Source organism: Pseudomonas sp. S3_B08, from assembly GCF_054667725.1.
On sequence record NZ_CP162750.1, the window covers coordinates 1474560 to 1581498 of the forward strand.

124 protein-coding genes, 4 tRNA genes and 1 pseudogene (2 of these 129 only partly in view) are annotated in these 106939 nt (G+C 58.5%); 76 read left to right on the top strand and 53 right to left on the bottom strand.

The features are described from left to right. From cobN to AB4N73_RS06720, 4 genes are all read left to right on the top strand, one after another. Window positions 1-3291, top strand: partial view of a cobaltochelatase subunit CobN gene (gene cobN, locus AB4N73_RS06705; protein WP_460143111.1) — the 3' portion only. Its footprint begins 558 nt before the window's first position; only the last 3291 of its 3849 coding nucleotides appear in the window; its start codon lies beyond the left edge, outside the window; the stop codon is at window positions 3289-3291. A gap of 215 nt (window positions 3292-3506) precedes the next feature. Then, window positions 3507-4517, top strand: coding sequence for an ATP-binding protein (locus AB4N73_RS06710; RefSeq protein ID WP_252883707.1), 1011 nt, complete (start codon window positions 3507-3509; stop codon window positions 4515-4517). After that, window positions 4490-5182, top strand: a complete 693-nt coding sequence (locus tag AB4N73_RS06715) for a vWA domain-containing protein (protein WP_460143577.1) — start codon at window positions 4490-4492, stop codon at window positions 5180-5182. Before AB4N73_RS06710 ends, AB4N73_RS06715 begins: the two co-directional genes overlap by 28 nt. A 356-nt stretch (window positions 5183-5538) precedes the next feature. Beyond that, window positions 5539-7098, top strand: a complete 1560-nt coding sequence (locus AB4N73_RS06720) for a TerC family protein (protein ID WP_041478708.1) — start codon at window positions 5539-5541, stop codon at window positions 7096-7098. 136 nt (window positions 7099-7234) lie between these two features. On the opposite strand, the gene AB4N73_RS06725 is transcribed toward AB4N73_RS06720, so the two are convergent. After that, window positions 7235-7666: a thioredoxin family protein gene (locus AB4N73_RS06725; RefSeq protein ID WP_095179748.1), complete on the bottom strand. Its 432-nt coding sequence runs from the start codon at window positions 7664-7666 to the stop codon at window positions 7235-7237. A 458-nt stretch (window positions 7667-8124) separates the two neighbouring features. Here AB4N73_RS06725 and AB4N73_RS06730 point away from each other — a divergent pair, with 458 nt between their 5' ends. The 8 genes from AB4N73_RS06730 (at window position 8125) to kdgK (ending at window position 14820) form a co-directional block, all read left to right on the top strand. Next, complete coding sequence (locus tag AB4N73_RS06730; protein ID WP_041478710.1) at window positions 8125-8973, top strand: transporter substrate-binding domain-containing protein; 849 nt, start codon at window positions 8125-8127, stop codon at window positions 8971-8973. Between the two features lie 51 nt (window positions 8974-9024). Continuing rightward, the gene (locus AB4N73_RS06735; RefSeq protein WP_024012746.1) at window positions 9025-9687 is read left to right on the top strand and encodes an amino acid ABC transporter permease; all 663 of its coding nucleotides are present in this window, start codon (window positions 9025-9027) and stop codon (window positions 9685-9687) included. 9 nt (window positions 9688-9696) lie between these two features. Next, window positions 9697-10359: an amino acid ABC transporter permease gene (locus AB4N73_RS06740; protein WP_460143112.1), complete on the top strand. Its 663-nt coding sequence runs from the start codon at window positions 9697-9699 to the stop codon at window positions 10357-10359. Continuing rightward, window positions 10356-11147: an amino acid ABC transporter ATP-binding protein gene (locus tag AB4N73_RS06745; RefSeq protein WP_406228975.1), complete on the top strand. Its 792-nt coding sequence runs from the start codon at window positions 10356-10358 to the stop codon at window positions 11145-11147. Before AB4N73_RS06740 ends, AB4N73_RS06745 begins: the two co-directional genes overlap by 4 nt. 31 nt (window positions 11148-11178) lie before the next feature. Next, window positions 11179-11568 carry a RidA family protein gene (locus AB4N73_RS06750; RefSeq protein WP_016774497.1) on the top strand — a complete coding sequence of 130 codons (390 nt, stop codon included), beginning with the start codon at window positions 11179-11181 and terminating at the stop codon, window positions 11566-11568. Between the two features lie 147 nt (window positions 11569-11715). Then, a complete protein-coding gene (locus tag AB4N73_RS06755; RefSeq protein WP_150635937.1) occupies window positions 11716-12480 on the top strand; it encodes an IclR family transcriptional regulator in 765 nt (254 codons plus the stop codon). Between the two features lie 38 nt (window positions 12481-12518). Then, the gene (locus AB4N73_RS06760; RefSeq protein ID WP_252869352.1) at window positions 12519-13733 is read left to right on the top strand and encodes an amino acid deaminase; all 1215 of its coding nucleotides are present in this window, start codon (window positions 12519-12521) and stop codon (window positions 13731-13733) included. Between the two features lie 154 nt (window positions 13734-13887). Beyond that, window positions 13888-14820, top strand: a complete 933-nt coding sequence (kdgK, locus tag AB4N73_RS06765; protein WP_095179756.1) for a 2-dehydro-3-deoxygluconokinase — start codon at window positions 13888-13890, stop codon at window positions 14818-14820. Window positions 14821-14936: 116 nt separating this feature from the next. Here the strand turns inward: kdgK and AB4N73_RS06770 are convergent, their stop codons facing one another. Continuing rightward, window positions 14937-15212, bottom strand: a complete 276-nt coding sequence (locus tag AB4N73_RS06770; protein WP_007912322.1) for a peptidylprolyl isomerase — start codon at window positions 15210-15212, stop codon at window positions 14937-14939. Between the two features lie 52 nt (window positions 15213-15264). Further along, on the bottom strand, window positions 15265-17802 hold the full coding sequence (locus tag AB4N73_RS06775) for a hybrid sensor histidine kinase/response regulator (protein ID WP_460143113.1): 2538 nt from the start codon (window positions 17800-17802) through the stop codon (window positions 15265-15267). A 109-nt stretch (window positions 17803-17911) separates the two neighbouring features. Between AB4N73_RS06775 and AB4N73_RS06780 the strand changes: the two genes are divergently transcribed. Continuing rightward, the gene (locus AB4N73_RS06780) at window positions 17912-19021 is read left to right on the top strand and encodes a PilT/PilU family type 4a pilus ATPase (RefSeq protein ID WP_095179759.1); all 1110 of its coding nucleotides are present in this window, start codon (window positions 17912-17914) and stop codon (window positions 19019-19021) included. Between the two features lie 142 nt (window positions 19022-19163). Then, complete coding sequence (locus tag AB4N73_RS06785; protein WP_460143114.1) at window positions 19164-22853, top strand: hypothetical protein; 3690 nt, start codon at window positions 19164-19166, stop codon at window positions 22851-22853. 18 nt (window positions 22854-22871) lie between these two features. Here AB4N73_RS06785 and AB4N73_RS06790 read toward each other — a convergent pair whose 3' ends face one another. The 10 genes from AB4N73_RS06790 to AB4N73_RS06835 form a co-directional block, all read right to left on the bottom strand. Beyond that, window positions 22872-24845: an acetoacetate--CoA ligase gene (locus AB4N73_RS06790; protein ID WP_460143115.1), complete on the bottom strand. Its 1974-nt coding sequence runs from the start codon at window positions 24843-24845 to the stop codon at window positions 22872-22874. A 150-nt stretch (window positions 24846-24995) separates the two neighbouring features. Beyond that, the gene (gene hbdH, locus AB4N73_RS06795) at window positions 24996-25769 is read right to left on the bottom strand and encodes a 3-hydroxybutyrate dehydrogenase (RefSeq protein ID WP_310219700.1); all 774 of its coding nucleotides are present in this window, start codon (window positions 25767-25769) and stop codon (window positions 24996-24998) included. Window positions 25770-25776: 7 nt separating this feature from the next. Then, window positions 25777-27168, bottom strand: coding sequence for a GntP family permease (locus AB4N73_RS06800; RefSeq protein WP_016774505.1), 1392 nt, complete (start codon window positions 27166-27168; stop codon window positions 25777-25779). A gap of 274 nt (window positions 27169-27442) precedes the next feature. After that, window positions 27443-28858 (bottom strand): sigma-54 interaction domain-containing protein, encoded by a 1416-nt coding sequence (locus tag AB4N73_RS06805; RefSeq protein ID WP_252885914.1) that lies wholly within the window; start codon window positions 28856-28858, stop codon window positions 27443-27445. 133 nt (window positions 28859-28991) lie between these two features. Next, entirely contained in the window at window positions 28992-30566 is a 1575-nt protein-coding gene (locus tag AB4N73_RS06810) for an ABC transporter ATP-binding protein (protein ID WP_150635514.1), read from the bottom strand. Between the two features lie 9 nt (window positions 30567-30575). After that, window positions 30576-31598 (bottom strand): ABC transporter permease, encoded by a 1023-nt coding sequence (locus AB4N73_RS06815; RefSeq protein WP_423661885.1) that lies wholly within the window; start codon window positions 31596-31598, stop codon window positions 30576-30578. Then, complete coding sequence (locus AB4N73_RS06820; protein WP_056785267.1) at window positions 31598-32659, bottom strand: microcin C ABC transporter permease YejB; 1062 nt, start codon at window positions 32657-32659, stop codon at window positions 31598-31600. Before AB4N73_RS06820 ends, AB4N73_RS06815 begins: the two co-directional genes overlap by 1 nt. Then, window positions 32659-34527 (bottom strand): extracellular solute-binding protein, encoded by a 1869-nt coding sequence (locus AB4N73_RS06825; RefSeq protein WP_423661887.1) that lies wholly within the window; start codon window positions 34525-34527, stop codon window positions 32659-32661. Before AB4N73_RS06825 ends, AB4N73_RS06820 begins: the two co-directional genes overlap by 1 nt. Window positions 34528-34658: 131 nt before the next feature. Further along, window positions 34659-34940: a peptidylprolyl isomerase gene (locus AB4N73_RS06830; RefSeq protein WP_041478733.1), complete on the bottom strand. Its 282-nt coding sequence runs from the start codon at window positions 34938-34940 to the stop codon at window positions 34659-34661. A gap of 95 nt (window positions 34941-35035) precedes the next feature. Beyond that, complete coding sequence (locus tag AB4N73_RS06835; protein ID WP_460143578.1) at window positions 35036-35905, bottom strand: esterase/lipase family protein; 870 nt, start codon at window positions 35903-35905, stop codon at window positions 35036-35038. A gap of 334 nt (window positions 35906-36239) precedes the next feature. Here AB4N73_RS06835 and AB4N73_RS06840 point away from each other — a divergent pair, with 334 nt between their 5' ends. Continuing rightward, entirely contained in the window at window positions 36240-37319 is a 1080-nt protein-coding gene (locus AB4N73_RS06840) for a hypothetical protein (protein ID WP_460143116.1), read from the top strand. A 54-nt stretch (window positions 37320-37373) separates the two neighbouring features. Here the strand turns inward: AB4N73_RS06840 and AB4N73_RS06845 are convergent, their stop codons facing one another. Next, the gene (locus tag AB4N73_RS06845; protein WP_095179767.1) at window positions 37374-38447 is read right to left on the bottom strand and encodes a 3-deoxy-7-phosphoheptulonate synthase; all 1074 of its coding nucleotides are present in this window, start codon (window positions 38445-38447) and stop codon (window positions 37374-37376) included. A 605-nt stretch (window positions 38448-39052) separates the two neighbouring features. On the opposite strand from AB4N73_RS06845, the gene AB4N73_RS06850 reads away from it, so the two are divergent. From AB4N73_RS06850 to AB4N73_RS06875, 6 genes are all read left to right on the top strand, one after another. Further along, the gene (locus tag AB4N73_RS06850; protein WP_095179769.1) at window positions 39053-39496 is read left to right on the top strand and encodes a GNAT family N-acetyltransferase; all 444 of its coding nucleotides are present in this window, start codon (window positions 39053-39055) and stop codon (window positions 39494-39496) included. Between the two features lie 127 nt (window positions 39497-39623). Continuing rightward, complete coding sequence (gene gacA, locus AB4N73_RS06855) at window positions 39624-40265, top strand: response regulator transcription factor GacA (RefSeq protein ID WP_024012761.1); 642 nt, start codon at window positions 39624-39626, stop codon at window positions 40263-40265. 2 nt (window positions 40266-40267) lie between these two features. Continuing rightward, the gene (gene uvrC, locus AB4N73_RS06860) at window positions 40268-42091 is read left to right on the top strand and encodes an excinuclease ABC subunit UvrC (protein WP_095179771.1); all 1824 of its coding nucleotides are present in this window, start codon (window positions 40268-40270) and stop codon (window positions 42089-42091) included. Between the two features lie 32 nt (window positions 42092-42123). Continuing rightward, the gene (gene pgsA, locus AB4N73_RS06865; protein ID WP_041478738.1) at window positions 42124-42684 is read left to right on the top strand and encodes a CDP-diacylglycerol--glycerol-3-phosphate 3-phosphatidyltransferase; all 561 of its coding nucleotides are present in this window, start codon (window positions 42124-42126) and stop codon (window positions 42682-42684) included. Window positions 42685-42744: 60 nt separating this feature from the next. Beyond that, window positions 42745-42820: transfer RNA gene (locus tag AB4N73_RS06870), tRNA-Gly, on the top strand. Window positions 42821-42866: 46 nt separating this feature from the next. Beyond that, a tRNA-Cys gene (locus tag AB4N73_RS06875) sits at window positions 42867-42940 on the top strand. An 86-nt stretch (window positions 42941-43026) separates the two neighbouring features. On the opposite strand, the gene AB4N73_RS06880 is transcribed toward AB4N73_RS06875, so the two are convergent. Further along, entirely contained in the window at window positions 43027-43560 is a 534-nt protein-coding gene (locus AB4N73_RS06880) for a GAF domain-containing protein (RefSeq protein ID WP_164488345.1), read from the bottom strand. Between the two features lie 490 nt (window positions 43561-44050). On the opposite strand from AB4N73_RS06880, the gene AB4N73_RS06885 reads away from it, so the two are divergent. Beyond that, a tRNA-Leu gene (locus tag AB4N73_RS06885) sits at window positions 44051-44137 on the top strand. Window positions 44138-44219: 82 nt separating this feature from the next. Here the strand turns inward: AB4N73_RS06885 and AB4N73_RS06890 are convergent. Genes AB4N73_RS06890 through AB4N73_RS06910 form a run of 5 tightly spaced genes read right to left on the bottom strand, consistent with a single transcriptional unit; the run spans window position 44220 to window position 46892 of the window. Continuing rightward, on the bottom strand, window positions 44220-45251 hold the full coding sequence (locus AB4N73_RS06890) for a site-specific integrase (RefSeq protein WP_056785289.1): 1032 nt from the start codon (window positions 45249-45251) through the stop codon (window positions 44220-44222). Window position 45252: 1 nt separating this feature from the next. Continuing rightward, entirely contained in the window at window positions 45253-45459 is a 207-nt protein-coding gene (locus AB4N73_RS06895; RefSeq protein WP_056785291.1) for a DUF4224 domain-containing protein, read from the bottom strand. Window positions 45460-45502: 43 nt separating this feature from the next. Then, window positions 45503-45694 carry a hypothetical protein gene (locus tag AB4N73_RS06900; protein WP_125926743.1) on the bottom strand — a complete coding sequence of 64 codons (192 nt, stop codon included), beginning with the start codon at window positions 45692-45694 and terminating at the stop codon, window positions 45503-45505. A gap of 51 nt (window positions 45695-45745) precedes the next feature. Then, a complete protein-coding gene (locus tag AB4N73_RS06905) occupies window positions 45746-46204 on the bottom strand; it encodes a hypothetical protein (protein ID WP_252869369.1) in 459 nt (152 codons plus the stop codon). Between the two features lie 49 nt (window positions 46205-46253). Further along, window positions 46254-46892, bottom strand: a complete 639-nt coding sequence (locus AB4N73_RS06910; protein WP_460143117.1) for a hypothetical protein — start codon at window positions 46890-46892, stop codon at window positions 46254-46256. Between the two features lie 168 nt (window positions 46893-47060). On the opposite strand from AB4N73_RS06910, the gene AB4N73_RS06915 reads away from it, so the two are divergent. Then, window positions 47061-47357: a hypothetical protein gene (locus AB4N73_RS06915; protein WP_083386928.1), complete on the top strand. Its 297-nt coding sequence runs from the start codon at window positions 47061-47063 to the stop codon at window positions 47355-47357. A 25-nt stretch (window positions 47358-47382) separates the two neighbouring features. On the opposite strand, the gene AB4N73_RS06920 is transcribed toward AB4N73_RS06915, so the two are convergent. From AB4N73_RS06920 to AB4N73_RS06935, 4 genes are all read right to left on the bottom strand, one after another. Continuing rightward, on the bottom strand, window positions 47383-47757 hold the full coding sequence (locus tag AB4N73_RS06920) for a hypothetical protein (protein ID WP_460143118.1): 375 nt from the start codon (window positions 47755-47757) through the stop codon (window positions 47383-47385). Then, window positions 47754-48068, bottom strand: coding sequence for a DUF4406 domain-containing protein (locus AB4N73_RS06925; RefSeq protein ID WP_460143119.1), 315 nt, complete (start codon window positions 48066-48068; stop codon window positions 47754-47756). Before AB4N73_RS06925 ends, AB4N73_RS06920 begins: the two co-directional genes overlap by 4 nt. Continuing rightward, window positions 48065-48652, bottom strand: coding sequence for a hypothetical protein (locus AB4N73_RS06930; protein ID WP_460143120.1), 588 nt, complete (start codon window positions 48650-48652; stop codon window positions 48065-48067). Before AB4N73_RS06930 ends, AB4N73_RS06925 begins: the two co-directional genes overlap by 4 nt. A gap of 313 nt (window positions 48653-48965) precedes the next feature. Beyond that, a complete protein-coding gene (locus tag AB4N73_RS06935) occupies window positions 48966-49889 on the bottom strand; it encodes a DNA cytosine methyltransferase (RefSeq protein WP_460143121.1) in 924 nt (307 codons plus the stop codon). 47 nt (window positions 49890-49936) lie between these two features. Here AB4N73_RS06935 and AB4N73_RS06940 point away from each other — a divergent pair, with 47 nt between their 5' ends. Next, a complete protein-coding gene (locus AB4N73_RS06940) occupies window positions 49937-50938 on the top strand; it encodes a hypothetical protein (protein ID WP_460143122.1) in 1002 nt (333 codons plus the stop codon). Between the two features lie 39 nt (window positions 50939-50977). On the opposite strand, the gene AB4N73_RS06945 is transcribed toward AB4N73_RS06940, so the two are convergent. From AB4N73_RS06945 to AB4N73_RS07000, 12 genes are all read right to left on the bottom strand, one after another. Continuing rightward, window positions 50978-51292: a hypothetical protein gene (locus AB4N73_RS06945; RefSeq protein WP_460143123.1), complete on the bottom strand. Its 315-nt coding sequence runs from the start codon at window positions 51290-51292 to the stop codon at window positions 50978-50980. 75 nt (window positions 51293-51367) lie between these two features. Continuing rightward, window positions 51368-51832 carry a hypothetical protein gene (locus AB4N73_RS06950; protein ID WP_460143124.1) on the bottom strand — a complete coding sequence of 155 codons (465 nt, stop codon included), beginning with the start codon at window positions 51830-51832 and terminating at the stop codon, window positions 51368-51370. Next, on the bottom strand, window positions 51829-52071 hold the full coding sequence (locus tag AB4N73_RS06955; protein WP_460143125.1) for a hypothetical protein: 243 nt from the start codon (window positions 52069-52071) through the stop codon (window positions 51829-51831). The genes AB4N73_RS06950 and AB4N73_RS06955 overlap by 4 nt, the downstream gene beginning before the upstream one ends. Continuing rightward, window positions 52068-52685 (bottom strand): lambda exonuclease family protein, encoded by a 618-nt coding sequence (locus AB4N73_RS06960; protein WP_460143126.1) that lies wholly within the window; start codon window positions 52683-52685, stop codon window positions 52068-52070. The genes AB4N73_RS06955 and AB4N73_RS06960 overlap by 4 nt, the downstream gene beginning before the upstream one ends. Window positions 52686-52688: 3 nt before the next feature. Then, the gene (locus AB4N73_RS06965; RefSeq protein ID WP_150651045.1) at window positions 52689-53450 is read right to left on the bottom strand and encodes an ERF family protein; all 762 of its coding nucleotides are present in this window, start codon (window positions 53448-53450) and stop codon (window positions 52689-52691) included. Window positions 53451-53457: 7 nt separating this feature from the next. Continuing rightward, the gene (locus AB4N73_RS06970; RefSeq protein ID WP_460143127.1) at window positions 53458-54615 is read right to left on the bottom strand and encodes a hypothetical protein; all 1158 of its coding nucleotides are present in this window, start codon (window positions 54613-54615) and stop codon (window positions 53458-53460) included. Window positions 54616-54771: 156 nt separating this feature from the next. Further along, window positions 54772-54897 carry a hypothetical protein gene (locus AB4N73_RS06975; RefSeq protein ID WP_460143128.1) on the bottom strand — a complete coding sequence of 42 codons (126 nt, stop codon included), beginning with the start codon at window positions 54895-54897 and terminating at the stop codon, window positions 54772-54774. Further along, window positions 54894-55088: a hypothetical protein gene (locus tag AB4N73_RS06980; RefSeq protein ID WP_090283106.1), complete on the bottom strand. Its 195-nt coding sequence runs from the start codon at window positions 55086-55088 to the stop codon at window positions 54894-54896. Before AB4N73_RS06980 ends, AB4N73_RS06975 begins: the two co-directional genes overlap by 4 nt. Then, window positions 55085-55300: a hypothetical protein gene (locus AB4N73_RS06985; RefSeq protein WP_024013561.1), complete on the bottom strand. Its 216-nt coding sequence runs from the start codon at window positions 55298-55300 to the stop codon at window positions 55085-55087. The genes AB4N73_RS06980 and AB4N73_RS06985 overlap by 4 nt, the downstream gene beginning before the upstream one ends. Beyond that, the gene (locus tag AB4N73_RS06990; protein ID WP_460143129.1) at window positions 55297-55725 is read right to left on the bottom strand and encodes a hypothetical protein; all 429 of its coding nucleotides are present in this window, start codon (window positions 55723-55725) and stop codon (window positions 55297-55299) included. Before AB4N73_RS06990 ends, AB4N73_RS06985 begins: the two co-directional genes overlap by 4 nt. Next, on the bottom strand, window positions 55722-56000 hold the full coding sequence (locus tag AB4N73_RS06995) for a hypothetical protein (RefSeq protein WP_460143130.1): 279 nt from the start codon (window positions 55998-56000) through the stop codon (window positions 55722-55724). Before AB4N73_RS06995 ends, AB4N73_RS06990 begins: the two co-directional genes overlap by 4 nt. Before the next feature lie 21 nt (window positions 56001-56021). After that, a complete protein-coding gene (locus AB4N73_RS07000; RefSeq protein ID WP_215731547.1) occupies window positions 56022-56213 on the bottom strand; it encodes a hypothetical protein in 192 nt (63 codons plus the stop codon). 207 nt (window positions 56214-56420) lie between these two features. Between AB4N73_RS07000 and AB4N73_RS07005 the strand changes: the two genes are divergently transcribed. Then, window positions 56421-56711: a hypothetical protein gene (locus AB4N73_RS07005; protein WP_460143131.1), complete on the top strand. Its 291-nt coding sequence runs from the start codon at window positions 56421-56423 to the stop codon at window positions 56709-56711. 223 nt (window positions 56712-56934) lie between these two features. Here the strand turns inward: AB4N73_RS07005 and AB4N73_RS07010 are convergent, their stop codons facing one another. The 3 genes from AB4N73_RS07010 to AB4N73_RS07020 form a co-directional block, all read right to left on the bottom strand. Then, window positions 56935-57228 (bottom strand): hypothetical protein, encoded by a 294-nt coding sequence (locus tag AB4N73_RS07010; protein ID WP_460143132.1) that lies wholly within the window; start codon window positions 57226-57228, stop codon window positions 56935-56937. 458 nt (window positions 57229-57686) lie between these two features. Beyond that, entirely contained in the window at window positions 57687-58268 is a 582-nt protein-coding gene (locus tag AB4N73_RS07015; RefSeq protein WP_460143133.1) for a hypothetical protein, read from the bottom strand. A 16-nt stretch (window positions 58269-58284) separates the two neighbouring features. Next, window positions 58285-59007, bottom strand: coding sequence for an XRE family transcriptional regulator (locus tag AB4N73_RS07020; protein ID WP_460143134.1), 723 nt, complete (start codon window positions 59005-59007; stop codon window positions 58285-58287). 109 nt (window positions 59008-59116) lie between these two features. On the opposite strand from AB4N73_RS07020, the gene AB4N73_RS07025 reads away from it, so the two are divergent. The 10 genes from AB4N73_RS07025 to AB4N73_RS07070 all read left to right on the top strand — a co-directional run bounded on the left by AB4N73_RS07025 (window position 59117) and on the right by AB4N73_RS07070 (window position 64456). Continuing rightward, on the top strand, window positions 59117-59332 hold the full coding sequence (locus AB4N73_RS07025) for a transcriptional regulator (protein ID WP_150052258.1): 216 nt from the start codon (window positions 59117-59119) through the stop codon (window positions 59330-59332). 32 nt (window positions 59333-59364) lie between these two features. Next, window positions 59365-59559, top strand: coding sequence for a hypothetical protein (locus AB4N73_RS07030; protein ID WP_353187460.1), 195 nt, complete (start codon window positions 59365-59367; stop codon window positions 59557-59559). A gap of 432 nt (window positions 59560-59991) precedes the next feature. Then, entirely contained in the window at window positions 59992-60720 is a 729-nt protein-coding gene (locus AB4N73_RS07035) for a Rha family transcriptional regulator (protein ID WP_460143579.1), read from the top strand. A 63-nt stretch (window positions 60721-60783) separates the two neighbouring features. Continuing rightward, window positions 60784-61527, top strand: coding sequence for a hypothetical protein (locus AB4N73_RS07040; RefSeq protein ID WP_460143135.1), 744 nt, complete (start codon window positions 60784-60786; stop codon window positions 61525-61527). Then, window positions 61517-62323: an ATP-binding protein gene (locus AB4N73_RS07045; protein ID WP_460143136.1), complete on the top strand. Its 807-nt coding sequence runs from the start codon at window positions 61517-61519 to the stop codon at window positions 62321-62323. The genes AB4N73_RS07040 and AB4N73_RS07045 overlap by 11 nt, the downstream gene beginning before the upstream one ends. A gap of 1 nt (window position 62324) precedes the next feature. Continuing rightward, on the top strand, window positions 62325-62519 hold the full coding sequence (locus tag AB4N73_RS07050; protein ID WP_131671940.1) for a hypothetical protein: 195 nt from the start codon (window positions 62325-62327) through the stop codon (window positions 62517-62519). Then, entirely contained in the window at window positions 62516-62914 is a 399-nt protein-coding gene (locus AB4N73_RS07055; RefSeq protein WP_103486694.1) for a recombination protein NinB, read from the top strand. Before AB4N73_RS07050 ends, AB4N73_RS07055 begins: the two co-directional genes overlap by 4 nt. Beyond that, the gene (locus AB4N73_RS07060; protein ID WP_460143137.1) at window positions 62914-63138 is read left to right on the top strand and encodes a hypothetical protein; all 225 of its coding nucleotides are present in this window, start codon (window positions 62914-62916) and stop codon (window positions 63136-63138) included. Before AB4N73_RS07055 ends, AB4N73_RS07060 begins: the two co-directional genes overlap by 1 nt. Next, window positions 63129-63779: a recombination protein NinG gene (locus AB4N73_RS07065; RefSeq protein WP_460143138.1), complete on the top strand. Its 651-nt coding sequence runs from the start codon at window positions 63129-63131 to the stop codon at window positions 63777-63779. The genes AB4N73_RS07060 and AB4N73_RS07065 overlap by 10 nt, the downstream gene beginning before the upstream one ends. After that, entirely contained in the window at window positions 63776-64456 is a 681-nt protein-coding gene (locus tag AB4N73_RS07070; protein WP_460143139.1) for a hypothetical protein, read from the top strand. Before AB4N73_RS07065 ends, AB4N73_RS07070 begins: the two co-directional genes overlap by 4 nt. A gap of 175 nt (window positions 64457-64631) precedes the next feature. Here AB4N73_RS07070 and AB4N73_RS07075 read toward each other — a convergent pair whose 3' ends face one another. Both AB4N73_RS07075 and AB4N73_RS07080 read right to left on the bottom strand, forming a co-directional pair. Continuing rightward, window positions 64632-64874 (bottom strand): DUF6555 family protein, encoded by a 243-nt coding sequence (locus tag AB4N73_RS07075; protein ID WP_310219756.1) that lies wholly within the window; start codon window positions 64872-64874, stop codon window positions 64632-64634. A gap of 150 nt (window positions 64875-65024) precedes the next feature. Further along, window positions 65025-65261 carry a hypothetical protein gene (locus tag AB4N73_RS07080; RefSeq protein WP_460143140.1) on the bottom strand — a complete coding sequence of 79 codons (237 nt, stop codon included), beginning with the start codon at window positions 65259-65261 and terminating at the stop codon, window positions 65025-65027. A 407-nt stretch (window positions 65262-65668) separates the two neighbouring features. Here AB4N73_RS07080 and AB4N73_RS07085 point away from each other — a divergent pair, with 407 nt between their 5' ends. The 16 genes from AB4N73_RS07085 to AB4N73_RS07160 all read left to right on the top strand — a co-directional run bounded on the left by AB4N73_RS07085 (window position 65669) and on the right by AB4N73_RS07160 (window position 76353). Next, complete coding sequence (locus AB4N73_RS07085; RefSeq protein WP_460143141.1) at window positions 65669-66040, top strand: chemotaxis protein; 372 nt, start codon at window positions 65669-65671, stop codon at window positions 66038-66040. Beyond that, complete coding sequence (locus AB4N73_RS07090) at window positions 66040-66378, top strand: hypothetical protein (RefSeq protein ID WP_310219762.1); 339 nt, start codon at window positions 66040-66042, stop codon at window positions 66376-66378. Before AB4N73_RS07085 ends, AB4N73_RS07090 begins: the two co-directional genes overlap by 1 nt. After that, window positions 66375-66875 (top strand): DUF2514 family protein, encoded by a 501-nt coding sequence (locus tag AB4N73_RS07095; RefSeq protein ID WP_460143142.1) that lies wholly within the window; start codon window positions 66375-66377, stop codon window positions 66873-66875. The genes AB4N73_RS07090 and AB4N73_RS07095 overlap by 4 nt, the downstream gene beginning before the upstream one ends. A gap of 57 nt (window positions 66876-66932) precedes the next feature. Then, on the top strand, window positions 66933-67208 hold the full coding sequence (locus tag AB4N73_RS07100) for a hypothetical protein (RefSeq protein WP_460143143.1): 276 nt from the start codon (window positions 66933-66935) through the stop codon (window positions 67206-67208). An 8-nt stretch (window positions 67209-67216) separates the two neighbouring features. Next, on the top strand, window positions 67217-67816 hold the full coding sequence (locus AB4N73_RS07105) for a hypothetical protein (protein ID WP_131671980.1): 600 nt from the start codon (window positions 67217-67219) through the stop codon (window positions 67814-67816). A 1-nt stretch (window position 67817) separates the two neighbouring features. Beyond that, complete coding sequence (locus AB4N73_RS07110) at window positions 67818-69305, top strand: terminase (RefSeq protein WP_460143144.1); 1488 nt, start codon at window positions 67818-67820, stop codon at window positions 69303-69305. A gap of 8 nt (window positions 69306-69313) precedes the next feature. Continuing rightward, window positions 69314-70729 carry a DUF4055 domain-containing protein gene (locus AB4N73_RS07115; RefSeq protein WP_460143145.1) on the top strand — a complete coding sequence of 472 codons (1416 nt, stop codon included), beginning with the start codon at window positions 69314-69316 and terminating at the stop codon, window positions 70727-70729. Beyond that, the gene (locus AB4N73_RS07120) at window positions 70722-71765 is read left to right on the top strand and encodes a phage head morphogenesis protein (protein WP_460143146.1); all 1044 of its coding nucleotides are present in this window, start codon (window positions 70722-70724) and stop codon (window positions 71763-71765) included. The genes AB4N73_RS07115 and AB4N73_RS07120 overlap by 8 nt, the downstream gene beginning before the upstream one ends. Before the next feature lie 48 nt (window positions 71766-71813). Continuing rightward, window positions 71814-72182, top strand: a complete 369-nt coding sequence (locus AB4N73_RS07125) for a hypothetical protein (RefSeq protein WP_460143147.1) — start codon at window positions 71814-71816, stop codon at window positions 72180-72182. Between the two features lie 85 nt (window positions 72183-72267). Then, window positions 72268-72978 (top strand): hypothetical protein, encoded by a 711-nt coding sequence (locus AB4N73_RS07130; RefSeq protein ID WP_460143148.1) that lies wholly within the window; start codon window positions 72268-72270, stop codon window positions 72976-72978. Between the two features lie 12 nt (window positions 72979-72990). Beyond that, window positions 72991-73959 carry a major capsid protein gene (locus tag AB4N73_RS07135; RefSeq protein WP_047297589.1) on the top strand — a complete coding sequence of 323 codons (969 nt, stop codon included), beginning with the start codon at window positions 72991-72993 and terminating at the stop codon, window positions 73957-73959. 49 nt (window positions 73960-74008) lie between these two features. Beyond that, on the top strand, window positions 74009-74593 hold the full coding sequence (locus AB4N73_RS07140; RefSeq protein ID WP_460143149.1) for a hypothetical protein: 585 nt from the start codon (window positions 74009-74011) through the stop codon (window positions 74591-74593). Between the two features lie 40 nt (window positions 74594-74633). Continuing rightward, the gene (locus tag AB4N73_RS07145; protein ID WP_460143150.1) at window positions 74634-75023 is read left to right on the top strand and encodes a protein singed; all 390 of its coding nucleotides are present in this window, start codon (window positions 74634-74636) and stop codon (window positions 75021-75023) included. A 3-nt stretch (window positions 75024-75026) separates the two neighbouring features. Further along, complete coding sequence (locus tag AB4N73_RS07150; protein WP_064361197.1) at window positions 75027-75386, top strand: hypothetical protein; 360 nt, start codon at window positions 75027-75029, stop codon at window positions 75384-75386. After that, complete coding sequence (locus AB4N73_RS07155) at window positions 75386-75961, top strand: HK97 gp10 family phage protein (RefSeq protein WP_401186931.1); 576 nt, start codon at window positions 75386-75388, stop codon at window positions 75959-75961. Before AB4N73_RS07150 ends, AB4N73_RS07155 begins: the two co-directional genes overlap by 1 nt. Continuing rightward, window positions 75958-76353 (top strand): phage tail terminator-like protein, encoded by a 396-nt coding sequence (locus AB4N73_RS07160; protein WP_210555653.1) that lies wholly within the window; start codon window positions 75958-75960, stop codon window positions 76351-76353. Before AB4N73_RS07155 ends, AB4N73_RS07160 begins: the two co-directional genes overlap by 4 nt. Here AB4N73_RS07160 and AB4N73_RS07165 read toward each other — a convergent pair. After that, window positions 76350-76916: a hypothetical protein gene (locus AB4N73_RS07165; RefSeq protein ID WP_236169782.1), complete on the bottom strand. Its 567-nt coding sequence runs from the start codon at window positions 76914-76916 to the stop codon at window positions 76350-76352. The genes AB4N73_RS07160 and AB4N73_RS07165 overlap by 4 nt on opposite strands. Window positions 76917-77033: 117 nt before the next feature. Between AB4N73_RS07165 and AB4N73_RS07170 the strand changes: the two genes are divergently transcribed. The 3 genes from AB4N73_RS07170 to AB4N73_RS07180 all read left to right on the top strand — a co-directional run bounded on the left by AB4N73_RS07170 (window position 77034) and on the right by AB4N73_RS07180 (window position 79001). After that, window positions 77034-78194 carry a phage tail tube protein gene (locus AB4N73_RS07170; RefSeq protein WP_460143151.1) on the top strand — a complete coding sequence of 387 codons (1161 nt, stop codon included), beginning with the start codon at window positions 77034-77036 and terminating at the stop codon, window positions 78192-78194. Window positions 78195-78273: 79 nt separating this feature from the next. Then, a complete protein-coding gene (locus tag AB4N73_RS07175; protein WP_460143152.1) occupies window positions 78274-78759 on the top strand; it encodes a hypothetical protein in 486 nt (161 codons plus the stop codon). A gap of 2 nt (window positions 78760-78761) precedes the next feature. Next, on the top strand, window positions 78762-79001 hold the full coding sequence (locus AB4N73_RS07180) for a hypothetical protein (RefSeq protein WP_460143580.1): 240 nt from the start codon (window positions 78762-78764) through the stop codon (window positions 78999-79001). A gap of 390 nt (window positions 79002-79391) precedes the next feature. On the opposite strand, the gene AB4N73_RS07185 is transcribed toward AB4N73_RS07180, so the two are convergent. After that, window positions 79392-79976, bottom strand: a complete 585-nt coding sequence (locus tag AB4N73_RS07185) for a DUF6338 family protein (protein ID WP_460143153.1) — start codon at window positions 79974-79976, stop codon at window positions 79392-79394. A 9-nt stretch (window positions 79977-79985) separates the two neighbouring features. Then, complete coding sequence (locus tag AB4N73_RS07190; protein WP_460143154.1) at window positions 79986-80381, bottom strand: Arc family DNA-binding protein; 396 nt, start codon at window positions 80379-80381, stop codon at window positions 79986-79988. Window positions 80382-80501: 120 nt separating this feature from the next. Between AB4N73_RS07190 and AB4N73_RS07195 the strand changes: the two genes are divergently transcribed. From AB4N73_RS07195 to AB4N73_RS07260, 14 genes and pseudogenes are all read left to right on the top strand, one after another. Beyond that, the gene (locus AB4N73_RS07195) at window positions 80502-80657 is read left to right on the top strand and encodes an Arc family DNA-binding protein (protein WP_273899890.1); all 156 of its coding nucleotides are present in this window, start codon (window positions 80502-80504) and stop codon (window positions 80655-80657) included. Continuing rightward, a complete protein-coding gene (locus tag AB4N73_RS07200; protein ID WP_460143155.1) occupies window positions 80654-81595 on the top strand; it encodes a BRO-N domain-containing protein in 942 nt (313 codons plus the stop codon). Before AB4N73_RS07195 ends, AB4N73_RS07200 begins: the two co-directional genes overlap by 4 nt. A gap of 90 nt (window positions 81596-81685) precedes the next feature. Continuing rightward, window positions 81686-82027: a superinfection immunity protein gene (locus AB4N73_RS07205; protein ID WP_460143156.1), complete on the top strand. Its 342-nt coding sequence runs from the start codon at window positions 81686-81688 to the stop codon at window positions 82025-82027. A gap of 53 nt (window positions 82028-82080) precedes the next feature. Then, the gene (locus AB4N73_RS07210) at window positions 82081-84990 is read left to right on the top strand and encodes a phage tail tape measure protein (protein WP_460143157.1); all 2910 of its coding nucleotides are present in this window, start codon (window positions 82081-82083) and stop codon (window positions 84988-84990) included. 19 nt (window positions 84991-85009) lie between these two features. Next, window positions 85010-85594, top strand: coding sequence for a hypothetical protein (locus AB4N73_RS07215; protein ID WP_460143158.1), 585 nt, complete (start codon window positions 85010-85012; stop codon window positions 85592-85594). Beyond that, window positions 85594-86196, top strand: coding sequence for a hypothetical protein (locus AB4N73_RS07220; RefSeq protein ID WP_064361186.1), 603 nt, complete (start codon window positions 85594-85596; stop codon window positions 86194-86196). Before AB4N73_RS07215 ends, AB4N73_RS07220 begins: the two co-directional genes overlap by 1 nt. Window positions 86197-86198: 2 nt before the next feature. Continuing rightward, window positions 86199-86597: a DUF6950 family protein gene (locus tag AB4N73_RS07225; RefSeq protein ID WP_460143159.1), complete on the top strand. Its 399-nt coding sequence runs from the start codon at window positions 86199-86201 to the stop codon at window positions 86595-86597. After that, the gene (locus AB4N73_RS07230; protein ID WP_460143160.1) at window positions 86594-89635 is read left to right on the top strand and encodes a phage tail tip fiber protein; all 3042 of its coding nucleotides are present in this window, start codon (window positions 86594-86596) and stop codon (window positions 89633-89635) included. The genes AB4N73_RS07225 and AB4N73_RS07230 overlap by 4 nt, the downstream gene beginning before the upstream one ends. 8 nt (window positions 89636-89643) lie before the next feature. After that, entirely contained in the window at window positions 89644-89955 is a 312-nt protein-coding gene (locus AB4N73_RS07235) for a hypothetical protein (RefSeq protein WP_460143581.1), read from the top strand. Further along, on the top strand, window positions 89955-90635 hold the full coding sequence (locus AB4N73_RS07240) for a hypothetical protein (protein WP_064361147.1): 681 nt from the start codon (window positions 89955-89957) through the stop codon (window positions 90633-90635). Before AB4N73_RS07235 ends, AB4N73_RS07240 begins: the two co-directional genes overlap by 1 nt. 22 nt (window positions 90636-90657) lie before the next feature. Next, entirely contained in the window at window positions 90658-91596 is a 939-nt protein-coding gene (locus AB4N73_RS07245; protein ID WP_460143161.1) for a hypothetical protein, read from the top strand. Next, window positions 91596-91940 carry a hypothetical protein gene (locus AB4N73_RS07250; protein ID WP_460143162.1) on the top strand — a complete coding sequence of 115 codons (345 nt, stop codon included), beginning with the start codon at window positions 91596-91598 and terminating at the stop codon, window positions 91938-91940. The genes AB4N73_RS07245 and AB4N73_RS07250 overlap by 1 nt, the downstream gene beginning before the upstream one ends. Next, window positions 91937-92212 carry a tail fiber assembly protein gene (locus AB4N73_RS07255; protein ID WP_460143163.1) on the top strand — a complete coding sequence of 92 codons (276 nt, stop codon included), beginning with the start codon at window positions 91937-91939 and terminating at the stop codon, window positions 92210-92212. The genes AB4N73_RS07250 and AB4N73_RS07255 overlap by 4 nt, the downstream gene beginning before the upstream one ends. 57 nt (window positions 92213-92269) lie before the next feature. After that, window positions 92270-92691, top strand: a pseudogene (locus AB4N73_RS07260) (cell wall hydrolase). Window positions 92692-92827: 136 nt separating this feature from the next. Here the strand turns inward: AB4N73_RS07260 and AB4N73_RS07265 are convergent. Beyond that, complete coding sequence (locus AB4N73_RS07265; RefSeq protein WP_460143164.1) at window positions 92828-93964, bottom strand: acyltransferase family protein; 1137 nt, start codon at window positions 93962-93964, stop codon at window positions 92828-92830. A 111-nt stretch (window positions 93965-94075) separates the two neighbouring features. Here AB4N73_RS07265 and AB4N73_RS07270 point away from each other — a divergent pair, with 111 nt between their 5' ends. Together AB4N73_RS07270 and AB4N73_RS07275 are read left to right on the top strand one after the other, a co-directional pair. Then, entirely contained in the window at window positions 94076-94609 is a 534-nt protein-coding gene (locus tag AB4N73_RS07270; RefSeq protein ID WP_375123609.1) for a glycoside hydrolase family 19 protein, read from the top strand. A 215-nt stretch (window positions 94610-94824) separates the two neighbouring features. Then, window positions 94825-95040 (top strand): hypothetical protein, encoded by a 216-nt coding sequence (locus AB4N73_RS07275; protein ID WP_189691314.1) that lies wholly within the window; start codon window positions 94825-94827, stop codon window positions 95038-95040. A gap of 1 nt (window position 95041) precedes the next feature. Here the strand turns inward: AB4N73_RS07275 and AB4N73_RS07280 are convergent, their stop codons facing one another. The 3 genes from AB4N73_RS07280 to AB4N73_RS07290 form a co-directional block, all read right to left on the bottom strand. Further along, the gene (locus tag AB4N73_RS07280) at window positions 95042-95722 is read right to left on the bottom strand and encodes an SOS response-associated peptidase family protein (protein WP_460143165.1); all 681 of its coding nucleotides are present in this window, start codon (window positions 95720-95722) and stop codon (window positions 95042-95044) included. Between the two features lie 25 nt (window positions 95723-95747). Beyond that, window positions 95748-96473, bottom strand: a complete 726-nt coding sequence (locus AB4N73_RS07285) for a hypothetical protein (protein ID WP_460143166.1) — start codon at window positions 96471-96473, stop codon at window positions 95748-95750. A gap of 82 nt (window positions 96474-96555) precedes the next feature. Further along, window positions 96556-96765, bottom strand: coding sequence for a hypothetical protein (locus AB4N73_RS07290; RefSeq protein ID WP_375123612.1), 210 nt, complete (start codon window positions 96763-96765; stop codon window positions 96556-96558). Between the two features lie 194 nt (window positions 96766-96959). Here AB4N73_RS07290 and AB4N73_RS07295 point away from each other — a divergent pair. Continuing rightward, window positions 96960-97095: transfer RNA gene (locus AB4N73_RS07295), tRNA-Leu, on the top strand. Between the two features lie 144 nt (window positions 97096-97239). Here the strand turns inward: AB4N73_RS07295 and AB4N73_RS07300 are convergent. Then, window positions 97240-98166 (bottom strand): universal stress protein, encoded by a 927-nt coding sequence (locus tag AB4N73_RS07300; protein WP_041478744.1) that lies wholly within the window; start codon window positions 98164-98166, stop codon window positions 97240-97242. A gap of 255 nt (window positions 98167-98421) precedes the next feature. Here AB4N73_RS07300 and AB4N73_RS07305 point away from each other — a divergent pair, with 255 nt between their 5' ends. The 4 genes from AB4N73_RS07305 to AB4N73_RS07320 all read left to right on the top strand — a co-directional run bounded on the left by AB4N73_RS07305 (window position 98422) and on the right by AB4N73_RS07320 (window position 102068). After that, complete coding sequence (locus tag AB4N73_RS07305) at window positions 98422-99495, top strand: NAD(P)-dependent alcohol dehydrogenase (protein WP_460143167.1); 1074 nt, start codon at window positions 98422-98424, stop codon at window positions 99493-99495. Between the two features lie 35 nt (window positions 99496-99530). Beyond that, window positions 99531-99755, top strand: coding sequence for a hypothetical protein (locus AB4N73_RS07310; RefSeq protein WP_095179810.1), 225 nt, complete (start codon window positions 99531-99533; stop codon window positions 99753-99755). Between the two features lie 47 nt (window positions 99756-99802). Then, window positions 99803-101044 (top strand): MgtC/SapB family protein, encoded by a 1242-nt coding sequence (locus AB4N73_RS07315; RefSeq protein WP_460143168.1) that lies wholly within the window; start codon window positions 99803-99805, stop codon window positions 101042-101044. A 100-nt stretch (window positions 101045-101144) separates the two neighbouring features. Then, window positions 101145-102068 carry a universal stress protein gene (locus AB4N73_RS07320; RefSeq protein ID WP_460143169.1) on the top strand — a complete coding sequence of 308 codons (924 nt, stop codon included), beginning with the start codon at window positions 101145-101147 and terminating at the stop codon, window positions 102066-102068. 53 nt (window positions 102069-102121) lie between these two features. On the opposite strand, the gene AB4N73_RS07325 is transcribed toward AB4N73_RS07320, so the two are convergent. After that, window positions 102122-102685 carry an N-acetyltransferase family protein gene (locus AB4N73_RS07325; RefSeq protein WP_460143170.1) on the bottom strand — a complete coding sequence of 188 codons (564 nt, stop codon included), beginning with the start codon at window positions 102683-102685 and terminating at the stop codon, window positions 102122-102124. 223 nt (window positions 102686-102908) lie between these two features. Between AB4N73_RS07325 and AB4N73_RS07330 the strand changes: the two genes are divergently transcribed. Further along, window positions 102909-103820 carry a universal stress protein gene (locus AB4N73_RS07330; RefSeq protein WP_460143171.1) on the top strand — a complete coding sequence of 304 codons (912 nt, stop codon included), beginning with the start codon at window positions 102909-102911 and terminating at the stop codon, window positions 103818-103820. A gap of 41 nt (window positions 103821-103861) precedes the next feature. Here AB4N73_RS07330 and AB4N73_RS07335 read toward each other — a convergent pair whose 3' ends face one another. From AB4N73_RS07335 to fnr, 3 genes are all read right to left on the bottom strand, one after another. Beyond that, window positions 103862-104767 carry an amino acid ABC transporter substrate-binding protein gene (locus tag AB4N73_RS07335; RefSeq protein ID WP_460143172.1) on the bottom strand — a complete coding sequence of 302 codons (906 nt, stop codon included), beginning with the start codon at window positions 104765-104767 and terminating at the stop codon, window positions 103862-103864. Window positions 104768-104816: 49 nt separating this feature from the next. Further along, on the bottom strand, window positions 104817-106157 hold the full coding sequence (gene potE, locus AB4N73_RS07340; RefSeq protein WP_252887851.1) for a putrescine-ornithine antiporter: 1341 nt from the start codon (window positions 106155-106157) through the stop codon (window positions 104817-104819). 202 nt (window positions 106158-106359) lie between these two features. Beyond that, window positions 106360-106939: the 3' portion of a fumarate/nitrate reduction transcriptional regulator Fnr gene (gene fnr / locus AB4N73_RS07345; RefSeq protein WP_353187760.1), read on the bottom strand. Its footprint extends 161 nt past the window's final position; only the last 580 of its 741 coding nucleotides appear in the window; its start codon lies off the right edge, out of view — the gene reads right to left on this strand; it ends in the stop codon at window positions 106360-106362.

Here is a 106939-nt window from a genome sequence, read left to right on the forward strand (position 1 = left end):
GCCCTGAGCGACTGGCAAGCCGAATGGCTGCCCGGTCAACCGGTGGCGGCGCTGTTGTTTTATCGCTCGCATTTGCAGGCGGCGAACACGGCGTTCATCGATGTGTTCTGTCAGCGTTTGCAGGCAGCCGGACTCAATCCGCTGCCGATCGCGGTGGCCAGTCTGAAAGAACCCGGTTGCTTGTCGGTGGTCGAGGACTGGCTGGATGAAGTCGAGGCGGGGGTGATTCTCAACACCACCGGTTTTGCCCAATCGAGTCCCGAGGCGCCGCATCTGCGCCCGTTTCGCCGCAACATCCCGGTGATTCAAGCGATCTGCGCCCAGGACAACGAGCCTGGCTGGCGCGACAGCGAGCAGGGCCTCGGGCCGCGCGATCTGGCGATGCACATTGCTTTGCCCGAACTTGACGGACGCATCATCAGCCGCCCGATCAGCTTCAAGGATCTGGCCTGGCGCAGCGAGCGCAGCCAGTCCGATGTGGTCTGTTATCGCGCCCAACCTGAACGCATGGATTTCGTCGCCGAACTGGCGCGGCGCTGGATTGCTCTGGGGCGGGTGCCCAATGGCGAAAAACGCATCGCGCTGATCCTCGCCAACTACCCGACCCGCGACGGCCGCATCGGCAACGGTGTCGGCCTCGATACGCCAGCGGCGGCGCTGAACATCCTCCGCGCTTTGCGCGAAGAGGGTTATCCGGTCACGGCCGAGTTGCCCGATAGCGGCACCGAGCTGATCCAGCAATTGCTCGGCGGTGTCAGCAACGACCTCGACAGTCTCGACCTGCGCCCGTGCCAGCAAAGCCTGGCGATGGACGATTACCTGGCAATGTTCAACGCGTTGCCGGAGGCGAATCGCGCGGCGGTACTCGAGCGCTGGGGATCGCCACACAACGATCCGATGTGTCGCGACGGCCGGCTGATGATCGCCGGTCTGCGTTTCGGTCTGACCTTTGTCGGCATCCAGCCGGCCCGCGGTTATCAGGTCGATCCCAGCTCGGTGTATCACGACCCGGATCTGGTCCCGCCGCACGGCTATCTGGCCTTCTATTTCTGGTTGCGCAACACCTACGGCGCCCACGGCGTGATCCACGTCGGCAAGCACGGCAATCTCGAATGGCTGCCGGGCAAAGGTGTTGGGCTGTCGGAAAACTGCTGGCCCGACGCGCTGCTCGGGCCGTTGCCGAATATCTATCCGTTTATCGTCAACGATCCGGGCGAGGGTGCCCAGGCCAAACGGCGCACGCAAGCGGTGATCATCGACCACTTGATGCCACCGCTGACCCGCGCCGAAACCTATGGGCCGCTGCGCAATCTGGAGTTGCTGGCCGACGAATATTACGAGGCGCAACTGCTCGATCCGCGCCGTGCCCGCGAGTTGCAGCGCGACATTCTGCAATTGGTGCGGGACACGCAGATCGACCGCGAGCTGCAACTGGATGCAGCGCTGGACAGCGATGCCGATGCGGCGATCTGGTTGCCGCGTCTCGACACTTATCTGTGCGATCTGAAGGAATCGCAGATTCGCGATGGGTTGCACATTTTTGGTGAATCGCCGAGCGGGCGCTTGCGTATCGACACCTTGCTGGCGTTGCTGCGCATCCCGCGCGGTGACGGTAAAGGCGCGCAGTCGAGCTTGTTGCGAGCGTTGGCCAAGGCGTTTGAGTTGGGCTTCGACCCCTTGGATTGTGCATTGGCCGATCCTTGGAATGGCCCGTGTCCGATCGAGTTGCAGGCCATCAGCGAAGAAGTCTGGCGCACCGCCGGCGACACCCGCGAACGCCTCGAACTCTTCGCCGCAGACCTGATCTTCCAAGCACTGAATGTCCCCTGTGGGAGCGAGCCTGCTCGCGAAAGCGGTGAGTCAGGTAAATCATTGTTGAATCACACACCGAGTTCGCGAGCAGGCTCGCTCCCACAAGGGGCGGGTTGGGCTGAGGTTGATTCGATACTCGAGCATCTGCGCGAAGTCGTCGCCCCGCGCCTCGACGCGTGCGGCCCCGCCGAAATGCGCGGTCTGCTCGACGCCCTCAGCGGTCGTTTCGTCCCGGCCGGCCCCAGCGGTGCGCCCAGCCGTGGCCGCCTCGACGTGTTGCCCACCGGGCGTAATTTTTATTCAGTCGACGTGCGCAATCTACCGACCACCACCGCGTGGCGCATCGGATTCCAGTCGGCAACGCTGATTCTCGAACGACACTTGCAGGATCACGGCGATCACTTGCGCCACCTCGGCTTGTCCGTGTGGGGCACTGCAACCATGCGCACTGGCGGCGATGACATTGCTCAGGCCATGGCGCTGATGGGCGTGCGTCCGGTCTGGGCCACGGGCAGTCAGCGCGTGGATGATTTCGAGATTCTGCCGCTGAGCCTGCTCGATCGTCCGCGAGTCGACGTGACGCTGCGGGTGTCGGGGTTTTTCCGTGATGCGTTTGCCAATCTCATCCGCCTGTTCGACGCCGCCGTGCAAGCGGTGGCCGCGCTGGACGAGCCGGATGACTTGAACCCACTCGCCGCCAAGGTGCGTGCCGAACGCGAAGCGCTGTTGCAATCAGGCCTCGACGAGGACACGGCGCGGCGTCAAGCCGGGTGGCGGATTTTCGGGGCGAAACCGGGAGCGTACGGCGCCGGGGTGCAAGGCGCTATCGACGGACGTCTGTGGCAGTCGCGCGAAGACCTCGCCGAGGTCTACCTGAACTGGGGCGCCTATGCTTACGGCGGTGCCGACGAGGGCACGGCCGCCCGCGCGCAATTCAGCCAGCGCCTGAGCCAGGTGCAAGCGGTGCTGCAAAACCAGGACAACCGCGAGCATGACTTGCTCGATTCCAACGATTACTACCAGTTCCAGGGCGGCATGCTCGCGGCGGTGGAGACGCTGCGCGGCGAAGCGGCGGCCAGCTATCACGGCGATCACAGCCAACCGGATCTGCCGAAGATTCGTACCTTAAAGGAAGAATTGAACCGCGTGGTGCGCTCGCGCGCGGCGAATCCGAAGTGGATCGACGGGGTCAAGCGTCACGGCTACAAAGGCGCGTTCGAACTGGCGGCGACGGTTGATAATCTGTTCGCCTTCGATGCGACTACGCAATTGATCGACGACCATCAATATGCGTTGCTGGCGGAGGCATATTTGCTCGATCCGGCGACCCGGGATTTTGTTCGTGAGCATAATCCCCATGCGCTGCGCGACATGACCGAACGCATGCTCGAAGCGCAGCAGCGCGGGATGTGGCAGGAGCCGGGGGCTTATAAGGAAGCGCTGGAGAATTTGCTGTTGGATATCGAGGAAGATATGTAGCCGCTAAAAAGCTACCCTCACCCCAGCCCTCTCCCGGAGGGAGAGGGGGCCGATCTTTAGCGCTGTCGAAGTTTGCGTCGACCCGATGCATCACGTCGACAGAACTCGAGAGGCCATCACGGTCTGTTCCCTCTCCCTCTGGGAGAGGGCTAGGTGAGGGCAACAACTGACACACCACAACGTCACGACCATCCACGACCACGAAAGAGAAACCCATGACCGACACCCCGCATTTCCCGCTCTCCGCCGTGGTCGGCGCCGATGACTTGAAACTCGCCCTGTGCCTGACCGCCATCGACCCGAAAATCGGCGGCGTACTTATAGAAGGCCCGCGCGGCATGGCCAAGTCGACCCTGGCCCGGGGCCTGGCGGACCTGCTCGCCAGCGGCCAATTTGTCACGTTGCCATTGGGCGCAACTGAAGAGCGCCTGGTCGGCACCCTCGATCTCGACGCTGCCCTGAGCGGCGCTCGCGCGCAGTTTTCGCCCGGTGTCCTGGCCAAGGCTGACGGTGGCGTGCTGTACGTCGATGAAGTCAATCTGCTGCCCGATCATCTGGTCGACCTGCTGCTCGATGTCGCCGCCAGCGGTACCAACCTGATCGAACGTGACGGCATCTCCCATCGGCATTCGGCGAAATTCGTTCTGATCGGCACCATGAACCCGGAAGAGGGCGAGCTGCGGCCGCAACTGCTTGACCGCTTCGGCTTGAACGTTGCCCTCAGCGGCCACACCGCGCCCGCCGAACGTGGACAGATCATTCGCCGGCGGCTGGATTTCGACAGCGATCCACAAGGGTTCTGCGCGCAGTGGGCGAGCGAGCAACACATCCTGCGTTCGCGCTGTGAAAGCGCCCGCGAGCGCTTGGCAGCCATCCCGCTGGATGATGCGGCATTGGCGTTGATTACCGAGCGTTGTTTCGCCGCCGGCGTCGATGGCTTGCGCGCTGATCTGGTCTGGTTGCGCGCGGCTCGCGCCCATGCGGCATGGCGTGGGGCCGATGCGATTGCTGAAGAGGATATCGACGCGGTGGCCGAATTTGCCCTGCGCCATCGCCGTCGCGAACAACCTTCATCCAGCGCCCAATCACAAGCGCAATCTCCGTCAGGCACAGACAGCAAATCCGGCGAAGGCCAGGGCCAGTGGGGCGAGATGCCGGCAACGGCGCAAGCCACCGGTGCCCGCCGCGAAGTTCCGAGCTGGCCGCCACAGGCAAAAAAGCCCTAGGCATTCGCCCCCGATCCGACGCGGGGGCGAATGCCAGACCCCGTGCCGGACAACTCGATAACGGTCGTCAGGGCCAACGCCAGAGCGCCAGCAGCGGTTCGGTGAACTGGCCGGGCACGCTGCTCAATGGCCTCCCTCAGCGTCGCGCTGATTTGCTGTTTCAACAGCGTACCCGTTCGCCCCATGAAGTCTGGCTGGTGATCGTCGACGCGTCGGCTTCGACCCGTCGCCATCAGGCCTTGAGCGATGCCAAGGGCCTGCTCGCGCAGTTGTTCGACGATGCTTACCGCCAGCGGGCGCGGCTGGCGTTGCTGACCGCCAGTGGTTCTGCGCCGAAATGGCAGGTGCAAGGCTTGAAGGCCTCAAGCGGCCTGAGCGCCTGGCTTGACGGTCTGGGCGCTGGTGGCGGCACGCCGTTGCTCGCGGCGCTGGAGCAGGCGCAGCAATGGCTGACGGTTAGACGCAAGCGCTTTCCCGCCGAACAGCAACGCTGCCTGATCGTGACCGATGGTCGCTTGAAAGAGCTGTCGGGGTTGCCGGTGCTGGCGTGCCCGGGATTGCTGATCGACATCGAACGCGGGCCGATTCGACTGGGCCGGGCGAAGGATCTGGCGACCGCGCTGCAAGCGCAGTATCAGCATATCGATGAGCTGGGTCTACGCTGAAACCGCCGCACCGCTCGCACCCTGTGGGAGCGAGCCTGCTCGCGAAGGCTTTTTCGGCAACGCTGAAAATCTTCGGTTACATTGATTCATACAGATCTTGAAATGATTTACCGCTGTGGAGCGGACCAGTCGACCCTGTACGCTCGAAGGCCATTTTTCATTCAGGATCTACATGAACACCCTCTCGGAGCCTCCCAGTCAGCACTCTCCAGCGCAACGTTGCGCGGTCTTGATCCATTCGCAGCATCCTGTTTTCCGACTCCCGACTATGGTTGATAACGCGGCTCTTGAGCCTTCGCGTTGCACTTCGCCGTGTCCGGCCGCCTGAATTCACTGAAGAGAGATCGAGACGTTTTATGGAATGGTTAGCGGATCCCACGGCCTGGTTAGGCCTGTTGACTCTGATCGTGCTGGAACTGGTGCTGGGTATCGACAACCTGGTATTCATCGCAATTCTTGCCGACAAACTGCCGCCGCATCAGCGTGATCGTGCGCGCATCATCGGCTTGTCGCTGGCGTTGATCATGCGCCTGGGCCTGTTGGCGAGCATTTCCTGGCTGGTCACGCTCACGCAACCGTTGTTCGAGGTGTTCGACAAGAGCTTCTCCGGCCGCGACCTGATCATGCTGTTTGGTGGTGTGTTCCTGCTGTTCAAAGCGACGATGGAGTTGCATGAACGCCTCGAAGGCCACGTCGGCGAGCGCTCGACCAACACGACCTACGCGCTGTTCTGGCCGATCGTGGCGCAGATCGTGGTGCTCGACGCCGTGTTCTCGCTCGACGCGGTGATTACCGCCGTGGGCATGGTCGATGAACTGGCGGTGATGATGATCGCCGTGATCATTTCCATCGGCCTGATGATCGTCGCCAGCAAGCCGCTGACCCGCTTCGTCAACGCACATCCGACCGTGATCATGCTGTGCCTGGGCTTCCTGATGATGATCGGTTTTGCCCTGACCGCCGAAGGTCTGGGCTTCCATATCCCGAAAGGTTACCTGTACGCGGCCATCGGTTTCTCGATCCTGATTGAGGTGTTCAACCAGATCGCCCGGGCTCGGCGCAAACGTTCGATGCAGGGCGTGCGGCCGATGCGTGAGCGCACGGCACATGCAGTGATGCGTCTGCTCGGCGGGCGCAAACTGGCGGCGGAGGAGGTTGGCGAGGAAATCTCCGACCTGCTGGACAACGGTGAAGCGCCGGTGGCCGAGCTGTTCGACCGTCGTGAGCGGGTGATGATCAGCGGTGTGCTGCAACTGGCGGAACGGCCGATTCGCAACCTGATGACGGTGCGCGCCGACGTTGACCTGATTGATCTTGCGGATGACGCCGAAACCATTCGCACGAAGTTGATGCATTCGTCCTACTCGCGCTTGCCGTTGATTCGCGATGGCGCGGTGGACGAGCCGCTGGGCTTCGTACACAAGAAGGAACTGCTCAAGGAATATCTGGCGGGCAACGAGCCGAACCTGGAGCATCTGGCACGCAAGACCGTCAATCTGCTCGACAGTTACTCAATCCTCAATGCCCTGGAGCAGATGCGCGCGGCCTCGACCCACATCGCTTTCGTGGTCAACGAGTTTGGCGATTTCGTCGGTGTGTTGACCATGACCGACATCCTCGAATCGATCGCTGGCGAACTACCCGATGCCAGCGAAATCGAAGGCCCGGACGTGGTCGAAGAGCGCGGCGGGTTTCTGGTCAGCGGCGCGCTGCCCTTGGCTCGCGTTCGCCAGCGTACCGGCTTCGATGCCGAGCCGACGGAGGACTATCAGACCATGGCCGGGTTGGTGATGAGTCTGCTGGATCGCTTGCCGATGACCGGCGATCAACTGGAATACGAGGGCTGGCAATTGACTGTCAAAGCGGTGGAAGAGCGGAGGGTGACGCGGGTGTTGCTGGAGCGCGCTGCCGCGTAATACTTGCGTTTTCTAAAAGCTGTGCCGGCCTTTTTGCGAGCGGGCTCGCTGCCACATTGCAATGCGGTTCAATGTGGCAGCTAGCCTGCTCGCGAAGGCAATTTGGCAGGCACTCCATACCTCTGAGGAGGCTCGTTCAGTACATCCTCCGTAGGCGCCCATGTGGGACGGTACGCAAAGTACGAAGTGTCTGACGCAGCCAAGGCAGATCATGCTTCCGTTTACGCGCGGCAAAGGGGGCTTTGGTCTTGCCGATGTGCACGGCGAAATCCCGTGCGAGGGTTTCTTCAGTGCCGATACCTTTGAGCTTTTTCATCAGCCTGCCGTTTTTATAGAACAGCACGGTTGGCGTGCCCGTGACATTCGGGTGCTTGGGCGATTGGCTGGTATTGAGCATATAGATGTTGGCGCGCAGTCGGTAAGGCTCGGCAATCTGCCGAAAGATCGGCCCGGACCATTCGCAGGCGGGGCAATGTTCATTGGCGAAATAAAGAATGACCGGACGCCAGGTTTTCAGGGCTTTGCGGTAAACCGGGGCCAGCGCGGAAGTTGTGTTGGTGACGTTCATCGAAGGGTCCTTTTCAACGAGCGGATAGGTTCCTTGACGTTAAAGGAGTAGGCACGTCTGGGTCTACTGTCAGAAATTACAGGTGGACTGCGTAACCACGAGAAGTGCTGTCGTCACGGTGATAGCCGTCGCGAGACGGCAGGGTGGTGATGTCTACGGGCAGGCGCTAAAGCGCTGATACCGGGTTTTGCTCAACTGTCACCCTGATTCGCACCACAACGGCGCGATCTGACCCAAGTTGGGAACGCATTACCCCTTTCCTGGCTTTGTCAGGTGTTTCCTTCGCTCCTGGTCGGGCCAAACCCTTTGGTCCACGAAACATATCTTGTTGATTCCAAAAGCGTTCAACGCAGTTACAGATTTCGCGAGATTCCTGTGGCACACTTTCTGCTGTCTATTCCGTAGTAACAAACCGTGTTCCGGTATAGCGGAATAAACACAATTCTGGAGTGCTTGCCATGCGTCGCCATCCTTCGTTGTTCAAAGCGTGTGTTTTTGTCCTTGCGGCTTCTTCCTCGGTCATGGGTCTGGCCCAGGCGGCCGACAGCAAGCTCGACAGTGTTCTCGCCCGTGGCAAGTTGATCGTGGGCACCGGCAGCACCAACGCGCCGTGGCACTTTCAGGGCGCGGACGGCAAGTTGCAGGGTTTTGATATCGACATCGCCAGGATGGTGGCCAAGGGACTGTTCAACGACCCGAGTAAAGTCGAGTTCGTGGTGCAGTCGTCCGATGCGCGTATCCCCAACCTGCTGACCGACAAGGTCGACATGAGCTGCCAGTTCATCACCGTCACCGCGAGCCGCGCGCAGCAAGTGGCATTCACTCTGCCGTACTACCGCGAAGGCGTCGGCCTGCTGTTGCCGAACAACAGCAAGTACAAGGAAATCGAAGACCTGCAGGCAGCGGGCGATGACGTTACCGTTGCGGTGCTGCAAAACGTCTACGCCGAAGAATTGGTGCATCAGGCATTGCCCAAGGCCAAGGTCGATCAGTACGACAGCGTCGACCTGATGTATCAGGCAGTGAACTCCGGCCGTGCCGATGCCGCCGCAACCGATCAGTCGTCGGTCAAATACCTGATGGTGCAGAACCCGGGCCGCTACCGCAGCCCGAGCTATGCCTGGAGCCCGCAGACTTACGCCTGCGCAGTCAAACGTGGCGATCAGGACTGGCTGAACTTCGTAAACACCGCGCTGCATGAAGCAATGACCGGGGTTGAGTTCCCGACCTACGCCGCCTCCTTCAAGCAATGGTTCGGTGTCGATCTGCCGTCGCCCGCGATCGGTTTCCCAGTCGAATTCAAATGATCCCGTGAGAGTGGGGCGATTTCAGTCGCCCCGCTCAAGGTACTGCTGACCATGAATTATCAGTTGAACTTTGCCGCCGTGTGGCGCGATTTCGACACCTTGCTGGCAGGGCTCGGGCTGGGCTTGCAGCTGGCGCTGGTGTCGATCGCCATCGGCTGCGTGATCGGCCTGCTGATGGCGTTTGCCTTGCTCTCCAAACATCGCGCCTTGCGGGTGCTGGCCTCGGTGTACGTCACGGTGGTGCGCAACACGCCAATCCTGGTGTTGATTCTGTTGATCTACTTCGCACTGCCCAGTCTTGGCATTCGTCTGGACAAGATTCCTTCGTTCATCATCACGCTGTCGCTGTATGCCGGCGCGTACCTGACCGAAGTCTTTCGTGGCGGCTTGCTGAGCATTCCCAAAGGCCAGCGTGAAGCCGGGCTGGCAATCGGTCTCGGTGAATGGCAGGTCAAGGCTTACGTCACCGTGCCGGTGATGCTGCGCAATGTGCTGCCGGCGCTGTCGAACAACTTCATTTCGCTGTTCAAGGACACCTCGCTGGCGGCTGCGATTGCGGTGCCGGAGCTGACCTATTACGCGCGCAAGATCAACGTCGAGAGCTACCGGGTGATCGAAACCTGGCTGGTGACCACGGCGTTGTATGTCGCGGCCTGTTACCTCATTGCCATGCTGCTGCGTTACCTCGAGCAGCGTCTGGCGATCCGCCGATAGGAGGCTGCGATGTACCAATCTCCCAGTTGGTTGCATGAATTGTGGCTCGCCCGCGAGCCTTTGTGGCAGGGCTTTCTGACCAGTGTGCAGGTCTCGGCGCTGGCCATCGTCTTGGGCACCATGCTCGGCGTGGTTGCCGGCCTGGTCCTGACTTACGGCAGATTCTGGATGCGCGCGCCGTTTCGGCTGTACGTCGATCTGATTCGCGGCACGCCGGTGTTTGTATTGGTGCTGGCCTGCTTTTATATGGCGCCGGCGCTCGGTTGGCAGATCAGCGCGTTTCAGGCCGGAGCCTTGGGCCTGACGCTGTTCTGCGGCTCGCACGTCGCCGAAATCGTCCGTGGCGCCTTGCAAGCCCTGCCGCGCGGGCAGATGGAGGCGGGCAAAGCCATCGGTCTGACGTTCTACCAATCCCTCGGCTACGTACTGTTGCCTCAGGCGCTGCGGCAGATTTTGCCGACCTGGGTCAACTCGTCCACCGAAATCGTCAAGGCTTCGACCTTGCTCTCGGTGATCGGCGTCGCCGAATTGCTGCTCAGCACGCAACAGATCATCGCCCGAAACTTCATGACCCTGGAGTTCTACCTGTTCGCCGGTTTTCTGTTCTTCGTCATCAACTACGCCATCGAGTTACTCGGCCGGCACATTGAAAAGCGGGTGGCCTTGCCATGACTCAAGCTCAAGTTGTTTCACAGAATCAGGCGTTGCTGGACATTCGCGGCCTGCACAAACAGTACGGCGCGGTGGAAGTGCTCAAGGGTGTCGACCTGAGCATGCAGCGTGGCAACGTCGTTACGCTGATCGGCTCCAGTGGCTCGGGCAAGACCACGCTGCTGCGTTGCGTGAACATGCTTGAAGAGTTTCAGGGCGGGCAGATTCTGCTCGACGGCGAATCCATCGGCTATGACGAGGTCAACGGCAAACGCGTTCGCCATGCGGAAAAGGTCATTGCCCGTCATCGTGCGATGACCGGCATGGCGTTCCAGCAATTCAACCTGTTTCCGCACCTGACCGCGTTGCAGAACGTCACCTTGGGCCTGCTCAAGGTGAAGAAGATGCACAAGGACGAAGCCGTGGTGCTTGCCGAAAAATGGTTGGAGCGTGTCGGCCTGCTGGAGCGGCGCAATCACTTTCCCGGTCAGTTGTCCGGCGGCCAGCAACAGCGCGTGGCGATTGCCCGAGCTATTGCGATGAACCCGAGCCTGATGCTCTTTGACGAAGTCACCTCGGCCCTCGATCCGGAGCTGGTCGGTGAGGTGCTCAACGTGATCAAGGGGCTGGCCGAGGACGGCATGACCATGTTGCTGGTGACCCACGAAATGCGTTTCGCTTTCGAGGTCTCGGACAAAATCGTATTCATGAATCAAGGGCGGATCGAAGAGCAGGGGCCTCCCAAGGAACTGTTCGAACGCCCGCAATCGCCGCGTCTGGCGGAATTTCTCAAAAGCACGCGGTTTTGAATCTGCACTTTTGCAATCAGGAGAAACACCCATGAGCATTACGCGTTACGGCACCGGCAGCACCGCCGCCGGCGGCCAGCCTCGTCCATTCGCCCGCGCAGTCGAAGCGGATGGCTGGCTGCATGTGTCCGGCCAGGTACCGGCAGTAGATGGCGAGATCATCGTCGGCGGGATTGTCGAACAGACCCACCAGACCATGAAGAACCTGATCGCGATTCTTGAAGAGGCCGGTTATGGCCTTGAGGACGTGGTTCGCGCCGGCGTCTGGCTGGACGATCCACGGGATTTCAGCAGCTTCAACAAAGTCTTCGCCGAGTATTTCAAACCCGAACACGCCCCGGCGCGGGCCTGTGTGCAGGCGAGCATGATGGTTGATTGCAAGGTTGAGATCGACTGCATTGCCTACAAGAAGAAGGCCTGAAACAAGTGCAGCCCTCTTCGCGAGCAGGCTCGCTCCCACATTTGGAATGCGTTTTCCTGTGGGAGCGAGCCTGCTCGCGAAAGCGATGTAACAGGCGACACTGGACTCTCGGTAAACTCCCGGCGACTTTGAATGGAAACCACTGACATGACCGAAGACACCATCAAGCGCCGGGCACGTGGTCTGGACCGGGCGTTCGATATCCTCGATTTTCTCAAGGAAATCGGCCAGCCCCTGCGCCCCAATGACATCGCCAACGGCATCGGCGGCCCGAAATCCACGGTCTACGAGCTGGTCGCATCCTTGCTGGAACGGCGGATTCTGGAACCGGTGGGCAAGGACGGCCACGTCTATCTCGGCCGCCAGTTGTACTTCCTCGGCCAAGCGCATCTGCGTCATTTCGACCTCAGCCGCGAGGCCGATCACGCCTTGCAGGAGATCGTCAGCCAGACCCGCGAAACCGCGCAGATGTGCCTGCTCAACGGGCGCAAATACACGGTGGCGTTGATGAAGGAGGGCGAGCGGCATTTCCGCATCTCATCGGATATCGGCGAAAACGCGCCGATCCCGTGGACCGCCTCCGGGCGCTTGCTGCTCGCGCATTTGAGCGATCAGCAGATCATCGACCTGATCGACGAGGACGACTACATCCTGCCCGACGGCGAACGCCTGCCGCTGGAACGCTTTCTGGCGGAGATTCGTCAGGCTGGCCTCGATGGCTTCTTCTCCTTCGACAGCGTCGCCGACACGTTCACCCATTGCTTCGCCGCGCCGGTGAAAGACCCGCAAGGCGTGGCCATTTGCACGTTGTGCATCGTCGCCCCACGCGCCGATGCAAAAAACAATTACAACGACTATCGCCGGGTGCTGATCGAGAGCGCCAACAGCCTCGCCCGGCGGATCAACGAATAACCGCGGCTGCCTGCGGCCGCGACTGTGAGGACTGGACCATGACCACTGCCATCAACTCTGCCGTAGAAAAAGGCGACGCCGCCATCGGCGCGCAACTGACCCGCGACGTCAGCCTGCCGGCGTTGGTGCTGCACCGCGAGGCGCTGGAGCACAACATTCGCTGGATGCAGAAATTTGTCAGCGACAGCGGCGCCGAACTCGCGCCCCACGGCAAAACCAGCATGACCCCGGCACTGTTCAAGCGACAGCTCGACGCCGGCGCCTGGGGCATCACCCTCGCCAGCGCCACCCAGACCCGCGCCGCTTATGCTCACGGCGTACGTCGGGTGTTGATGGCCAATCAATTGGTCGGCACGCCGAACATGGCGTTGATTGCCGATCTGCTCGCCGATCCGACGTTCGATTTCTATTGCATGGTCGATCACCCGGACAACGTCGCCGACCTCGGGGCTTACTTCGCTTCCCGTGGGGTCAAGCTCAACGTGATGATCGAATATGGCGTGGTTGGCGGGCGCTGCGGGTGCCGCAGCGAGCAGGAAGTCATCGAGCTGGCCAAGGCCATCGATGCGCAACCGGCGCTGGCACTGACCGGCATTGAAGGTTACGAAGGCGTGATTCATGGCGATCATGCGGTCAGTGGCATTCGCCAGTTCGCCGCGTCGCTGGTGCGCCTGGCGGTGCAGCTGCAGGACAGCGGCGCTTTCGCCATTGCCAAACCGATCATCACCGCATCGGGTTCAGCCTGGTATGACCTGATCGCCGAATCCTTCGAAACCCAGAACGCCGCTGGCCGCTTCCTCAGTGTGTTGCGCCCGGGCAGTTACGTGGCCCACGACCATGGTATCTACAAAGAGGCGCAGTGCTGCGTGCTCGACCGTCGCAGCGATCTGCACGAAGGCCTGCGCCCGGCGCTGGAAGTCTGGGCTCATGTGCAGTCGCTGCCGGAACCGGGTTTCGCGGTGATCGCCCTGGGCAAGCGCGACGTCGCATTCGACGCCGGTTTGCCGGTGCCGTTGTTGCGCTACAAGGCCGGTGTGGTGCCGGCGACAGGTGATGATATCGGTGCGTGCAAGGTCACGGCGGTGATGGATCAGCATGCGTTCATGACCGTGGCGCCGGGTGTAGAACTGCGGGTCGGCGACATCATTTCCTTTGGTACTTCGCATCCGTGCCTGACGTTTGACAAATGGCGTGTTGGGTTGCTGGTGGATGAGCAGTTGGCGGTCATCGAGACCATGGAGACTTGTTTCTAAGGCTTGAGACCGAGGCGCGGCCAATCGCTGGCAAGCCAGCTCCCACAGGGCCGGAGGTGATTACCCAATTTATGTTCACCTTGACTATGTGGGAGCTGGCTTGCCAGCGATGACGCCACAACAGCCATCACCGAACGACCAGAGACCCTACCAGATGACCACGCTCAGCCCTCTGGGGCCCAACACCCCACGCATCGCCCTGATCGGCGAATGCATGATCGAACTGCAACAACGTGCCGACGGCAGTCTGCAGCAAAGCTTCGGTGGCGATACCCTCAATACGGCCGTGTACCTGTCCCGCGCGCTGGGCGACAAGGCGCAAGTCGATTACGTTACCGCGCTGGGCGATGACAGTTTCAGTGACGCAATGTGCCAGATCTGGCGCAGCGAAGGCATCGGCCTCGATCTGGTGCAGCGCTTGCCCGGTCGGCTTCCCGGTTTGTATTGCATACAGACCGACGCCAACGGCGAGCGGCGCTTTCTGTACTGGCGCAACGAAGCGGCGGTACGCGATTGCTTCACTACCCCTGCGGCCGAGCCGATTCTCGCGGCCTTGCCGGACTACGACGTGCTGTATTTCAGCGGAATCACCCTCGCCGTACTTGGCATGCAAGGCCGTGCCCGCCTGATCAAGACGTTGAGCGAAGCCCGGCAGCGCGATGCGCGCATCGTGTTTGACAACAACTACCGCCCACGCTTGTGGGCTTCTGTGGAAGAGGCCCGCGCGGCATATCGCAGCGTCTTGCCCTATGTCGATCTGGCGTTGCTCACCGTGGATGACGAACAGGCGTTGTTCGGGTTTGCCGATTGCGCTGAGGTGTTTGCGACGTATGCGCAGATTGGCACGCCAGAAGTGGTGCTCAAGCGCGGCGCGGAGGCGTGCCTGATTCGTTGTCAGGGGGAGGCGTTTGAGGTGCCGGCGCAAAAGGTCGACAAGGTTGTCGACACCACGGCGGCGGGGGATTCGTTCAGTGCGGCATATCTGGCCCGGCGCTTGCTCGGCGGCAGCCCGGCAGAGGCGGCCCAAGCGGGACATGAATTGGCCAGTCAGGTGATACAGGTGCCAGGGGCGCTGATCCCCAGGTAGTCAGAGAATGGCCGCTTGCTGCGCAATCGGTTCGCGAGCAGGCTCGCTCCCACGATGAAAATCCGGTCGAAATGTGGGAGCGAGCCTGCTCGCGAAGAAGCTCGACAGCCAGCCGATCAATCCCGATAAAACACCTGCACCAGGTGATAACCAAACTTGCTCTTGATCGGTCCATGCACGGTGCGCAGTGGTTTCTTGAAAATCACCGCATCAATCGCGCCGACCATCTGTCCTGGACGTACTTCGCCCAGATCACCGCCGCGTTTGCCGGACGGGCAGGTGGAAAACTTCTTCGCCAGCACATCGAATGCTTCGCCCTTGGCGATGCGCTGTTTGAGTTGTTCGGCCTCTTCGGCGGTTTTCACCAGAATGTGGCGGGCTTGGGCTTTCATCGTGCAATACCTGATAACGGGGTGACAGCGGGGCGCGCGATTATGCCTCAAGTCACGGGGTCGGGTTGCTCAACTTGCGAATCTTGCTCGCCAACACTTCCAGGACAAAAGGCTTGGCGACCATGTCCATGCCCTCTTCAAGAAAGCCCTGGCGCTCGGCAGCAATCTGCGCGTAACCGGTCATGAACAGCACTTTAAGGCCGGGACGATGCTGGCGCGCAATTTCCGCCAACTGGCGACCGTTCATGCCGGGCAGCCCGACATCGGTGACCAGCAGATCGACACGTTGCGCGGACTCGAACAAGGGCAGGGCGATCTTGGCGTTTGCCGCTTCGAAGGTTTTGTAGCCCAGCTCCCTCAGCAGATCGAGCACCAGCATGCGCACCGCCGCGTCATCCTCGACCACGATTGCGGTTTCGCCAGAAGATGAAGCAGCAATCGGTTCGGCTTTCTTCACAGATGAGGTTTCCGGCGTCGGCTCAAGCAAGCGCGGCAAGTACAGGCGCACGCAAGTACCTTGCCCCGGCACGCTGTCGAGGCTGACGTGACCACCGGATTGCTGGGCGAAACCGTAGATCATCGACAGCCCGAGCCCGGTGCCCTGGCCGATCGGCTTGGTGGTGAAGAACGGATCGAACGCTTTGGAGCGAATTGACGGAGTCATGCCGGTGCCGTTATCGCTGACCGCGAGCATCACATATTCCCCGGCCTTGACCGGTTCGAGAATGGTGATGTCACTGCTGTCGAGGTAGACGTTGGCAGTCTGGATCAGCAACGTGCCGCCTTCGGGCATCGCGTCGCGGGCGTTGATCACCAGATTGAGCAAGGCATTTTCCAGCTGGCTGACGTCGGTGCTCACCGGCCAAACGTCTTCGGGCAGGCGCAGTTGCAGGTCGATCGGATCGCCTTTGGTGCGGCGGATCAGATCTTCCAGCGAGTGCACCAGCTCATTGACGTTAAGTTGCTTGCGGTCCAGCGACTGGCGCCGCGAGAACGCCAGCAAGCGATGCGTGAGCGCCGCCGCGCGATTGGCCGATGACACGGCCGCTTCGGTAAAACGGCCGATCTCGTCGGCACGACCATTGGCGATGTAGCGCTGCATCAAGTCCAGACTGCCGATAATGCCGGTGAGCATGTTGTTGAAGTCGTGGGCGATGCCACCCGTGAGCTGGCCGACGGCTTCCATCTTCTGCGCGTGGCGCAAGGCATCTTCGGCGCGCTCGCGTTCGAACATCTCGTTCTGCAAACGCTCGTTGGCCTGAGCCAGTTGCTCGGTGCGCGCGCTGACCCGCTCTTCGAGGGTCTCGTTGAGATTACGCAGGGCTTCTTCGGTTTTCTTGCGCTCGGTCTCGTCGATGACAAAGATGTAGAAGCCGTTCACTGCACCGTCTGCGCCATGTCGCGGCAGATAATTCATAAGGGCATGACGGATGCTGCCATCGCGGTGCGGTGTGTAGAAACTGAAGGAACAGGCGCGCCCGGCCAGCGCTTCGGCGATGTACGGTGCGCGCAGGAAATACGCCTCTTCGCCGATGACTTCGCGAATCTTGCGCCCGTACAACTCTTGCGGTGTGAGGCCGTACCAGTCGAGATACGCTGCGTTGTTCAAGCGAAAACGTTCTTCGGCGTCGACATAGCTGATCAGGATCGGCATGGCGTTGATGATCAACTGCAATTCGGTCTGGCTCTGACGCAGCGCTTGTTCGGTGTGTTTGCGTTCGGTCAGGTCCAGCGCCGAGCCGAGAAAGCGCATCGGCCGACCATGATGATCCTTGTAGCAACGCCCGCGCGCGAACACCCAGCGCAGCGTGCCATCGGCCTGCAACAAGCGATATTCCTCAGCGTACTCGGTGCCGTGGGTGATGCAGTGCTTGATGCCGCGCGCAACCATTGCGCGGTCTTCGGGGTGCACCCCGTGCATGTATTCGCTGATCGGCAATTGCCCGGCCTTGCTCGGATCAACGCCATGCAGTTCGGCAAAATGCGCATCGGCAATGAATCGGTCTTCGCCAATGTCCCAGTCCCACGTTCCGACGGCGTCGGCGGCGGCGAGGGCCAGTTGCAGACGCTCTTCGGACTGGCGCTGAGCCTTGAGGCTTTCCTCGGAACGGCGCTGCAATTCCAGGGCAATACGGCGGCGTTCGTTGGTCTCAATGGCAGTGATCAGAATGCCGGCGACCTGTGCGGTTTCATCGCGAATCGGGCTGTAGGTCAGGTCCAGCCAGAAATCGGTTTTTTTGCCGTCCCGCTGTACGCTGAAACGCTGCTCGCTGAAGCTGCGCACCTGACCTTGCAGCACCGCCTGGTAAATCGGCTCGGCAAAATCCCGTACTTCCGGCCAGATCTCATGCGTTGGCTGGCCGAAGGCTTCGGGATGCTTGCTGCCGGCGAGCAGGGCAAAACCATTGTTGTAGATCTGCGTGAGTTGCGGCCCCCACAACAGCAGCATCGGCATCGGCGAATGAATCACGATGTCCACCGCTGTGCGCAGACTCTGCGGCCAGGTGCCGGCGGCGCCCAGCGGACTGCGGCTCCAGTCGGTGCGGGCGATCAGGGCCTGGGCGTCATCGGTGGTGGGTACAGCATTCATGTTTCAATCCTGAGCGTGGTTCGGTGAGACGGGGTCTATCATTGTTGCAGGAGCCGCGCCAAGCGTAGGCCAAATCTGCTCATTCAATGCTTCGCGGGTGCTTTCAGCCATGGAAATCGATGCACTGTTGTCAACATTGTCGCAAAAAAACGGTTCGGATCTTTTCCTTTCCACCGGCGCACCACCGAGCGCTCGCATTGATGGTGTGCTGACGGCGCTCAGCGATCAGCCATTCAAACCTGGCGAAACCGCGGCCATCGCCACCTCCCTGATGGACGCCGAGCAGCGCCGGGAGTTCGACCGGGATCTGGAAATGAACCTGGCAATCTCCCGAACGGGCGTCGGCCGGTTCCGGGTGAACATTTTCAAGCAGCGCAACGACGTTTCGATCGTTATCCGCAACGTCAAGCTCGACATCCCGCGGTTCGAAGACTTGAAACTGCCGCCGGTGTTGCTGGAAACGGTGATGCTCAAACGTGGCCTGATTCTTTTTGTCGGCGCTACCAGTTCGGGCAAGTCGACCTCCCTGGCGGCGCTGATCGATCATCGCAACCGCCACAGTGCCGGACACATTGTTACCATCGAAGACCCGATCGAATATATCCATCGGCACAAGCGCTCGATCATCAATCAGCGTGAGGTTGGCGTCGATACGCGCAGCTTTCATGCCGCGCTGAAGAACACTTTACGCCAGGCACCGGACGTCGTCCTGATTGGTGAGATCCGTGACCGCGAAACCATGGAGCACGCGCTCTCGTTTGCCGATACAGGGCATCTTGTGTTGTCCACGTTACATGCGACCAATGCCAATCAGGCGCTGGATCGCATCATCAATATGTTTCCCGAGGAGAAGCGCGAGCAGCTGTTGCAGACATTGGGCAACAACCTGAAAGCCTTTATCTCGCAGCGCTTGGTACGCACTGTCGACGGCCAGCGCAGGGCGGCCGTGGAAGTGTTATTAGGTACGCCGACTGTTGCTGATGCGCTCCGTCGCAATGAGTTGGCTGAGTTGAAAAGTATCATGGAGAAATCCGAAGACTCAGGCATGCAGACATTCGATGCTGCACTGTTACAGTTAGTCCTTGCGCGTGTTATTACAGTAGAAGAAGCTTTGAAAAACGCGGATTCGACAAACAACTTACGGTTAGGCATCAAGCTTAAACTTGATTCTCCAATCAACGAAAAAGCATCGACAGGGGATTGGGGGTTGGTGGAGTAAGTTGTCGTGTCTGTAGGCTGCTGAGCGGTCAGGTGATAGATGTTTGAAATCTAGACTAATACTTGGTTAGTTGTGGTTTGGCCTGTTTTTATTAGATTTGCGATCTCGATAGCAAGTCCATGTAAATAAACAGGTCAATAAAATGAAAAATCGATGTGGTGCAGGTGCTCTTTCCAAATTGAGCGCTGCCGATAATGTGCGTTGTTCTGCCGCAGATGAATTAGAACGAATGGCACTTCTAGGCCAGTTGAAAAGATTTCTTGTTGAAGCTCCGGAAGACGTTGCGCGGGATATTTCAAACGACGACCAAAAGATCATCTGGCTCTCGCCTGAATCCTCTTTTGGACGTTTACAGAAACCGGCCAGCGAGATGCTTCAGGATCTGATGAGCTTACTCGGCTCCGGCACCTACAGTAGGGTTACGTCTTCGGGTGAAATTCACATATACGTTACTCATGAAGGGTGGATGGATGTATCGGATAACGTCAAGAGTAATCCCGACGCGAATGAGAAGTTCGAGAAGTTAGTTGCTATTGCAGCAGGTCTTGGTGGATTCGTTCACCTTGATAACGCAGTGCTGTTGTCGCAGTGGTTGCGTTTTCACGGGTTCAACGTGCCGGATGACAGAGAAAAACTAGAAAGCTTGATTGGCTTTTTGGAGTGGAAGTGGCCTGAAGGAGATGATTTTGGTAATTACTGGGGGCAGATAACTGGGCTAAATGATACGTCGATCACCTTGACACCACAGCAGTGTGCAGAGATTCGCGCAGTGACGAGTAAACTTTTCCCTGCGAATGAGAATCTACTTAACACAATCTTCAGAAGCGTCAGACCGTATAACGTTACTACCGTTAATTGGGACAGCGCTAACGAGGTCGTTGCAATGCTGGTTCGTCATCCAGCGTCGCAGAAAATTGCCAAGGAATACGTCATTGCACTGGACTGGTGGGGGGCGAAGGATTCCGAGGAAATCAGTGGTGACGATCTAGCTCAGGTATTGCTCACCGCAATAATTTTGCAGTTGGATTCATCCATAGGCGTTACTGGTAAGCGCAACTGCATCGGAACCTTTGATATATACGATTCGAGCACCATGGCTGATAGGCCGTTATATGCCATACGTGAAAATTTTGAGGCTTACCTTGTAGCAAAGGGCCATTCGCACTCGATTATTCCTCTCGCTTCCCACCTGCTCCTGGCTCATGTAGCGCCTTGTCTCTTGGTTAAAAATCTGCCCCAAGAGCTTTACGCTGGCTCGATCGGCTGGGTGACGTTTTGCCAGGCGGTGAGCTTTATCGAGATCAATTGTCGAGGCGTCTCTCGCTTCATGACATATGAACAAGTCATGAAGTTTGCAAGCATGGAAACGGTCAGCCCGGTACTGGGGGAGCTGCAAGGTATTACTGCGATCGACCCTATCATTGACTGGGCATTGATGAATGAAGTCATCACTCATGAGCAACTGAGCACGTCTGCTCTTACAGCAGCTCAAGACGCTTTGAATGCGTATAAAACGCACGTGGATGATATTGTTTTGGGAATCAAGGCATTTGGGGCGGCTCCGCCCAATCGGAAACGACTGGCGATGACTGCATTGAAGCAGGCGGTTGCTGATTTTGATGTTATTGAACAACCTCTTTTGCGTCCTGAGACTTATTCTGCAATGAGAGTGTCGATGCTTGATCTTCATATCGAAGGGTTGCTGGCGTCCGGAACATGGGATTGGAATAAAGAGCCCGGCATTTTCGATAAGTATCCGCAGCTTTTGGCCTTGCCTGCCATCAAACCAGCATTCGAAGCTGAGCTCGTTAGCTATCACTGCAATATTCATAAGGCGATGGCTTCAAACATAAAGCTGGCGATAGCAGGAATGCCTCGAGCCGATCGAGATGTCTTTGCCTCAAGCAAGATCACGTTTTTTACTGTACGTCCTTCGGTTGCAGAGATTTACTATCCGTCATCGGCTAATTATAACTTGGTCGGCGCGGGTAATCAGCCACCAAAAAACATAGAAGTTCAGCTGAAGAAAGACCAGGCGGTGGGGCGGTTCGGCGTAATTATGATAGCTTCCTTCGGGAATAATCAGACTTTATGCTATGAAATGTTTACCTTGCTGGGGGAGTGCAGAAGAAACGATGAGCTAGGCAAATTGATTATTTATACCCAAAAAATGAACATGCCTGGAAGGGTTGAATATACAGGGGAGCCCAATGATGCATTTTTCCCTTTGCCCCCCACGCATAACGTTCCAACTGATTTCGATAGCTACATTGTCGGAAAAAAGCCGTCGCCGAATGCCTCTGGGATTATGGTTATAGAGAAACTTGGCACTGTTATCGCTCCGACTTCTGCGTCGCGGGTCGTTCGTAATAATTATCAGTTTTTCGTAAATGAGCATATCGAAAATATTGCCCAATTTGTTGTGAAGAACAGACCTTTGGGCAGCCTCCAGGATTTCAGGGAAGTCTTCACCGAATACACTGATAAAGAGCGTGCGGAGAACACTTATAACGAGGTGCTGACGTATATCATTGACCTGTGTGTCCCGTTCAAGAAATGTATCGAAGACTTGGCTTCCGGAAATAGAAATCAGGTGGTTGACGGAATTTACGCGTGCACGATGGATGCTATCGGTATTTTCTTCACTGTACTGGGTGCCCCGGCTAAAATTCTGCATATCGCAGCCAAAACAGTTTCGTTAACGGCAAAAATCGGCAGCCTCGTCAAGTTTGGCATTTCTCTGACAGTCTCCACTTTCAATCCGATTGATGGATTGCCAACTGCTGGATACCAAGCGTCAAAAGCATTGTTCAAAAGCGTCATGCATTTGGGCGCGTCGGGCGCAAAAGTCGTGGAATCTGCCGTTGTCCAGATGAGCAGACTCACCGGTACGGCGCGGGAATTTCACAAGCTGGCGAATGCTACCGATGTTGGTTTCGGGAGGTGGCGCCCGCTTGGAAGCACCGCGTCTTCTTTCAATGTCTGTGCCATCAAGAAAAGCAGTGAGTGGTACGCGGCCAATCGGCTAGGTAAGCCGTGGGGAAAACGACTCGTCAATTTCGACCTGCAAGAGAAGTTTAGTCTGCCATTACTGCAGAAACCGGTTCCGGGTGTTTTTACAGCTCACATTCTCGAGCGCAGTCTGCCACTGGCCCGTTTCAAAATAGACAGCGCAATTGAAATGCTGGGCTCGCCGGCGCTGAATTTCAAAACCGACCCCGCGATTGGATTGTTTTTTGGCAGTACCTCGGCGGCGCGTGACGAATTGTCCAATCTGCTAAGCGCCATCAGGCTGGATTTCGGCGGAACGTCCGCCAGTAATTTCCTGTTGGATAGCCTGAAACTAGATGATGGCGTCATTGAGGTAAATCCATTCGATTACAGCAAATGGAAGAGCGCAGGAGCTACAGATAAAAAGCGTGTTCAGTACATGACGGTCAATACACGTAACTTCAACCAGCGATTCAGCCTGACAGGTTACGGCGAAATCGCTGATGACCTCATCCACGAAATGATTCGGGTCAACCCCGCCAAGACCAGTCTGATCACTGCCGAGGGGGCGACCCGAGATGGTAAGGTCGGTTTGGATGTGGCGCCTTTACTAAACTTGGCAAAGGGACGCTTGCCCCGGTCTGAGCCTATCACTGGCAGTTTTCACGAAAGTGCTCAAGCGCTCCTCAATGCAGACTCGCTGATGCTCGTTATTGCCTTGCTCAGTTTGTTGAAAACAAACGAAGCGTTGTTTTCGCTGAATCTCAGCATCATGCGCGCAGCGATCGAAGCCAGTGGAGATCAGCCCCTCACCGGTGAAGTTGTAATACAGCTGAATTGAGGCTGCGCCAGACGAAATTCAGTGTTTAATAACTTCGGTCATGGCCAGTTCGCGCCGATCCCGAAACTGCTCCAGCGCTTCGGGATTGGCCAGTGCATCGGTATTTTTCACTGGCCTCCCATGCACGACATCGCGCACCGCCAGCTCTACGATTTTGCCGCTGATGGTGCGCGGTATATCGGTTACTGCGACGATGCGTGCGGGAACATGCCTGGGTGTGGTACTGGCGCGGATCACTTCGCGGATTCGCTGTTCAAGCCCTTCACCCAGCTCGACGCCGTCGCGCAAACGCACGAACAACACGACGCGCACATCCTCCTGCCATTGCTGACCGATGGCGACGCTGTCCAGCACTTCACTGATTTTCTCGACCTGCCGATAAATCTCCGCCGTGCCGATGCGCACGCCGCCCGGATTCAACACCGCATCCGAACGGCCATGGATCATCATCGCTCCATCGCGCATTTGCTCGGCGTAATCACCCTGTGCCCACACGCCGGGAAACTGGCTGAAATAAGACTGGTGCAGTTTTGTGCCGTCGGGGTCATTCCACAAGCCGATCGGCATCGCCGGGAAGTGCCGCGTGCAGACCAGTTCACCTTTCTCACCGATCACCGGCTGGCCAGCGTCGTTCCACACCTCGACGGCCATGCCCAGGCTCTTGCCCATGATTTCTCCGCGACGTACCGCTGACAGCGGGTTGCCATTGACGAAGCACGAAACGATGTCGGTGCCACCGGACATCGAGGCCAGACACACCTCGGTTTTGAAGTCGCGATAAACGAAATCGTAGCTTTGCGGTGACAAAGCCGAGCCTGTGCACAGCAGGGTTTTCAAACTGCTCAAATCATGACTTTCGCGGGGCTTGGCGCCGCTGCTTTCCAGCGTCGCGAGGAATTTCGGACTGGTGCCAAACACGCTGATGCGTTCATCGTCGATCAGGTCGAGCAGGCGCTGGTGATCCGGGTGGAACGGCGAGCCGTCGTAGGGCACCACGGCGCTGCCCACTGCGAGTGCCGAGACCAGCCAGTTCCACATCATCCAGCCGCAGGTCGTGTAGTAGAACAAGCGATCACCGGGACCGAGGTCGCAGTGCAAACCATGTTCCTTGACGTGTTGCAGCAGCACGCCGCCGGTGCTGTGGACGATGCATTTCGGCACGCCGGTGGTACCGCTGGAGTACAGCACGTAGAGCGGATGATTGAACGGCACCGGGGTGAAAACCGGTTCGCCGCCGGGTTGATAGAAGTCTTCCCACAAGCAGACATCAGCGTGGGTTTGATAATCCTCGATGCGCGCTTGCGGACGGGCGTACGGGACGATGATCAACTGCTGCAGTGACGGCAGTTGTGCAAGGATTTCGTTGAGCTTGGCGGTCTGATCCAGGGTTTTTCCGGCGTATTGATAACCGGCACAGGTGAGCAGCACTTTCGGTTCGATCTGGCCAAAGCGATCGATCACGCCGTGGGTGCCGAAGTCGGGTGACGAGCAGGACCAGATCGCGCCGAGGCTGGTAGTGGCCAGCATCGCCACCAGGGTTTGCCAGGTGTTGGGCATGCACGCCGCCACGCGATCACCCCGGCCAACGCCCGCCGCGCGCAGGCTCGCCTGAAACCCGGCGACCTGTTCGGCCAACTCGGCCCAGGTCAGTTGTTCGCGCTGACCATTCTCTGCAACTGCGATCACGGCCACGGCATCGTCGCGTCGGCGCAACAGGTGTTCGGCGAAGTTCAGGGTCGCGCCGGGGAACCACTCGGCGCTGGGCATTTCTGCACCTTCACGCAAGACGGCGTCGGGCTGAGTGTGGAAGCGGATGTCGAAGAAATCGACGATCGCCTGCCAGAACGCCGGGCGCTGATCGATGCTCCATTGGTGCAGGGCAGGGTAGCCGTCGAGCTTGAGCGAATGCCGCTGATTGATATCGCGCCGGAAGGCATCCATACGCGAACCGGCGATACGCTGGGTGTCGGGTTGCCAGAGAATGTCGGACATGGGCTTGCCTCTTCTTATCGGATTCGTACAGGCCAGGGAGATCATTCCCTGTGGGAGCGAGCCTGCTCGCGAAAGCGTTGTCTCAGTATCCCGAACTGTGTCTGATAAACCGCATTCGCGAGCGGGCTCGCTCCCACAATGGCCAGGTGTTTATTGCGCCAGCCAGCCACCATCAATGTTCCACGCCGCGCCGCGCACCTGGCTGCCGGCTTCGCTGCACAAGAACAGCACCAGCTCACCCAGATGCTGCGGTGTGACGAACTCCAGCGAGGGCTGTTTTTCCGCCAGCAGATCATGCTGCGCCTGCTGCGGATCGACGCCCTTGGCCGCGCGATCGTCGATCTGCTTCTGCACCAGCGGCGTCAACACCCAGCCCGGACAGATCGCATTGCAGGTGACATTGCTGGTCGCGGTTTCCAGCCCGACCACTTTGGTCAGGCCGATCACGCCATGCTTGGCGGCAACGTACGCGGCTTTGCCGGTGGAGCCGACCTGGCCATGCACCGAGGCGATATTGATAATGCGCCCCCAGTTCTTGCGGCGCATGCCCGGCAGACTCAAACGGGTGCTGTGGAACACCGATGACAGGTTGATCGCAATGATCGAATCCCAGCGCTCAACCGGAAACTCTTCTACCGCCGCAACGTGCTGAATGCCGGCGTTGTTGACCAGAATGTCGACGCCGCCAAACTCGCGCTCGGCGTAGGCGACCATGTCGGCAATCTGCGCTCGGTCGCTGACATCGGCGGGATGATGGCCGACCTTGCCGCCGAACTGAGCGACTTCGGCGATCACCTTCGAAGCATCGCCGAAGCCATTGAGAATCAGGTTGGCGCCAGCCTTTGCGAGGGTCAGCGCGATGCCCAGGCCGATACCGCTGGTGGAGCCGGTCACCAAAGCTGTCTTGCCGGAAAGAGTGGTCATGAATACCTCACACAATACCAGTGGCGTAGAAAGTGCCGATCACCACGAAAACCGCGAGGGTCTTGATCAGCGTAATACAGAAAATGTCTTTGTAGGCTTCGCGGTGGGTCAATCCGGTCACCGCCAGCAGGGTGATCACCGCGCCGTTGTGCGGCAGGGTGTCCATGCCGCCACTGGCCATCGCGGCCACGCGGTGCAGCACTTCCAGCGGGATATTCGCCGCATGTGCTGCACTGATGAACTGCTCGGACATCGCCGCCAGCGCAATGCTCATGCCGCCCGAGGCCGAACCGGTGATGCCGGCGAGCAGCGTCACGGTGATGGCTTCGTTGACCAACGGATTGGGAATCTGCTTGAGCCAGTCGGCCAGCACCAGAAAGCCCGGCAGCGAAGCGATTACCGCACCAAAGCCGTATTCAGACGCGGTGTTCATGGCCGCGAGCAACGCACCGCTGACCGCACTTTTGCTGCCTTCGGCGAGCTTGCTTTTAATCGCCTTAAAGCCGAACGCCAGCACCATGAGGATGCCGACCAGCAACGCCGCCTGCACCGCCCAGATCGCCGTGAGCTTGGCGATTTCGGTAGTGACCGGCGCGGCCATGCCCGGCAGTGCGAGGCTGTGGGTCTTGCCATACCACTGCGGAATCCACTGGGTGAACAGCAGGTTCATGATGCCCACGGCCAGCAATGGCGACAGGGCAATCCACGGGTTGGGCAGCTTCAGGTCTTCGGCAGTTTCCGGTTCGTTGCGCAGTTCAGTGCCGTAGCCTTCGCCGGCACGTTGCGCCTTGTTGCGTTGGCGCTGCAGAAACAGCATGCCGGCGCAGAACACGAAAATCGTGCCGATCACCCCCAGCCACGGCGCCGCCCATGCGGTGGTGTTGAAGAAGGTGCTGGGGATGATGTTCTGGATTTGCGGCGTGCCGGGCAGGGCGTCCATGGTGAACGAGAATGCACCGAGGGCAATGGTCGCCGGAATCAAACGCTTGGGGATATTGCTCTGGCGGAACATCTCCGCTGCAAACGGATAAACGGCGAAGACAACGACGAACAACGACACGCCGCCATAAGTGAGCAGGGCGCACACCAGCACGATCACCAGCATTGCTTGTTTGGTACCGAGCAGGCGAATCGCAGCGGCGACGATCGAGCGCGAGAAACCGGACAGTTCGATGAGCTTGCCGAACACCGCGCCGAGCAGAAATACCGGGAAGTAGAGCTTGATGAAACCGACCATCTTGTCCATGAACACCCCGGTGAACGCGGGGGCAACGGCGGACGGATCGGTCAGCAGCACCGCGCCGAGAGCAGCGATCGGGGCGAAGAGGATGACGCTGTAGCCACGGTAGGCGGCGAGCATCAGCAGCGTCAGGGCTGCCAAGGCAATGATCACACTCATGGTGTGTCTCTCCAGATTGTTATTTTTGTGGGTGAAACGGGTGTGGAGAGGTGTTAGCGAGATTTGTGCCAATCTTCTAACTGTTTGAAATATAAGGAAATTAGATCTCGGTCGAGTTCTCGAAGCTGTTTTTGTCTCTTAGTTGAGATTTTCTTTGAATGGGCCGGAGCCTTCGCGAGCAGGCTCGCTCCCACATATGACATGCATTCCCCTGTGGGAGCGAGCCTGCTCGCGAAGCTTTTGTTTTGTCTTCATACAGAGATTCGATATCTCTTTATGTAGACTCGACAATCCCCAGCGCAGCCATTTTCTTGTACAGCGTCGACCGCCCCAGACCCAGCCGAACCGCAGCCTCCGGTACCTTCCCCGCGCATTGCGCCAGGGTCGATTCGATCAACTGCCGATCAAAGCGCGCCCGCGCCTGCGCGAATGTCTCCCGAGCCGATGCGTGCGTGCTCGGCTCGGACGTCCGCGCAACGGGAGTAAACGTGCCAATCGCCCCGCGAATATCCTGCTCGGTCAGCATGAGGTCATCACTGAGCAACGCCGCCCGCTCCAACACATTGCGCAACTCACGGATGTTGCCCGGCCAGGCATGCTGGCCCAACAGCGCCAGCGCATCGCGGTGCAGTTCATGCTGGCTGCGCAGTTCTTCGAGAATCGCCTCGCTCAGCGCCGGCAGATCATCGAGACGTTCGCGCAGCGGCGGCACCTGGATCGGCAGCACATTGAGGCGGTAGTACAAATCGGCGCGAAATTCGCCGCGCTTGATCGCTGCCTGCAAATCCGTCGACGTCGCGGCGATTACCCGCACATCGCTCTGAATCACTTCATTGGAGCCGACCGGCTCGAACTCCTTTTCCTGCAACACGCGCAACAGTTTGCTTTGCAGCGGTAGCGGCATATCGCCGATCTCGTCGAGAAACAGTGTGCCACCCTGAGCGATTTGTAATTTACCGGTGCGGCCCTTGCGGTCAGCGCCGGTGAAGGCGCCGGGTGCCGTGCCGAAAAATTCGGCTTCCAGCAGCGCCTCTGGAATTGCCGCGCTGTTGATACTGACGAAGGCTTTGTGCGCGCGCGGCGAAGCGCTGTGAATGGCTTGTGCGAGTAACTCTTTGCCAGTGCCGGTTTCTCCCAGCAGCAACACGGGCGAATCAGCGCTGGCGCTTCGTCGCGCACGTCGTTTGACTTCGAGGCTGGCAGCGCTGGTACCGATGAAGTGGGCGAAGTTGTATTTGGTCTGCCGCGCACGCAGCAGCGAGCGGGTCGAGGCCAGTTCCTCCTGCATGCTCAGGTAACGCTTGAGCATCGGCGACAGCGTGCGCAACTCGTCGAACAGGGCAAAACCGATGGCGCCGATCACGCTGCCGGCATCGTCGTGGATCGGCAGGCGCATCACCACCAGCGGTTCCTTTGGGGTGTCCTGCATGTCCAGCAGAATCGGCCGACCGGTGCGCACCACCTCGCGCAGCAAACTCCCGGGGATCACGCTTTCGCAAGGCTTGCCGATAGCGCCTGCCGCCGATTCGAGACCAAAGCGCCGGGCATAGCGTTCGTTCATCCAGACGATGTTCGCATCGCGATCGACAATCACCGTGCCCTCACTGGATTGCTCGATGATCTCGAACAGCGAACGGATCGCCAGAGTGCGCACCCGTTGGTAGTCCTTGAGGCTTTCGGTGGTGTTCATGGAGGCTGATCCTGATTGTTTGTTGCCGGTACCGATCCCTTCGCGAGCAGGCTCGCTCTCACAGGGGCCTGCATTCCAAATGTGGGAGCGAGCCTGCTCGCGAATGCCGCGCCGCGAATTAGCAGAAAAAAACCTACCCCGGATGCGCCGCCGCCAACAGCTCCTTGGTGTAGGGATGCTGCGGGTTGTCAAACACGTCGTGACTGGCACCACGCTCGACCACCTGACCGTCCTTGATCACGATCATGTCATGCGCCAACGCGCGTACCACCGCCAGATCATGGCTGATGAACAGGTAGGTCAAACCGTATTTTTCCTGCAAATCACGGAGCAGGGCGACCACTTGTTTCTGTACGGTGCGATCGAGGGCCGAGGTCGGTTCATCGAGCAGGATCAGCGCCGGTTTCAGCACCAAGGCCCGGGCGATGGCAATGCGCTGGCGTTGGCCGCCGGAAAATTCATGCGGGTAGCGATGGCGGCTTTCCGGGTCGAGGCCGACTTCCTTGAGCACGCGAATCACTTGCTCATCACATTCATTAGCGGTCGACTCGCAATGCACTTCCAGACCTTCGCTGATGATCTGTGCCACCGACATGCGCGGGCTCAGGCTGCCAAACGGGTCCTGAAACACCACCTGCATCTGCCGCCGCCACGGCCGCAGCTGCTTTTGATTGAGGCCGTCCAGCGCTTCGCCCTGAAAGCGAATGCTGCCCTCGGAATCCAGCAAGCGCAGGATCGCCTGACCCAGCGTCGACTTGCCCGAACCGGATTCGCCAACAATGCCCAAGGTCTTGCCGCGCTGAATATTCAGACTGATGCCATCGACTGCGCGCAGATACTGCTTGCGCCTGAACAGCCCGCCGCCGACCTGGAAATCGACGCGCAGGTCAGCGACTTCCAGCACATTTTCACGTTCGTCACGGGGCAGGGCTTCACCTTCCGGCTCAGCGTTCAACAGCACGCAGCTGTAAGGGTGTTTGGGTTCGGTGAACAGGGTTTCGCAGGGTGCCTGCTCGACGATCTCGCCAGCCTTCATCACACACACCCGCTGCGCGATGCTGCGCACCAGATTGAGATCGTGACTGATCAGCAGCAGCGACATGCCCAGGCGCTGTTGCAGGGACTTGAGCAGCAAGAGAATCTTGCGTTGCACGGTGACATCCAGTGCCGTTGTCGGCTCGTCGGCAATCAACAACTCCGGTTCGCAGGCCAGGGCCATGGCGATCATCACCCGTTGCCGTTGCCCGCCAGAGAGTTGATGCGGATAGGCTTTCAGGCGTTCCTTGGGCTTTTGAATGCCGACCAGTCCGAGCAATTCGAGAATGCGCTGCTGCGCTTGCTTGCCGCCGAGGCCGCGGTGCAGCAACAGAGTTTCGCCGATCTGCTTTTCGATGGTGTGCAACGGATTGAGCGAAGTCATCGGCTCCTGAAAGATCATCGCGATGCGATTGCCGCGCAGTTCTCGCAAGACCTTCGGATCAGCACCGAGCAGTTCCTGCCCGCGATAGCGGATGCTGCCACGGGTTTGCGCCTCGCTCTCAGGCAGCAGTTGCAGGATCGAATGCGCGGTCACCGATTTCCCCGAGCCCGATTCGCCGACCAGAGCCAGGCACTCACCGGGGCGGATATCCAGGCACAGGTCACGCACCACGGTCTGACCATGGAAGGCGACATTGAGGTGGCGGATTTCAATCAGGTTTTCAGTCATGGTCACGCTTCAGGATCGAGGGTCAAAAGCGTCACGTAACGCTTCGCCGATGAATACCAACAAGGAGAGGATCAGCGCCAGGGTAAAGAACGCGGTCAACCCGAGCCACGGTGCTTGCAGGTTCTGCTTGCCCTGACCGATCAGTTCGCCCAGCGAAGCGCTGCCGGCCGGCATGCCGAAACCGAGGAAATCCAGCGCGGTCAGCGTCGAAATCGCTCCGGTCAGAATGAACGGCAGGTAGCTGAGCGTCGCGTTCATTGCGTTGGGCAGGATGTGCCGGAAGATCACCTTGCGGTCAGTCAAGCCCAGGGCGCGCGCTGCTTTGACGTATTCCAGATTGCGCCCGCGCAGGAACTCGGCGCGCACCACATCGACCAGCGCCAACCATGAAAACAGCGCCATGATCCCCAGCAGCCACCAGAAATTCGGCTCGACGAAACCGGAGAGGATGATCAGCAGATACAGCACCGGCAGCCCCGACCATACCTCCAGCACGCGTTGTCCGAGCAGGTCGACCCAGCCACCGTAATACCCCTGCAATGCGCCGGCGGCGATACCGATCAGCGCACTGACAAATGTCAGCATCAAGGCAAACAGAATCGACACCCGAGCGCCAAAGATGACCCGCGCCAGCACATCGCGCGCCTGATCGTCGGTGCCCAGCCAGTTCACCGAGGTCGGAGGACTTGGCGCCGGTTTGTTCAGATCATAGTTGGGGGTGTCGTCGCTGAACGGAATCGGCGGGAACAGCAACCAGCCATCGTCCTTGCGTATCAGATTCTGCACGTACTCGCTGCGATAATCGGCCTGAAACGGCAGTTGGCCGCCGAACTCCTGTTCGGTATGGCGCTTGAACACCGGGAAGTACCACTGGCCCTGATAACTGACCATCAACGGTTTGTCGTTGGCGATCAACTCGCCACCCAGCGTCAGGATGAACAGGCCGATGAACAGCCACAGCGACCACCAGCCACGACGGTTTTTCTTGAAACGTTCGAAACGGCGACGACCCAAAGGCGAGAGCTTGAACATCAGGCATTCCTCGCGGCGAAGTCGATACGCGGGTCGACCAGGGTGTAGCACAGGTCGCCGATCAGTTTTATCAGCAGGCCGAACAGGGTGAAGATGAACAGTGAGCCGAACACCACCGGATAATCCCGCGATACCGCTGCTTCGTAACTCATGCGCCCAAGGCCATCGAGGGAGAAGATCACTTCGATCAGCAGTGAGCCGGCGAAGAACACACTGATGAACGCCTGAGGTATCCCCGAGACCACCAACAGCATGGCGTTGCGAAACACGTGTCCGTACAGCACGCGGCGTTCGCTCAAGCCTTTGGCGCGGGCCGTCACTACATACTGTCGGGTGATTTCATTGAGGAACGAGTTTTTTGTAAGGATCGTCAGCGTCGCGAATCCACCGATCACCAGCGCCGTGACCGGCAGCACCAGATGCCAGAAGTAATCGGCAATCTTGCCCAGTGTCGACAGCGATTCGAAGTTGTCCGACACCAGCCCGCGCACCGGAAACCAGTTGAGCGAAGTGCCGCCGGCGAATACGACGATCAGGAACATCGCGAACAGAAACGCCGGCATGGCGTAACCGATGATGATCGCCGTGCTGCTCCAGATATCGAAATGGCTGCCGTGGTGCACAGCCTTGCGGATGCCCAGCGGGATCGACACGAGATAGGTGATCAGCGTCGCCCACAGCCCGAGCGAAATGGTCACCGGCATCTTTTCCAGAATCAGGTCGGTGACTGTCGCGCCACGGAAGAAGCTCTTGCCGAAGTCCAGTTGCGCGTAATTCTTCAGCATCAGCCACAGACGCTCGTGGGCCGGTTTGTCGAAACCGTACTGCTTTTCGATGTCCTTGATCAGTTGCGGATCAAGGCCGCGGCTGGCGCGCGAGGCAGAGCTCGAGGTCTCGCTGGCACCGCCGCCAACACTGGCACCGCCAATGCCTTGCAGGTGGGCGATGGCTTGTTCGACCGGTCCGCCGGGCGCGGCCTGAATGATCACGAAATTGACCAGCAGGATGATCACCAGCGTCGGAATGATCAGCAGCAGGCGCCGCAGTATGTAACCCCACATCAGTGCGGTCCTCCGGGTCTGCCGCGACTGATTTTCTCAGCGGTCATCTGTTGATTGGTCAGTGGCGTGCGGCTGATTTCCCACCAGCTCTCGATGGCTTCGTCATTGCTCGCCTGCACCGTGGGAATGCCGAAGCGGTTCCACCACACGGTCGAAGTGCCCGGCGGGTAATAGTTGGGAATCCAGTAGTAGTTCCATTGCAGCACTCGGTCCAGCGCATGGGCGTAATGCAGCATGTCCGACTGAGTAGAGGCGCGGATCAGGCCGTTGATCAAGGTATCGACCGCCGGGTTTTTCAACACCATGTAATTGTTCGCGCCGGGATCGTTGGCCGCTGCCGAGCCGAAGTAGTTGAGCAACTCGCCGCCCGGAGAAGTAGTAACGGGGTAGCCGGTGACGATCATGTCGTAGTCGCGACTCATCAGGCGATTGACGTATTGCGAGGCGTCGATGCGGCGAATATTGAGCTCGATGCCGATCTGTTTCAGCGTGCGCTTGTAAGGCAACAGCAGGCGGTCCATTCCATTCTGGCTGACCAGAAAAGTGAAGCTCAGCGGTTCGCCGGCGCTGTTGACCAACTGGTCGCCATCCGGTTTCCAGCCGGCCTGCTCGAGCAGTTTCAGGGCTTGCAACTGCTTGTCACGGATGATGCCGCTGCCATCGGTCTTCGGTGCTTCGAAGACTTTGCTGAACACTTCCTCAGGCACCTGACCGCGCAGCGGTTCAAGGATTTTCAACTCCTGCGTATCGGGCAACTGCCGGGCGGCGAGATCGGTGTTGGAGAAGTAACTCTGCTGGCGGATATAGACGTTACGCATCATCTGCCGGTTGCTCCATTCGAAATCCCAGAGCATCGCCAGTGCCTGGCGCACGCGGCGGTCCTGGAACATCGGCTTTTGCAGGTTGAACACGAAACCCTGGGCCGATTGCGGCGCTTCAGTGGCGAGGTGGGCTTTCTGCAAACGGCCATCGCTGAGGGCAGGGCTGTCGTAGCCGATCGAATAGCCGGTCGCGGAAAACTCGCGGTTGTAGTCATAGGCGCCACCACGCAGCACCTGGCGGGCGACATCGGTGTCGCCGAAATACTCGATGCTGAAATGGTCGAAGTTGTACAGGCCGCGGCTGACCGGCAGGTCCTTGCCCCACCAGTCGCCATTGCGTTCGAACGTGATACTGCGCCCGGAGTCGACCTTGCCAACCCGGTACGGCCCGCTGCCCAGCGGCGGTTCATAACCACCGCCGCCGGCGAAATCGCGGCTCTTCCACCAGTGTTCGGGGAATACCGGCAAGGTCGCGATGTCCAGCGGCAAAGTTCGGTTTTCGTTGCTTTTGAAGTCGAAGCGCACGGTCAGCGGTGCCTCGATCTCGACGCCTTTGACGTCGGCAAACTGGGTGCGATAACGCAGGCTGCCCTGGGTCATCAGCAGGTTGTAGGTGTAGCGCACGTCTTCGGCGGTAATCGGTTTGCCATCGGCAAAGCGCGCCTTCGGGTTGATGAAGAAACGTAGCGAAAGACCGTCGTCCGAACGTTCCATCTTCTGCGCAACCAGACCATAGACGGTGTAAGGCTCGTCCAGCGAGCGTTGGGCCAGCGGCGAGTACAGCAGGCCGTCGATCTGCGTCACGCCGATGCCTTTGTCTATATAAGGCAGCAAATGGTCGAAGTGGCCGATCTCGATGGCCGAGCGCCGCATCGTCCCGCCCTTCGGCGCTTGCGGATTGGTGTAGTCGAAATGGCTGAAACCGGCGGGGTATTTGGCCGGTTCGCCGTAAACGGTCAGTGCGTGTTGCGGGGCAGCGTTCACGCCAGCGGCGCCAATGAGAAAGGCGAGGGCGGTGAGCATCAGTGTGGGAAAAACCAGTCGCATCGTCAGCCTTGGAACGCAAAATCGATAAGCGCAAGTTGTACGCGACCCGCGCGCCACTCGCCAGCCGTATGTGTAACTGAAACACAACGGCCCACCAGAAGGCGGGCCGTTGTCAGCAATCGGACGACGAGTCAGTCCTGACGGCTGGTGACTTCCAGCAGGTGATAACCGAACTGGGTTTTTACCGGGCCTTGCACGACGTTGATCGGCGCGCTGAATACCACGGTGTCGAATTCCTTGACCATCTGGCCTGGACCGAACGAGCCCAGATCGCCGCCCTGACGGCTGGACGGGCAGGTGGAGTTGGCTTTGGCGACTTCAGCGAAATCGGCGCCGGCTTCGATCTGAGCCTTGAGTTCGTTGCACTTGTCTTCGCTGGAAACCAGGATGTGGCGGGCAGTGGCTTTGGCCATGGGGAATTCTCCGAACTGTTTCAATAAAAGGTGGAGCGTACCGGAATCAGTCGGCGAATTCTCGGCAAAGTTCCATTCTGCGTTCCTTGCCCGATTCATAGATCCGCCGCTTGCAGACGCTGGGCATGTTCGACGTACAGGTCGATCGGATCCGGCGAGGGCGCTTTTGTGCCCGCGCTCCGCCGCAGGCTGGCCAAATGATCCATTGGGTAATCGGAACGGATCACTTGGCCGAGATGGCTACTGAAGCGTCCGACGAAACCATCATTCTGCTGGGGTTCGGTGGTGAAATATTGCGACAGGACCCGGCAGGTTGCTTGAACCGGATCCAGCACTGGCAACGTGGATTGCGCAACAACCCCGCTCCACGAGTAGTAGCGCACGCCGTTGACTTGCTCAGGACCATGCCCGCCCCAGGTTTGCGGCAGTCCCTGGGGAAATTTGTCATTGAATTGACCGACGCCGACCGTGGTCAATGCGTTGAGTGCGGCTAACGCATTCTGCGGCAATGTCACGCTGCCGCTCAGGAGTGACAGCAAGTCGGCAAATTGTGTCGCCACGTTCTGTGCGACGGCTTCGGGAAGCTTGCCCGGAATCAGTGCCCTGCGCAGGAAGTCGGCGAGCTCCGAGCCGTGGTTCGGGCCACTGACGGAGGTGACCGAAGCGACGACGTTTGGCGCAAGCGCCGCGGCATAGCGCGCAGCGAGTGCGCCCTGACTGTGTCCTATGAGGTTGACTTTCTTCGCGCCTGTGCCTCGCAGCACGCAAGCAATCTGTGACAGCAGTTGCTCGCCCCTCATTTCATTGTCGTGGGTGGCCGAAAGGTGTGGAACAAACAATCGACATCCGGCGGTTTTCAGCGCGGACTTGACGTCATGGAACAGCTCGAAATGACCGATATGCTCGAACCCGAACAGACCGTGGACCAACAGGATGGGATAACGAGTTGTAGCATTCCGTTGCATGTTCTTACCTTTTTCGTAGAAGTTCATCGGGAAATCACCGGGCCACTCTAAAACACTCATCCCGTTGAAGAAGTACGAAGAGGCTTCACATTGCGTTTGGAAATGGACTACGAGGCGTACGAAATTTCGGAGAGCTGTGAAATCCGAATCGGAAGTTCAGTGGGTCGTTTGTCGGCATAACCGCGTGACCTCTGCTGTTGCCTACTTTGCGAGTAGCGGTTACGCCGTTGTCGCGGTGGATTCGGCTGACATCCGGAACGTTCAAAGAGGTCCTCAATGTAGATGTCAGTGTCGTCATTCGGGGCGGCACGTTTTCCAGGGAGTGGAAGCGAAAATGAATAGCCATGAAATCGAGTTTTGCTGGCGGATGCGCCAGCCGATGGTTGCCGAAGTGTCTATCGAACCTCTGGTCGCGCCAACGATTGACGGGCTCCAAGGGAGCGTGTTGGATCCTTCGCTGGCCAAGGCCATCGTTCGCATTTCCCCTTATGCCAACATGAGCTGCGGCGATCAGATCGTGCTGTCTTGGGAGGGGCTGGATATCGAAGGCTTTGCCTATCAATACGAGAGTGTTCGATTCATCAGCCAGGTCCAGGTTGGCAAAGACGTCATCTTCGTCATCAAGGCGATGCATGTCGCTGCGCTGGACGGGGGCTCGCTGGAGGTTTACTGGACACTGCAAAGTGCGTCCGCGCCCAAGGCAGTGGAATCTGCTCGCCTGCAACTGTCTGTCGGGGACGTTGGACCGCATCTGTTGGCGCCGCAAATAGAAGGCTCGGTAAACGGAGCGCTGGAGCCGTCGCGAGTGGTCGAAGGCACCCTGGTGACCCTGCAGCCTTACGCTCGGATGTCAGCGGGCGACCGGATCATGCTGTCGTGGCATGGAGATGCTTCGCCTGAAATATTCACCGACTCGTTGAAGGTCGAGGCCTGCGCCGTCGCGCAAAGCCTGTCCTTCTGGGTGCCGGCCAGCTACGTCGAAGCGCATCGTGGTGGCGAGGTGGTGGTCGCCTACCGTGTTGAACAACGCTGTGGAGCCATCCGAACCTCGGAGCCTGCGACGGTTTTCATTGGGCCGGCAGTGCGTGCTGAACTGGCCGCGCCGGATATTGTTGGGGCGATCGATGATGTGCTGTCGGTGAAGGACTCGATAGAGGGGGGTTCCATTCTGATTGAAGACCCGCTGGTGCAGGAAGACGAGTTGGTCTATCTCAAGTGCGATGGTGATTTTTTCAGTCATCGCGATGATCTTGAAATCACTCGGGAGACGGCCGGGCAACCGGTGAGTTTCATTGTTCCCCATCGGTTCTGGCGCGAGCACCACGGCACGACGGTGGAGATTGCCTACACCATCGAACGTCTGGACGATACCAGTCAGCAATCTGCCGTGAGGCGGATCAGCATAGTGGCATAACCTGGGGAAGGTCAGCCCTCCGCGCTTCGTATGGAACGGGAGGGCGATCTGCGATCAGGCCCTGGCGTTAGCGAGGCGCCGTGCGGCGTCGGTCAGCAACTGTTCCGTTGCGTCAAAGCCGAGGCAGCCATCAGTGATCGATACGCCGTAGCGTAGAGAGGTGCTCAGCGGCTGGCAGCCTTCGAACAGATGAGATTCCAGCATCGCGCCGATCAGCGAGTGGTTGCCACGCAGGCGTTGTTCAAGCACCTCGTTGAACACGGCTGGCTGGCGCAGGGGATCCTTGCCGCTGTTGGCATGGCTGCAATCGACCATGATCCGGTTGGGGATCTTCAGTCGGCTGAGCTCGGCGCTGATGTTGGCTACGCTGGTTGCATCGTAGTTCGGCCCTTGATGGCCTCCGCGTAGCACGATGTGGGTATCAGCGTTGCCAGCTGTCTGCACGATCGCCGGATGCCCTTGGCTGTCCACACCGAAGTGCCGATGCGCATGGGCTGCCGAGCGCATGGCGTCGACAGCAATGGCGGCGCCGCCGTCGGTGCCGTTCTTGAAGCCCACCGGCATGTTCAAGCCACTGGCCATTTCGCGGTGGATCTGCGACTCGGTGGTGCGGGCTCCAATGGCCACCCAGCTCAGCAGGTCATCAAAGTAGCTGGCGGCCATGGGTTGCAGGAGTTCCGTAGCGACCGGTAGTCCGAGCTGGATCATTTCCAGCATCAGTTCGCGCGACAGCGTCAGGCCGGTAGCCATGTCGTCAGTGCCGTCCAGATGCGGATCGTAGGCTAGCCCTTTCCAGCCGACCGTCGTACGCGGCTTTTCGACGTAGGCGCGCATGACCAGCAGCATTTCACTGCTGACATCTTCGGCCAGACGAGCGAGTTTGCTGGCGTACTCAATCGCTGATTGCGGGTCATGGATAGAGCAGGGGCCAACGATGACCAGCAGGCGTGGGTCTTCACCGTCAAGGATGGCGCGCACCGCCTGGCGATGAGTGTTGACCTGTTGATGCAGGGAATGGCTGAGCGGCAATTGCTGTTTGAGCTGCAACGAGCTGGGCAGACGCAGAGTCAGCGCTTCGTTGGCAGAATCGATTGTGGACAGCGGCAAAGCGGAAACTGAAGAGTTCATGTTCGGTCTTCCTGGGCGGATGGCGGGTTTTTCCCGCGCACTCGGCCCTACTGGGGTGTTCGACAAATGGCCGTACTGGCTAGGCATGTGTGTTTGCCACCTATGGGTGACCGATCGGAGGCGGCAGGCTGTCCCGAGCGGAGGCTGGTAAATCGCCAGGCGCTAAAGCTGTCGTAACGGTAATAAGGGGCGTGGTTCATGGTGTAATCCTCGAAATGTGGTATGTCGCTGAAAGTGATGGGCCTGAAAAAACAAAACCCCAGGTCGGGAGGCCGACCGGGGGTTGAGAAATCTCTGGTAGGCGACCCGTTATCATGGGCGCCGTTTGGGTATCAGGCGCGCCAGTGGCTAAACCAATACCCAAAATAAAAATTGTCAGGAGCGCAAGTGTGATTCACCCGGGCAGCCGCGACCGAGCGCAGGGCGCTGGTGGTGCAAGACTGTGGAAGGGTGTTGAACATGTGCTGTCTCCGTTGAATGCGCCGAGCTTACTCGACGCTGATACGCATCAGCAATCAGAAAATGCTATTGCCCGCCGCTCGAAACGCCTATCACTGGCAAACCATGCGGGTGAAGGGCAACTTTGCAGTCATGGAGAAAGCTGAATGAGTTATCGAATCCGGCATGCCACCCGTGATGATCTTGCTTTTGCGCGGGATCTGACCTGTCGCAACATGCTGCGCTATTACATTGACCACGACCTGTTGTGGCAGGACGAGGCGTTCGACGCAGGCTGGCAGTATCGTGACAACTGGATGATCCTCCAGGATGAACTGGCGATCGGTTTTTTCAGTCTGAGCCAGGATGCGCGGGCGCTGTACATACGCGAATTGCAGATTGATCATCTCTGGCAAGGGCAGGGCGCCGGTTCCTGGGCCATTGGTCAAGTTACCGAAATGGCTCGTCAGGCAAGACGACCGGCACTGCGACTGACAGTGTTTGACAATAACCGGGCGCAAGAACTGTATGCACGCAAAGGACTGCGCATCGTGGGCAGGGATGAGTGTTTCCTCAGGATGCAGCTCGATTTGAGTACAGCTGTGCTCTGAAACCCACAGCCGGCAAGCCCTGAATGATGAATTGAAACTTTTTAAATGCGGCTTTCCGCTAGGTCTGTCTGGCACTTTTTGCTAAGGTGTCCGGCATCCCAATAAGACCATATCGCGAGGTGTCTGCTTGATTAGGGTGCTAGTGGTCGACGACCATGATCTCGTTCGCACAGGCATTACACGAATGCTGGCCGATATCGATGGCCTGCAGGTGGTGGGTCAGGCCGAGTCAGGTGAAGAGTCCCTGATCAAGGCCCGTGAATTGAAGCCTGACGTAGTGCTCATGGACGTCAAGATGCCCGGCATTGGCGGCCTCGAAGCCACGCGGAAGCTGCTGCGCAGCCACCCGGACATCAAGGTGGTTGCCGTTACGGTGTGCGAGGAAGACCCTTTCCCGACGCGTTTGCTGCAGGCCGGGGCGGCTGGTTACCTGACCAAGGGCGCGGGTCTGCCGGAAATGGTTCAGGCCATTCGTCTGGTCTTCGCCGGGCAGCGTTACATCAGTCCGCAGATCGCTCAGCAGTTGGCAATCAAATCATTCCAGCCCACCAATGATTCGCCGTTCGATGCGTTGTCCGAGCGGGAAATCCAGATTGCGTTGATGATTGTCGGTTGCCAGAAGGTCCAGATCATTTCCGACAAGTTGTGCCTGTCGCCGAAAACCGTGAATACCTACCGCTATCGCATTTTCGAGAAGCTTTCGATCAGCAGCGACGTCGAGTTGACACTGCTCGCGGTGCGTCACGGCATGGTGGATGCCAGCGCCTGACCATGACCGAGAAATTTGATTCCAGTGCTTTCCTGTCGACCGTCAGCGGTCGGCCCGGCGTCTATCGCATGTTCGACAGCGAAGCGCGCCTGCTCTATGTCGGCAAAGCGAAAAACCTGAAGAAACGTCTGGCGAGCTACTTTCGCAAGACCGGGCTGGCGCCGAAGACGGCCGCACTGGTCGGCCGTATCGCTCAGGTCGAGACGACCATCACCGCCAACGAAACCGAAGCGCTGCTGCTGGAACAGACGCTGATCAAGGAGTGGCGCCCGCCGTACAACATCCTGCTGCGCGACGATAAATCCTATCCGTACGTGTTTCTCTCCGACGGGCAGTTTCCGCGCCTGAGTATCCATCGCGGGGCAAAAAAGGCCAAGGGCAAGTATTTCGGCCCATATCCGAGTGCCGGTGCCATACGCGAAAGCCTGAGCATCCTGCAAAAAACCTTTTTCGTCCGTCAGTGCGAAGACAGCTATTACAGGAACCGCACCCGTCCGTGCCTGCAATACCAGATCAAACGCTGCAAGGCGCCGTGCGTGGGGTTGGTCGAGCCTGACGTCTACGCCGAAGACGTGCGCCACTCGGTGATGTTCCTCGAAGGTCGCAGCCATGCGCTGACCAACGAGCTGTCCATGGCGATGGAAGAGGCAGCGATCAATCTCGAGTTCGAGCGCGCGGCCGAATTGCGTGACCAGATCGGATTGCTGCGCCGGGTACAGGACCAGCAGAGCATGGAAGGCGGAACCGGCGATATCGACGTTATTGCCGCATTCGTCAACCCCGGCGGCGCCTGTGTTCACCTGATCAGCGTGCGCGGCGGGCGAGTGCTGGGCAGCAAGAATTTTTTCCCGCAGGTCGGCATCGAGGAAAACGTTTCCGAAGTCATGGCGGCGTTTCTCGGCCAGTACTACATCAGCAGCCCCGAGCGCGATTTGCCGAGCGAACTGATCGTGAATGTGGTTCACGAAGATTTTCCAGCGCTGATCGAAGGGATTCATACCTTGCGCGGCCGCGAATTGGCCATCAGTCACCGGGTGCGCGGTACCCGTGCGCGCTGGCAGCAACTGGCCGTGACCAACGCTGAGCAAGCGTTGGGCGCGCGTCTGGCCAACCGTCAGCACACCGCCGCGCGATTCGACGCGCTGGCCGAAGTGCTGAATCTGGATGAGCCGCCGCAACGTTTGGAATGCTACGACATCAGTCATTCCAGCGGCGAAGCGACGGTTGCCTCCTGCGTGGTGTTCGGGCCGGAAGGCGCGATCAAGTCGGATTACCGCCGCTACAACATCGAAGGCGTCACTGCCGGCGACGATTATGCGGCCATGCACCAGGCGCTGACCCGCAGGTTCAGCAAACTCAAGGACGGAGAGGGCAAGTTGCCGGACATCCTGCTGGTTGACGGTGGCAAGGGCCAATTGTCGATGGCCCGCGATGTGCTCAACGAACTGGCCGTGCCGGATCTGATCCTGTTGGGCGTCGCCAAAGGCGCCACGCGCAAGGCCGGTTTCGAAACGTTGTATCTGAATGATGCAGCGCACGAGTTCACCTTGCGCGGCGATTCGCCCGCGTTGCACCTGATTCAGCAGATCCGCGATGAGGCACACCGCTTTGCAATTACGGGGCATCGCGCCCGTCGCGGCAAGACCCGCCGAACCTCGACGCTTGAGGGTGTCGCAGGGGTAGGGCCGACGCGCCGCCGTGACCTATTGAAACATTTTGGTGGATTGCAGGAGCTGTCTCGTGCAAGCATCGAAGAGATCGCCAAAGCCCCGGGGATCAGTAAAAAGCTCGCTGAGTCGATTTATGCGAACCTGCATAGTGAGTAGAATGCCCCTTCACCTCGTAGCCAGTTGTGCCGATGAATATCCCTAATCTGATTACCGTTCTACGCGTCCTGCTCATCCCGATCTTCATATTGCTGTTCTATCTGCCTTACCAATGGAGTTACATGGCCTCCGCTTCGGTTTTTGCCTTTGCGGCTGCAACCGACTGGCTCGATGGTTATCTGGCGCGCCGACTGGAGCAAAGCACACCGTTCGGGGCGTTTCTCGATCCGGTCGCCGACAAGCTGATGGTCGCTGTTGCCCTGGTCTTGCTGGTGCAGGAACACGGCAATCTCTGGCTTACGCTGCCCGCAGCAGTCATCATCGGTCGCGAGATCGTGATTTCGGCGCTGCGCGAATGGATGGCCGAACTCGGCGCCCGGGCACAGGTGGCCGTTTCCAATCTCGGCAAATGGAAAACAGCGGCGCAAATGCTCGCGTTGGTGATTCTGCTGGCTCATCCAAAGGCATTGAGCTTCTGGGTCGTGCTCGGTTATACGCTGCTGATCGTCTCGGCAGGGCTGACCCTGTGGTCGATGGTTCAATACCTTCGCGCCGCCTGGCCGCACCTGAAGACTGATGTAGAAAAGAAATAAAAGTTTTTTGAATCAAGGGGTTGACGGGGCTTCTTAATTCTATAGAATGCGCCACACCAAGCGGGAATAGCTCAGTTGGTAGAGCACGACCTTGCCAAGGTCGGGGTCGCGAGTTCGAGTCTCGTTTCCCGCTCCAATTTGTACAGTGTTTGTTGTTGCGCTACTGACAGCAAATACTTTGAGGCCGAGTAGCAAAATGGTTATGCAGTGGATTGCAAATCCACCTACGCCGGTTCGATTCCGACCTCGGCCTCCACTATCAAAAACCCCGTAGATCAATGATCTACGGGGTTTTTTGTTGCTTGTGGGAAAAGTGTGGTGTTCCGCATCGTTTGAGTAGGGTCACTCAGTCAGACACGCCCCGGTCTTGATATGGCTGGCACCTTCCACCGTCAGATTCGAGAAAAAGATGCAGCCAATAAGGCGTGCGAATAACGTCAGTGTGTCCGCAAGATCCGGGTTATCAAACAGAACGGCCCTTGAATCCAGAGCACATAGGGCACCCCAGAGTCTTCCGTCCGGCAGGAAAACAGGCGCGCCTGCGTAGCTTTCAATTGAATACTGCTTCACCACAGGACGTGACGACAGTCGTCCATCCTTGCTGATTTGTGGAAGGAAGAGGGCTTGAGGATTTCGTCGAAACTCACTGCAGAGCGTAGTTTCCAGATCCAGCGTATCGCCTACGTTTATTCCCAGTTCAATCGGATCGTATGCCGAACAGACGATCCATTCCGTTTCCGTGAATTTTGCGATTCCGGCAAAGCGTGTACCGGTCAGGCGGGTGACAAGCTGCAGGATATTGGTGGTCGCTTCGATCTCGGCGATCGCCGAGCGCTCCTCTTGGCTTAAAGACGCTTTTAGAACGGTGTCACTCATTTGCATGGAATCAAATCTCCTGATTGCTTGTACATCCCTGAGCTCTGCTCTGGTGACGTTCTGTGAGGCGTGATCGTGGTTGAAGGGGGGCGTGCTGATACCCTTTGATTATTGATTTCGGCGCCAACCTTTAGCGTAGACATCCCGTCCAGACTTGGGTTGCCTGCTCATAATCTCAATCGATGAAACATCTGTCACCCGTGCAGCCAAGGTGATGGTGAGCATCTGAATCTTTTGAGTTTATCGCCACAATTTCCAGTCTGGTTGCTGCGATTTGCCAGTTACCTCGGCCTCTACTTCAAGCAAACTCCGTAGCTCCCTGATTTATGAGGCTTTTTGATTTTCTGCGGTCAGCGATATTTAGTTCTCAAATCGCGCACTCCAAACTTGCTTCACCGGGACGTGATGTATATATTCCCCGCTCGGCTTTTCAAGCGGTCATCCTGTCAGGATCCAACCGCAAGGCTGAGCAGAGCAATACCGCGCTACCGCCCGAATGGCGAAACTGGTAGACGCATGGGACTTAAAATCCCCCGCTCGTAAGGGCGTGCCGGTTCGATTCCGGCTTCGGGCACCATCTTAAATCAAGGGTTTGCGGGCGAAAGCTGATGCAAACCCTTGTTTGTTTCTGGTCCGCTATTCTGGAGTTGGTCCGCAATTCACTTGGTAGGCATGACTTTTTTGCCTTTTCGATTGCGGATGTACTGCTCGGTCATAACCACCGTCGTATGCCCAAGTTGATCTCTGGCTTGCAAGATATCGCCACTGGATTCGGCCTTATCGGTACCCGCCTTGGCGCGCAAGTCGCGCATCTGAAATTCAGCTTTCGGCACGCCGGCCGCTTCCCTGGCCAAGTCGAATCTCCTGCGCAACATCGCCACCGTCATCGGTGTGCCGTCCTCTGTAACGATCAGCCGCGTCGAGCGGACCTTGTGTTCTGACTTGCGGGACATGATTCGATCAATCAAAACCTTCAGCTCCCCCGTTATCTCGATCCGCCGCTTCGCCTTTGTCTTGCCCTGCAACACCCAAATCTGCCCGTCACGCACGTCGCGCTCATCCATCAGCCGGGTATCTGTTACCCGTTGCCCGGTCAGATAGGCGAGGTCCATTGCGTCTTGCAGGCCCACATCTGCCTTGTCGTGCACGCGTTTGAACAGCGCATCCTCGACATACGTATCCCGCCCGGTTTCCTTGTTTCCCTTGATGCCGGCGCATGGATTGGCAAGAGACGTATAACCCTTGTCCCGAGCGTAATTCCAGATGGCGCTGAGCAGCGCTTTCTCGCGGTTCGCGCGCACCGGCGCGGCCTTGCGCCATGTCAGGTACTGGCGTACGTGCAACGGCTCGATCGTTTCCAGCGGCGCTGGCGGGTCGTCGAAGAAAGCGATCAGATTCTTCAGCTCGCGCTTGTTGTCAGCCTGGGTCGCCGTGCCTTTGGTAGGGACGACGTCGACCATGTATTTTTCGGCGACGTAGCGGAACGTGATGACCTTGGCGACCAGATCGGTTGCGGTGCGATCACGCTCAAGCTTCGCGTACTCCATGATCGCCAAGCCGTAGTCGCTGCCCAGTGGAATTTCCTTTCTGTCTTTGCCGCCCGTGTCGTAGTAGTAGAACACCCGGCCGCTGGCTTTCTTGCGCTCCCGCAGCCTGGCGATCGAGCCGGGTTTACTTGGTCGTCTTCCCATGTCAGCTGGCCTTACGTGATTTCCATACGGGCTTTTCTGATTCAAATGCGCCGACGGCGGTGACCGCCATCGCGGTGACGCTCGGCCAGCCGTTCACTTTAATCGTATGGCGGACGCCGTTCTTTTTCAGGTTGAGGATCTGACCTGCCTTGGTTCGCGCGCCGGTGAGCTCGCAAACCTCCTCGTGCGATAGAAACTGAATGGTCATGTGATGCTCCATGCCGCGCGTGGCGCGCAGAAGGTGGTGTGAGCTACAGGTTCACTACCTGACTGTTCGGATCGAAAGGTTTGCCGTCGGGATCTACCACCAGGCGCGGCACGTTCTTTTGAAGAAACTCATCGAAACACTGAGGGCAATAACTGGCCTGAGTGGTCTGAAGCTGAGCGTGCCCGGTGTAGCCGCACTTCGGGCACTTGAGTGCTGTGGGGATAATGAAAGCCATGAGGATTCCTCGCCCGCCGTACACCGGCAGGCTTTTGAGTTGGGGGAGGGGTTAGGGCTTGGTGGTGTGCTGGCGTTTGCGTGCAGCGGCAACCAAAGCTTTGGATGTTTTCGCCACGCCGCCGGCAACGTCCTCGGGGAGGATTGCGGCATTGCAGTGAGGGCAGAGCGGCGCCATCTTCGTGCTGCGCCAGGCTTCGTCCATCACCTTTGCGGCGCGGCTACGGATCTGGAACTGTTCAGCTTCTGCCAGCTCACGGCGCCGAGTATTCAGCTTGGTCATGCCGGCGCTGAAAACCTCGACTATTCCAACAAAGGCGTCGAAAGCCTCAACCTCTACTTCACAGTCTTGGCACCAGACGCGCCGCTCTCCTTGGTCATAAACCAATTGTTTGTGTCGGCAGGAGGAAGCTGGGCGCCGTGTTAATCCTCTGGCTACGCGCAGGTCTTCGATCTGAACGACCTTCACGCCGTAAATGTAATCCTGCGGCTCAATCGGGGCGTCACTCATCACCGCGGCCCCTTGTAGCAGTACACGTAGGCGAACCAGGCGAGGGCGATCATGGCGTCACCCGCTTGAACTCGACGACCCAGACCCACGGGTTTGCGTCCCAGTCGCCGCCGGTGGAGTTCCACAACTCCTTCCACGCCTCCGGGTACCAGTCTCGGTAATTCGGCGAAACATCATCGCTTGCCAGCTCCGGCGGACACTGCAGGCCTTCCGCCCGGATATCGGCGCGGCTGATGTCCTGCAACCGCTCGACGCGCACGTCAGTGATCTCCAGCAGGATGCGGCTGGCCCAGCGCGGCATGTGGATGCTTGGCTTCCAGACTGGCTGATCGGCTTCATATGGGGTCAGCCCGTCGGCGGCGTACACCAGCGTGCCGTCGTCGCGTGCCTCGATCACATCCAAGTCATCCGGTTTGAGGTAGGGGCCGCGCATGACCTCGTTGTGATCGCAGTACCAGGTCTCGCGCACCCACAGCCGGTCGCCGGGGTTTCCGAAGGGGCATTCCGGATTGCACTTCGTGACGTCTGGGTTACGGATGAAGGGCTGGCCTTTGCCGTAGCTGCCAATGTCGGCACGTGAACGCGGCTGAACTTTGACCGGCCGCCGCGTGACCGTCTTCCGGCCATCCAGAACGGCGCGCACCATCGGCGCCGAGAACAGGATCGGCCGTTCCTTTATTTGACTCATGGGTCGTCCTTGCCGCTATAGCGGCTAAAATATGTACAAGGGAATTGGAGCTGTAGAGGTATTGAAACCAGCCGTCCGTAACCGCTTCGGCGCCGTTGCGCTTCGTTCGATCAGGTCTATCTTTGGAGGAGTTTTAAGCCCCTATCAAGGAACAGGCAGGAGGGCGGTATGAGGCTTCGCGGCGACATTTTCTGGGCTTGGGCAGATCCCGAGATCCACAACCGAACACATGATGAAACTCTCAGTAATGGAACTCACATCGACGTGCAGGTCAGGCTATCTCGTACCGGCGAAACTCAAATGTTCATCGGTGTTTATGCTTCCGGTGGCATGGCGTTGCATGAAGAAACCGTTAACCCAAGTCCGGGTGAATCAATGACCAGAGCTATGGCTTGGGGCGTAAGCCGAGCTCGTCAGTTGGCTGCTGCTGGAAGTGCGAGTCCTAAGTCAGCGTCCTCGAAATAGCGGCTGACTTTGAAGGGGGAGGGGGTTACTTGTTCAGGAGGGCGTCGATAGCGGCGTCGAACCTGTCCGCGTGGAAATAAAAAACGTCCCCACCATCAGTTGTGGCGGTGTCTTGCATTTTCTTGAAGCGATAGGGCGTCACTTTTCGCAGGAAGCGATACCGCACCGCTTCGCGCTCCGCCGCCTGGCACGCCTGCTGTTCTGCCTGGCGCCGCTGCTCCAGGCTATGCACCTGCTCGTCGCGCTCATTCAGCAGGAGCTGCAGGGCGTCACGCTCGGCGGTGACCCGGTCGAAGTCATCGCCGAGAACGTAAACAGTCATGGCCGGGTAAAGCTTGAGCAAGGCGGAAGTAGCTTCGACGAGCTCGCCCATTCGTGCGTAGCGTTTAACTTCGATCATCCTGCAATCTCCATCGATACCCGATCATGGGCATTCACAACCGTCATGCCGAGGCGTTCAGCGATCAGCACTTCGAGGCGGGCGCCGCTTGAGGAGTGCCAGCCGGGAAGCCTGGCCACTGTGTCGCAATCCATCAGCGCCTTGATGTCGCGGCGCATGCATTCGCTCCAGGTGCCGCCGTCCGGGTTGAGCTCGGCAGGGTTGGTCACCGTGTGCCCTGCGTCGCGGAGCTGGGCGGTCATGGCGTGGAAAGCTGGGAAGTTGAGACCGGGAAGGCCTGTCATGGGACCGCTGAGGTAGATGCGCTTCATGCGGCCACCTTCGGCGTGTAGGTCAGCGTGCCGTCGAGGATCGCTTCCTTGATGGCTTCGAACTCCCAGGCGTAGTACTGCGATTCGACGTAGACCCGCATTTCGCCGTAGTCGTGCTTCTTGCGCTGGATGAACGCTTCGGCGGCATCGCGAGTGAAGTGACTGTTCAGGATTTCCCAGCGCTTGTTCCAGCCGGTGACGGTGTGGTCATCGCACTCGGCGAGATATTCCCACTGGTCGTCCTCGTCCAGATCCATAAAGCTGCATTCCCGATCAGCCATCAGTGCCTGGTCGATCTCTGCGCGCTCTTCGTCGTCGAGGTCGTCCCAGTATTCTTTCGGGCTGAACCACGACCGATCCTCGAGGCGGACAACCCGACCTTCGGCGTAGTCGATCTCGTAGCCGTAATCGATCCGCTTGGTCTGCACAGTGAAAATGGCGGCCGCTGTGTGGTGCCATTTAACGCCGGCTCCGTTGCAGTGATAACGGAGGCGCTCGACGAAGTCGGTCCAGGTCGAAGCATCAAGCGCTGCGCCGGTCGCCAATGTCGGCAGCAGCTCGGCCGGTTTGTTTTCTGTGGGCATGGGGCGTCCTATGCCGGGGCATGCCCGGGCGGTGGAGGGTGGTGAGGGATCAGCTACAGTTCAGCGATCAGCCAATGGAGGTGGGTATGACCTGTTACATCTGCGGGAAAGACGTCGAGGCGATCAAGTTTCCAGATAGTGAGGAAATTCCGTGCCCTGACTGCTCGCATTACAGGATTTCAGGAACAGCGATCGCCTTGTTTAAACAGCACAATTGGCGATTTAACGTTGAGCTGGCGCGCCTTTGGATCACGTCTCAGCAGGGTTCCGGTGTTATTCCTCTGATCGATTCGAGTAGAGCGGCGAGCCTGCTTTAGGCAGCAGCTTTCAGCGCCTCGATGATTCGCTGGCCAGCAAGGGGCGGAACAGCGTTCCCAGCCATGTGCATGGTCAGCCTGTGGTTGTCGGGACGCAGGGTGTCGGCGGGGAACGACATGGCGGCAAGCGCCTCATTTGCCGAGAGCATCCGCATTTCATCGCCTCGAACCAGCGCCCAGCGATCCAGTGTGGTGATGGTGCCGATCGGGCGGTTGATATCACGACCGGTCAGCCCTGAGCCCTTGCCGTAGTAGGGCATGATGAACTGATCGCCGAATCGCTCTCGGCCATTGCGCACCCGGTCCAAAGTGGCCTGCGCGCGCCCCGGCTTCTCGATCGGTGACCAGCGCCCAGCGTCGAACTGCAGGAAGCTGGCGGCGGGAACGTGCTGGCGCCGGTGGAGCTCGAGCATCAGCGGCGATTTACTGCGAGTGCAGACCAGGAACAGGCGCACTCGGTGCTGTGGGACGCCAAGGTCAGCACAATCGACCACGTGGGGCGCGATCATGTAGCCCAGCGCTGCCATGGCCTGCGACCAGGCTGGATACAGTGCCCAGTCTGTGAACTCCTCGACATTCTCGACCAGCACCACTTCGGGCTTGTGGAACTCGGCGGCGGACACAACCGCCCATGCTGTCGAGCGGGATGCGTCGTGCTGTGCATTGCCTGACTTCTTTCCGCGGGCCTTCGAATGGCCTTGGCAGCAGGGTGACGCGAGCATGATGTCGTGAGTGGGCACCTTCGACCAATCCGCCTGATGCAGGTCTTGGCAGACGTGGACGGCCTCCGGGTGGTTGGCGCTGTGCCATTCGACGGCGACCGGCCAGTGGTTGGCCGCCCAGATTACTTCGATACCTGCATTGCGGGCACCGGTGGACCATCCGCCGAGACCGGCGAACAAATCGATAGCAGTTGGCATTGTTCGGCCCCACATGTATGTTCACGTAAAAGTAAAGAGTTATGGTTATGGACTTTTCTGAGGTGTATCGGCTTTGCAAGAGGAGCCAGTCGCTTAAGCGTGGAGTGAAATCTGTAATAGATCGCTTAGATAGCTCAGGCGTGCAATACATTGCGCTCGAAGAGGTGAATGTTAATTATTTTGCTGCGATTCCGGGCTATCGATTTACAACAATTGAAGGCACCGCTTTCTTTCCTCGCGATTTAACTAAGGTGCCAAATTCTCAGGGTGTGACTTGGGTGCGGGATGCATTGATTCAAGCGGATATAGTTGTGCCGCCTTATTATGGAATGGGTTTCGTCGGAAGTTATGCGTCACGCATACTTTCGGCCCGAACAGATCAGGACAAACTTGATATAGGTAGTGAGATGCTCAGGAGGATGTACCCGTCGGATGGTTTGGCAGAACTCATCTGCGGAGTCTGGGCCTTGAGGCAAACTTATGAAACCTTTCACCAGACGCTGATTGAGTCAGCTAAAGCTTATTCTATCGGACTGCATAGCGTAGCTATTATTGGTCTGCTCCCATGTATTGAGGGGATAATCAGAGCTCTTGGTGTGAAGGTGGGGCTGCGCGTAGAAGCCGCCGTTAATATCCATCAGCTGCTTAGAGTATTTGATCGACTTAAGTCAAAAGAGCTGGATATGATGTTTGATGGATACGATTGGTTGCCCTCTGACTTGAATAGCAAGCTACTGAGCCGGTTTCATGAAAGAGTTCAGATGTACGACGGCATATCTGAGTATTTTAGTACCAAACTTTATCAGCACACGAGTGACGTCAGCGATTCAACGTCTCTAAATCGACACGGAATCGCGCACGGGCTATTTTACGGTTATGCGACCGCGGAAAATTATCTTCGTCTATTCAATCTCTTAAGCGCGTTGTCGATGGTTGCAGCTATCGCTGAGGGTAAGGGTAGTATGTTGCATCCAGGAGCAAGCGATAGCTCTAGAGCGCTAACTCAAAAGTTAGAGATATGTCGGGCTGTTGCAAAGTCGGTTAGGTGATCCGAACATTCAAGATTAAATGAACTGCGCGGCTAAGGGTTATTTGTCGTGGTGAATACGAAGTGCTTCGCGGTCAAAGGCAAGCTTTAGTTTCCGCGACACGTTTTCGGGTATCACGTATTCGTGTCGCGGCGGTGGCTCAAGCAGTGGAAGGGCGCCGCCCGGGCCAAGTCCGTGCAGGTGGTGAATCATCAGGGTAATGGCCTCGCCCTGTTCCTCGATGCCGCTCCAGGCCATCAGCTCAGCGAGTGCTTGGCGAGTACCGGGCAGGCAGTGCAGCCTGATTTCCTCTTCGCCGCGCTCCTTTCTCTTCGCCGCGGCTTTCGCTGAGCGATCTGCATTGCTCTTGGCCATGGGCTACCTCTTCAATTCCGCTGGCCGGCAAGTCCAGCCAGGTCTGTCGTTTACGTTGCTGGGTGCGGAAACGTCTCACGCAGCTACCTTCACCTGATGCCAGGCGCCGACCGAAGCCAGCAGCGCTGACAACCGCGCTTCTGGTACCGGCCTGTCACCGGGCACGGCCAGCCAGCCCATGCCGATCCGGTGATTGGGATTGCAGTCGGCCTTCACCTCTTCGTAGAAATGCTCCAGGACATCCGAGAGTCTTTCCACCAGATGCACGCCGTCCGGCTTGATATCGATCGACTTGATGTACTTGGCGCCGTCCTGACGAATGCAGATGCCTGCGATGTAAATCGTCCAGCGGTGCGCGACATCGCAGAGCGCGTCGGAAACCGCTCTCGACAGGATCTGCTTGCCGTTCTTCCAGTTGATCATGACCTGCAGGCCGCTTGGATCAATGTTGATGACAGCTGCGTGGTGGGTGTTGACCAACGCCCGCATGCTGCGCTCGATCTGCACGCGCCGATTGCATGGCTTGCGTTTCGACTTCATAGCGAGTCCGCCATTTTGCGCAGAGCCTTGCGCTCAGCGGCCGATATCGGCTTCGGCCGGCGCTTGAGGACCGTTTCAGGGTCTATTTTCTTCGAGCGAGGAGGCGGCAGCGGGTTGCGCGGCGGGCTTTTCAGTTGATCGATCCGCCCGCCAGCGGCCAGGTATTGCGCGATTCGCTCAGCGATCGACTCGGCGTCAGATCGGTGCTGCTCGACGAGATTGAGGTGGTTGCTGATCATGCTGCGATCCCCAGTACCAAGTTCATGCGATCCTCAAGGATCTCGTAGAAGGTTTTCACCCGCTCCGAGAGCTTGCGGATCATTGCTTCGTCGCGGTAGGCGCGTTTAATGAATAGCGGCATGCCCGGCCAGTAACAGACGAAGTCGATCCACTCGCGTTCCGACACCCACAAGCCGCCCTGGCATTGGGCGATGTGCTCTTTCGGGATCTCGCCGCCGAGGATTACCTCGACCTGCAGCTTCGGCAGCTTGGTTTTGATTTCTGTCAGACCGTCCTCAAGCACCAGGGAATCCGGCGAGTAACCGATGCCGTGGTTGAGGATGATGCCGACCTGCGTCGTTTTCAGTTCTTCGCGATCCTCGTACAAGATGCGCGCCGCGCCTTCCAGTTCGTGGCCGCGTTCGGTATGGCGGTTACCAGTGAATGGGTCGGCAAGCTCGCCGGTGATGCGTTCGCCGATCAGGGTGTTCATGTAGGTGAATGCCCCTGCGCCGAATCCAGCTTCACCCTTTCCGTTGACCAGTAGGCTGTCCAGCTCCGAGCAGGTGACAATGCCAAGGCGCAAGGCAAGCCACTCAGGCGTGCCTTGCTGAATATCGGTGATGATTTGCATGGTTTACTCCTGCGGCCGGCTGGCGGCTTTGGTGATCCGCGCTGAAACTGCATCGAACTCGGACTTGAAGACGTTGGCTGCACACCCGTATTTGGCCGCGAAGTTGTCCTGTAGCACCTGACTGCACTTCTTCAGCAACGCGTCCAGTTGAGCGGCCTGGCCAGCGGTGATGACCGGCTCTTTCGGCGGTTCGGGATTCTTATTGGCGCCTTGGCCGTCATCGTCTTCGCCCGTGGTGGTGAAGTTGAGCAATGCGCCGGCGGTGTAGCGTTTCCCGTAACTGACAGAGCTGGCCACCGCCTGAACGGCGTTTTTATTTCCGCTGACATCCGCAGGGAGAAAGATCGACGTCACCTCTCGATGGCCGGCGCGGTGGCTGAGTACGCCCTCGACCTCAACCCCGCCCTGAGTGCGTGGAATTCGGAACGACAAGCCAAACCCGTGCTTAGCGAGGACGGGTTTGATTTGTTCGTTGATGTCTTCCCACAGCGCGTAGGTGGATTGAACGTTCTTGAACTTGTCGCGGATCGCTCCGCGTTCGCCGATCACCGGCATTTCCTCCTGCATCTGAGCCAGCGCTTCGTCGTACTGCTGTTTCGCCTGCTGCGCCTGGTAGCGTTCGTGCATCGCCATCAAGCGTTCCATCTTGTCGATGTCAGCATCCGGGGACATCGCCACCTGCTGGATGATCGACATGATTGTTGCCGATTCGGTTTGCACGGCCGGGACGCGCTCGACCTTTTCTGTCACTGCCAGATTGCTCATAGCGACCTCAGTAGCTGATTGAAATGGCGGGGATCTTGCGCTGGGCGATCAGAGTGATTGCCTGCTTGGCGCATTCTTCAGGCATGCCGCCGGCGATAAACGCTTCGAGTGCGGCGCGGTTGATTGCCCTGCGGTGTGCTTCGTCCTGCTCGCGGGCTTCCTGTTGGCGGAGGATTTCGGCAGCCGCTGCATCGGCGCGGCGTCGCTCGTCGGCGCGCGCTTGCTCTGCGGCCTGTTCGGCGCGTTTTGCTGCGGCTTGGCGCTCCTGCTCAGCACGTTGCTCGGCGGCGATGCGATTCGCTTCCGCCTGCTCGGCCACAAGTCGAGCCTGCTCGGCCTGCTGCTCAAGCTGGAGGCGCTGACGCTCGGCCTGTGCCTCTGCTTCGCGGGCAGCTTGCTCGGCGGCACGCTGCGCTGCGGCAGCCTGATCAAGCAACTCTTGCTCGCGGCGGGCGGCGGCGTCTCGTTCTGCCTGGGCACGCTGCTCAGCTTCGCGGCGGGTGCGCTCTTCAGCTTCCCGGGCGATCTGTGCATCCCGATCGCGCTGAGCCTGTGCTTCGGCTTCGGCGCGCAAACGGATCAATTCGGCCTGCTCAGCTTCGTATCGCGCTCGCTCGGCGTGCAGGGCGCGCAGCTTGATCAGCGTCTGATCTTTCACTTGGGCGGCTTCGGCCAAGAACTCTTCCCAGCTGTCGCCGATTTCGAGCAGTTCGAGGTCGGCGATGATGTTGGCCAAGTGGGCGGACGTTGGCGCTATTTCGAAGATGGCGAGATCCTTGATCTGCTGGATCGCGTCGACGTGAGCGTCTGTCCGGGCAATCTCGGCCTGCTCCCAGTCTGTCAGCGGCTGGCGAGTGGCGTCACGCAGCGCGTCCATCTTGTTCACGAACTCGCGCAGCTCGGCCTCGACGATCTTTGGCATTTCCTTCAGGCGTTTGAGGTAATCGCGGCCCGGCTTTTCCACGGCTGTCTTCGACTTGCTGACCTTTGCCGCCAGAGAGGCGATACGCTCGCGGCCCTTGCGAGTGGTCAGGTCTGGAACCTCGGCGGTGACCTCAGCAGCTACCGCGTCGAAGAACTGGCCAAGGCCGCCGGCGACATAGATGGCCGGTGCGTTTTCTTCGCTGATGTCGTCAATCTTGATGACTTGCTGTTGTGCGGACACGGGGAATCCTTGCCGCGACGTGCGCAGCGCTTGAAGTTGAAAGTCAGGAGGTGATGCGGTCGGCGAGGGCGCTGAGCAGCATAAGAAGGGTGAAAACGCCGATGGCGGAGAACGATCCGCGCCAGATCAGCGTTCGGCGGGCCATCTGCCGGCTGGTCATCGGAATACTTGGTAGGTGGTGGAGCGCGGCACCTGGCAAGTGCCCGAGCCGTCTTTCACGATGCCGTAGGCGCCTGCGCCGGCTACAAGAATCACAGCGAGAATCCAGTACAAGAGATTCATGGCCGAGCCCTCACAGCGATGCGTCCGCCTTTCATGGTCACCGACAGGCGCTGCGGGAGGCTGTCGACCAAATCCTCGCGCTTGCGGCCTATAACCTCGTTGAAGGGCAGGCCGAAGCCGAGTATCGCGATGCGGCGCTCGATATCGTCGAGCTGCTCATCAACCAGCGTTTTCACCAGAGGGGTTGTCATGCCGAAACTCCTTTCAGATGCGTGTTGCGCTCGACGAACTTGGCGTCCAGCGCATCCCGATAACGATTGGCGGTGCGGGTGTCGATGATCTCGGCGAACTCTGCCATTTCGATCATGCCCATGACGAAGGTGCGATCCGGCACCGGGGTGCAGGACTTGCGCATCTTCGCGATCTCAAGGCCCAGCCGGGCCAGTGCTACCTGATTGCTCATAGGTCGTTGTCCTCGGCCTGGGCGACCAGCGCGTCATCGGCAAGGGGTCGAAGTAGGCCCTCTGCGATTTCACCGAGCTTGCCCAGTGGGTGATCGCTTGGGCCGAGGAGTTCGGCGGCGGCGACCTTGTCAGCGTGACCGCGCTCGGCGGCAATCAGCAGGTAGCCCAGCGAAGCCGTGGTGGCCTCGCAGTCTGCGAGCCGTCCGTTTGCATGCTCGTCCACTGCAAGGGCGAATTGGGCCACGGTGACGCCCTGAGCTGGTCGCAGCCGGCGCTGGAACTTCACGCCCGTCCGGAACCTGACCAGTTGTTCGGTGGCTTCGTACAGCCACTCAGCCCGAGCCACTTCCTGCGCGCTCTCGCTCACCATCGGAGGCAACTGCGCGTCGTGCATGGCCTGACAAATCTTCAGTGCTGCGTTCATGCTGCCTCCGGCCAATGGCGCTTAATGCTCTCTTTTGCGTAAATGGAAAGCCGCTCGTAACTGTTCACGCCACCGCAGCCGGGCATGGTTCCTTCCAGCTCGACGCAGGCGCGGATATCGCAGCGGCGCGAGCAGCCCCAGCCGCCGTAATGACAGTGGCGGACTTCACCTTTCGGCTCAGGGTGATAGGCGAGGCCGCCTTTCCATGAAGGCGAGCCGCGCAGCTTGAGCCCGCAACCTCGGCAAACTGCTTGTGTGTCAGTGCAGTTGTGCATGACGACCTCCAGTGTTTGGGGTTAGGCGGTGGCGGGGACGGCTTCACGGAAGCGCGAAGGGCTCCAGTCGCAAGACTCATCCGCAGGAATATGGCCGAACATCGCAGTGCAGCGCTTGCAGTGCACGCAGTCGCCGCAGGTCTTACCCTCAGGCAGGTTCATCTGATCAGCGTTGTCCGCCGACCGTGGATACGGCGCTCGTTGCTCGGCCATGATTTGCTCCATGTGGTTGATCCAACAAAACTCGGATGCACTCATCCGCTCCGCTGGTTGCCGTTGGGCGCGGAGGGGAGTGCATTCGAGTGGTGTCGGGGTAGGGAAAGGCCTGTTTTTACAGGGGCAGGCTCCCTGTTTCCTCACTTTCCACAGTCGAGGGAAAACCATATGCTGCAGCTCCACAGTCGAAACAAGGAACGAGTTATGGCGCAGTATTTGGTAAGGGTTGAGCTTTTCGGGGCTGATGGTGAAGGTTATGAGGACCTACACGAAGGGATGAAGGCGAATGGTTTTTCGAGATCAGTTAAATTTGATGATGGAAAAACATATTCGATGCCGATAGGCACTTACTTCGGAACAAGCAACCTGGACGTGGTTTCATTGAGGGATAAAGTTAGGTCTGTTTCAAAACCACTTTCTCCCACGAAAGATGCAGCGGTTTTTGTGTGTGTTATTCAAGATGCGCAGTGGGCGGCCTTTTTGTACACGGTTTGATGGGGCTGCCAGCCTGGCCTTCCCCCTTTGGCGTGTTTAGGGTATGCAGCCTCAGCACGCCAATTGCCACCTTTAGAGCAGCACCGAATGAGGTGCTGCGCTCATTTGCGATCTCTTGAACAATTTCCCGCACCTGCTTTATCTGAGCCTCATTCATCGTTTACCTCTCTAATCTCAGGTTGTCATCCCAAAGCCCGCTCAGTGAACGGGCAGAGGTGATGCTTCACGCGGCTTCAGGCGTGTCTTTGTCGTATTTCTCTCCGCAAAACATGCAGTAGTTGCCGAGCAGGCTCAGTGTTTCTTTTTGTTCACGCATACGGCTCGGCTTTTTGGCGGTGCATTTAGTGGGGGATCTGTACGTCGCCGTAACTTCGGAATAATTCTTCATGCTCACCGGGCCGCTGAAGATCATCGCGTAGCCGCCGAGACTCACCTTCAGGCCGGTTGCGCCTTCTGGGAGCTGTTTGGCGAAGTGCTCGGTCAGCCGCTCCTCGTTCTTGCTTCTGCAATCACACATCGTCCTGTCCTCGGTTGTCTTCCCAATGCACCCGTCACCAGGTGCATCAGTGAAAAATTCCGTGTTTCTCCGCACCCGCTTACCAGGTCATTCACTCAGTTCGGTCAACACCTCGTCCGCCGTCGCAGTGGGCTGCGCGTGGGCAGGCTTTCGGGCCTGTCGGATCGCCGGTCGCCGGTAGAGGCAAGTGCGGTTTTGTTCATCGGTTTACTGACCTCCCACCGATGGAGCCGGGAGTGACCTAACCGGACTGGCCGGGTAGTCGTTCATGGCGCTGATTGTTAAAGAGCGGCGGGTCTGTCGACCTTGGCGCCGGATTGCTTTGGCGTTGAAGCAAATCTACAACTGAAAATTGTAATGTGCAAGCGTGAGTTGTAATTAATTTTGCAGTTATGCATGGAAGGGTTTCCTGCAGGCGTAAAAAAGCCCGCGCTTGGCGGGCTTTGTAGGGCACTAGATTATTTTGCGCGAGAGGCCCATCGGGTATGTGTCCAGTAAGTAGATCGGCTTAGGCCGGGCGCTTTCGAATTCTCGGCCCCGTTCTTCAGTTCGATCTCCATTCGGTCATCGCGCATTTGTACAACCGTCCATGAGGTATTTTGGCTGATATCCATCTGCTCAAAGCATAATCCACGCGTGACCATAACAGCGCTCAACGCATAATCGCCATGTGTGTAGCTGGAATACGCTCGATCAAAATCGTCAGGAGTGATGCAGCCGAAAGCCTGTATGTCGAGATGAATTAGATCTTTCGCCTTCAGCTTATAGGCGACAGATTTTTGCTGAACAGGAACCGCTGAGCTACCGGAGGTCTCGCGGTAGACGAACGCACAAAGGGTCACGCAAACCATGAAGGCACCCAGAATCACTTTCCAGTGAGTGCCTAAGATTTTCGTAAGAGGTTTCACGTCGGGCCGCGAGTGGCAAACACCACACTCCACTGCCTGCGAAGAAACGTCAGCACCGCAGTGCTTACACTTGATGGCCTCGGCTTTGATCGTTTCTGCGCAATAGGGGCAGGCTTTTACCGCTTCGTCCATGTTGAAGCCTCTGAATTCAATTCGCGCGGGAGTACATCGCCCACCAAAAAACATGTCCAAGAATCGCTATCTGCTGCTCTTGGATCTGCTCGAATGTGTAGTTCTCGTCCGGGTGTTCGTCGTGGTTGAAGCTACGAAGCTTGATGCCCGTCGGAGTCCGATAAACCTGCTTCACACGCAGCTGACCGTTATGGTTCACCGCGTACATCTCGCCGTCGACGATATCGCCGAGCGAGTTTTTGCCCATGTTGACGCCCACGGTGGCGCCATCCCGAAGCACCGGCATCATGCTGTTGCCGCTCACCGTCACGCACTTGGCATTGCTGAATTGAACGCCGTTGTTGCGTAAATCCTTCTTGAAGAAGCGAAGCCTTGCACTGTCGCTTTCTTCTATCGCGAATCGCCCAGTGCCCGCCGCCAGTTCGACTTCCTTGAGGAAGGGGACGTAGACCTCGTCGTCGCCTAGTGGCGTCTCGTCATCCCACGTTTCGATTGAGCCCAATGAAGTGTCGGCAGTGCGGCTCTGACTTTCGAGCGGGCCAGCCTCGCCCATCAGATAGGCGACCGAAACTCCAAGCACGTCGCTCAGCATTTTGATCTTCGGGTTTCTCGGGACAGTTCGCCCGGATTCCCAGGCTTGGACGGATTGCGGGCTCACATCGAGCTTTCGCGCCAGCTCGGACTGATTTAGCCCAGCAGCCTCGCGGGCCGCAGCGATTCGGGAGGAGGTAGTAGTCATGACCGCGAGAATACAACTCGAACTTGTAGCTAGCATTGCAATTCTCACTTGTAGTCACGATTCAAAAGCTGTAACTTTGCGTTGTAATTACCAGTTTAACGAGGACGCTATGGAACAGAACGCAGCAGAGCGTGCAGCTAAGGCAGCAGGCGGCCAGTCGGCCCTCGCTCGCGTCCTTGGCTGTACGCCACAAAACGTACAGCGCTGGTGCGCCACCGGCCGGGTTCCGGCCGAGCGTGTAATTCCCGTCGAGCAGGCAACCGGCGTATCCCGCCATGACTTGCGCCCCGACCTGTATCCCAACGAATCCAGTAAAGCCGCATAACCATTTTCCATTCACCCAGGAGCAAGACCCCTATGGCCTACGACGACAGCCGTCACCTGAAGGATCGGGAAATCAAATCCCGCTACGACGATGAAACCTATGAGGCATTAAGAGCCGTAGCGCGTCTTCACAAGCTGCAGCCCGCTGTATTCGTGCGCATGTGCGTTGAGGAAAAGCTGGAGAGCATCGTCGAGATGGATGCTAACGGTAAACACATGCAGGCCTGAAGGCCCTGAAGGAGGCTATGTGCCTGAAACCACGATCTGCCATGGGATCGATGGGCGCCTCTACGAAAAGCTTGAAAGGTTGGCAAAGGCCGCAGGAATGAGTCCTGACGACTATGCCGCAAAGCTTGGAGCGGAGCGCTTTTTCGAGAAGACCAGGCCAAAAGGCGCCGGAAAACTCCGGCATCTACCCACTGCAAGGCGAGCCCAACAAGGTCCCGTAATAGGGACTGAAAAAGGAGGGGCTGATGAAGTCCCCGAATGACAAAACCCAAATCGCAGGCGAAAAAAAACCACCAGGCCCGGTGGTTTCTTCTACTGCATACAACAAAAGCATCTGTGAGGCGAATTATGCATACCTCTAACCATGATGTACAGGCCCTCAAAAAGCCCGCGACACCTTTTTGTAATTCCGAAAACGTGTCGCGACACACAATGTCTTCTCGCGAGATCGCCAACGTAACCGGCAAGCGCCATGCGAACGTCAAGCGCGACATTCTCGCAATGCTCAAAGAGCTCAAGGCAGATGCACTCAGTTTTGAGCACATCTACTTGGACGGCCAAAACCGCGAACAAATCGAGTATCTGCTGGACCGCGAACACACCGATTGCCTGCTTACCGGCTACAGCGCGCCAATGCGGATGAAGGTGATTCGCCGCTGGCGTGAACTGGAGCAGCAGGATGGCGCCCGCCAAGCTGTTCTCGCCAACGGCACGAAGGTAGTGGGGGAACTGGCAATTCTCGAATGCTTCACGCGCCTGCTGAAGCCCGCGCCGTCCAGCCAGGTGCTGATGCTTGCCCAGATCGCAAAGAACAACGGCTTGGAGTCGAGCTTCCTCCCAGGATACGCAATCTACGCCGCGCCCGATGCCACCGGCGGCTCCTCGATGCCTACCAAGTCTGCCACAGCGCTGCTGAAGGACAGCGGCATCCGCTGCGCGCCGGCCGCTTTCAATCGTGCGCTGGCCGACCACGGCTTCCTCAAGCAACTCCAGCGCAAGAACTCCAAACACGAGATGGTCGACTTCTGGTCCGTGACTGAAAAAGGCCTCAAGTACGGCAAGAACCTCACCAGCCCTCAATGCCCGCGCGAGACGCAACCTCACTGGTACGTCGATCGCTTCCTTGAGCTTGCCGTGCTTATCGGCAAAGGACACCCATGATGGCCAGATCCAGAAATATCAAACCGGGGTTCTTCTCGAACGAACACCTGGCTGAAGTAGATTTTGCAACGCGCCTCCTTTTCATTGGCATGTGGACCGAGGCTGATCGGGAAGGGCGCACTGGAAGATCGCCCGCGCCGCCTGAAAATGGCTCTGTTCCCGGCTGACAACGTTGACATCGAAAAGATGCTCGCCGACTTGGATCATTTGGGGTTCATCGCGCGGTACACCGTTGGATCATTCAAGGCCATCCAGATCGTGAACTGGTCGAAGCACCAGAACCCTCACGTCAAAGAGGCGAAGAGCGTCATCCCTGAAATGCCCGGCGTAGAGGCTTCGGAGGGGGAGCATGGTGCAAGCCCGGTGCAAGCACCAGAAAAGAACAGTTCTTTCCCGGCTGATTCCCTCTCTCTTGATTCCGGATTCCTGATTCCTGATTCCCTCTCTCCGTCGCCTGCTCCGGTGGTGGCCGAGGATCTATTCCCGAAGTTCTGGAAGCTCTACCCGCGCAAGGTCGGAAAGGACAAAGCCGAGAAGGCGTGGGCGAAGCTCAAGGTCACTCAGGCGCTGTACGACCTGATGGTCGCAGCTCTGGCCAAGCAGGTTCTGACGCCTGACTGGACCAAGGAGCGGGGCCAGTTCATCCCGCACCCTGCGACGTGGCTCAACGGCAAGCGCTGGCAGGACGAGATCCCCGAGCTCGCCAGCAATGTGCACCCGTTCCCGCAATCCCGTCACACCGGCTTCGCCGATCGCGATTACACCTCCGGCCTGAAAATGCGGGAGGACGGCAGCTATGCGCTCTGAGCCAGTCCAAGCCACTCCAGAATTGCCGCCGGGCACTCGCATCCAGCCTGCAGAGTGCGAAACCCACGGCGCCTACGAGCAGCGGGTCTTCTCCGTGCTGAGCAGGGAGCTCAGAAGTAACTGCCCTGAGTGCACCCGGATTGCCCGCGAAAAATCCGAGGCTGCCGAGCAGGCCAACAAGGCGATGGAACTGCGCATGTCTCTCGCTCGCAAGCTGGGCGATGCGCTGATCCCGAAACGGTTCACCACTCGCACCTTGGGCAACTACCAGGCCGAGAACGACGGCCAGCGCAAAGCCCTCCGGTTCTGCCAGCACTATGTGCAGATCTTTGACGAGATCCTGAAGACCGGTCGCTGCATGGTGCTGATCGGCAAGCCCGGTACCGGGAAGACGCACCTCGGCGCCGGCATGGCCAACGAGCTGCTGCACCACACGTCTCGCACGGCCGTGTACCGCACTGTCGGCGCAATCCTTCAGGCGATCCGCTCCACGTACGACAAGCACAGCGAACGCAGCGAGGCCGAGATTTTGTCGAGCCTGATCGATCCCGATCTGCTGGTGCTGGACGAGGTAGGCGTGAGCAAGGAGCAGCCGAGCGACTTTGAGCTGACGACCCTGTTCGCAATCATCAACGGCCGGTACGAGCAGGAGCGCCCCACGGTGGTGATCTCCAACCTCGAAGCCAGCCAGTTGCCGGCCGCAATGGGTGACCGCTGTGTCGATCGCCTGCGCGAGGGCGGAATGATCGTGGTCCCGTTCGATTGGGGATCTCAGCGCGGCAAGGAGGGTTTCTGACATGACCGTAAAACTTTGGAGCATGCGCGAGCAGTGTCACATCGTCCGAGGTGTTCGCGGGACCGTGTTCGAGCTGGCAAAGCACTTCGGGATTCCGCCAAAGGTCGCGCAAAGCCGAATCGCTCGGTATGGCTGGAGCGTCGAGAAGGCCGTAACCGAACCGATGCGTGAAGACTCTCGGAGGAAACGTCCATGACCGAGTTCGCAATCCGCAGCCAGCGCGATATCAGCCGCCTCATGGGCGTCCTCCATGCAACCGACTTCACCAAACCCAAGATCGTGGTCATCAAGGACGAGAAGCGCCCGGACGTCTGCAATCGCAAGATGTGGGCAATGCTCAAGGACGTATCCGAGCAGGTGATCTGGCACGGCAAGAAACTCACCAGTGAAGACTGGAAGTGCCTTTTCAGTGCCTCGCTGGAGAAGCAGCGCGCAGAGCCTGGCCTCGACGGTGGCTTCGTCGTGATGGCCGTATCGACCCGCAAGCAGTCGCAGAAGTGGTTCAGCGATCTGTTCGAGCTGATGCACGCCTTCGGCGCCGAGCATGACGTGCGCTGGACCGAGCAGGACAAGTGGGGAGGGCGGTACTGATGCGAGAGGACAAAACCTTCGCCATTGCCGACGCCAAGTGCATCACCACCTGGTATCTGAAGGGCACCGCGATTATCAAAACTGCCGAGGACATCCCGCCTGAATGCGGTGATACGTTCCGCCTCGGCTTCAAGGACTACACAGTGGTCGCGGTGTGCGGCGATTACAGCTATCGGTCTGCTTGCGCGACGATTGTTCCCAAGGAGGCCGAGCCATGCGCGTAGCCCTCAAGGAACAGAAGGCCCCGAAGCCGAAGAAATGCAAGAACCCAGCGTGCGGCATCAGCTTCCCGCCGCAGCGCTTGGGCCAGGCGGTGTGCAGTCCGAAATGTGCGCTTGCCATGGCGCCGGCGAACAGCGAGAGAGCCAGTAAGGCGATCGCCCAGCTCGGTCGCCGCGAGATCAAGGTCCGCAAAGAGGCCCTGAAAAGTCGCGGCGATCACCTCAAGGATGCCGAGAAGGCGGTACGCGACTACCGGCGCACCTATGAGCTGAGCATCGGCAGCGGCTGCATCAGCTGCGGGGAGTCGCAGGAATCGATTCTGGCCGCCCAAGGCTGGAAGGTGGGAGGGGCATTTGACGCGGGTCATTTCATGGGCAAAGGCGCCCGGCCGGAGCTGCGCTTAGAACCATCCAACATATGGCTTCAGTGCAAGGCCTGTAACTCAGGCTCCTACATGCACGCCCGCAAGGGATACACCGTCTCCCAAGGCTTCCGAACTGGTCTTATCGCCCGCATCGGCCTGGAGGCCGTCGAAGCGCTTGAAGCCGACCACGAACCGCGAAAGCACACCGTAGACGAACTCAAGGCGATCACCGCCGAATACCGGGCCAAGACCCGAGAACTGAAGAGGGCTGCAGCATGAACTACCACAACGTGATTTCCGCAGTAGTCCGGGCCTTGGCAGCCGAGACGATCAACAGTTCCGGCGGATGCAACGTCGAGCCCGGGGTGCAGGCCAGCAAGCTCAAGGGCGAGATATCCGGGAAGGATGCCGCGCTTTTGGCTGACTGCATTGTGCACAAGCTCTTGCACGCCCAGCTTTCCCCGAGGCACTGGAACGCCCTCGTCGCGAAGTACACCACGCACCGTGGCCGCAAGATCGACTCCATCGGCCGGCTGGTCGCCGTGGTGAATACGCCGGCACCGCAGCGCTTCACGCAACAGGCCGTTCTCGTTTGGGCGGTACCGCAGCAGGTGAAGGGCATTCAGCGAGCGGTGACCCAGATCAAGGCGCCGAAGCACCGGGAGAACAAGGTGGAGGGGCAGTGGGATTGGCGCAACGCGGCAGCAGACGCTGATGTCGCTCGGGCCAACAAACATGCGCGTGCGGTAGCAGAGGAAAAGCCAGGCGAGATGATCGTGCTGGCCGACTCGAACTACGACATGACGAATTGGGATTCCCAAGGGCTTACAGAGCGCACCTACCAGCGCTGGAACAAGGCCATCAAGGACGGCTTGGAGTCGCTTGTGAACGAGGCTCTGGTCGAGGCGCAACACATGCTTGAAGCAGTCGGAGTGCTGGAAGGCGAGGCGGCATAAAATAGTCCCTCAAAAGGGCTTGCAATGTCATGTCGCCATGTCGCATGATTCACCCATCCTGTCATTCCTGCGTGTTTCAGGATTGGATAGCAGCCCGGCCATTGCGTCGGGCTTTTTTGTGGTTTAAGCATTGCCTATTTCAAGCGAGATGTTTCGGCTGCTGAATGACGGGCGTTTAATCCTCGTCCCAAGTGACTACAGCCGATTCGCGCCATTTCACATCAGTGAGGCCGAACCTTTCTGCCATTGGTTTTGAGACCCGTTTTAGTGGCGGTCGACCAGGCTTAGGTATCGGAACAAGTCCCGCGTCGCAGCTAGCCCATTGCCATGCTTCTGCGTTATTCATCGTACTCGTGCGAATAACAAAAGTTCTTGACTCTCCGCGGAGTAAGTACTCGACGTAATATGTGGTGCTCATGGGTATGTCTCCGTTTGCTCATTGGTAAGTGAGTTCACGGGATCACGGAAATTCAAGTTATTATCAAATTTTTTAAATACGACGCAGTAGCACATTTATTCGTAAATACCTTGGCGCATCGATCCGCGAGAGGATATTTACAGCCGCGGATTAATGGTTTTTCTTGAAGATAGAGCGAGCCTCATCCCACGCTTTTTTGCCTTCAAGCGTTTTAGCATCGGCTGCGGCCCTTGCGTTCTGAAATTCAATCATTGCTTCGGGTGAGTCCCCTGCATGAGTTAGAAGCTCGTAAGCAATAGCGTTCAGCCGATCCGCCTCTTTGAAAAGCGCGCTGCTGCGGTCGGTGGCTATATGCCACGCTGATGTCGTGCTCGGATTATTTTTCATCTTTTCTTCGCTCTTCTGACCGGCATCCCTGATTGCCTGCCGGCACCCAAATTTTCCTATTCGCTCCATTTTATGAACTTTATTAGTGGGTATCGCAAATGATGACTGATGATCGGAAAGGGAAACCTAGCGTGATATTCCGAGATACTCCCCAATTGTCGTAGTGCATCGACAATCGCCTACGAAACAATGTTTAACTTCCGGCACAATTTATTTCTAATAATGTGAACTGTTCGTGCCGATTAATACATAAAACCTCTACAAACTTAGATCCCTTGTATCGTTTGTCATGAGTGGACAGAAGTTTTTTATTCGGCTCCCACGCCCATTGCTCCCAGCTGGGAGTGCAGCGGACGCCGACCTATTTGCGCTGGCCTGACGGGTCAGCTTTTCATGTTGGAGTTGCGATGGATCCTACTGACCTCGGCCCAGGCACAGCTACCTGGCTGGGCGGTACCGGAACCGTGTTGCTGGCCGGCTTCCTTTGGCTGCGTAAATTCCTCTCGAAGGATGCTGCTGACAGGGCGATGGATAACGCCGACATTTTCACGCTTCGCCGGCTGAATGAGCTTCTGGACTCCGAGCGTGTTGCGCGAAAAGAGGCCGAAGCCCGCGCTGACCAGTTCGCCAAAGAGCGCAACGAGCTCGCCGCAGCAGTAGGGCGGATGGAGGGGAAGATCGAAGCCCTCACCAGCCAAGTCGTACAGCTCACCGCCACGGTTACCTCGCAGAGCGAAGAGATCGCCCGCCTGCGTACCAAGCTGGGAGGCATCAACTGATGGACAGATGCGCTATGGAATTCATCGCTCGCCGCTGGTGGCGTCGGGCAGAGGTATGGTTGATAGCTGCGCTGTTGCTGGCCGGCGGCCTGATCCTCGGTTTCCAAGCTGGTGTGTGGTCAGCCAGTAGTGAACAGACGAAGCAGCTCGCCGAAGTTCGCGCAGCCTACGACGCAGCGCTGGGCAAACGAGACGTTCGCCTCAACAGCCTGGCCGAGAAGACGCAGGACGCGGCAGTAAAGGTGCAAGAGGCATCGAACTCAGCAGTCCAGGCAGCCGATACCGCGAGCAAGGCAGCGGAGAAGGTCAACGAAGCCGTAGAGCGGCAGACCCCGTGAACGCGTTGCTGAAGCTGGTTCCTGCGTGGGTGTGGGTAGTGCTGGCGTCGCTCGCAGCTGTCGGTTATCTATCGCTGCGTCTCGATAGCGTGAAGGACGATCGAGCAGCCATCGCCGCCGAGCTCGACACCGCGACCGCCCGCGTAAATTCGCTCACCCACACACTCCGCATCCAGCGTGAGATCACCAATGACATCAATCGAGTCTCCGACGATGCGAAAGCCAAAACTGAGCATGTGTCGGCTGCCGTTGTTACTGCTGATAACCGGGCTCGCAGCCTGCAGCAGCAAATCACCGACCTCATTGCCAAGCGACAGCCCTGTGCTGCCGAGATTGCCAGCGGAAGCAAGGCAAGAGCCGACCTTACCGTTTTGCTCGCCGACCTGCGTAGAAGCGCTGACGAAGAAGCGGGAAGACTGGCAGAAGCGCTTGACCGAAGCCGAATAGCCGGCTTTGCGTGTGAGGCTGCATACGCCGCTGCACAGAAGAGCAAGTAGGTCGCGACACGTTTCGCGAGAGTGCAAATTGTGTCGCGACACCACAAGGAGAAGTTCATGGTTCACGGGCGTACGAATCCAACCTGCCGAGGCGACATGCGGCTCGGCACGGGATGTGGTAGCTGTGTGCGATGCGAGGCGTTCAAGCCGGCCGAGATTCAGCATCTTGCGGACCATCGTCCTCACCTGATGGTGGCAGCCAGTGACGGCGGCCACGTTATCCCGCGCGCACTGATCCAGTCAGTGATCGACGGCAAGCAGCCTTCCACCATCCTCACCGAGCCGGTAGTGCAGCGCATCATTGAAGAGTGGCTGCAGAAGGTCACCAATTAGGATTCCCCATGACAACCAAGCAACCCGACTGGGAGGCGATCGAACGAGCCTACCGGGCAGGTTCGCTTTCCATCCGAACAATCGCTGAGCGCCAAGGCGTGAGCGACACCGCGATCAGGAAGAAGGCCAAAGCCCTTGGGTGGGCAAGAGACCTTTCTGATCAGGTACGCAAAGAGGTTCGCAGCAAGCTGGTTCGCGGAGAGGTTCGCAACGACCAAGGCGCGAACTGCGAACTGGACGCCGAGATCATCGAAGAGGCCGCCGAGGAAGGCGCACGGGTGGTTCGAAGTCACCGGCGCGATATTCGCAAGGCGACGAATCTTGCGAACCTGCTGATGGATGATCTGCTGTCGACCATCCAGCGCCGCGAAGAGATCGAAGAAGACATCGAGGCCGAGACCTCCGAAGACAACAACGGTATGCGCCGCGCCTCTATGCTCGCCGCCGTCTCGCTGCCCAGCAATTCGAAAACACTGTTCCAGCTTTCCTCTGCAATGAAAAACCTGCAGGTTCTGGAGCGTCAGGCATACAGCCTGGACGAGAAGGAGAAGACGGACGAAGCCGACGAACTCTCGAAGATGATGGACGAACTATCGAAGGACGCCTGACATGAAGCCCGAGCACATGAAGCTGCTCCGGGATAAGCGTTGGCGGTTGAACAATCTCTACTTCATCACCGACAAGCAGGGCAAGAAAGTCCGCTTCCGGATGACGGATGAGCAGATTGAATACTTCGACGGGATGCACACCCGGAACATCATCCTGAAGGCTCGGCAGCTCGGTTTTACAACTGAGTGCTGCATCATCCAGCTGGACGCCGCTCTTTTCGAGTCGGCGAAGTGCGCACTGATCGCTCACACCCTGAACGACGCCAAGCGCCTGTTCCGGGAAAAGGTGAAGTACGCCTACGACAACCTGCCGAAAGAGATCCGCGCCGCGAACCCTGCGAGCAACGACGCTGCCGGTGAGTTGGTGTTCAGCAAGGGCGGCTCGCTCTATGTCAGCACCTCGTTCCGGGGCGGCACGCTGCGCTACCTGCACGTCTCAGAGTTCGGGAAGATCTGCGCCAAATTTCCGCACAAGGCGCGCGAGATCGTCACCGGCGCGTTTGAGGCGGTGGCCACCGATTGTTTCGTCACGATTGAATCGACGGCGGAAGGCCGGGCCGGCTACTTCTTCGAGTACTCGCAGAGTGCGGAGAAACAGCTGCTGTCAGGCACGCCGCTCGGCAAGCTGGACTGGAAGTTCTTCTTCTTCAGCTGGTGGAAGAACAAAGCCTACTGGCTCGATCCGGCCGAGGCGATCATCCCGCAGCGGCTGACCGACTACTTCAACGAGTTGTTCGCCAAGCATGGCATCGACACGAACCCGGGGCAGCGCGCCTGGTACGCCGCCAAGGAGAAGACCCTCGGCGACGACATGAAGCGGGAATACCCGTCGATCCCCGCCGAAGCCTTCCAGCAGTCGATCGAGGGCGCCTACTACGCCCAGCAGTTCACCAAGCTGTATGCCGCTCAGCGCATCGGCACGCTGCCAGACAACAGCCACCTGCCGGTGATGACCTTCTGGGACATCGGCGTCGGCGACTCCACGGCCATCTGGTTCGTGCGTCAGGTCGGCAACGAGTACCACGTCATCGACTTCTACCAGAACAGCGGGGAAGGCCTGCGGCACTACATGAAGGTGCTCAAGGACAAGGGTTACACCTACTCCGAGCACTGGGGGCCGCACGACATCGACAACCGCGAGTTCGGTAGCGATGCCAAGACCCGCCGGGAAATGGCGCGCGAAGGCTACGAGATCGACGGCCAGCACTACCGCATGACGTTCCAGGTCGTGCCTAAGATCGGCGTCGACGACGGCATCGACCAGGCGCGGGAGATCCTCGCTAACTGCGCCTTTGACGAGGCGAAGTGCGAAGAAGGCATCACTGCGCTCGAGAACTACCGCAAAGAGTGGGACGACAAGAAGGGCTGCTGGAAAGACCGGCCGCTGCATGACTGGGCGTCTCACCCTGCTGATGCATGGCGCTACTTCGCAGTCGCGAAGAGCAAGCGCGTAGCAGTCACGCACATTCCTGTCACATTCAGCTTCTGAGGCCATCCATGGCGAATTTCAGCACTCCCCGGGCAGAGTACGCACAAGCCCTGCCTGGCTGGCAGTTGGTGAAACGCTGCGTCGCCGGTGCGCGAGAGGTGCGCAAGCACGACGAATACCTGCCAATGCCAGACCCGGAAAACAAATCACCGGAGAATCTGGCTCGGTACAAGCAGTACAAGAAGAGGGCGATGTTCCTCAACATCACCGGTCGCACGCGCACCGGCTTGATGGGTGCGGTTTTTCGCAAAACTGCCGAACTCTCGCTGCCGACTGCGGTGGAGTACCTGAAGGAGAACGCCAGCGGAGACGGCACCAGCCTTGAGCAGTTGTCGAAAGAATCGGTTGGCGAATGCCTGGACAGCGGGCGAGGCGGCTTTCTGGTCGACTTCCCAGCCGTGGCCACTGAAAGCGGTGTCAGCTCGATGGCCGATCTGGCAACCAAGCGCGCTCTGATCCACCACTACGACGCCATGTCGATCATTGATTGGGACGAGCAGGTGATCGATGGCGTGAAGCGTCTGGTGTACGTGAGCCTGCGGGAATGTGTTTCTGAGTTCAACCCTACCGATCTGTCCCGCGAGACGTACAAGCAGAACCGGGTCTTGCTCTTAGTCGATGGGCGATACATTCAGCGTGTCTACAAGGAAGGCGAGGAAAGCGTCGAGGAGACGCAGCCTACCGATAAGGCCGGCCAGCCATTCGATCACATCCCGTTCAGCTTCTACGGCGCCCAGAACAACGACGCCAGCATCGACAAGTCTCCGCTGGAAGACTTGGCCGACGTCAACATCCTGCACTACGGCAATAGCGCCACGGTGGAGGAGAGCGGTTTCATCAGCAGCCAGCCGACGCTCTTCATCACCACCAGCATAGATGCCGACGAGTTCGCGAGACTCAATCCGAACGGGATGCACATCGGCTCTCGTCGCGGGCACAACCTTGGCAAGTCCGGGTCTGCGGTCATGTTGCAGGCCACTGAAACCCAACTCGCCCGCACCCTGATGAAGGACAAGGAAGAGCAGATGCTGATGATCGGCGCCCGTGTCGTCCAGAAGGGCAGCGGCGCCGAGACTGCAGAGGCTGTTCGAATCCGGTACAGCTCGGACAACAGTGTGCTGGGCACGATCGCCGGCAACGTATCCGAGGCCCTGAAGCGAGCCATCCTCGACGCCGAGCGCTTCATGATGGATGCGCCAGACGAGAAGGGCACGGTGTTCTGGCTCAACCAGTCGTTCTTTGACGAGACAATGACCGCGCAAGACATCCTCGCCCAGGTGCAACTGTGGCAGCAGGGCTTCATTGCGAAGTCTGATGTCCGGGTGAACCTGCGTCAGGGCGGCGTGATTGAGGCAGATCGCACCGACGAGAAGATTGACGAAGAGCTGGCCAGCGCGCCACCGGTAGGCGGAAACGATGAGTAACGAAGGCTTTCTTGAGGACGCCGCCACGCGTCACCAGATTTACGTTCAGCGGTATGCAGGCGGAAACCTGAAGCGCGTGGCGTCGTTCATCAGCAAAGCAATCAAGACCGCCAAGCAGCGCGTGTCGGACGGCCTGAGCGCTTACGGTACGCGTCGGTACAACACTCAGATCGAAACGCTTCAGGGCGACTTGCGGGGCATCTACGACGATCTTAAAGGGCGCGCTCAGCTAGACCTCGGCGAGTTCGCCACCTACGAGGCCCAGTTCAACGCGACGATGCTGGGCAAGGTTGTCCGTGCGGTGGTTCAGCTCAATGTGCCATCAGCCGAGATTATCTCCGCCGCAGCTCTGGCTGATCCGCTGCAGCTCGAAGCGCGCAAGGGCATTCAGCGCATCAGCATCAGCGGCGCACTCGACCAGTTCGGAACCAAGAAGGCCGCCGAGATCATCGGCGAGATTCAGATCGGTTCGAGCTTGGGCGAGACTAGCCAGCAGATCAGTCGGCGCCTGACCAGCATTCACCAGCTGCAGCAAGATCAGGCTGGCGCACTGGTTCGCACCATGACCAACCACATCGCCAGCACGGCGCGGGTGGAGACGCTGAAGGCGAACGACGACATCCTCGCAGGAATGCGCAGGGTGGCTACCCCGGACTCGAAGACCACGCTCTTCTGCATGAGCGTCGACCAGACGGTGATCCCGCTGGATGGGCCGAAGCCGCCGTATCACTGGGGCTGCCGCACGACGCTCATACCGGTTCTGACGGAAGAGTTTGCCCGCGAGATCAAGGGTTCGACTCGGCCCTCAATCGGCCCTGATGGCGTGACACTGGTATCGAGCAAGACGAGCTATCAGGAATGGCTGGCTCGTCAGCCGGCGGCCTTTCAGCGCGATATTCTCGGGCCGAACCGGTATGCGCTTTTCAGCAAGGGTGAGTTGACCCTCGATAAGTTCATCGACGGAAACGGCAAGACGCTGACCCTTCAGCAGTTGCGTGAGCGCGAGCCGCTAGCTTTCGAAAAGCTTAAGAGTTAGCTTAAATCACTTAACTTTTACGAGGATAAGCGAGTGGCGAACAAGGGAATGATCGAGAAAGATCTTAACGATCTAAAAGGTATGGATCTTCAATGGGCCTTGGCGGTTTATGCCAGCGAAAAAAAAATCGCAAATCTTGGCCCGATGGGGCTCGGCGTAATTACCGGCGAAAAAATTGTTGTCGAGGGTAAAAACGGCGACTCAGATAGGCGCATTTCCGAAATCAGACCGTACTCGGACGAAGACCACTTTGAAATACTAAAGTCATTCGATCTTGATTTTGTTGAAGAAGGCATTGATTTCATTTACAGCGTCGAAGGCGTCGGTAAGTTCAAAAGTGTCCTCCAGTCTGATGCCAAGGCAAGAGCGATCATTGCTACTTGCACGGGCAAGTCGAGCATCCTGTTTCCGCAATAATTCATACGAACCATTCTAAACCGCCCATGTGGCGGTTTTTTTATGCCCGCAGGCAGGGCCTGCTCAACGTCTCTGGGAGACAGCAATGACCTTGAAATTCCAACTGGACAGCCTCGAAGGCGTCGACGAATCCGTTCAATCCATGTACGTCGAAAAGGACGGCAAGTTCGTTTTGAGCATCGAGGGTCTGCCTCAGCCTGAAGATGTATCAGGGCTGAAAAACCAACTCAGCACACTCCTCAATGAGGCCAAAGAGGCAAAGCGCTTGAAGCGCGAAGCTGAAGAGCAAGCGCAGCGTGATCGTGAAGAAGCTGCGCGTAAGTCCGGCAACGTGGAAGAGCTCGAGCAAAGCTGGTCCGAGAAATACAACCGCCGGGAAGCCGAGCTGACCGGTGCGCTGGAATCGGAGCGCAACACCCTGCAAGGCCAGATCCGGGATCTGACCGTGGGTCGTACCGCTACCGAGATAGCGACCACTCTGGCCATTCCGGGTAGCTCCAAGGCATTGCTTCCCCACATCGAACGCCGGCTCAGCGTTGAGCAGCGCGACGGCAAACCAACCGTCGTCGTGCTGGACGCGGCCGGCAAGCTCTCGGCGGCAACGCTGGACGAGCTGAAAGCAGAATTTACCAACGATCCGGCCTTTGGCCCGCTGATCGCTGGCAGCAAGGCATCCGGCGGCGGGGCCGGCGGTGCTGGGAAAGGCGGCGGGGCCGCAAAAGGAAACATCGGCGGCACCAAAGAGGAACGACAGGCCGCAATCGCGAGCCGGTTCCCAGACCTCCCTCAGAAATAAGGAAAATCACTCATGTCCCTGTCGCAAATGCAGGTCTTCAACGAATACGTAATGCCGGCGACCATCGAGACGCTGGATCAGATGCTGGTCGCGTTCAACGCAGCCAGCCGTGGCGCCATCCTGCTGTCGCCTGACGGTTTCACTGGCGACTTCCTCCAGGAGTCGTTCTTCCAGACCCTGGCTGCCGCCCAGCGCCGCGTCGATCGCTATGCCGCCAACGGCGCCGCACCGATCACCGACCTGACCGAGCTGAAAAACTCCTCGGTGAAGGTGGCCGGCGGTTTCGGCCCGATCCGCTACGAGCCATCGCAGATGACCTGGCTGGAGCGCCCAACCGCGCAGGGCATCGAAGTGGCATCGCGTGCGTTCGCCGAGATCCTGCTGAAGGATCAGTTGAACACCGCAATCGCTGCACTGGTCGCCGCCATCACTGCTCAGGCAGCGGCCGTGAATGACGTCTCTGCAACCGCCGGCATCAGCCAAGCGGCACTGAACAACGCTCACGCGAAGTTCGGCGATGCAAGTCAGTCGCTGGTCACCCAGATCATGCAGGGCACCACCTACCATAAGCTGGTCGGCCAGGCGCTCACCAACAGCGAGCAGCTGTTCCAGGCCGGCAACGTCCGCGTGGTGGACATCCTCGGCAAGATCTCGGTTGTCACCGACGCCCCGGCGCTCATGCAGACCGGTACGCCGAACAAGGAAATCGTTCTGTCCCTAGTGCAGGGCGCGGCGATGGTGCACGACGGTCGGGACATCATCAGCAACGTCCAGACCACCAACGGCAAGGAGCGCATCGAGACCACGCTTCAGACCGATTACACCTTTGGTCTGGGCTTGAAGGGTTACACCTGGGATACCACCGCCGGCGGCAAGTCTCCGACTGATGCCGAGCTGGCGACCGGCACCAACTGGGACAAGACCGCCACCAGCATCAAGCACACCGCCGGTGTGGCTCTGATCGGTGACGCCTCCAAGTAACCCTGACTGCTGAGCCGGGCTGCGTGCCCGGTTCCGCGAGGACATGATCATGAGCAACAAAATCTGGTATCTGCCCGGCCCGTTCCACCAGTATCGGGAAAACGTGAAAGAGCTGGCTAAGGAATACGGTTTGCGCATCGTCGACGCGAACGTCACCGAAGACCGCGAGGGTGAAGCTGTTGATGCGCCTGAAGTGACACTGCGACAGGCAGCTCCGGTGCCGGTCCTGGTGATCGACGGCCAAGGCGGTGTTGATGGCGCAGCGCTGCAGGAGCTGATCGACAAGTTGAATGCAGAGCGCGACAGCGTCGTGCTGTTGATCGAAGCGGCCGAGGGTCTCGCTCCACTGGAACATCCTGGCACCGGCGAACTGCCGATTCGCCTGTTCGATGCCTTGACCTCCATTCACGAAGGCATCGCCTCGCTGAAGAGCAAGCGTGATGAACTGCTGGGTGAAGTTGAATCGCTCCGCGAAGACGTCGCGCGGCTGACTCCTGCATCGCAGAACAATGGCTCAGCTCTCGACGAACTGACCGTCGTGCAGATCAAGGAACAGCTCGACGCCAAGGGTGTTGGCTACAAGGTCAACGACTCGAAGCCTGAGCTGCTCGCTCTGCTGAAGGCCAACCAGTAATACCGGGGGCTTCGGCCCCACTTATTCAAGCGGAGGCCTGATGGCTACCTACATCACCGTGGCGGACGTTGACGCCGAGCTCGGGCCTTCATGGGCGCCAGATGACAAGAAGGCCCGCGCCGTGCTGCAGGCGAATGCCTATATGACCTCGCTCAACCTGGTAGGCGTCGACATGGACGCCATTCCCGACGAGGTGAAGCAAGCCGGCGCCGAGCTGGCAGTTGTCGCCTCCGAGGGCAAGCTGTACCAGCAGCACACCGAGGGATCACTGGAAGCTAAGACGGTAAAAGCCGGATCGGTGACCACCAGTAAGACGTTCGCCTCGATCGACACCAGCAAATCCACTGCGCTGCCCGATGGCGTCCAGTTCGCGCTGGGGCTGCTCGCGCCATGGCGTGTCAGCGGCTTCAGCTTCAACGTGTACAGGTGACTCATGGGCCTACGTGAAGAGATCCAGGCGGATCTGGCCGAGGCCTTCGACACTGATCTGGCGGACGCCGTGAAGCCATTCAGTGGCGGCGTGACGCTGCCGGGAACGTGGGATCCGGTCAATGAGGTGGCGGGCGATCCTGTGGTCATCGCCTACACCGGCCGGGGCGTGTTCGACGCCTTCAAGATTGCTCAGGTCGACGGTGTGAACATCCGCGCCACCGACCAACTGCTGATCGCTCTGACCAACGAAACGATCGGCGGGGTACCGGACATCGGTCACAAGATCAACGATTTCGACGTGGTCAACGTCCAGACCGACCCGGCCGGCGCCCACTACGAGATCCAGCTGAGGAAAGTCTGATGACGAACAAGGCGGGGTGGAGCCATAGCCTCACGGACTTCGCCGATCAGGCTGGCGAGGACATCACCCAGATGGCGCGCGTCATCGCGACCGCCATGCTCACGGAGGTGGTGAACCGCTCGCCGGTGGGCAACCCTGACCTGTGGCAGGCCAACGTGGCGTTGCGCACGAAGAACGTGGCGTTGGCGGATGCCTATGACGCGAACGTCGACGCCCGCAACGCGGCGCGCACTGGTGGCCGGGCCTTCAAGAAGCTGACCAAGCGCGAGCGCGAAGAGAACTACTTCGTCAAAGCGCAGGCAGCGGGGAAGGGCTACATCGGCGGAACGTTCCGAGGCAGTCACCTGGTATCGATCGGCGCGCCCGACATGACCGTGACCGACAACATCGACCCGTCCGGCCGCGAAACGATCAGCAAGGGGAGCATGCTCATCAAGGCATCAGGCCAGTTTCCCGTCATCTACATCCAAACGAACAGCCCCTACGGCGAGATGCTGGAACTGGGGCATTCCACGCAGGCGCCCGGCGGGGTTTATGACCTCGCGTTCATCGGCGTATCCGAGGCATACAAATGACCTTCGAGCAGATCAGAGCGCTGATCACCGCGCGCATGGTGGCCTTCACTGGCATTGAACAGGCGCGGATCGATTACCCAAATCAGCCGGAAGTGTTCACGCCGCCGGCTACCGGCCTCTGGTGCCGCCTGAATATCCAGTACGCCTCGGCATTCATGGCAGGCATGGCCGACCGACCGCATACCCGCAAGCCCGGGCAGATCAGCATTCAATGCTTTGCCCGCGAGCGCACCGGTACCAAGGCCATCAACGAACTCGCCGACGCGCTCGAAGCGCACTTCGCCTACTGGATGTCCGGCGACCTTGAATGCATGGAGGCCAGCCAAGTGGTCGCCGGCGAGTTCGAGGGCTTCTACCAAATCAACGTCAACATCCGGTTTCGCGCCGGCTAAGGCAGTCCGCAATATTGGCGAAGCGCAAACCAGCGAGGTGATACTCCCAGTTTCTTTGCAGCGTCTGCGCCACCGCGATATTTATCCAGTGTGTCCGCTTTTCCTTCTGGCCACTCAGAGAAGGCATGAACGATTATTGCTGATGCCTTGTGGAGTTCGACACCGTTCAAACCGTTGCTGTAATACTCCTGAGTCATTTGCCCAAGTGGTTCGAGCCGGAGGAAAAACTGGTGCCTCCAATGCTCCTCATGACTTTCACACTCTCTCAGAGTCAGCTTTTCTTTAATTAAGCATTTTGTTGATTTGTACTCCTCAATCAGTCGAGCGCATGTCAGCCAAGCAAGTCGATCAGGAGCCGGCGGCCTTCCAGCGGGTGTTCCCTCGCATAAGGCCGAAAATGCTCGCTCCAAGCTTGACTTCGCATGATTCAAAAGATGGGTGTTCTTGCGATCTTTCGAAGCCTTCCGAATTGCCCATCCTGCGAAGACTGCTGACAGTCCGCCAGCGATTGCTGCAGAGGCTTGTGAGATATCGACAACAAGCTTCCAGGTATCGGCATCCATCAGCGCTATCCCTTATTCCGTAAGTAAGGGCTCGATCCTAAGCGATGAAAGTTCATCTGTTCTACAGCCAGCCCCGCCATGAGCGGGTTTTTTTATGCCCGCGAATAGGAGGCTCCAATGAGCTCTGGCGCAAAAGTTGTAAGCCACATCATTGCGGAGGTGACGCCCGGCGTCACTCCCACCGGTACCTGGGACACGCTGCGCCTCACCGGCAACGCGCTGACCCCGACCGTCAACACCGAAGTCAGCGATGAAATCACCGACACCCGCCTGAGCCAAGGCTCGGTGGCCACCAGCATCGATATCGGCGGCGATTTGACGGCGGAGTTCTCGTTCGGCTCCTTCGATCAGTTGCTCGAAGCCGCCTTCTACGGCGTATGGACGGCTGACGTGCTGCGCGTAGGCGATACCCGCCACACCTTCAGCATCGCCAAGGGCTACAACGACGTCGGCGTCTATGGCGTGTTCAAGGGTGCGCACGTCTCGACCTTTGCACTCGACATCCCGTCGGAAGGCAAGGTGACCGCCACGTTCAACATGGCGTGCCTGGACTACACCGATGGCGACACGCCGATTGTCGTCTCGCCGAATGCGCCGACCACCACCCCGTTCCTGTCGAACAACAACGTCGGCACGATCTTGGTTAACGGCCAGTCGCTCGAAGGCGTGGCCTGCGTCTCGGCCATGACCGTGAATCTGGACAACAGCCTGCAGACTCAGCGCTGCCTTGGCTCCGATCGCCTTGGGCCGGGCGCGCACATCGCCACCGAGGCGGCGGTCACCGGCAGCATCACGCTGGCCTGGTCGAAGCGCGCGTGGGAGTTCTGGAAGAACACCTTCACGCGGACGCCGATCGCAGTTGTGTTCCCGATCACCGACTCGCTGGGCAACAAATACACGTTCAACTTCCCAGCAGTGGAAGTGGACGGTGAGCTGCCGAATGGTGGTAAGCGCGACCTGATCGAGGTCACGCTCAACTACACCGTTGCCAAGCTCAGCCCGACCATCACTCGCGCTCCGTTCGTGCCGGTGACAAGCGTCTCGGTGGCGCCTACGACCGCATCCATTGCGGTAGCCGCGACTCGTCAGCTCACTGCGTCGGCGTTGCCGGCCGAAGCCGCGCAAAACGTCACCTGGTCCAGTTCGGCGCCGAGCGTTGCCACTGTCAGCTCCTCCGGCCTGGTCACTGGCGTTTCCGCTGGCTCCGCGACTATCACCGCTACCAGCGTGTCGGACGTCACCAAAACTAGCACGGCGGCGATCACCGTCACTGCATAAACCAGCTCGACCTTTGGCTGCCTCGGCATTCACGCCGGCCGGGGCGGCCCTTTTATTGGCGCGGCGTTGAGGAATTACCATGGCTCTGCAATTGGGCAAAAAGAAGCCGGCAGTCACCGGCGAGCGCTGGGCGAACTTCGACAAAGAAACCAAGGTGCTGCTGGCCGGTATCGACAATCCTGAGTATCAGGTTGCGCTGGAGCGCATGCGCCGCCGCATTCAGCGCAACGATGCGCGCTTTGAAGAGGGGCAGGTTGGCGTGGTCGCCGGCGAGAAGACCGAGCACCAGAATCATTCGATGCTGCTGGCAAGCTTCGTAGTGAAGGACTGGGATGGCGTGCTGGACGCCGAGGGCAACCCGATCAAGTACAGCCCGGCGATTGCCGCTGAGCTGCTGGAAAACAATACCGAGTTCTTCATCTTCGTGCTGCGCGAAGGCGCGCTGGCCGCCAACGATGCCGCCGAAGAGCGGGCAGAGTCGGTGGGAAAGCCCTTTCCCGCTTCGAGTGGGAGCAGGAGTGGGGCGGCGAAAGCGAAAAGCGCCGGGCAGTCTACGCGCGCCTGAAGCTGGCGGTACCGGATGAACCAGAACGAGACCCGATCACCGCGTATCTGCTGAACCTGTACCGCAATATCTGCCGTGGGCGCCGGTACATCACCGGCATGGCCGGGGCGTTCCCGCTTCCTCTATCGGCGCGGGAGATCTCCGACTGGCTGGAGTCGCACCCGTCGCCACTGCCGCGTGATGAGGTTGACGATGTGATGTTTGCGCTGGATGCCTTGTGTTTGGCGGTCGATGAAGGATAACCACAGTGCGTGACTCTAGCCCGATTGTCTCGGGCTATATCTATGGCTTTTTATCCTGTTTTTCGGGCGCCGGAGGCGGTGCAGGCGGTGTGGACGATGGTAACGGGCGACGAAGTACACCTGGTTGAGTGAAGTTTTCAGGGCTGTACGTCAATTCACCACTTCTGATCTTACGCAGTATTTCCTGTTCGGCAGGAGTCATGCTGGCATCTCATCCTTGTTTGGGTTTTTCAGACGAAGGTGGGGGAGGCGGAGCTTTTGGAGTCGTAGTAGGCAACGCGGTCCTCTGTCCGGTGGGGTTGATATTTAGTCCCTCATTGCCGGTTAGAAGCCCTTTGTGCAGGAGCTCATTGGGTTTAGCGTCGTTTTGATTATTCATAAATCCACACCTCAGTTTAGGAATTCAACCCATTGAATATCTGTAGCGTTGATCATGATGGACTGCGTCTCGGGGCATTCTAGACGATCGCCCCCTGTTATCCATGTGGGAGAGGATACCAAATACACGCCCGTGCTTTTGGAGCTTGGATAGGCGTCGAGATAGCCCATAAGTCGCCGGCTGTCGGAGAAATGCAATACTACACCGCAGTTGGCCATAGCTTTGTGGATGTGCACAGCGTCATCTTGGGACGCTCGAGTCGTCAGCTTAAACGTGCGCGCAATGCTGAAAGCCGTATCGTTATTGCAGAGATAAGCAAGAATTAACCCTATCGTGGTTGCAACGGCTAGTGCCCACAGGTCCGCCGACGTGTTATCCCAAGTACCAAAATCGTAATAATTGCCCAGCACGTAGCACAGTTTTTCTATCCCTGACACAATTATTTGTACTACTGCAGTGCCAATGAGTGCCTGGAGTACTCTGTCAACGGCTGTTGGTTTTTGCGCTTCTGCGAACCAGTAGAAAACAAGCATCGCCAGAAACCCTGGCATGAGCTGCTTAAGTACTGGGACCAGATCTGCTGATATGCCGTCCATGGTTTTGAGTTATTCCTTCGGAAACTTCTTGCGGGGAGTCGGCCCTTTTGGCGAAGCAGTGCCATCCTGCCACTCATCTAGAACCTTGATCATGGCATCCATTACCGCTGCGTTAAGGTCCCTTTTGGTCACGGGTCTGTCTTGATCAAGTGACGCCATCAGCTTTTCTTTCGAGATGCCGCGCTTAATGGGCATTGGTTCGGTAGCAGGTAGATAGAAAGGGTGTTCGGGATTCAACCGATCCCTGTCACTGATACCCATTTCATCAGTATCGCCGACGCTGCGCTCAAGCCGCGCAACGATTTCGGCGGTAAGAGAGCGCCGATTCCGCTTGGCGAGAGCTTCAAGCTCATCCTTTAGGGATGCGGGCATTCGAAAATTGACCTGAAGGTCTACACGGCTCATTTGGTGGCGCCTTTCACTGAAAGTAAAACGAGTAAAAGGATGAAGCACTTTGCTATAGACGGCAATAAAGCAAAGTGCTTTAATAAAAACCAAGCAAAGTGCTATACAAGGAGTGAGCTGATGAGCAGGAAAGATCCGCAGTTCAATTTGAGGTTGCCGGAGGAGGTGAAGGAGTGGGTAGAGCAAAGCGCGAAGGAGAATTGCCGGTCCCAGACCGCAGAGATTGTTTTCTGGCTGACGGCGGCAAAGAAGCGGCAAGAGCAAGCAGCAGCATGAAAATGAAGCAGCCCCAGTGCGGGAACACTGAGGCTTCGGAAAACGAGATCAACTTCGAGGAAGAAATCGTCATGTCGAATATTAGCACAGCGGTCTCCAATGTCATCCCGTTTGATTTTCGCGGCAATAGCATCCGTGCGGTGTCCATTGATGGTCAACCATGGTTTGTTGCATCGGATGTTTGCCGAGTTCTTGATGTGGCGAACACAACCCAAGCAGTGCAGTCGCTGGATGAGGATGAGCGGTCTATGTTCAACATAGGTCGTCAGGGGCAGGCCAACGTGGTGAACGAGTCAGGCCTATACACGCTGATTCTGCGCAGCCGTGATGCTGTTAAGAAAGGCAGCAAGCCACACGCATTTCGGAAATGGGTTACCGCCGAGGTATTGCCCTCAATTCGCGAGCAAGGCCATTACCTTGACGAGCATGCAGTCATGGGAGACCTCGTCGGCGCCGTCATCGGCACCAGCGGGGAGAACGTACTCGATCGCGTGATTGATCAGAAGGCATCACCAGTACCTCATTCGCTCCAGCGCAGCTTCAAGCAGACCATGAAAAGTCGTTTGCGCTCGCGCTTCAATGTGCATCGCACTGCGCTGATTCCGGCTGAGTGCTTGGCCGACGCCTGCAACTTCGTTGCGGCCTACGCTCTGGAAGGCGAGTGGATCGGTCGTCCCGATACCGAAGGCTTGTTCTTCAGCAATCAGGAAGTCGGCCACATTTATTTGCTGATGAGCCGCCACTACTGCCTTCAGGAAGACCGGTCGGCAATCCTGTCTTCGGCGCGCACACTCGATTCGCGCGTGCTGATGAGGGTTTTCGACCAGATCAACGAGGGGCGAAGTTCGTTCGCCGCGCTTGATGCTCGGAGGTCGGAAATTTACAGCATCTACCGCGCAAATGGCTGCTCACCCGGTGGTTATGCAATTGTTGCTTGATCTCAATTGAGCCACGACCCCGCACCTGCGGGGTTTTGGCGCTTCCCTCGGATGGTGGTAGATTGCTGCCATTAATCAGGGAGGTTTGGCATGCAAAACGATACCGGTCCACTGGGAGTGCTGGTCCTGTTGTTCGTGGGGTTTTTGGTCTACTTCATGCCAAGTCTCAACGCGCGCCACCGCCGGCATCCAAATTTCAACTCGATCCTCCTGTTGAACCTGTTCCTCGGCTGGACGCTAATTGGCTGGGTGGTCTCTATCGTGTGGTCCGCATCGTCCATTGCACCGATTGAACCAATCAGGGTTCGCCCTGAGGCTGAGCCTTCTGAGGACAAGTATCAAAAGATAGAACGGCTCGGCGGGCTAAAAGAGAAAGGCCTCCTCACTGAGACCGAGTACGAGGCTGAAAAAGCCAAAATCTTGCAGAGCTGAATGCCTGCACAAATGACCCGCTTCGGCGGGTTTTTTTATGCCTGGAGAAAGCTATGGCTCAAACATCACGCTTGGTTTTGGAGATTGATAGTCGGGACGCGGAACAGAAAGCTGCGGACACGCGAAAGGCTCTGGAAGCGCTGGAAAACGCCGGCCTTCGCGTCAAGCCTGCGATGGATAAGGCCGGCAATGGTATGGAGGGAGCAGGGAAGAGTGCCGATAAGGCCACGAAATCCTTCGCATCCGAACGAGATGAAATCGAATCACTCCTTGGCCGAATCGATCCGCTTACAAAAAAACTAGGGGAGCTTGACCGCCAAGAGCAGGAACTGGCTCGTCATCGCGCTTCCGGTAACCTGGACCTCGATACCTACACTGATTATCAGTCGAGAATCAGTGCAACCCGAGCCGAGCTCACCCGCTTCAACGATTCCATGACTCGCACGGGCAACACCTCAAAGCAAACAGCCGCCGCAATGAGAATGCTGCCGGCTCAGTTCTCAGATATTTTCGTCTCGCTTCAGGGAGGGCAGGCACCGCTGACCGTTTTCCTGCAGCAAGGGGCTCAAATCAAAGATTCGTTTGGCGGTATCGGTGCGGCCTCCAAGGCGTTGGGCGGCTACCTGCTGAGCCTTGTTAACCCGTTAACTGTTGCCGCGTCGGCAGCGGGCGCGCTGGCGCTGGTGTATTACGATGCCGAAAGAGAGGTAAGTGCCTTCAATAAGGCTCTGTTTTCAGGTTCGGCAAGCTCTGGACAGACGTCGGCAAGTCTTTCGAAAATATCAAAGGACACCGCGACAATCACCGGCAACTTGTCTCAGGCCAAAGACGCCGTGGTGGCACTTGCCGCCAGCAGTGGGCTCAGCCAGGTTCAATTCAAAAATCTGGCCGAGGCATCAGCTTCAATTTCAGGGTTTACCGGGAAGGGCGCTGCCGAAGTCGCCAAGTCTTTGGGGGATATGGGCGACAACGCTACCAAAGCGGCCGAGAAGATAAGCGCTCAATATGGTCTGCTCACATCCGCACAGTACGAGGTGATAGTCGGGCTAGAGAACCAGGGCAAAAAGCAGGAGGCGCTTGATTCGCTCAGTGAGTCTCTGAACCAAAATGCCCAGGAGCGTCTGAAAAAGTATCGTGAGTCGCTTTCGGAAATCGAGCGGGACTGGAACGATATTGGCACCGCCATCAGCAACGCTTACTCGAATGTCAAAAGCTCCCTTTTCCCAGACCTTAATCAGGAGATTGCGAATCTGGAGAAGGTTCTGGAGGGGCGCAAGTCCGGTGGCTTTCTGTCGGGCTTCTTCAGTGATGAACTCGGCCCAGACAGCCAATCGACAAAATTCATTGAGGCGCAGCTCAAGTCTTTGAAGCAGCAGCGTGATGTAGCAGCCTCAAAAGCTGAAATAGACGCCGCAGCTACACGCCAGAATCAGGACCGTATCGCCGCTGAGAGCAAATGGAATGCCCTGTCTAAAAAGGAGCTTGGTGATCAGGCAAAGCTGGCCAAGGACATCGCGGATGCGAGAAGGCTTGGCGTTGAGGCAGGCAGGTCGCAGGCGGAGATCGACAAGGTCGTTGCTGACATTCAGACCAAGTTCGACAAGAGCCAGCCAAAGGCAAAGGCATACACCGAAAACGCCGGCATAAAAGCGCTCGATCAGGCCAAGCAGCAATACGCGGTATTGCTTCAGCAAAATTCGCTGATCGGGGCGCAAGGGGATGGCGTTCAAAAGCTCGGGGCCGCGCAGCAAGCGCTTATCAAGTGGGAGCAGGAACTCGCTGACATCAAAGGAAAGAAAACGCTGACCGCGGATCAGCAGTCGCTTTTAGCGAATCAGCAGTTGATCACAGCTCAACTCAAGCGCAACGCGGGTCTGGAGAAAGAGAACGAACTCAAAAAGATCTCGACTGACCAGACGCAGAAACTGATGGCATTCCAGGAGAATTTAAATTCACAGCTCAAGCTTGCGCAAAGCGGGTTGAACGATAAGTTGGCCGGCGCAGGTTTGGGGGATAAGGCTCTTCAGCGGTTGCAGGAGCAGCAGCAAATCCAGCAGTCGTATCAGTCGCAGATGGATCGGCTGACCTATGATTACAACAAAGGCGATAAGTCCTCAGGCAGCACCGAGCTGTACAACCAGCAAACCGAAGCCCTCCGCTCAGCGCTGCAAGCCCGCCTCGCCATGCAGCAGCAGTACTACACTGACGTGGATAAGGCCCAATCGGACTGGGCGCTCGGCGCTTCGTCGGCATTTCAGACCTATTCGGAGCAGGCGCGCGATGTCGCCGGACAGACCCGCAACCTGTTCACCAACGCCTTCAGCAACATGGAAGACGGCATCATCCAGTTCGTGAAGACCGGGAAGTTGTCGTTCAAGGATCTGGCGGACGGCATCATCGCTGACCTGATCCGCATCCAGGTGCGACAGGCGGCGGTGGGCATCTTCGGCACCGTCTTCAGCGGATTGACCGTCGGCGCCTCAGCCGGCAATGGCCTCGCAGCCGGATCTGCCGGCGCAACGTCTTCCACGCTCGGCGCATCTGCCGCTGGCTACGGCTCGAAGTTCGGCTTCTCCGACGGCGGCTATACCGGCGACGGCGGCAAGTTCGAGCCGAAGGGCGTTGTGCACGGCGGCGAGTTCGTGGTCCGCAAGGAAGCGGTGAGCCAGCCGGGCGCCCGGGAATTTCTCGAGCGCATGAACGCGAACGCCAAAGGGTACGCAGATGGCGGCTACGTTGGCGCTACCGCTGCGGCATCGACCTCCAATGTCGTACCGATCTCGTCGGGCTCGTCCACTGCTCCGGTCATCCAGCAGAGCTTCAGCTTCCAAGGCACGCCAGATGACGCGACCGTCAACATGGTGCGCGAGGCGGCAATGCAGGGTGCCAAGGGCGGCTACGAGCTGGTCGTGCGCGACCTGAAAATGAACGGAACCATCCGCCAGCTGATCGCGCGGCGCTAAGCAATCTAAGGAGTACTGCATGGCTCTCACGTGGCCGGCTTCGCTGCGCCCGTCAGAAATGACGTGGGGCATCGTCAACAACAGCAGGGCGTTCACCTCGACGCTCTCGAATGCCCAGCAGATCGTCGGCTACCCGGGCGCTTACTGGCAGTGCACCTTGACCTTCGGACTACTCACCAGAGCCCAAGAGCGCGAGCTGTCGGCGTTTATCGGGAGACTGGATGGGATGTTCGGCACCTTCAACCTGCCGGCCTTCACCCGCCGGCGAACCAACAGCGTCGGCGCGCTCTCAGTGGTCACCGGCAACGCGCAAGCGCGGTCGATGGTCATCGGCGGCGCGCCGGCGAATGCTGCTGTGTTCGCTGCTGGCGACTACATCACCATCGCGGGCGAGATGTTCGAGATAACCGATGCAGCGTCGGCGAGCGCGCAGGGCAGGGTGACGGTTTCGCTCAACAAGCGGATCCGTAGGACGCTCACAGCCGGTACCGCCGTCGAGTACCTCAACCCCTATTCCGAAATGCGCATGACCACCGACAGCTGGGCGATGTCCGTAAAGCCGGTGATCGCCAACGGCAGCTACCAATTCAGGGAGGCGTTCTGATGCCATCAGCATTCCCGTTCAGCCAGAGCGTGGTGAACATCATCGCGACCGGCCGCTTCATGCCTGTGTACGCCGTTCAGCTCGACTTCGTCGACGGCATGGTTTTCGCGCACACCGGTACCGGCGATCTGGTGATCGACGGCATCACCTACCTTGGCGTGGGCAATTTTGGCCAGGTGAGCCAGTCGCAGGAGAGCGACAACTCAGGTTCGCCCATGTCGGTGGAACTGACCCTGAGCGGCCTGGATGCCTACATCCTTTCCGAAACCAACGTCCGAGGCTGCCGTGGGCGAATGGCCAAAGTCATGTTCGTGGTGTTCGACGAGGCCGGCAACTACGCGGCGGACATTCTGTTTTCCGGCCGGATGGACGCGGCGAAGTTCTCTTTCGCCGGCAATGGCGAGGACGGCAACAGCATCACCGTCCCGGTTATCGATCGCATGGCCGAGTGGAGCCGCACCGGTACCGAACGATTCACCGACGAAAACCACCGCGCACGCCATCAGGGCGACCGGTTCTTCTACGCCATCGCCCAAATGTCCGAGTGGCCCATTTACTGGGGCTCGAAGAAGGACGCACCGACATTCACCTATGGAAGCTAGCCATGCGCTACCGAGACTGGACAACCCGTCTGAACGAAACGATCAAGGCCGCCCAAGAGCGGCCTTTTTCATGGGGCGAATTTGACTGCTGCCTGTTCGCCGCCGACTGCACGGTGTCGGTGTGTGGCGTTGATCCGGCGGAGAACTATCGGGGCAAGTACACGACGGAAACCGGTGCCAAGCGGCAGCTGAAGAAACAGCACGGCAGCCTTGAGGCTGCATGGGATACCCATTTTGCCCGGGTGCCGCTGCCGTTCATCCAGCGCGGTGATGTCGTGCTGTACGACGCGCCCGGCGGCCGAAGCATGGCCGTGTTCTGGGCAGGAGATTACTGGGCGGCGACCGATGACGGCGCCGCCCGGGTTGAGTGCGAGCCACTGGCCGCGTGGAGAATTGAATGAGCGGCGGCGTTAAAAAACTCGCATCGGTCGTCATTGGCGCGGTGGTTGGTTTTGCTCAGGGCGGACCATGGGGCGCGGTCGCGGGCGCAGCGCTTGCCTTTTACGCCGCCGAGCAGCAGGAAAAGCTGAACACCAAATCGCCCCTGCGCGACAACGAGCCGTCTGCCCAGACCGTACGCTCCTCGAAGGCACCCGTGCGGTTCATCCTCGGTCGCGTCTCGACCGGCGGCGTGCTGGTGTGGGCGCAAGAGCAGTCCGGCGATCAGGGCGAGGGCGAATGGCTGCACCTGGTGTACGTGCTGTGTGAGGGCGCAATCGAAGCCCTCGAAAACATCTACCTCGGCGAGGAAGAGATCGGCGCGTTCGGCCCGCTGGCCAGCTACGAGCTGGTCGTCAATCCGACTCAAGTCAACGCATTCCTGAAGGCAAACTGCCCCGACTGGAAAGACTCGCAGATCGGTCGCGGCCTGTCCTACGTGCGGGTTTCCCTGCGTTACAGCGCAGAGAAGTTTCCATCGGGCATCCCCGACACGCGTTTTGTGGTTCGTGGCCGGAATGATATCTACGATCCGCGCACCGGCGCGGCGGGTTACAGCGCAAACACTGCGCTGCACCTGCTCTGGTTCCTGCGCAACCGCTGCAACGTGCCGGACGATGAAATCGTTTTCGAGACCTTCGCCAGCGCGGCCAACGTCTGCGACGAAGGCGTGACCAATGCCGACGGCTCGACGAGCCAGCGGTATCGCACCGGCTGCGTGATCGGCGCGGACGAGCAGCGCACCGGCGTTCTCCAGAAGCTGGAAGCGGCGTCTGGCGGGCATTTGATTCGTGTTGGTGGCCGCTGGATGTTCCAGGCTGGCGCCTATTACGGCCCGTACGACTTCGAGATCACCGAGGACATGGTGATCGGCACAGTCACCGGCAGCACCGAGCCTACCAATGACACCGCGATCAACACCGTACGCGGCACCTTCATTGATCCGGAGCAGTCTTGGACCGAGACGGATTACCCGGAAGTCAGCGTAGCCGAATGGATCGTTGAGGACGGCGGTGAGGCGGCGGAGACGCTGACCTACTCCTATGTCACCAACCCCTACCAAGCGCAGCGCCTGGCGAACATGGAGCTGCGCCGGCGCCGCGCCGGTGGCGCAATCAGCATCCCGATGAACTTCGCTGGCTACAACTGCCGGCCGGGCCGCGTGGTTCGGGTGAACCTGCCGTCGCTGAACATCCTTGGCGAGTTCATCGTCTCCGACTGGTCGATGGGCGATCGCGAGGGCTGCACGGTTCAGGTCAAGCAGTACGAGCCTGCGATCTTCGATGACGCTGTCGGCCAGCCGTACAACCCGATTGGCTTCATCAATCTGCCATCCGGCGGATTGGGCACGCCAACGAATCTCGCGTGGACGCAGGACACCACGGCCGAGGTGACGCAGGGCGTTCTGTCGTGGACGCCTCCTGCTGGCGTGGTGAAGGAGTACATCGTCATCGTGCGGCAGGGGGCAACCGCGATTCAGTCGCACAACGTGCCTGCGACATCGACGGAATGCGCCATCAATGGCTTGCCGTCCGGCAACTACACCATGAGCGTGGCGGCTGCCGGCCCGATGGCGCGATCAGGAGAGGTGACGATCACCGTCAGCATCAACGGCCCGCCCATTCCGGAAAGCTGTGTGGTGCAGTCCTCGATCGACAACATCGTGCTGATTCCCAGCAACGCGCAGAACGGGCTGAATGGCGGCACCTATGAGTACTTCTTTAGCACGTCGCCGACTGCTACTTCGGATGACGCCGAATATTTAGGGCAGGGGCTTTCTTTTACGCACACTGGTCTGGGCTTCTGGACGAACTACTACTATTTCGTCCGCTCCTCCAATGCGTACGGGAAAAGCTCGTTCCTCTACGTGCCCGCGCAGACCTCGAACGATGTCTCGGCATACTTGGCGGCGCTTCTCGGCAAGATCACTCGCACCGAGCTGGGCGAGGACGTCCTGAGCGAAATCGACAAAATCCCCGGCCTTCAGGATCAAATCTACGCGCTAGATGGCCTCTCTGCTTACAAGCCTGACCAGGTCTATGAGGCCGGGCAAATGGTGGTCGAAGATGGGCGCATCTACCAAGCGACCGAGCAGGTGCCGATCAGCACTCCGCCGCCTAATGCCGATTACTGGCTGGATGTCGGTCAATCGATCGAAGCGGCGAACGGCCTTGCCCAGCAGGTCGCGACCAACACCGCCGAGATTATCGAACTCGACGGCGAGGTCACGGCTCAAGCTACAGCCTTCGAGGCCCTTCGCGCCTCCTATCGAGACGATGACGGTGCTGGCGATCTCGCGGACGCGATCAAAAGCTATACCAACACGGCGGCGATTGCGTCCGAATCGAAGGTTCGCGCCTCCCAAAACGAGGCAATGGCGAGCCGTGTAACGACCTTCGACGCGAAAATCGGCGAGAACGCGGCGAACATCACCGAGCTTGAGCAGGTGGTGGCCACGAACGAATCGGCGACCGCGACGAAGATCGACCAGTTGAATGTTTCCGTTGGGGAGAACTCGGCAGCGATTCAGCAGACGTCCACAGCCTATGCGGACACGGCGGGTAAGCTGAACACGATGTGGTCGGTGAAGATGCAGGTCACAGCCAATGGGCAGTACGTCGCGGCGGGCATTGGGCTTGGCATTGAGAACACCGGGGCAGGATTGCAGAGCCAGTTCCTCGTCAGCGCTGACCGCTTCGCCATCGTCAACACCATTGCCGGCGGCGCCATTTCGGTGCCGTTTGCGGTAGAGGGTGGGCAGGTCTTCCTGAATACCCTTTTTGTGAAAGACGCCTCGATCGGAAACGCCAAGATCGGTTTCTTCATCCAGTCAGACAACTACATCGCAGGTGTTCAGGGCTGGCGCATCGACAAGGCTGGCAACTTCGAGCTGAACAGCCCGCTGGGCGGTGGCGCTCGCCAAGTCATCAACAACAACGGCGGCAAAGTGTTCGACGAGAACGGCGTGAAGCGCTATCAGTGGGGGAATTTGAACGCATGAGCTTCGGCATAAGGATATGGGGCGCCGATGGGGCGCTCCAGCTGGATGAGAACTCATTCACGATTCGCGTCGTGCTCTCGGTGCAAGTCACGTTTGCACTGGGGGCCAGCAAAGGAACGCAGGATTTCGCCGTTCCCGGCGTAGGTCCTGGCAACGGAACCGCAATCGTGATCCCGATCGGTAGCTATTCGCAGAACCAAATGCAGTTCGAAACCGAGATGCTCGACGGAGTCGTCCGCGTCTACAACTACACCCGGACGTACGCGGCGAGTACCACGTCTTCCGGAACCATGCGCTTGATAGTAATGAGGTGGAGCTGATGAGCTACGGCGTTCAGTTCACAAACAACAATAACGTCGTGACTTTGGATTCAGAGTTTGCACGGCTGATGGTCATTGCTTCAGGGCGATACGCACCAAACCAAGAGTCTGGGCTTGGCTCGGTTACCACGTTTGCACGCCCAGTTACTTCGCAAGAGCCCCCGCTGGTATTCGTGCGACCGGACACTATCAACGGGGTGGCGGGGCTTTGCCGGATGAGCCTTCTGGGCTCTGCGGGTAACTGGACTGGCTTTTATGTCAGGGCGTACGACGTCAGCGTTGCCGGCCTGAATGGGCGTTATTTTGTTGCCGCCTTTGGTGCCCAGCCTGTTGCTCAATACGGGATGCGCTTGTGGGATGGCGCCGGGAAACTGCTTTTTGACTCAGGCACGCCGAACGCAACGTTTACCCGTGCATTCCAGAACTGGACGTATGTTCGCTATGACACCACGCCTCAGGGCCTGACGCGAATCTTCTACAGCGTTCCGTTCAACTTCCCCGAGAACGAGTTCATGTTGCTGAACACATTCGGCATGCCGATGACTTCGGGCAGCGGCATCCCTCGCGATCTTTATTGCTGGTGGGATTTTCCCAACAACACGCTCTACGCCATCACCATTGCGGCATCGAACCCCTTCGCTTTCTTCCTGCCGGCAGTGTTCGCAAAACAAGCCGCATAATCCCATTTATAGGATGCACACCATGCCCTGGTACAAATCAGGAACGGTTTCTGTCACCCAAAATTCCAATGCGGTGATGGGCACGAACACCGCGTTTATTGCCAACAGCCGGGTCGGCGATGGTTTTCGCGGGCCGGACGGCCGTTGGTACGAGGTGACCAACATCGCGAGCAATACGGCTCTGTCGATCACGCCGAACTATGAAGGCCCGACAGCGGCCGGTGGCTTTTACTCAATCATGCCAGTGCAGGGCTATCAGAAGGATTTGTCTGACCAAGTGCGTGCGATCCTCAACAACTACGGCGATAAGCTGGCGGCGCTGGGCACCACAGGCAACTACGAGATATTGCCGCTGGAGAAGGGTGGGACCGGGAGCAGCAATCCAGGAGAAGCACTTACCGGACTAGGCTTCTCGGATTTCATGAAAACGATAGTTGATGACCCCAACGCTACGGTGGCTAGAGGAACCCTTATTGCCGCCAAAAGCGGGCCGAACTCGGACATTACAGAGCTGAATGGCCTTACCAAACTGTTGACATTGGCACAGGGCGGAACAGGCAAGACGTCTATGGGGGCCGCCGCGATTGGTCCGGTGAGTCAGGTCGGGGGAGTTCCAACAGGCGCCATCTTCGAAACCGGAGTCAATAGCAACGGTCGCTATACCAAATACGCGGACGGACGGATGTACTGCGAGGCGACGATCCCGAAGAATCCATTCGCTGTTACATCAGGAATCGGATCTCTCTTCTATGGTTTTACCGGCCTCTGGACGTATCCCGCTCCGTTTGTGGGTGGAACACCCTTCAGCATCTGCATGCCTATCGCCAATGGACAAATCATTTGGGGGGTCAACAGAGCTGTCAACCAGACAAACTCGGCTGTCGAGTTCGTAATACTCAGCGTGGTTTCTTACACGCAAGACACTACTTTTATCATGCGTGCCTGGGGGCGCTGGTTCTAATGAACATCAATCTTTCTCCGCAGCGCCGCGATGACTCTCTTGCTGTGTCAGTGTCGGGTGACGTTTTGAGCATCAATGGCGAAGCGTTCGATTTTTCAAGAATGGTCGACGGCGACACCCTTCCTGCATCGGCCATCAATTCCGAATGGTTTGTTGGTCAGGTGAACAGAACGGGACAGGAATTGGAATTAACGCTGATTCTTCCTCTGCCAGCCAACTACAGCCCTGAACAGGCATTTCCTGCGCCGCTGTTCAATGTTCGAAACGGCCCAGTGTTCTTGCCTAAACCTTTGCCGGCCTCTCTGGAGTCTTTGGCTGTATCAGAAGGAGATGTGGAAGCATGAATATTGATTGGTCACAGCTGATCACGAAAGCCGCAAAGGAAGCAGCAGTTGCTGCCCAGCATCTTGCTGATGTGATCGCGGAAAACTCTCGGCGTCGGGAGATTGCGGACAAGGCTATCGCGCCGCTGCAGGACGCCGTTGACATCGATGATGCCACTGAAGTGGAAGTCGCGCTGCTCAAGGCATGGAAGAAATACCGGGTCGCGCTAAACCGCCAACCTGATGAGCCAGGTTATCCCGACAACATTGTTTGGCCTGTCCAGCCCAGTTGAGTTGATCTGTACCCGAGCCCGCAATTACGCGGGTATTTTTTTGCCTGGAGAAAAGTGATGCCTGTTACCGAAAAAGACCGCGACATCCTCGCCCGCACGATTTGGGGTGAGGCGAGAGGCGAGGGACCCGCTGGCCAGATCGCCGTGGCCTGGACGATCTGCAACCGCGTGTTCGATGGAAAGGAAAAGTCGTGGTGGGGGGAGGGCTATGCCGGCGTCTGCCAGAAGCCGTGGCAATTCAGCTGCTGGAACAAGACCGATCCAAATTATCAGTTCCTGATCGGTGTGAAGCAGATCCCGTTCCTCGAGCTGGCGCAGTGCCGTATCGCTGCTGACAGGTCATCGATGGCAGGGTGCAGCACCCAACAGGCGGGGCCACCCACTATTACGCCACCAGCATCAAGGCGCCTGCATGGGCGGCAAAGGCCAAGCAGACATTCAGGCTCGATCACCACATCTTCTTCAAGGATGTGCCGTGAGGCAGCCGCTATCTGTTGCTGAACCCAAAGGCAGGAGGCGGCATGGTAGGTGTAGAACTAAGTAGGTGGCGTTCTCTCTAAAGAAAATTACGATATTTGAGAGGGGCTGAGTAATAGGCGGTCCTCACATCCACGCCTAAGAATTCTTGAGTTCCTCTTTGTTATCTTTAACTTTATTTCCATGTTGGTCTGCCCAATATAACAGTTTGGCCCTGATGTGACCCGAGAGCCGGCTCTCAAGATAGTGATGAGAGATAGTAGCAAGAAGCAATGCAACTGATGTGGTGAGAAATACATGCGACCATGTGTGCGTCAAATCTGGTCGTCCCAAAGTTGTTATCAATTTTGACAATACTTGCTGCGCTATCGGGTGGCAAAGGTAAAGCGAGAAGGATATCTTGCCTAGCCATAATAGGACTGGCGGGGCTTTGATAGACTCAACGGAGCGGGATATTGAAAGCAGGATGAAAGCAATAGCAAGTGGTCCGCCCCACTGGTCCATTCCATGAAATTTGTAAAGGCCCGAGTAGGCGCACCAAATTGCGAATGCCACGGCTATTAGCGTGATTGAATAATCGACATGGCCACGCGGTAGTCTCAACTTTGAGCTGAATGCGAGGCCCGCGATAACTCCGGCTGGGAATGTCCAGAGCATTGGATTGGTTATCAGATTTAAGTATCGCGACTCGAAGCCATAGTTGTTCATTGCGCTCGTTGAAACATAGCCCGTAGTGATAAGTGGTAAAATAATAAGAGATGCTACTAGCCAAAGCATCGCCACAGTCCAGCGATGCTTGCCAGCCATAAGGCAGAGCCCAAATACTAGATAGAAATACATCTCGAAATTGAGCGTCCAGCCTACGCTCCAAGGCATGTCAAAAAAAGGCGGATTATTAGAGTTGATTGGTATGAAAATAAAGCTAAGAAGTATTTCTTTAAGGTGTGTCGGAGCGCTTAAATACTCTCCATTTTTAACTAGCAATAAGCCTGTAATTGCTACTACTAGATAGACTGGAAGTATTCTCGATCCGCGCTTGATTAAAAACTTGATAGTGTACTTCAACGTTCCATCAGCGTCCCTAGTCGTGTAGGCCATGATGAAGCCGCTGATTAAGAAAAAAAGATCCACTCCCATCGCACCTGGAAAGAAAACGGCTTCAGCTGGCCCTTCACTCGGTGTTCCCAGTAGAAAGTATCGGGCATGCGTGAAGACCACCAATATAGCTGCGACGCCACGCAGGCATTGAAGCCACTCCAAATTCCTCGTTTCCATGTTGTTCCTTTTTAAATATATATCGGCGTTGATTATACGTAGCCAACTCTGAGTGGCCACTGGGTACGGGCCATTTGTAGTGAGTTGCGGTCTATCACCAGTGGAGAAACTATGTCTATCACTACGCAAAATTTGCTGCTGATTCTACCGAACGCCCGCACCCAAGCGGGCGTTTTTGTTTCCGCCCTGAACACTGCCATGCAGCACTACCAGATCGTCGGCCCAAAGCGCGTTGCCGCGTTCATCGCTCAGATCGGCCATGAATCTGGCCAGCTGCGCTACGTCCGTGAGATCTGGGGGCCGACCGCTGCCCAGCGCGGGTACGAAGGCCGTGAAGACCTGGGCAATACCGTGCCGGGCGATGGCCGGAAGTACTGCGGTCGTGGCCTGATCCAGATCACCGGCCGGACGAACTACGCCAAGTGCGGCGAGGCGCTGGGGCTCGATCTGATCAGCCACCCGGAACTGCTTGAGCTGCCGCAGCATGCCGCTATGTCGGCGGCGTGGTACTGGAAGCAGAAGGGCCTGAACGATTTGGCCGATCAGGATCAATTCAACATCATCACTCGGCGGATCAACGGCGGGCTGAACGGTCTGGCCGATCGGCTGGAGCTGTGGGAGAAGGCGCGCGAAGTGCTGGCGTGACCGCACCGCGCTGATGTTGATGGCTCTGAGCCACGCTTGCGGCGCCATCGGCCTTGAACCATCATTCCTTTTTGATGATGGCGTTATGTTCGTGGACAAGCGACTCGCAGGGCTTTCGTTTTTGATGACCCTCGTTTGGGTTACGGTCGTCCTAGCAGTGATGTATTGGATGTCGCGCTGAATATAAAGGGTAAATAGTTGTGGAAGGCGTAGTGATGGGCGACAAAATGCAGCGAGAGGCCGATCGCCTGCTGGCGCAGATCGTCCGGACAGATTCGATGATCACTGCAGTGAAGGCGGGAGCACGGGCTGAAGGTTTCGTGCTTGGGCTGGAAACCGCCGGCGCATTGCGCTCCGGCGATGCTGAAAGGCTCTACATCATTTTCGAAGCTGCTCTGGTGGAGCACCTGAAAACCTTGTCGCAACGATGAATCATTCGGCCGGATTGATCAGTTCCGGCCCCTGATTGCGTACGTTACCCACGGCGCGGTCAACCTTGAACCACTCGAAAGCCTCGGATGGTTCGCCCTCATGCAGCACCATCTGCTCGGCCCGTTCTTTCGGTGTCGCTGGGTCCAGCCATTCGCGGGCAAGCTCTGGCGAGAGAACCACCGGCCGCCTGTCGTGAATGTCGACCATCCCGCCGGCGCTATCGGCAGTAATGATCACAAATCCGTCGTGCTCGCCAGGTTCGTGCTCCTCTTGCGGGTATTGGCCGATTGCGGCGCAAAGGATTGGGGATTGGTCGCGGTGCCGGATCAGGTAGGGCTGCTTCTTCGGCCCGCCTTCGTCTACCCACTCGAACCAGTTGTTGATCGCGATGATTGCCCGGTGCGGCCAGATCGCGCGGAAGAACGGGCCGTGGGCGACTTTCTCCACGCTGGCGTTGATTGGCGCGGCGCGGTCTTTCGCCCAATGCGGGCGCCATCCCCAGCGAACCATGTCCGCGTGCAGAAACTCACCTTCCTGGTGGAAGAGGGCCAATTGAGTGGTCGGCGCGGCGTTGTACCGCTCGAGCGGTTGCTCACCCACCGAGTTGATCAGCGCGTTCTGCATGCTGAGCGCCGCTACGAAGTCGTGAATGCCGCTGTATTGGGTGAGTCGTCCGCACATTGCCGTGCCCTCGGGGGGATCTGATTCAGCGTAGACCCGCTGGCGCTGGCTTCGTCACAAAACCTTTTCCGGCGCATGTCGTGCAGTCGTCCCCGGCACCGAAGCGATCGAGGCACTCAGGACAAATGCAGAACGCCGCCGACTCGATGTGAGGGCGTAACTTTTCAAACGCCCGAAGATCCCGCTCCTCTTGAGCGACCTGCGCCGCATCGACGAGCGCCCGGTAGACGTCAGCATCCGCGAGAGCGCGGTGGGTAACGCCGTCAATCATTCGCTCGGTTTCAATCAGCCGGTACAGGCAGCCGTTCATCTCCATCGCCAACCCGGCAATCTTTCCGACCCTACGAGAGATTCCAAGCGACAACCAAACTCCGTTGGGTTCGGAGTACACCTTTCCGTCATAGCCAGAGTAAGCGCCGCGCGGCTCACTCTTTGCGAAGTTGAATATTGACCGACTGATGGTGCCAAGCAACTCCCCGTTGTCGATGTGCACCACGTCATAGCTCGATGCGCCCCGATACTGGCCAGGCAAGCTCTGCAGTTCTTCCACTGCGTGCCAATAAGCTGCGTCGGCCATTTCGTTCATGTCGAACTGCTCGAGCTCGTCGATCAGGCCTTCACTCAGCAAATCCATCGCCATTTCTCGCAAGGTCGCCCGGTGCGCTCCGGGGCTTTGCATACGGAAGTCGTGATCATCGAGAGTGGCTCGCCAGCGATCGAGGCGAAGGGATTTTGCTTGGTTGAAATTCATGAAACGGGTTCGCTGTACGAGTGCTGTATGCATGTACAGTAATCGAGGCGAAGCCCGTGGGCGAGAGTGAGGCGACGAGCTGTCAGTCGGGCGTCATCAAAACAGCCAAGGTCATTTTGATGAATTCTTCATTTCGATCGAGCGCGGCCAGAGAGCTGCGGACGTTTTCCGCGATGTCGGCGGATCCGCGCTGCTCGACCCAGAGGGTGAGCTCCATGATGGCGGCTTCAAGGGCGAGCTGGTTTTCATTGATTTTGAAGAGTAGGGAAGGGAGCAGATCAGAGTTTGGCATTGGTTTCCTCCTTGGACGAAACCAGAGTAGCAGGGGGATTGAATGTCGGCAGAACGCCGGAGAAGGGCAAAGCGCTGGATTATGCAGAGTCGGCATAATGCCAGCTTCTCAGTGCCCGATAGGATTTCAATCTTTACGTGAAATTTGAGGTATTTTTTCGGGCCGCAATCATTCTGCGGTATGCGAAAACATTGGGCCGAATGGCAGTCTTTCGAATCGAATTGCGGCCCAAAAAATCGCATCCAAGCCGCAGCCCGCTTGATTCTGGCGCGGGACTTAAAATCCCCCGCTCGTAAGGGCGTGCCGGTTCGATTCCGGCTTCGGGCACCATAAATATCAAGGGCTTGCATGACATATGTCATGCAAGCCCTTATTTTTTGTGCCATGGAAATGTTTTCCACGCTCCTGACTGGCCATTCCGTCGCCGTCTGGTGCCTGGAGTTCCACTCCTTTCTTCAGCGTCGACTGCATCCATCAGCGAGTAAGCGTTTCTGGCGCTACCACCCATACGCTACAGGGCATTTTGTACAACAGATGCTCGACCGTGCTGCCAACCAGTCGGCCTATTCCTCGATGAGTGACGCGGCCCATTACGATCACATCGATGTCGTAAGCATCGGCATAGCTGGAAAGCACCTTGGCGGGATCGCCCACAATCATGTGCTGGTTTTCTGCCGGAATATTGTTGCGTGCAGCCAGCGCCTGGAAAGCTTCGCCTTGGGCATCGAACAGTTTCTTGGCTGCGCTGGAAGAAAAGATCGCGGACGCGTTATTGAAGCCGAATTCGGCAGCGCTGATCGATGACAGGTCATGGGCATAAATCACGTCCAGGCTGCCATTGCAGACACTGGCCAGTCTTGCTGCTTCGCGCAGGATCCGATCGTTGAGGCCCTGGTATTGGCCCTCACGATGGAAAGGGTCGACCGCCGCGACGATTCGGCGTGGCAGAGCGTTTTGAGCGTGGCTGACAAAATGCAGCGGCACCGGGCATTCGCGTAACAGGTGGATGTCCAGCGGCGTGAACATCAGCCGCGACAGAAGTGATTCGTGCTCCAGAGCCTTTATAAGGGCGGCCATCGGCTGTTCCTTCAAATGGATAAGGATCTCCTTCAAAGGATTGTCCACCCAGACGACCTCGGTGGTGACGGTCACTCCGATCTTGCGCAGCGGCCGGGCTTGGTCTTCGAGCCATTGATGATGGCGTTCGACATAGCCCAGACGCATCTGCTCCAGGGCTTGCTCGTTGACCATTCCTGCGGTCGCCAGGCCCTCCAGATAATCAAACGCGACAATATGCAGTGCGGCATCCGACGCTTTGGCCAGTGCGGCGGCGCGGTCGAATGCGGGACTGTTTTTCATCAGCGGCGACACGACCAGCATGAAACGCGATTGCTCAGACATGACAGAACTCCCGAGGCAGTCACCCAAGCATTGCGCTGCATGCCTGGAGTGAGTAGTGGCGCATGCGCTTATCCTGGAGCGAGCCAGCAGGGCGGGGTTGATATTTATCAACCAGACATCAGCGCGTGGTCGTGAGCGGATGTACGGTCGAGCAAGACCACTGATCCTCGGATAGTTGACCATTATCAACTACGACCCTGTCCCCGCGGCTCAAGCTCTGCTCTGCACTCACCTGTCGGCGGAGGGAAAGTCATCATGGCCACCATGAAAGCCGCAATATTCATTGAAAAAAACCGCATTGTGCTCGATGACAAGCCGATTCCCGAGGTCGGGCCGCTGGATGCGTTGATCCGCGTGACCACCACCACCATTTGCGGCACCGACGTACATATCCTGCGCGGCGAATATCCAGTGGCCAAAGGGCTGACCATCGGGCACGAACCGGTCGGCATCATTGAGCGATTGGGCTCGCAAGTACGCGGTTTTATCGAAGGGCAGCGAGTGATCGCCGGTGCCATCACCCCAAGCGGGCACAGTTACGCGTGTTTGTGTGGCTGCGGCTCGCAGGACGGCCCGGACACCCGGCACGGCTTCAAGGCCATTGGCGGCTGGAAGTTTGGCAACACGATCGACGGTTGCCAGGCCGAGTACGTATTGGTGCCGGATGCACAGGCCAACCTGTGCCCGATCCCCGATGAGTTGAGCGATGAGCAGGTCCTGATGTGCCCGGACATCATGTCCACCGGGTTCTCGGGGGCGGAGCGGGGCGAGATCGCCATCGGCGACGCTGTCGCAGTATTTGCATTGGGTCCCATCGGCCTCTGCGCCGTGGCCGGAGCGCGCCTGAAGGGCGCCACCACGATTATCGGTGTCGACGCGGTGCCCGAACGCATGGCCATGGCGCGCCAACTGGGCGCGACCCATACCGTCAATTTCAAGGACGGCAATGTGGTGGAGCAGATCATGGCGTTGACCGATGGCCGTGGCGTGGATGTGTCCATCGAAGCGCTGGGCACCCAAGGCACGTTCGAGTCGGCATTGCGGGTGCTGCGCCCGGGTGGGCGCTTGTCCAGCCTCGGGGTGTATTCCAGCGATCTGCACATCCCGCTCGGCGCGTTTGCCGCCGGATTGGGCGATTACAGCATCGTTTCCACCCTGTGCCCCGGCGGCAAGGAGCGCATGCGGCGCCTGATGGCGGTGGTGCAGAGCGGCGCCGTCGATCTGTCACCGCTGGTGACTCACCGTTTCAGGCTGGACGACATCGAGCAGGCGTATGAGTTGTTCGCTCATCAACGCGACGGGGTCATGAAAGTCGCAATCACTCCTTGAAAGCACCTTGGCGTGCCGCTGAAACCGGGGTTTGCATGAACATCAAGATCGCTGAAAAACACGCTCCCCATGGCTGGGTCGTGCACATGGATGACTGGGATGTGGGCTTCAGGAGCCTCAAGGCTGCGCAGGAGTTTGTCGAGGTGCTTGAGGCCCGTATCAACGCTCCTCATGAGTGGCCGAATGCGTTTGCCCAGCCGTTGCCAGCGAGGCCGGCAACGGCTCGCCGCATCAGCGCAAGTGCTGAATGCTCGCCATAAGCCAAGTGCAGAGCAGGGTGCGCAAACCCTGCGGGACGCTACCCATCATGAATGAGGTTTTTGATCTGTCCGGCGCCGCTGCGGCGTTGGGGATCGGCATGCTCATCGGTCTTGAGCGTGAACGGCACAAGGGCACCGGCGATGCGCGACACTGCGCCGGCTTGCGCACGTTCGCCATTACCGCACTGTTGGGATATGTCGCGCTACAAGTCGGCGGTGGTCTGCTGCTGGGGTTCATCGCCGTCTGTGTCACGTTGCTGACCAGCGTCGCGTACTGGCGCAGTCAGAGCGACGATCCCGGGGTGACCAGCGAGGTGGCGTTGATCGCGGTGCTGATCCTGGGCGCGTTGTGCGCAACTGCGCCGGCGCTGGCCATTGCCCTTGGCGTGGTGATTGCGGGCCTTTTGGCGTATCGCCAGACGCTGCATCACTTTGCCAACAGCCAGTTGTCCGAAACTGAAATGCGTGATGGCCTGATCCTGCTGATCGCCGCGCTGGTCATACTGCCATTGGCACCGGACCGATATATCGGCCCGTACGCCGCGATCAATCTGCGCACCATTTGTACCGTGACGGTGTTGCTGATGCTGGTCGGCGCGTTCGGCCACGTTGCCGTGCGCGCTTTGGGCTCGCGCTATGGCTACGTCATCAGCGCGATTGCATCCGGCTTCGCCTCCAGTACCGTGACGATCGCGACCATGGGCCAACGCCTTGCCCATGAGCCGGGCAATATCCGCATCCTCAGCGCGGCCGCGATTTTCTCCAATCTGGCAACGGTGATACAGGTCGGACTGATCCTCATGATGGTTGATCCGAATCTGCTGAACAGTATATGGACGCCTCTGCTTTTCGGCCTGATCGCTACGTTGTTGTACGGCGCCTGCCTGATGGTTCCCGACCCCACGCGAGGGAGCCGCAGCAAACCGGTCGACACGGCAGGGGCGTTCAATCTGAAACTCGCGGTCATCGTGACACTGACCCTTACCGGCATCACATTCGTCTCCTCGGCCATGCTCAGCCACTTTGGTCAGGCAGGCTTGTGGCTGACCGCAATGCTTTCGGGCTTTGCCGATGCGCACTCTGCCACAGCGTCCATCGCAAGCCTGGCCAAGGCGGGCCAGGTGCCTTATGACTCGATAGTGGTGCCAGCGCTGATTGCCGTCAGCAGTAACTCGTTGAGCAAATGCGTGGTGGCGTGGGTCAGCGGCGGCAGGCGTTTCGCTGCCTGCGTGATCCCGGGCCAGGTATTGCTGACCTTGGCCATGTGGGCGGGCACTGTGCTGTTTTGAGCGCAATCGGTGCTCTTGCTGACAAAGATCAAGCTGCCAGTGGCCACAGCATTCACCCTGAAGTCTGTTTCTCCTGGCTGGCCGCATGGCGAGGTATCCCATGTCACAGATTCCGCGTTTACTGTTGATCGCTCCTTCAGCCATGGAGCACACGCCAGCGTTCGAGCGCGCGGCTGCGCTGGCCCAGGCCATGCAATTGCCGTTGCACATCGTGGCCTTCGATTACTTGCAGGCGCTGGCGGTGGCAGGGCTGTTCGCGCCTGAGCAGATCCGCCTCGCCCGCGATGGTTATCTGCGCACTCACCGGCAGTGGCTCACAGAGCAGGCGTCGTTGCTGGCAAGGCATCAGATCATGGTCACCAGCGAGGTGATGTGGGTTCAGGATCCCTTCGCCGAGATCCTGCAGTTCATCAACGAAATGCCGTTGCTATTGATCATCAAGGATGTGCAGCACGAGTCCGTGCTGGAGCGTATTTTCTACACCCCGCTGGACTGGCAACTGTTGCGCGATTGCCCGGTGCCTGTGCATCTGGTGACCGACGACACCCATCCGCGCCCACGCCGTGTGCTGGCCATCGTCGATGTCTTGCGCAGCGAAGAGCAGGACTGCCTGTTCAACGATCAGATCATCGATGCCGCCGCCCAACTGGCCGCGCAGTGCGATGCCAGTCTTGATGTGGTGCATGTTTACGACTGGACGGCGGCTTACGCCACGGACATAGGGTTCGGCGCACTGCCATTGGCCACCGGGATCCATGAAACGCTGGGCACTGCGCAGCATGAGGCATTTACGGCCCTGGCCGAGCGCCACGGCGTGCCGGCCTCATGCCGGCACTTCATCGAGGGCGCGCCGGTGCGCAGTATCTGCGAGTTCGCCATCAACAAGCAGATCGACGTCATTGTCATGGGCACAGTGCAGCACCACGGCTTGAGCAAGTTGTTAGGCAGCACCGCCGAACAGCTGCTGCATCGGGCACCTTGCAGTGTGCTGGCGATCAAGCCGCAACCCACACTGCAATCCTGAAACACGAACGCCCCGAGGTGAATCGTTGGCCGACTCACCTCGGGGCGATTCATTTACAGGTCAAGACGATGAATGACCTGGCGTGCGTCGTCCGGATCATTGTGGGTTTCGAAGCCCAGGCTTTTGGCCAGATCGCGCATCGCCGCGTTACTGGCGGCATCGACCGAGTACATCTGGCGAAATCCGTTGTGGCGGGCTGCCTTGATCAAGTGTTCCATCAGCAACGTGCCCAAGCCCAAGTGCTGCCATTCATCGGCGACCGTCACCGCGCACTCGCATTGATGTCCGCCTGTGCTGGCATAGCGGCTGATGCCGATTTCGATCAACTTGCCGTTCTCGTGAACCAGTGCAATGAAGGCGGTGCGCTGTTTGTTATCGGTGTCCATCAACTGGTCGAGCAGAGCGGTGCCGGGTTCGCCGATCTGGGCGAGAAAACGCATGTGCCTGGATTCGGGGGACAGGCGCTTGATGAAGTCGTATTCGCGCAGGCGATCCTTCTCCGTGAGCGGCCGGATCAATACATGGCGACCGTCCTTGAGCGCCTCAATCCAGTATTGACCGGAAACCGCTGCATAAGCGGCCACGGCCTGATCGTTGTGGTCTTTGACGGTGAGCATGGTCATTCTCCATCCGGTTCAAAAGGCTGGCGGGCGTTGAAAAAGCGTCCGCTTGCCTCCCTTCTACGCGGTTGCCCATGGCCACATCTGATCTACATCAGACAGCTGCCATGCGCCTCGCTCATTGACCCGGGTTTGATGTAAATCAACGCCCGGCCAGGGCGAGCGGGCGCAGTCTTGAAGCCTGCCGGCCCACCGCGCCGGTGCCGAGCGGAGGTGTGTGATGGGCCAATATGAACGTCTGTTGCTGGTCGCTGACCAGACGCTGCATCAATCGGCGGCGATGCTGCGTGCCATCGCACTGGCCAAGGCGAGCGGGGCGGCACTGGATGTGCGGGCCTTCGTCGAGCCGGTGCCGATCACCCATCTGTGGGAGGAAAAAATCGATGACGTGGATGCTCAGCGCTATCAGCGGCGCTACCGTCGCTGGGTGGCCGATGAGCTCGAGCAGCTCAGCAACCAGGGGCTGGACGGCACCGTTGATGTGGTCTTCTCCAGCCATCCGCTGCTGGACATCCTCAAGACCGTCCATGTGCTCAAGCCCGACCTGTTGATCAAGGATGTGCGACTGGAACCGGCGCTCAAGCGCGTGTTCATCACGCCGCTCGATTGTCACCTGCTGCGTGAGTGTCCGATCCCCGTGCATCTGGTCAATCAGATTCGCTATGCGTTGCCGCATCGTGTCGTCGCGGCCGTTGATCCGTTTGATCCAGATACCCAAATCAATGGCTTGAACGACGTCATCATACGATCGGCGAACGCTTTGGCGTTGCAATGCGACGTGCCGTTGCACCTGCTATGCGCCTACGATTTGTCCGCCGCTTTCAACGGCGATGCACCAATGATCAACGGTGGCTGGAACGAAGATCTGGCGAACGAGCTGCGTCAGACACTGCATCAGGCTTTTATCGCCCTTGCCGATCGTCACGGTGTGCCACCTGAGCGTCGACACTTCGTCATGGGCCATCCAGTGCAGGTCATCAATGAGTTTGTCGAGCAGTACCTGGCCGACGTGGTGGTGATGGGCACGGTTCATCGCGTGGGCATCGAACGCGTGATCGGCAGCACCACCGAGCGCGCCTTGTATTCGCTGCCGGGGAGCATTCTGGCGGTGAGGAAAGAGCCTGTGCGGTGAGCATGATCGCAGCGTAGCGAGCCAGCCTGTTCGCTGGCCCGCTACGGTATTGCATAGATCTTGAACAGCTTCCTGGCCGCATCGCCGGCGCCGCCCAGATGTTTGTCGAATGCCTGTTCAATTTCGCCGGATCGGTACATTTCACTCAGCGCCGTGTCGACCAGCAGACGGAAATCCTCATCCTCTCGATCCACTGCCATCGCCGTCGGTGCGTACTCGAAAATCCGCTCCAGCAGCACCAGGTTGCCCGATGGATAATTTCTGGTCAGCAGATGCTTGAGCAGCATGCGTTCAGCGAAAAACGCATCGGCTTTGCCATTGGCAACCAGATTCAGACCGGCTTCTGCGTTCTCTACGGTGACCAGCGTGGCGACCACACCCAGCAATCGCATCTGCTGTTGTATCCACGTTTCGGTGACCCCGCCGGCGATGGCGGCATACGTCTGGTTGGCCAGACCACGGTTCACCGTGGCTCGCCACGTTGGCCCGGTATGGGCCACTTTGCCATTCAGCACATTGAGCAAGGTTTCGGAAGCATCCTGGCGCACCACGGCCGAGAGACCGGCGGTGTAAATCGGCACCGAGTAGCTAACGACCCTGCGCCGCGCCAGCGTGGGTGGGGTCGGCGTACAAAGAATGTCGATCCTGCCGGAACTGACGGCGCTCATCTCGTCGTTGAGCGAGACCGGTTGGTACTGGATTTTCAACGTCGGCAGATTCAGATCGATCCTGACCTTCTCGGCTATTTTCAGACAGAGATCGATGGCATAGCCGCTGGCTTTATCGGCGGCCTGATCACTGAAAGGCATGAAGTCAGGCACGTAGCCAAGGGTGATCGCTTGACTGGCACGGATGCGCTCAAGCGTGTTGCCATGGGCGATTACCGGTAGCAGCGCAATCAGGCAGACGAGCAGCAGGTGGTGGGCTCTGATCAGTTTCACGTTCATGCGCGCGGTTCCTCGAATTCAGATTTCTGTGCTGTACCGAAGACTTCGATCAAGGGTTATCAGGCCGGGGGCCTACAGGCGCAGGGGCAGCGACAAAACGTTTGGCAAGGAAACCGTAAAGCAGGTAGCCGAACACCAGGACCAGGATGCCGCCGAATACCGCGTCTTTGCCGCAGGCATACAGCGCATACAACGAATAGGCCACGGCAACCACTAACAGCAGGGTATTGCGCGTGTATACGGCGGCGCTGACTCTGGCTTTGTACATCATGACCAGCAGCCCGGTGGCTGCCGTCACGTAGGGAATCAGGTTGGTCACCGCCGCGAGGCTGACGAGTTTTCCAAACTGCGCGCTCGCGTTCGGCGAAATGGTCGACAGCGCCATCAAGGTCTGCAGGACGCCGCAGACCAGCATCCCGACGATGGGGGCGTTGCGTGCGCTGACCTTGCAGAACAGTTTTGGAAACATCCCCTGATCAGCGGTCACCTTGGCCGTTTGCGCCAACGTGAACTGCCAGCCCAGCAGCGAGCCAACACAGGCCATTACCGCGAGCGCCATGATGATGTTGCCGACCAGGGGATTGAACATGTGTGCATAAACGAGCGCGAAAGGAGCAGATGAGTTGGCCAGTTCGGCGTTGGGAATAATGCCCTGAATGACCGTCGTCGAGAGCACATAGATCACCGCTGCGCCCAATGTCCCGAACAGACAGGCCAGCGGTACGGTGCGCTTGGGGTTTTCCACCGCATCTGAGGCCTGGGCTGCCGACTCCATTCCGAGAAACGCCCAGAGCGTGAGGGGAATCGCTTTGCTGATGGCCTCGGATATCGGCAGTTGATTCGGGTTCCAGGCGGCGATGATCAGATCGGGTTTGAACCAGAACCAACCGATGATGCTCAAGCCCGCTACAGGAATGATCACCCCCCACACCGTAACCGCACCAATCCTGCCGGTGATGCCTGGGCCGCCGAAATTCGCCACGGTGGTCAGCCAGAGCAGGCCGACCGTTCCAACGAATAAAGGAATGGCGCCGCTTCCCAGCCAAGGCATGAACGACGTCATGTAGCCCACTGCCGAAATGGCCACCGCCACGTTGGCGATGGCCAGCGACAGGAAGTACAGGTAAGAGCACAGAAAAAAGCCTGACTTTGCATGCGCCTCTTCGGTGTAGGCGGATAGCCCGCCTGAGCGCAGGCAGAAGATGCCGCATTGGGAAAAGCAGTACGCGATAGCCATCGAGCCGACAGCGGTGACGATCCATGACAGCAATGAAACAGCGCCGAGTTGGGCCATGCTCGTCGGCAACATGATGATGCCTGAGCCCATCATGTTCACCGTCACCAGTGTGGTGAGCCCCATGAGGCTCATTTTCTTGCTTGAGTCGGCCATCGGAGTTCCCTCGATTTGCGCAACGCATCACCGCTCAGCCAACGCACAAGGTTTTGCCGGCATCGGCAGTACGCAGCTTTTCAAGCGACGTTCAACGGTTAGAAAGACAGGTGATTTCAAGTGCATCGAAACAGCGCGCCCATCGCTTCGATATGGATTGCCCGAGGGATGGCGAAGGCATGGCAGGAACTCATGGACGGGCTCAATGCTGCTGGCGGTTGCAGCCCGACACCATCTGCTTGAGGCCGTCCATGTTGCGGATTTTTACGTCGCGTGCGGTGATTTCCACCAGGCCCTGATCGCGCAAGTGGGCAATGCCGCGGCAAATGGTTTCCAGACGCAGCCCAAGGTAGGAGCCGATTTCTTCGCGGCGCATTTTCAGCACGAACTCTTTCGACGAATAGCCACGGGAGCTGAGGCGTTGTGAGAGGTTGAGCAGGAAAGCCGCGAGGCGCTCATCGGAGTTCATATTGCCCATGAGCATCAACATGCTGTGATCGCGCACGATTTCCCGGCTCAGCAGTTTATTCAGATTGTGCTGCAGGGATGGCAGGCTTTGCGCGAGTTTTTCCAGCTGTGCGAAGTGAATCGGACAGACTTCGCTGTCTTCCAGCGCATACGCAGTACACGCGTGTTGATCGATGCTGATGGCGTCCAGCCCGAGCATTTCGCCGGGAATATGAAAACCGGTCACTTGCTCGCGGCCATCGACGGAGACCACGCTGGTCTTGAACGAACCTATTCGCACGGCGTACAGCGAGCGTAGCGGGTCCCCGGTCCGG

What these genes read in the sequence shown, in the direction of transcription:
- AB4N73_RS06950 (WP_460143124.1), bottom strand. Translation starts at nt 51,832, where the DNA reads ATGAAGTCGAAACGCAAGCCATGCAATCGGCGCGTGCAGATCGAGCGC.
- AB4N73_RS07070 (WP_460143139.1), top strand. Translation starts at nt 63,776, where the DNA reads ATGAACTACCACAACGTGATTTCCGCAGTAGTCCGGGCCTTGGCAGCC.
- AB4N73_RS06905 (WP_252869369.1), bottom strand. Translation starts at nt 46,204, where the DNA reads ATGAGTGACGCCCCGATTGAGCCGCAGGATTACATTTACGGCGTGAAG.
- AB4N73_RS07290 (WP_375123612.1), bottom strand. Translation starts at nt 96,765, where the DNA reads ATGCCAAACTCTGATCTGCTCCCTTCCCTACTCTTCAAAATCAATGAA.
- AB4N73_RS07265 (WP_460143164.1), bottom strand. Translation starts at nt 93,964, where the DNA reads ATGGAAACGAGGAATTTGGAGTGGCTTCAATGCCTGCGTGGCGTCGCA.
- AB4N73_RS06900 (WP_125926743.1), bottom strand. Translation starts at nt 45,694, where the DNA reads ATGGCTTTCATTATCCCCACAGCACTCAAGTGCCCGAAGTGCGGCTAC.
- AB4N73_RS06975 (WP_460143128.1), bottom strand. Translation starts at nt 54,897, where the DNA reads ATGAATCTCTTGTACTGGATTCTCGCTGTGATTCTTGTAGCCGGCGCA.
- AB4N73_RS07030 (WP_353187460.1), top strand. Translation starts at nt 59,365, where the DNA reads ATGGCCTACGACGACAGCCGTCACCTGAAGGATCGGGAAATCAAATCC.
- AB4N73_RS07060 (WP_460143137.1), top strand. Translation starts at nt 62,914, where the DNA reads ATGCGAGAGGACAAAACCTTCGCCATTGCCGACGCCAAGTGCATCACC.
- AB4N73_RS06840 (WP_460143116.1), top strand. Translation starts at nt 36,240, where the DNA reads ATGAATAGCCATGAAATCGAGTTTTGCTGGCGGATGCGCCAGCCGATG.
- uvrC (WP_095179771.1), top strand. Translation starts at nt 40,268, where the DNA reads ATGACCGAGAAATTTGATTCCAGTGCTTTCCTGTCGACCGTCAGCGGT.
- AB4N73_RS07200 (WP_460143155.1), top strand. Translation starts at nt 80,654, where the DNA reads ATGAAAATGAAGCAGCCCCAGTGCGGGAACACTGAGGCTTCGGAAAAC.
- AB4N73_RS07080 (WP_460143140.1), bottom strand. Translation starts at nt 65,261, where the DNA reads ATGAAAAATAATCCGAGCACGACATCAGCGTGGCATATAGCCACCGAC.
- AB4N73_RS06980 (WP_090283106.1), bottom strand. Translation starts at nt 55,088, where the DNA reads ATGACAACCCCTCTGGTGAAAACGCTGGTTGATGAGCAGCTCGACGAT.
- AB4N73_RS07215 (WP_460143158.1), top strand. Translation starts at nt 85,010, where the DNA reads ATGGCTCTCACGTGGCCGGCTTCGCTGCGCCCGTCAGAAATGACGTGG.
- AB4N73_RS06800 (WP_016774505.1), bottom strand. Translation starts at nt 27,168, where the DNA reads ATGAGTGTGATCATTGCCTTGGCAGCCCTGACGCTGCTGATGCTCGCC.
- AB4N73_RS06845 (WP_095179767.1), bottom strand. Translation starts at nt 38,447, where the DNA reads ATGAACTCTTCAGTTTCCGCTTTGCCGCTGTCCACAATCGATTCTGCC.
- AB4N73_RS07280 (WP_460143165.1), bottom strand. Translation starts at nt 95,722, where the DNA reads ATGTGCGGACGACTCACCCAATACAGCGGCATTCACGACTTCGTAGCG.
- AB4N73_RS07140 (WP_460143149.1), top strand. Translation starts at nt 74,009, where the DNA reads ATGAGCAACAAAATCTGGTATCTGCCCGGCCCGTTCCACCAGTATCGG.
- AB4N73_RS07245 (WP_460143161.1), top strand. Translation starts at nt 90,658, where the DNA reads ATGCCCTGGTACAAATCAGGAACGGTTTCTGTCACCCAAAATTCCAAT.
- AB4N73_RS06725 (WP_095179748.1), bottom strand. Translation starts at nt 7,666, where the DNA reads ATGAACGTCACCAACACAACTTCCGCGCTGGCCCCGGTTTACCGCAAA.
- AB4N73_RS06805 (WP_252885914.1), bottom strand. Translation starts at nt 28,858, where the DNA reads ATGAACACCACCGAAAGCCTCAAGGACTACCAACGGGTGCGCACTCTG.
- AB4N73_RS07000 (WP_215731547.1), bottom strand. Translation starts at nt 56,213, where the DNA reads ATGGCCGAGCAACGAGCGCCGTATCCACGGTCGGCGGACAACGCTGAT.
- kdgK (WP_095179756.1), top strand. Translation starts at nt 13,888, where the DNA reads ATGACCACGCTCAGCCCTCTGGGGCCCAACACCCCACGCATCGCCCTG.
- AB4N73_RS06925 (WP_460143119.1), bottom strand. Translation starts at nt 48,068, where the DNA reads ATGAAGCGCATCTACCTCAGCGGTCCCATGACAGGCCTTCCCGGTCTC.
- AB4N73_RS06945 (WP_460143123.1), bottom strand. Translation starts at nt 51,292, where the DNA reads ATGGCCAAGAGCAATGCAGATCGCTCAGCGAAAGCCGCGGCGAAGAGA.
- AB4N73_RS07010 (WP_460143132.1), bottom strand. Translation starts at nt 57,228, where the DNA reads ATGTGTGATTGCAGAAGCAAGAACGAGGAGCGGCTGACCGAGCACTTC.
- AB4N73_RS07085 (WP_460143141.1), top strand. Translation starts at nt 65,669, where the DNA reads ATGGATCCTACTGACCTCGGCCCAGGCACAGCTACCTGGCTGGGCGGT.
- AB4N73_RS06990 (WP_460143129.1), bottom strand. Translation starts at nt 55,725, where the DNA reads ATGAACGCAGCACTGAAGATTTGTCAGGCCATGCACGACGCGCAGTTG.
- AB4N73_RS06735 (WP_024012746.1), top strand. Translation starts at nt 9,025, where the DNA reads ATGAATTATCAGTTGAACTTTGCCGCCGTGTGGCGCGATTTCGACACC.
- AB4N73_RS06995 (WP_460143130.1), bottom strand. Translation starts at nt 56,000, where the DNA reads ATGCACAACTGCACTGACACACAAGCAGTTTGCCGAGGTTGCGGGCTC.
- AB4N73_RS07150 (WP_064361197.1), top strand. Translation starts at nt 75,027, where the DNA reads ATGGGCCTACGTGAAGAGATCCAGGCGGATCTGGCCGAGGCCTTCGAC.
- AB4N73_RS06880 (WP_164488345.1), bottom strand. Translation starts at nt 43,560, where the DNA reads ATGAGTGACACCGTTCTAAAAGCGTCTTTAAGCCAAGAGGAGCGCTCG.
- AB4N73_RS07105 (WP_131671980.1), top strand. Translation starts at nt 67,217, where the DNA reads ATGACAACCAAGCAACCCGACTGGGAGGCGATCGAACGAGCCTACCGG.
- AB4N73_RS07155 (WP_401186931.1), top strand. Translation starts at nt 75,386, where the DNA reads ATGACGAACAAGGCGGGGTGGAGCCATAGCCTCACGGACTTCGCCGAT.
- AB4N73_RS06770 (WP_007912322.1), bottom strand. Translation starts at nt 15,212, where the DNA reads ATGAAAGCCCAAGCCCGCCACATTCTGGTGAAAACCGCCGAAGAGGCC.
- AB4N73_RS07270 (WP_375123609.1), top strand. Translation starts at nt 94,076, where the DNA reads ATGTCTATCACTACGCAAAATTTGCTGCTGATTCTACCGAACGCCCGC.
- AB4N73_RS07225 (WP_460143159.1), top strand. Translation starts at nt 86,199, where the DNA reads ATGCGCTACCGAGACTGGACAACCCGTCTGAACGAAACGATCAAGGCC.
- AB4N73_RS07110 (WP_460143144.1), top strand. Translation starts at nt 67,818, where the DNA reads ATGAAGCCCGAGCACATGAAGCTGCTCCGGGATAAGCGTTGGCGGTTG.
- AB4N73_RS06985 (WP_024013561.1), bottom strand. Translation starts at nt 55,300, where the DNA reads ATGAGCAATCAGGTAGCACTGGCCCGGCTGGGCCTTGAGATCGCGAAG.
- AB4N73_RS06830 (WP_041478733.1), bottom strand. Translation starts at nt 34,940, where the DNA reads ATGGCCAAAGCCACTGCCCGCCACATCCTGGTTTCCAGCGAAGACAAG.
- AB4N73_RS06895 (WP_056785291.1), bottom strand. Translation starts at nt 45,459, where the DNA reads ATGACCATTCAGTTTCTATCGCACGAGGAGGTTTGCGAGCTCACCGGC.
- AB4N73_RS06930 (WP_460143120.1), bottom strand. Translation starts at nt 48,652, where the DNA reads ATGCCCACAGAAAACAAACCGGCCGAGCTGCTGCCGACATTGGCGACC.
- AB4N73_RS06920 (WP_460143118.1), bottom strand. Translation starts at nt 47,757, where the DNA reads ATGATCGAAGTTAAACGCTACGCACGAATGGGCGAGCTCGTCGAAGCT.
- AB4N73_RS07015 (WP_460143133.1), bottom strand. Translation starts at nt 58,268, where the DNA reads ATGGACGAAGCGGTAAAAGCCTGCCCCTATTGCGCAGAAACGATCAAA.
- hbdH (WP_310219700.1), bottom strand. Translation starts at nt 25,769, where the DNA reads ATGACCACTCTTTCCGGCAAGACAGCTTTGGTGACCGGCTCCACCAGC.
- AB4N73_RS07035 (WP_460143579.1), top strand. Translation starts at nt 59,992, where the DNA reads ATGTCTTCTCGCGAGATCGCCAACGTAACCGGCAAGCGCCATGCGAAC.
- AB4N73_RS06835 (WP_460143578.1), bottom strand. Translation starts at nt 35,905, where the DNA reads ATGCAACGGAATGCTACAACTCGTTATCCCATCCTGTTGGTCCACGGT.
- AB4N73_RS06775 (WP_460143113.1), bottom strand. Translation starts at nt 17,802, where the DNA reads ATGAATGCTGTACCCACCACCGATGACGCCCAGGCCCTGATCGCCCGC.
- AB4N73_RS07115 (WP_460143145.1), top strand. Translation starts at nt 69,314, where the DNA reads ATGGCGAATTTCAGCACTCCCCGGGCAGAGTACGCACAAGCCCTGCCT.
- AB4N73_RS07065 (WP_460143138.1), top strand. Translation starts at nt 63,129, where the DNA reads ATGCGCGTAGCCCTCAAGGAACAGAAGGCCCCGAAGCCGAAGAAATGC.
- AB4N73_RS07230 (WP_460143160.1), top strand. Translation starts at nt 86,594, where the DNA reads ATGAGCGGCGGCGTTAAAAAACTCGCATCGGTCGTCATTGGCGCGGTG.
- AB4N73_RS06910 (WP_460143117.1), bottom strand. Translation starts at nt 46,892, where the DNA reads ATGAGTCAAATAAAGGAACGGCCGATCCTGTTCTCGGCGCCGATGGTG.
- AB4N73_RS06820 (WP_056785267.1), bottom strand. Translation starts at nt 32,659, where the DNA reads ATGTGGGGTTACATACTGCGGCGCCTGCTGCTGATCATTCCGACGCTG.
- AB4N73_RS06825 (WP_423661887.1), bottom strand. Translation starts at nt 34,527, where the DNA reads ATGCGACTGGTTTTTCCCACACTGATGCTCACCGCCCTCGCCTTTCTC.
- AB4N73_RS06790 (WP_460143115.1), bottom strand. Translation starts at nt 24,845, where the DNA reads ATGTCCGACATTCTCTGGCAACCCGACACCCAGCGTATCGCCGGTTCG.
- AB4N73_RS06785 (WP_460143114.1), top strand. Translation starts at nt 19,164, where the DNA reads ATGAAAAATCGATGTGGTGCAGGTGCTCTTTCCAAATTGAGCGCTGCC.
- AB4N73_RS07130 (WP_460143148.1), top strand. Translation starts at nt 72,268, where the DNA reads ATGACCTTGAAATTCCAACTGGACAGCCTCGAAGGCGTCGACGAATCC.
- AB4N73_RS07240 (WP_064361147.1), top strand. Translation starts at nt 89,955, where the DNA reads ATGAGCTACGGCGTTCAGTTCACAAACAACAATAACGTCGTGACTTTG.
- AB4N73_RS07305 (WP_460143167.1), top strand. Translation starts at nt 98,422, where the DNA reads ATGGCCACCATGAAAGCCGCAATATTCATTGAAAAAAACCGCATTGTG.
- AB4N73_RS07170 (WP_460143151.1), top strand. Translation starts at nt 77,034, where the DNA reads ATGAGCTCTGGCGCAAAAGTTGTAAGCCACATCATTGCGGAGGTGACG.
- AB4N73_RS07175 (WP_460143152.1), top strand. Translation starts at nt 78,274, where the DNA reads ATGGCTCTGCAATTGGGCAAAAAGAAGCCGGCAGTCACCGGCGAGCGC.
- potE (WP_252887851.1), bottom strand. Translation starts at nt 106,157, where the DNA reads ATGGCCGACTCAAGCAAGAAAATGAGCCTCATGGGGCTCACCACACTG.
- AB4N73_RS07195 (WP_273899890.1), top strand. Translation starts at nt 80,502, where the DNA reads ATGAGCAGGAAAGATCCGCAGTTCAATTTGAGGTTGCCGGAGGAGGTG.
- AB4N73_RS07220 (WP_064361186.1), top strand. Translation starts at nt 85,594, where the DNA reads ATGCCATCAGCATTCCCGTTCAGCCAGAGCGTGGTGAACATCATCGCG.
- AB4N73_RS07250 (WP_460143162.1), top strand. Translation starts at nt 91,596, where the DNA reads ATGAACATCAATCTTTCTCCGCAGCGCCGCGATGACTCTCTTGCTGTG.
- AB4N73_RS06745 (WP_406228975.1), top strand. Translation starts at nt 10,356, where the DNA reads ATGACTCAAGCTCAAGTTGTTTCACAGAATCAGGCGTTGCTGGACATT.
- AB4N73_RS06780 (WP_095179759.1), top strand. Translation starts at nt 17,912, where the DNA reads ATGGAAATCGATGCACTGTTGTCAACATTGTCGCAAAAAAACGGTTCG.
- AB4N73_RS06955 (WP_460143125.1), bottom strand. Translation starts at nt 52,071, where the DNA reads ATGATCAGCAACCACCTCAATCTCGTCGAGCAGCACCGATCTGACGCC.
- AB4N73_RS06965 (WP_150651045.1), bottom strand. Translation starts at nt 53,450, where the DNA reads ATGAGCAATCTGGCAGTGACAGAAAAGGTCGAGCGCGTCCCGGCCGTG.
- AB4N73_RS07335 (WP_460143172.1), bottom strand. Translation starts at nt 104,767, where the DNA reads ATGAACGTGAAACTGATCAGAGCCCACCACCTGCTGCTCGTCTGCCTG.
- AB4N73_RS07255 (WP_460143163.1), top strand. Translation starts at nt 91,937, where the DNA reads ATGAATATTGATTGGTCACAGCTGATCACGAAAGCCGCAAAGGAAGCA.
- AB4N73_RS07330 (WP_460143171.1), top strand. Translation starts at nt 102,909, where the DNA reads ATGGGCCAATATGAACGTCTGTTGCTGGTCGCTGACCAGACGCTGCAT.
- AB4N73_RS06850 (WP_095179769.1), top strand. Translation starts at nt 39,053, where the DNA reads ATGAGTTATCGAATCCGGCATGCCACCCGTGATGATCTTGCTTTTGCG.
- AB4N73_RS07025 (WP_150052258.1), top strand. Translation starts at nt 59,117, where the DNA reads ATGGAACAGAACGCAGCAGAGCGTGCAGCTAAGGCAGCAGGCGGCCAG.
- AB4N73_RS07055 (WP_103486694.1), top strand. Translation starts at nt 62,516, where the DNA reads ATGACCGAGTTCGCAATCCGCAGCCAGCGCGATATCAGCCGCCTCATG.
- AB4N73_RS07165 (WP_236169782.1), bottom strand. Translation starts at nt 76,916, where the DNA reads ATGGATGCCGATACCTGGAAGCTTGTTGTCGATATCTCACAAGCCTCT.
- AB4N73_RS07125 (WP_460143147.1), top strand. Translation starts at nt 71,814, where the DNA reads ATGATCGAGAAAGATCTTAACGATCTAAAAGGTATGGATCTTCAATGG.
- AB4N73_RS07005 (WP_460143131.1), top strand. Translation starts at nt 56,421, where the DNA reads ATGGCGCAGTATTTGGTAAGGGTTGAGCTTTTCGGGGCTGATGGTGAA.
- AB4N73_RS06935 (WP_460143121.1), bottom strand. Translation starts at nt 49,889, where the DNA reads ATGCCAACTGCTATCGATTTGTTCGCCGGTCTCGGCGGATGGTCCACC.
- AB4N73_RS07045 (WP_460143136.1), top strand. Translation starts at nt 61,517, where the DNA reads ATGCGCTCTGAGCCAGTCCAAGCCACTCCAGAATTGCCGCCGGGCACT.
- AB4N73_RS06755 (WP_150635937.1), top strand. Translation starts at nt 11,716, where the DNA reads ATGACCGAAGACACCATCAAGCGCCGGGCACGTGGTCTGGACCGGGCG.
- AB4N73_RS07120 (WP_460143146.1), top strand. Translation starts at nt 70,722, where the DNA reads ATGAGTAACGAAGGCTTTCTTGAGGACGCCGCCACGCGTCACCAGATT.
- AB4N73_RS07075 (WP_310219756.1), bottom strand. Translation starts at nt 64,874, where the DNA reads ATGAGCACCACATATTACGTCGAGTACTTACTCCGCGGAGAGTCAAGA.
- AB4N73_RS06890 (WP_056785289.1), bottom strand. Translation starts at nt 45,251, where the DNA reads ATGGGAAGACGACCAAGTAAACCCGGCTCGATCGCCAGGCTGCGGGAG.
- AB4N73_RS07160 (WP_210555653.1), top strand. Translation starts at nt 75,958, where the DNA reads ATGACCTTCGAGCAGATCAGAGCGCTGATCACCGCGCGCATGGTGGCC.
- AB4N73_RS06940 (WP_460143122.1), top strand. Translation starts at nt 49,937, where the DNA reads ATGGACTTTTCTGAGGTGTATCGGCTTTGCAAGAGGAGCCAGTCGCTT.
- AB4N73_RS07135 (WP_047297589.1), top strand. Translation starts at nt 72,991, where the DNA reads ATGTCCCTGTCGCAAATGCAGGTCTTCAACGAATACGTAATGCCGGCG.
- AB4N73_RS07190 (WP_460143154.1), bottom strand. Translation starts at nt 80,381, where the DNA reads ATGAGCCGTGTAGACCTTCAGGTCAATTTTCGAATGCCCGCATCCCTA.
- AB4N73_RS07205 (WP_460143156.1), top strand. Translation starts at nt 81,686, where the DNA reads ATGCAAAACGATACCGGTCCACTGGGAGTGCTGGTCCTGTTGTTCGTG.
- AB4N73_RS07050 (WP_131671940.1), top strand. Translation starts at nt 62,325, where the DNA reads ATGACCGTAAAACTTTGGAGCATGCGCGAGCAGTGTCACATCGTCCGA.
- AB4N73_RS07090 (WP_310219762.1), top strand. Translation starts at nt 66,040, where the DNA reads ATGGACAGATGCGCTATGGAATTCATCGCTCGCCGCTGGTGGCGTCGG.
- AB4N73_RS07275 (WP_189691314.1), top strand. Translation starts at nt 94,825, where the DNA reads ATGGGCGACAAAATGCAGCGAGAGGCCGATCGCCTGCTGGCGCAGATC.
- AB4N73_RS07185 (WP_460143153.1), bottom strand. Translation starts at nt 79,976, where the DNA reads ATGGACGGCATATCAGCAGATCTGGTCCCAGTACTTAAGCAGCTCATG.
- AB4N73_RS06720 (WP_041478708.1), top strand. Translation starts at nt 5,539, where the DNA reads ATGGAATGGTTAGCGGATCCCACGGCCTGGTTAGGCCTGTTGACTCTG.
- AB4N73_RS06915 (WP_083386928.1), top strand. Translation starts at nt 47,061, where the DNA reads ATGAGGCTTCGCGGCGACATTTTCTGGGCTTGGGCAGATCCCGAGATC.
- AB4N73_RS06710 (WP_252883707.1), top strand. Translation starts at nt 3,507, where the DNA reads ATGACCGACACCCCGCATTTCCCGCTCTCCGCCGTGGTCGGCGCCGAT.
- AB4N73_RS06740 (WP_460143112.1), top strand. Translation starts at nt 9,697, where the DNA reads ATGTACCAATCTCCCAGTTGGTTGCATGAATTGTGGCTCGCCCGCGAG.
- AB4N73_RS07320 (WP_460143169.1), top strand. Translation starts at nt 101,145, where the DNA reads ATGTCACAGATTCCGCGTTTACTGTTGATCGCTCCTTCAGCCATGGAG.
- AB4N73_RS07285 (WP_460143166.1), bottom strand. Translation starts at nt 96,473, where the DNA reads ATGAATTTCAACCAAGCAAAATCCCTTCGCCTCGATCGCTGGCGAGCC.
- AB4N73_RS07100 (WP_460143143.1), top strand. Translation starts at nt 66,933, where the DNA reads ATGGTTCACGGGCGTACGAATCCAACCTGCCGAGGCGACATGCGGCTC.
- AB4N73_RS07310 (WP_095179810.1), top strand. Translation starts at nt 99,531, where the DNA reads ATGAACATCAAGATCGCTGAAAAACACGCTCCCCATGGCTGGGTCGTG.
- AB4N73_RS06810 (WP_150635514.1), bottom strand. Translation starts at nt 30,566, where the DNA reads ATGACTGAAAACCTGATTGAAATCCGCCACCTCAATGTCGCCTTCCAT.
- AB4N73_RS06960 (WP_460143126.1), bottom strand. Translation starts at nt 52,685, where the DNA reads ATGCAAATCATCACCGATATTCAGCAAGGCACGCCTGAGTGGCTTGCC.
- AB4N73_RS07325 (WP_460143170.1), bottom strand. Translation starts at nt 102,685, where the DNA reads ATGCTCACCGTCAAAGACCACAACGATCAGGCCGTGGCCGCTTATGCA.
- pgsA (WP_041478738.1), top strand. Translation starts at nt 42,124, where the DNA reads ATGAATATCCCTAATCTGATTACCGTTCTACGCGTCCTGCTCATCCCG.
- AB4N73_RS07020 (WP_460143134.1), bottom strand. Translation starts at nt 59,007, where the DNA reads ATGACTACTACCTCCTCCCGAATCGCTGCGGCCCGCGAGGCTGCTGGG.
- AB4N73_RS07145 (WP_460143150.1), top strand. Translation starts at nt 74,634, where the DNA reads ATGGCTACCTACATCACCGTGGCGGACGTTGACGCCGAGCTCGGGCCT.
- AB4N73_RS06760 (WP_252869352.1), top strand. Translation starts at nt 12,519, where the DNA reads ATGACCACTGCCATCAACTCTGCCGTAGAAAAAGGCGACGCCGCCATC.
- AB4N73_RS07315 (WP_460143168.1), top strand. Translation starts at nt 99,803, where the DNA reads ATGAATGAGGTTTTTGATCTGTCCGGCGCCGCTGCGGCGTTGGGGATC.
- AB4N73_RS07210 (WP_460143157.1), top strand. Translation starts at nt 82,081, where the DNA reads ATGGCTCAAACATCACGCTTGGTTTTGGAGATTGATAGTCGGGACGCG.
- AB4N73_RS06750 (WP_016774497.1), top strand. Translation starts at nt 11,179, where the DNA reads ATGAGCATTACGCGTTACGGCACCGGCAGCACCGCCGCCGGCGGCCAG.
- AB4N73_RS07300 (WP_041478744.1), bottom strand. Translation starts at nt 98,166, where the DNA reads ATGTCTGAGCAATCGCGTTTCATGCTGGTCGTGTCGCCGCTGATGAAA.
- AB4N73_RS06815 (WP_423661885.1), bottom strand. Translation starts at nt 31,598, where the DNA reads ATGTTCAAGCTCTCGCCTTTGGGTCGTCGCCGTTTCGAACGTTTCAAG.
- AB4N73_RS06730 (WP_041478710.1), top strand. Translation starts at nt 8,125, where the DNA reads ATGCGTCGCCATCCTTCGTTGTTCAAAGCGTGTGTTTTTGTCCTTGCG.